This window comes from Actinoplanes sp. DH11 (assembly GCF_020873875.1).
Lineage (GTDB): Bacteria > Actinomycetota > Actinomycetes > Mycobacteriales > Micromonosporaceae > Actinoplanes.
Genome location: NZ_JAHWGU010000010.1, coordinates 115,344 through 228,607 on the forward strand (window position 1 = coordinate 115,344; position 113,264 = coordinate 228,607).

The 113,264-nt window shown below is 71.3% G+C and carries 103 protein-coding genes, 1 tRNA gene and 2 pseudogenes (2 of these 106 cut by a window edge); 47 read left to right on the forward strand and 59 right to left on the reverse strand.

Translation table 11 applies throughout. The annotated features are described in order from the left end of the window. Positions 1–276, forward strand: the 3' end of a protein-coding gene (locus tag LPA41_RS16670; RefSeq protein WP_229071303.1) for an AAA family ATPase. 621 nt of this gene lie to the left of the window's left edge; only the last 276 of its 897 coding nucleotides appear in the window; its start codon lies beyond the left edge, outside the window; the stop codon is at positions 274–276. Beyond that, positions 277–894, forward strand: a complete 618-nt coding sequence (locus tag LPA41_RS16675; RefSeq protein ID WP_229071304.1) for an RNA ligase family protein — start codon at positions 277–279, stop codon at positions 892–894. Between the two features lie 65 nt (positions 895–959). Here LPA41_RS16675 and LPA41_RS16680 read toward each other — a convergent pair whose 3' ends face one another. The 5 genes from LPA41_RS16680 to LPA41_RS16700 all read right to left on the reverse strand — a co-directional run bounded on the left by LPA41_RS16680 (position 960) and on the right by LPA41_RS16700 (position 10,278). Continuing rightward, positions 960–2,126 carry a nitric oxide synthase oxygenase gene (locus LPA41_RS16680; RefSeq protein WP_229071305.1) on the reverse strand — a complete coding sequence of 389 codons (1,167 nt, stop codon included), beginning with the start codon at positions 2,124–2,126 and terminating at the stop codon, positions 960–962. A 130-nt stretch (positions 2,127–2,256) separates the two neighbouring features. Further along, positions 2,257–4,410 carry a transcription termination factor Rho gene (gene rho, locus LPA41_RS16685; RefSeq protein WP_229071306.1) on the reverse strand — a complete coding sequence of 718 codons (2,154 nt, stop codon included), beginning with the start codon at positions 4,408–4,410 and terminating at the stop codon, positions 2,257–2,259. Between the two features lie 296 nt (positions 4,411–4,706). Further along, on the reverse strand, positions 4,707–5,651 hold the full coding sequence (gene thrB, locus LPA41_RS16690) for a homoserine kinase (protein WP_229071307.1): 945 nt from the start codon (positions 5,649–5,651) through the stop codon (positions 4,707–4,709). A gap of 21 nt (positions 5,652–5,672) precedes the next feature. Continuing rightward, the gene (locus tag LPA41_RS16695) at positions 5,673–6,908 is read right to left on the reverse strand and encodes an MFS transporter (RefSeq protein WP_229071308.1); all 1,236 of its coding nucleotides are present in this window, start codon (positions 6,906–6,908) and stop codon (positions 5,673–5,675) included. 109 nt (positions 6,909–7,017) lie between these two features. After that, the gene (locus tag LPA41_RS16700) at positions 7,018–10,278 is read right to left on the reverse strand and encodes an efflux RND transporter permease subunit (RefSeq protein WP_229071309.1); all 3,261 of its coding nucleotides are present in this window, start codon (positions 10,276–10,278) and stop codon (positions 7,018–7,020) included. Positions 10,279–10,452: 174 nt separating this feature from the next. Here LPA41_RS16700 and LPA41_RS16705 point away from each other — a divergent pair, with 174 nt between their 5' ends. Continuing rightward, the gene (locus tag LPA41_RS16705; RefSeq protein ID WP_229071310.1) at positions 10,453–10,890 is read left to right on the forward strand and encodes a MarR family transcriptional regulator; all 438 of its coding nucleotides are present in this window, start codon (positions 10,453–10,455) and stop codon (positions 10,888–10,890) included. Positions 10,891–10,960: 70 nt separating this feature from the next. Here the strand turns inward: LPA41_RS16705 and thrC are convergent, their stop codons facing one another. The 4 genes from thrC to argS all read right to left on the reverse strand — a co-directional run bounded on the left by thrC (position 10,961) and on the right by argS (position 16,488). After that, on the reverse strand, positions 10,961–12,010 hold the full coding sequence (gene thrC, locus LPA41_RS16710) for a threonine synthase (protein WP_229071311.1): 1,050 nt from the start codon (positions 12,008–12,010) through the stop codon (positions 10,961–10,963). A gap of 112 nt (positions 12,011–12,122) precedes the next feature. Beyond that, positions 12,123–13,439 (reverse strand): homoserine dehydrogenase, encoded by a 1,317-nt coding sequence (locus LPA41_RS16715; protein WP_229071312.1) that lies wholly within the window; start codon positions 13,437–13,439, stop codon positions 12,123–12,125. Further along, positions 13,436–14,821, reverse strand: a complete 1,386-nt coding sequence (gene lysA, locus LPA41_RS16720; protein WP_229071313.1) for a diaminopimelate decarboxylase — start codon at positions 14,819–14,821, stop codon at positions 13,436–13,438. Before lysA ends, LPA41_RS16715 begins: the two co-directional genes overlap by 4 nt. Positions 14,822–14,823: 2 nt before the next feature. After that, positions 14,824–16,488, reverse strand: coding sequence for an arginine--tRNA ligase (gene argS / locus LPA41_RS16725; RefSeq protein ID WP_229071314.1), 1,665 nt, complete (start codon positions 16,486–16,488; stop codon positions 14,824–14,826). Positions 16,489–16,574: 86 nt separating this feature from the next. Here argS and LPA41_RS16730 point away from each other — a divergent pair, with 86 nt between their 5' ends. From LPA41_RS16730 to LPA41_RS16745, 4 genes and pseudogenes are all read left to right on the forward strand, one after another. Beyond that, positions 16,575–17,372 (forward strand): DUF3105 domain-containing protein, encoded by a 798-nt coding sequence (locus tag LPA41_RS16730; protein WP_229071315.1) that lies wholly within the window; start codon positions 16,575–16,577, stop codon positions 17,370–17,372. Then, on the forward strand, positions 17,372–18,037 hold the full coding sequence (locus LPA41_RS16735) for a DUF305 domain-containing protein (protein ID WP_229071316.1): 666 nt from the start codon (positions 17,372–17,374) through the stop codon (positions 18,035–18,037). The genes LPA41_RS16730 and LPA41_RS16735 overlap by 1 nt, the downstream gene beginning before the upstream one ends. 66 nt (positions 18,038–18,103) lie before the next feature. Beyond that, a tRNA-Arg gene (locus tag LPA41_RS16740) sits at positions 18,104–18,175 on the forward strand. A gap of 557 nt (positions 18,176–18,732) precedes the next feature. After that, positions 18,733–18,999, forward strand: a pseudogene (locus tag LPA41_RS16745) (LLM class flavin-dependent oxidoreductase); the annotation flags it as partial. Positions 19,000–19,028: 29 nt separating this feature from the next. On the opposite strand, the gene LPA41_RS16750 reads toward LPA41_RS16745, so the two are convergent. Then, entirely contained in the window at positions 19,029–20,996 is a 1,968-nt protein-coding gene (locus LPA41_RS16750) for a capsular polysaccharide synthesis protein (protein ID WP_229071317.1), read from the reverse strand. A gap of 81 nt (positions 20,997–21,077) precedes the next feature. Next, complete coding sequence (locus LPA41_RS16755; protein ID WP_229071318.1) at positions 21,078–22,715, reverse strand: serine/threonine-protein kinase; 1,638 nt, start codon at positions 22,713–22,715, stop codon at positions 21,078–21,080. A gap of 234 nt (positions 22,716–22,949) precedes the next feature. Between LPA41_RS16755 and LPA41_RS16760 the strand changes: the two genes are divergently transcribed. From LPA41_RS16760 to LPA41_RS16770, 3 genes are read left to right on the forward strand one after another with little or no spacing between them, the layout of a single operon-like run. Further along, a complete protein-coding gene (locus LPA41_RS16760) occupies positions 22,950–23,393 on the forward strand; it encodes a hypothetical protein (RefSeq protein ID WP_229071319.1) in 444 nt (147 codons plus the stop codon). Positions 23,394–23,433: 40 nt separating this feature from the next. Next, positions 23,434–24,087 (forward strand): TetR/AcrR family transcriptional regulator, encoded by a 654-nt coding sequence (locus LPA41_RS16765; RefSeq protein ID WP_229071320.1) that lies wholly within the window; start codon positions 23,434–23,436, stop codon positions 24,085–24,087. Continuing rightward, positions 24,084–25,661, forward strand: coding sequence for an MDR family MFS transporter (locus LPA41_RS16770; protein ID WP_229071321.1), 1,578 nt, complete (start codon positions 24,084–24,086; stop codon positions 25,659–25,661). Before LPA41_RS16765 ends, LPA41_RS16770 begins: the two co-directional genes overlap by 4 nt. Positions 25,662–25,678: 17 nt before the next feature. Here the strand turns inward: LPA41_RS16770 and LPA41_RS16775 are convergent, their stop codons facing one another. Together LPA41_RS16775 and LPA41_RS16780 are read right to left on the reverse strand one after the other, a co-directional pair. Then, positions 25,679–26,014: a YnfA family protein gene (locus LPA41_RS16775; protein WP_229071322.1), complete on the reverse strand. Its 336-nt coding sequence runs from the start codon at positions 26,012–26,014 to the stop codon at positions 25,679–25,681. A 95-nt stretch (positions 26,015–26,109) separates the two neighbouring features. Beyond that, positions 26,110–26,466 (reverse strand): STAS domain-containing protein, encoded by a 357-nt coding sequence (locus LPA41_RS16780; RefSeq protein WP_229071323.1) that lies wholly within the window; start codon positions 26,464–26,466, stop codon positions 26,110–26,112. Positions 26,467–26,757: 291 nt separating this feature from the next. On the opposite strand from LPA41_RS16780, the gene LPA41_RS16785 reads away from it, so the two are divergent. Beyond that, entirely contained in the window at positions 26,758–27,759 is a 1,002-nt protein-coding gene (locus LPA41_RS16785) for an AraC family transcriptional regulator (protein WP_229071324.1), read from the forward strand. A 63-nt stretch (positions 27,760–27,822) separates the two neighbouring features. Here LPA41_RS16785 and LPA41_RS16790 read toward each other — a convergent pair whose 3' ends face one another. Beyond that, positions 27,823–28,158 (reverse strand): hypothetical protein, encoded by a 336-nt coding sequence (locus LPA41_RS16790; protein WP_229071325.1) that lies wholly within the window; start codon positions 28,156–28,158, stop codon positions 27,823–27,825. A 360-nt stretch (positions 28,159–28,518) separates the two neighbouring features. Between LPA41_RS16790 and LPA41_RS16795 the strand changes: the two genes are divergently transcribed. After that, positions 28,519–28,704 (forward strand): hypothetical protein, encoded by a 186-nt coding sequence (locus tag LPA41_RS16795; protein ID WP_229071583.1) that lies wholly within the window; start codon positions 28,519–28,521, stop codon positions 28,702–28,704. Positions 28,705–28,724: 20 nt separating this feature from the next. Here the strand turns inward: LPA41_RS16795 and LPA41_RS16800 are convergent, their stop codons facing one another. Continuing rightward, on the reverse strand, positions 28,725–29,624 hold the full coding sequence (locus LPA41_RS16800) for a Gfo/Idh/MocA family protein (protein WP_229071326.1): 900 nt from the start codon (positions 29,622–29,624) through the stop codon (positions 28,725–28,727). 80 nt (positions 29,625–29,704) lie between these two features. Between LPA41_RS16800 and LPA41_RS16805 the strand changes: the two genes are divergently transcribed. Further along, positions 29,705–30,070 carry a hypothetical protein gene (locus LPA41_RS16805; protein WP_229071327.1) on the forward strand — a complete coding sequence of 122 codons (366 nt, stop codon included), beginning with the start codon at positions 29,705–29,707 and terminating at the stop codon, positions 30,068–30,070. Beyond that, complete coding sequence (locus LPA41_RS16810; protein ID WP_229071328.1) at positions 30,063–30,494, forward strand: hypothetical protein; 432 nt, start codon at positions 30,063–30,065, stop codon at positions 30,492–30,494. The genes LPA41_RS16805 and LPA41_RS16810 overlap by 8 nt, the downstream gene beginning before the upstream one ends. Positions 30,495–30,590: 96 nt before the next feature. Here the strand turns inward: LPA41_RS16810 and LPA41_RS16815 are convergent, their stop codons facing one another. Genes LPA41_RS16815 through LPA41_RS16845 form a run of 7 tightly spaced genes read right to left on the reverse strand, consistent with a single transcriptional unit; the run spans position 30,591 to position 37,272 of the window. Next, positions 30,591–32,054 (reverse strand): glutathionylspermidine synthase family protein, encoded by a 1,464-nt coding sequence (locus tag LPA41_RS16815; protein WP_229071329.1) that lies wholly within the window; start codon positions 32,052–32,054, stop codon positions 30,591–30,593. Between the two features lies 1 nt (position 32,055). After that, on the reverse strand, positions 32,056–32,451 hold the full coding sequence (locus LPA41_RS16820; RefSeq protein WP_229071330.1) for a hypothetical protein: 396 nt from the start codon (positions 32,449–32,451) through the stop codon (positions 32,056–32,058). A gap of 48 nt (positions 32,452–32,499) precedes the next feature. Continuing rightward, entirely contained in the window at positions 32,500–33,264 is a 765-nt protein-coding gene (locus LPA41_RS16825) for an SDR family oxidoreductase (RefSeq protein ID WP_229071331.1), read from the reverse strand. 52 nt (positions 33,265–33,316) lie between these two features. Continuing rightward, a complete protein-coding gene (locus LPA41_RS16830; protein ID WP_229071332.1) occupies positions 33,317–34,963 on the reverse strand; it encodes an alpha-amylase family protein in 1,647 nt (548 codons plus the stop codon). Further along, on the reverse strand, positions 34,956–35,960 hold the full coding sequence (locus LPA41_RS16835) for a hypothetical protein (protein WP_229071333.1): 1,005 nt from the start codon (positions 35,958–35,960) through the stop codon (positions 34,956–34,958). Before LPA41_RS16835 ends, LPA41_RS16830 begins: the two co-directional genes overlap by 8 nt. Before the next feature lie 14 nt (positions 35,961–35,974). Continuing rightward, complete coding sequence (locus LPA41_RS16840) at positions 35,975–36,928, reverse strand: hypothetical protein (RefSeq protein WP_229071334.1); 954 nt, start codon at positions 36,926–36,928, stop codon at positions 35,975–35,977. Beyond that, on the reverse strand, positions 36,925–37,272 hold the full coding sequence (locus LPA41_RS16845) for a PadR family transcriptional regulator (RefSeq protein WP_229071335.1): 348 nt from the start codon (positions 37,270–37,272) through the stop codon (positions 36,925–36,927). Before LPA41_RS16845 ends, LPA41_RS16840 begins: the two co-directional genes overlap by 4 nt. A 100-nt stretch (positions 37,273–37,372) precedes the next feature. Here LPA41_RS16845 and LPA41_RS16850 point away from each other — a divergent pair, with 100 nt between their 5' ends. Next, positions 37,373–38,038 (forward strand): DedA family protein, encoded by a 666-nt coding sequence (locus tag LPA41_RS16850; RefSeq protein ID WP_229071336.1) that lies wholly within the window; start codon positions 37,373–37,375, stop codon positions 38,036–38,038. Position 38,039: 1 nt separating this feature from the next. Here LPA41_RS16850 and LPA41_RS16855 read toward each other — a convergent pair whose 3' ends face one another. Together LPA41_RS16855 and LPA41_RS16860 are read right to left on the reverse strand one after the other, a co-directional pair. Beyond that, entirely contained in the window at positions 38,040–39,248 is a 1,209-nt protein-coding gene (locus tag LPA41_RS16855; RefSeq protein ID WP_229071337.1) for a glycosyl hydrolase family 18 protein, read from the reverse strand. A gap of 27 nt (positions 39,249–39,275) precedes the next feature. Continuing rightward, complete coding sequence (locus LPA41_RS16860; protein ID WP_229071338.1) at positions 39,276–40,577, reverse strand: chitinase; 1,302 nt, start codon at positions 40,575–40,577, stop codon at positions 39,276–39,278. A gap of 240 nt (positions 40,578–40,817) precedes the next feature. On the opposite strand from LPA41_RS16860, the gene LPA41_RS16865 reads away from it, so the two are divergent. Continuing rightward, positions 40,818–42,011, forward strand: coding sequence for a glutamate--cysteine ligase (locus LPA41_RS16865; RefSeq protein ID WP_229071339.1), 1,194 nt, complete (start codon positions 40,818–40,820; stop codon positions 42,009–42,011). A 139-nt stretch (positions 42,012–42,150) separates the two neighbouring features. Beyond that, on the forward strand, positions 42,151–43,965 hold the full coding sequence (locus LPA41_RS16870) for a polysaccharide deacetylase family protein (protein ID WP_229071340.1): 1,815 nt from the start codon (positions 42,151–42,153) through the stop codon (positions 43,963–43,965). Here LPA41_RS16870 and LPA41_RS16875 read toward each other — a convergent pair. Then, a complete protein-coding gene (locus LPA41_RS16875) occupies positions 43,939–44,784 on the reverse strand; it encodes a DNA-formamidopyrimidine glycosylase family protein (RefSeq protein ID WP_229071341.1) in 846 nt (281 codons plus the stop codon). The two genes, LPA41_RS16870 and LPA41_RS16875, sit on opposite strands and share 27 nt — an antisense overlap. A 169-nt stretch (positions 44,785–44,953) precedes the next feature. Between LPA41_RS16875 and LPA41_RS16880 the strand changes: the two genes are divergently transcribed. From LPA41_RS16880 to rocD, 4 genes are all read left to right on the forward strand, one after another. Beyond that, the gene (locus tag LPA41_RS16880; protein WP_229071342.1) at positions 44,954–45,559 is read left to right on the forward strand and encodes an ATP-dependent Clp protease proteolytic subunit; all 606 of its coding nucleotides are present in this window, start codon (positions 44,954–44,956) and stop codon (positions 45,557–45,559) included. A gap of 119 nt (positions 45,560–45,678) precedes the next feature. Then, positions 45,679–46,329, forward strand: a complete 651-nt coding sequence (locus LPA41_RS16885) for a hypothetical protein (RefSeq protein WP_229071343.1) — start codon at positions 45,679–45,681, stop codon at positions 46,327–46,329. A gap of 264 nt (positions 46,330–46,593) precedes the next feature. After that, on the forward strand, positions 46,594–47,400 hold the full coding sequence (gene ddaH / locus LPA41_RS16890) for a dimethylargininase (RefSeq protein ID WP_229071344.1): 807 nt from the start codon (positions 46,594–46,596) through the stop codon (positions 47,398–47,400). Further along, positions 47,397–48,611, forward strand: a complete 1,215-nt coding sequence (rocD, locus tag LPA41_RS16895) for an ornithine--oxo-acid transaminase (protein ID WP_229071345.1) — start codon at positions 47,397–47,399, stop codon at positions 48,609–48,611. The genes ddaH and rocD overlap by 4 nt, the downstream gene beginning before the upstream one ends. A 7-nt stretch (positions 48,612–48,618) precedes the next feature. Here the strand turns inward: rocD and LPA41_RS16900 are convergent, their stop codons facing one another. Then, positions 48,619–49,767, reverse strand: a complete 1,149-nt coding sequence (locus tag LPA41_RS16900; protein WP_229071346.1) for an FHA domain-containing protein — start codon at positions 49,765–49,767, stop codon at positions 48,619–48,621. Positions 49,768–49,944: 177 nt separating this feature from the next. Here LPA41_RS16900 and LPA41_RS16905 point away from each other — a divergent pair, with 177 nt between their 5' ends. After that, entirely contained in the window at positions 49,945–50,781 is an 837-nt protein-coding gene (locus LPA41_RS16905; RefSeq protein WP_229071347.1) for a hypothetical protein, read from the forward strand. On the opposite strand, the gene LPA41_RS16910 is transcribed toward LPA41_RS16905, so the two are convergent. Next, complete coding sequence (locus LPA41_RS16910) at positions 50,760–51,815, reverse strand: 1-acyl-sn-glycerol-3-phosphate acyltransferase (RefSeq protein WP_229071348.1); 1,056 nt, start codon at positions 51,813–51,815, stop codon at positions 50,760–50,762. The genes LPA41_RS16905 and LPA41_RS16910 overlap by 22 nt on opposite strands. Beyond that, positions 51,815–52,660 carry a patatin-like phospholipase family protein gene (locus LPA41_RS16915; protein WP_229071349.1) on the reverse strand — a complete coding sequence of 282 codons (846 nt, stop codon included), beginning with the start codon at positions 52,658–52,660 and terminating at the stop codon, positions 51,815–51,817. The genes LPA41_RS16910 and LPA41_RS16915 overlap by 1 nt, the downstream gene beginning before the upstream one ends. Before the next feature lie 66 nt (positions 52,661–52,726). On the opposite strand from LPA41_RS16915, the gene LPA41_RS16920 reads away from it, so the two are divergent. Both LPA41_RS16920 and LPA41_RS16925 read left to right on the forward strand, forming a co-directional pair. Continuing rightward, the gene (locus tag LPA41_RS16920) at positions 52,727–53,107 is read left to right on the forward strand and encodes a MerR family transcriptional regulator (RefSeq protein ID WP_229071350.1); all 381 of its coding nucleotides are present in this window, start codon (positions 52,727–52,729) and stop codon (positions 53,105–53,107) included. Next, positions 53,089–53,655 carry a co-chaperone YbbN gene (locus LPA41_RS16925; protein WP_229071351.1) on the forward strand — a complete coding sequence of 189 codons (567 nt, stop codon included), beginning with the start codon at positions 53,089–53,091 and terminating at the stop codon, positions 53,653–53,655. The genes LPA41_RS16920 and LPA41_RS16925 overlap by 19 nt, the downstream gene beginning before the upstream one ends. A gap of 213 nt (positions 53,656–53,868) precedes the next feature. On the opposite strand, the gene LPA41_RS16930 is transcribed toward LPA41_RS16925, so the two are convergent. The 7 genes from LPA41_RS16930 to LPA41_RS16960 form a co-directional block, all read right to left on the reverse strand. Further along, the gene (locus LPA41_RS16930) at positions 53,869–54,084 is read right to left on the reverse strand and encodes a hypothetical protein (RefSeq protein ID WP_229071352.1); all 216 of its coding nucleotides are present in this window, start codon (positions 54,082–54,084) and stop codon (positions 53,869–53,871) included. 310 nt (positions 54,085–54,394) lie between these two features. Then, entirely contained in the window at positions 54,395–57,616 is a 3,222-nt protein-coding gene (locus tag LPA41_RS16935) for a cyclic nucleotide-binding protein (RefSeq protein ID WP_229071353.1), read from the reverse strand. Positions 57,617–57,838: 222 nt separating this feature from the next. Next, positions 57,839–59,494 (reverse strand): S1C family serine protease, encoded by a 1,656-nt coding sequence (locus tag LPA41_RS16940; protein WP_229071354.1) that lies wholly within the window; start codon positions 59,492–59,494, stop codon positions 57,839–57,841. Positions 59,495–59,533: 39 nt separating this feature from the next. Then, positions 59,534–61,111: an ATP-binding protein gene (locus LPA41_RS16945; RefSeq protein ID WP_229071355.1), complete on the reverse strand. Its 1,578-nt coding sequence runs from the start codon at positions 61,109–61,111 to the stop codon at positions 59,534–59,536. 9 nt (positions 61,112–61,120) lie between these two features. Continuing rightward, positions 61,121–61,834, reverse strand: coding sequence for a response regulator transcription factor (locus tag LPA41_RS16950; RefSeq protein ID WP_229071356.1), 714 nt, complete (start codon positions 61,832–61,834; stop codon positions 61,121–61,123). Between the two features lie 64 nt (positions 61,835–61,898). Further along, complete coding sequence (locus LPA41_RS16955; protein WP_229071357.1) at positions 61,899–62,660, reverse strand: 1-acyl-sn-glycerol-3-phosphate acyltransferase; 762 nt, start codon at positions 62,658–62,660, stop codon at positions 61,899–61,901. Next, positions 62,657–63,415 (reverse strand): GNAT family N-acetyltransferase, encoded by a 759-nt coding sequence (locus tag LPA41_RS16960; protein WP_229071358.1) that lies wholly within the window; start codon positions 63,413–63,415, stop codon positions 62,657–62,659. The genes LPA41_RS16955 and LPA41_RS16960 overlap by 4 nt, the downstream gene beginning before the upstream one ends. A gap of 94 nt (positions 63,416–63,509) precedes the next feature. Between LPA41_RS16960 and LPA41_RS16965 the strand changes: the two genes are divergently transcribed. From LPA41_RS16965 to LPA41_RS16985, 5 genes are all read left to right on the forward strand, one after another. Then, positions 63,510–64,154, forward strand: coding sequence for a hypothetical protein (locus LPA41_RS16965; RefSeq protein ID WP_229071359.1), 645 nt, complete (start codon positions 63,510–63,512; stop codon positions 64,152–64,154). Between the two features lie 212 nt (positions 64,155–64,366). Further along, positions 64,367–68,107 carry a multifunctional oxoglutarate decarboxylase/oxoglutarate dehydrogenase thiamine pyrophosphate-binding subunit/dihydrolipoyllysine-residue succinyltransferase subunit gene (locus tag LPA41_RS16970; RefSeq protein ID WP_229071571.1) on the forward strand — a complete coding sequence of 1,247 codons (3,741 nt, stop codon included), beginning with the start codon at positions 64,367–64,369 and terminating at the stop codon, positions 68,105–68,107. A gap of 121 nt (positions 68,108–68,228) precedes the next feature. Further along, on the forward strand, positions 68,229–68,408 hold the full coding sequence (locus tag LPA41_RS16975; protein WP_111651783.1) for a DUF6104 family protein: 180 nt from the start codon (positions 68,229–68,231) through the stop codon (positions 68,406–68,408). A gap of 59 nt (positions 68,409–68,467) precedes the next feature. Next, positions 68,468–70,549 (forward strand): phosphate acetyltransferase, encoded by a 2,082-nt coding sequence (gene pta / locus LPA41_RS16980; RefSeq protein WP_229071360.1) that lies wholly within the window; start codon positions 68,468–68,470, stop codon positions 70,547–70,549. Next, the gene (locus LPA41_RS16985; protein WP_229071361.1) at positions 70,546–71,652 is read left to right on the forward strand and encodes an acetate/propionate family kinase; all 1,107 of its coding nucleotides are present in this window, start codon (positions 70,546–70,548) and stop codon (positions 71,650–71,652) included. The genes pta and LPA41_RS16985 overlap by 4 nt, the downstream gene beginning before the upstream one ends. Before the next feature lie 68 nt (positions 71,653–71,720). Here the strand turns inward: LPA41_RS16985 and LPA41_RS16990 are convergent, their stop codons facing one another. The 4 genes from LPA41_RS16990 to LPA41_RS17005 all read right to left on the reverse strand — a co-directional run bounded on the left by LPA41_RS16990 (position 71,721) and on the right by LPA41_RS17005 (position 75,314). Beyond that, a complete protein-coding gene (locus LPA41_RS16990) occupies positions 71,721–71,882 on the reverse strand; it encodes a hypothetical protein (protein WP_229071362.1) in 162 nt (53 codons plus the stop codon). A gap of 49 nt (positions 71,883–71,931) precedes the next feature. Then, positions 71,932–72,882 (reverse strand): zinc-binding dehydrogenase, encoded by a 951-nt coding sequence (locus tag LPA41_RS16995; RefSeq protein WP_229071363.1) that lies wholly within the window; start codon positions 72,880–72,882, stop codon positions 71,932–71,934. Between the two features lie 734 nt (positions 72,883–73,616). Next, positions 73,617–74,864 carry an NADP-dependent malic enzyme gene (locus tag LPA41_RS17000; RefSeq protein ID WP_374238167.1) on the reverse strand — a complete coding sequence of 416 codons (1,248 nt, stop codon included), beginning with the start codon at positions 74,862–74,864 and terminating at the stop codon, positions 73,617–73,619. Between the two features lie 141 nt (positions 74,865–75,005). Continuing rightward, positions 75,006–75,314, reverse strand: coding sequence for a S26 family signal peptidase (locus LPA41_RS17005; protein ID WP_229071364.1), 309 nt, complete (start codon positions 75,312–75,314; stop codon positions 75,006–75,008). An 85-nt stretch (positions 75,315–75,399) separates the two neighbouring features. Here LPA41_RS17005 and sodN point away from each other — a divergent pair, with 85 nt between their 5' ends. Both sodN and LPA41_RS17015 read left to right on the forward strand, forming a co-directional pair. Next, positions 75,400–75,804: a superoxide dismutase, Ni gene (sodN, locus tag LPA41_RS17010; protein ID WP_127543292.1), complete on the forward strand. Its 405-nt coding sequence runs from the start codon at positions 75,400–75,402 to the stop codon at positions 75,802–75,804. A gap of 100 nt (positions 75,805–75,904) precedes the next feature. Beyond that, positions 75,905–76,312: an ATP-binding protein gene (locus LPA41_RS17015; protein ID WP_229071365.1), complete on the forward strand. Its 408-nt coding sequence runs from the start codon at positions 75,905–75,907 to the stop codon at positions 76,310–76,312. Positions 76,313–76,457: 145 nt separating this feature from the next. Here LPA41_RS17015 and LPA41_RS42995 read toward each other — a convergent pair whose 3' ends face one another. Then, the gene (locus tag LPA41_RS42995) at positions 76,458–77,150 is read right to left on the reverse strand and encodes a FadR/GntR family transcriptional regulator (protein WP_229071366.1); all 693 of its coding nucleotides are present in this window, start codon (positions 77,148–77,150) and stop codon (positions 76,458–76,460) included. 38 nt (positions 77,151–77,188) lie between these two features. Then, positions 77,189–77,584: a hypothetical protein gene (locus tag LPA41_RS17025; RefSeq protein ID WP_229071367.1), complete on the reverse strand. Its 396-nt coding sequence runs from the start codon at positions 77,582–77,584 to the stop codon at positions 77,189–77,191. Between the two features lie 52 nt (positions 77,585–77,636). Between LPA41_RS17025 and LPA41_RS17030 the strand changes: the two genes are divergently transcribed. Both LPA41_RS17030 and LPA41_RS17035 read left to right on the forward strand, forming a co-directional pair. Then, positions 77,637–78,587 carry a diacylglycerol kinase family protein gene (locus tag LPA41_RS17030; RefSeq protein WP_229071368.1) on the forward strand — a complete coding sequence of 317 codons (951 nt, stop codon included), beginning with the start codon at positions 77,637–77,639 and terminating at the stop codon, positions 78,585–78,587. 413 nt (positions 78,588–79,000) lie between these two features. Continuing rightward, a complete protein-coding gene (locus tag LPA41_RS17035) occupies positions 79,001–79,255 on the forward strand; it encodes a WhiB family transcriptional regulator (protein WP_014447395.1) in 255 nt (84 codons plus the stop codon). 1,913 nt (positions 79,256–81,168) lie between these two features. Here LPA41_RS17035 and LPA41_RS17040 read toward each other — a convergent pair. The 3 genes from LPA41_RS17040 to LPA41_RS17050 form a co-directional block, all read right to left on the reverse strand. Next, positions 81,169–82,011, reverse strand: coding sequence for a sirohydrochlorin chelatase (locus tag LPA41_RS17040; RefSeq protein ID WP_229071369.1), 843 nt, complete (start codon positions 82,009–82,011; stop codon positions 81,169–81,171). After that, entirely contained in the window at positions 81,993–82,769 is a 777-nt protein-coding gene (locus LPA41_RS17045) for a phosphoadenylyl-sulfate reductase (RefSeq protein WP_229071370.1), read from the reverse strand. Before LPA41_RS17045 ends, LPA41_RS17040 begins: the two co-directional genes overlap by 19 nt. A 151-nt stretch (positions 82,770–82,920) precedes the next feature. After that, entirely contained in the window at positions 82,921–84,615 is a 1,695-nt protein-coding gene (locus tag LPA41_RS17050; RefSeq protein WP_229071371.1) for a nitrite/sulfite reductase, read from the reverse strand. Between the two features lie 410 nt (positions 84,616–85,025). Between LPA41_RS17050 and LPA41_RS17055 the strand changes: the two genes are divergently transcribed. After that, on the forward strand, positions 85,026–86,111 hold the full coding sequence (locus tag LPA41_RS17055; RefSeq protein ID WP_229071373.1) for a glycosyltransferase family 39 protein: 1,086 nt from the start codon (positions 85,026–85,028) through the stop codon (positions 86,109–86,111). 23 nt (positions 86,112–86,134) lie between these two features. Here the strand turns inward: LPA41_RS17055 and LPA41_RS17060 are convergent, their stop codons facing one another. Further along, positions 86,135–87,679 carry a sensor histidine kinase gene (locus tag LPA41_RS17060; protein WP_229071375.1) on the reverse strand — a complete coding sequence of 515 codons (1,545 nt, stop codon included), beginning with the start codon at positions 87,677–87,679 and terminating at the stop codon, positions 86,135–86,137. A 15-nt stretch (positions 87,680–87,694) separates the two neighbouring features. After that, entirely contained in the window at positions 87,695–88,729 is a 1,035-nt protein-coding gene (locus LPA41_RS17065) for an SIS domain-containing protein (protein WP_229071575.1), read from the reverse strand. Between the two features lie 160 nt (positions 88,730–88,889). Here LPA41_RS17065 and LPA41_RS17070 point away from each other — a divergent pair, with 160 nt between their 5' ends. Continuing rightward, positions 88,890–90,428, forward strand: coding sequence for a tetratricopeptide repeat protein (locus LPA41_RS17070; protein ID WP_229071377.1), 1,539 nt, complete (start codon positions 88,890–88,892; stop codon positions 90,426–90,428). 71 nt (positions 90,429–90,499) lie between these two features. Here the strand turns inward: LPA41_RS17070 and LPA41_RS17075 are convergent, their stop codons facing one another. Continuing rightward, complete coding sequence (locus tag LPA41_RS17075; RefSeq protein ID WP_229071379.1) at positions 90,500–90,715, reverse strand: biotin/lipoyl-binding carrier protein; 216 nt, start codon at positions 90,713–90,715, stop codon at positions 90,500–90,502. Between the two features lie 133 nt (positions 90,716–90,848). On the opposite strand from LPA41_RS17075, the gene LPA41_RS43290 reads away from it, so the two are divergent. Further along, a complete protein-coding gene (locus LPA41_RS43290) occupies positions 90,849–90,923 on the forward strand; it encodes a 50S ribosomal protein bL37 (protein ID WP_369752275.1) in 75 nt (24 codons plus the stop codon). Positions 90,924–90,972: 49 nt separating this feature from the next. Here the strand turns inward: LPA41_RS43290 and rsrA are convergent, their stop codons facing one another. The 5 genes from rsrA to LPA41_RS17100 all read right to left on the reverse strand — a co-directional run bounded on the left by rsrA (position 90,973) and on the right by LPA41_RS17100 (position 94,194). Then, positions 90,973–91,257, reverse strand: coding sequence for a mycothiol system anti-sigma-R factor (gene rsrA, locus LPA41_RS17080; RefSeq protein ID WP_229071381.1), 285 nt, complete (start codon positions 91,255–91,257; stop codon positions 90,973–90,975). Positions 91,258–91,262: 5 nt separating this feature from the next. Beyond that, positions 91,263–92,063 carry a sigma-70 family RNA polymerase sigma factor gene (locus LPA41_RS17085; RefSeq protein WP_229071383.1) on the reverse strand — a complete coding sequence of 267 codons (801 nt, stop codon included), beginning with the start codon at positions 92,061–92,063 and terminating at the stop codon, positions 91,263–91,265. A gap of 209 nt (positions 92,064–92,272) precedes the next feature. Beyond that, positions 92,273–92,896, reverse strand: coding sequence for an alpha/beta family hydrolase (locus LPA41_RS17090; protein WP_374238168.1), 624 nt, complete (start codon positions 92,894–92,896; stop codon positions 92,273–92,275). A 33-nt stretch (positions 92,897–92,929) separates the two neighbouring features. After that, on the reverse strand, positions 92,930–93,325 hold the full coding sequence (locus tag LPA41_RS17095; RefSeq protein WP_229071385.1) for a WhiB family transcriptional regulator: 396 nt from the start codon (positions 93,323–93,325) through the stop codon (positions 92,930–92,932). A gap of 191 nt (positions 93,326–93,516) precedes the next feature. Next, positions 93,517–94,194 (reverse strand): SOS response-associated peptidase, encoded by a 678-nt coding sequence (locus LPA41_RS17100; RefSeq protein WP_229071386.1) that lies wholly within the window; start codon positions 94,192–94,194, stop codon positions 93,517–93,519. A gap of 1,167 nt (positions 94,195–95,361) precedes the next feature. On the opposite strand from LPA41_RS17100, the gene aroA reads away from it, so the two are divergent. From aroA to LPA41_RS17135, 7 genes are all read left to right on the forward strand, one after another. After that, positions 95,362–96,645: a 3-phosphoshikimate 1-carboxyvinyltransferase gene (aroA, locus tag LPA41_RS17105; RefSeq protein ID WP_229071388.1), complete on the forward strand. Its 1,284-nt coding sequence runs from the start codon at positions 95,362–95,364 to the stop codon at positions 96,643–96,645. 2 nt (positions 96,646–96,647) lie between these two features. Continuing rightward, entirely contained in the window at positions 96,648–97,709 is a 1,062-nt protein-coding gene (gene rsgA / locus LPA41_RS17110; protein ID WP_229071579.1) for a ribosome small subunit-dependent GTPase A, read from the forward strand. A 32-nt stretch (positions 97,710–97,741) separates the two neighbouring features. Beyond that, positions 97,742–98,542: a histidinol-phosphatase gene (gene hisN / locus LPA41_RS17115; protein WP_229071390.1), complete on the forward strand. Its 801-nt coding sequence runs from the start codon at positions 97,742–97,744 to the stop codon at positions 98,540–98,542. Positions 98,543–98,674: 132 nt separating this feature from the next. Next, positions 98,675–99,457 (forward strand): ATP-binding protein, encoded by a 783-nt coding sequence (locus LPA41_RS17120; protein WP_229071392.1) that lies wholly within the window; start codon positions 98,675–98,677, stop codon positions 99,455–99,457. A 9-nt stretch (positions 99,458–99,466) separates the two neighbouring features. Next, positions 99,467–100,027 (forward strand): DUF5709 domain-containing protein, encoded by a 561-nt coding sequence (locus LPA41_RS17125; RefSeq protein ID WP_229071394.1) that lies wholly within the window; start codon positions 99,467–99,469, stop codon positions 100,025–100,027. Positions 100,028–100,113: 86 nt separating this feature from the next. Continuing rightward, positions 100,114–100,887: a carbohydrate-binding protein gene (locus tag LPA41_RS17130; protein WP_229071396.1), complete on the forward strand. Its 774-nt coding sequence runs from the start codon at positions 100,114–100,116 to the stop codon at positions 100,885–100,887. Between the two features lie 103 nt (positions 100,888–100,990). After that, positions 100,991–102,235: a glycoside hydrolase family 16 protein gene (locus tag LPA41_RS17135; RefSeq protein ID WP_229071398.1), complete on the forward strand. Its 1,245-nt coding sequence runs from the start codon at positions 100,991–100,993 to the stop codon at positions 102,233–102,235. Between the two features lie 21 nt (positions 102,236–102,256). On the opposite strand, the gene LPA41_RS42460 is transcribed toward LPA41_RS17135, so the two are convergent. Then, complete coding sequence (locus LPA41_RS42460) at positions 102,257–103,513, reverse strand: chitosanase (RefSeq protein ID WP_304523773.1); 1,257 nt, start codon at positions 103,511–103,513, stop codon at positions 102,257–102,259. 24 nt (positions 103,514–103,537) lie between these two features. Then, complete coding sequence (locus LPA41_RS17150; RefSeq protein WP_229071400.1) at positions 103,538–103,786, reverse strand: hypothetical protein; 249 nt, start codon at positions 103,784–103,786, stop codon at positions 103,538–103,540. A 61-nt stretch (positions 103,787–103,847) separates the two neighbouring features. Between LPA41_RS17150 and malQ the strand changes: the two genes are divergently transcribed. Continuing rightward, positions 103,848–105,785: a 4-alpha-glucanotransferase gene (malQ, locus tag LPA41_RS17155; RefSeq protein ID WP_229071401.1), complete on the forward strand. Its 1,938-nt coding sequence runs from the start codon at positions 103,848–103,850 to the stop codon at positions 105,783–105,785. Beyond that, entirely contained in the window at positions 105,782–105,997 is a 216-nt protein-coding gene (locus LPA41_RS17160) for an antitoxin (RefSeq protein WP_229071403.1), read from the forward strand. Before malQ ends, LPA41_RS17160 begins: the two co-directional genes overlap by 4 nt. Before the next feature lie 25 nt (positions 105,998–106,022). Here LPA41_RS17160 and LPA41_RS17165 read toward each other — a convergent pair whose 3' ends face one another. Genes LPA41_RS17165 through LPA41_RS17175 form a run of 3 tightly spaced genes read right to left on the reverse strand, consistent with a single transcriptional unit; the run spans position 106,023 to position 109,334 of the window. Beyond that, positions 106,023–106,439 carry a hypothetical protein gene (locus LPA41_RS17165; protein ID WP_229071405.1) on the reverse strand — a complete coding sequence of 139 codons (417 nt, stop codon included), beginning with the start codon at positions 106,437–106,439 and terminating at the stop codon, positions 106,023–106,025. 49 nt (positions 106,440–106,488) lie between these two features. Further along, a complete protein-coding gene (locus tag LPA41_RS17170; RefSeq protein WP_229071407.1) occupies positions 106,489–107,757 on the reverse strand; it encodes a DUF1501 domain-containing protein in 1,269 nt (422 codons plus the stop codon). A gap of 5 nt (positions 107,758–107,762) precedes the next feature. Continuing rightward, entirely contained in the window at positions 107,763–109,334 is a 1,572-nt protein-coding gene (locus LPA41_RS17175) for a DUF1800 domain-containing protein (RefSeq protein WP_229071409.1), read from the reverse strand. A gap of 82 nt (positions 109,335–109,416) precedes the next feature. On the opposite strand from LPA41_RS17175, the gene LPA41_RS17180 reads away from it, so the two are divergent. Beyond that, on the forward strand, positions 109,417–110,268 hold the full coding sequence (locus LPA41_RS17180) for a spermidine synthase (RefSeq protein ID WP_229071411.1): 852 nt from the start codon (positions 109,417–109,419) through the stop codon (positions 110,266–110,268). A 159-nt stretch (positions 110,269–110,427) separates the two neighbouring features. Further along, a complete protein-coding gene (locus LPA41_RS17185; protein ID WP_229071413.1) occupies positions 110,428–111,498 on the forward strand; it encodes a translation initiation factor 2 in 1,071 nt (356 codons plus the stop codon). A 347-nt stretch (positions 111,499–111,845) separates the two neighbouring features. On the opposite strand, the pseudogene LPA41_RS17190 reads toward LPA41_RS17185, so the two are convergent. Next, a pseudogene (locus LPA41_RS17190) lies at positions 111,846–112,826 on the reverse strand (TerC family protein); the annotation flags it as partial. A gap of 9 nt (positions 112,827–112,835) precedes the next feature. After that, on the reverse strand, positions 112,836–113,264 hold the 3' portion of the coding sequence (locus LPA41_RS42720; RefSeq protein WP_229071418.1) for a pentapeptide repeat-containing protein. 396 nt of this gene lie beyond the right edge of the window; the window shows 429 of its 825 coding nt (coding positions 397–825); its start codon lies off the right edge, out of view; the stop codon is at positions 112,836–112,838.

The following is a 113,264-nucleotide window of genomic DNA, read 5'->3' on the forward strand; positions in this document are numbered from 1 at the left end:
GGGCATGCGATCGTGTTCTGCTCCGGCCGCGACGCGGTGTGCCGGGCGGAGACGGAAGCGTGGCTCGACCTGTTCGTCGGTGTGCCGTACGAGGCGTTGTTCATGCGGGCGGCCGGCGACAGCCGCAAGGACTCGATCGTCAAGCGGGAGATCTTCGACCACGAGATCCGGGACCGCTGGCGGATCACCGGGGTGTTCGACGACCGCCAACAGGTGGTACGCATGTGGCGGGCCCTGGGCCTGACCGTGTTCCAGGTGGCGGAGGGAGACTTCTAGGTGAAGTACCCGCGGACCTTCCATCTGCCCGATTCGCCGGGCGCCTCCGGTGACGATCGCGTTCAGCGCGATCTGTCCTGGTTGGACGGCGAGCTCGTGGTGACCGAGAAGATGGACGGCGGGAACCTCACCTTCACCCGCGACACGATGTACGCGCGTTCGCTCGACTCCGGCACCCAGCCCTGGGACCGCCCGGCGAAAGCGCTCTGGGCGATGACCGCGCACCGGATACCGGACGACTGGCGGGTCTGCGGCGAGTCCATGTGGGCCCGCCGCAGCATCGCGTACGCCGACCTGCCCGGCGTCTTCCTGGTCTTCGGCATCTGGGACGAGACGAACACCCTGCTGGGCTGGGACGACACCGTCGACTGGGCGCAGCGACTGGAGTTGCCGGTGGTGCCGGTCCTCTACCGGGGCGGCAGCATCTCCGAGGCACGCGCCGCGTGGGCCGCGCGGCGCGAACCGGAGAGCTCCGAGGGCTACGTGCTCCGCACCGCCGGCCGCATCCCGGCGAGCGACTTCTCCCACAAGGTGCTCAAGTGGGTCCGCGCCGGCCACGTCCGCACCGACGCGTCGTGGCGGCACCGCGACGACTTCGCGGTCAACGAGTTCGCCTGAGCGGTCAACAGGTCGCCTGAGCGGTCAACAGGTCGCCTGAGCGGCCAACCGGTTCGCCTGGCCCGTCAACGGGTTCGCCTCACCACCGGGCAGCCCCGCGCCAGGTCCGCCGCCTCGTCGTCCAGATAGAACGCCGGCCGCAGGTCCAGTTCCTCGTAGTAGCGGTGGAACACCGGGGTGATCCCGCCGGACATCGGCGGCACGATCCACGTCCAGTCCGCCGGCACCGGCCGGCCCGCCTTCTCCTCGTTGCGCAGGTGCGCGATGAACCGCCGCGACTCGGTGTGGTGGTCGCTCATCTTCACGCCGGCCTGCTCGAAGCTGTGCAGAACCGCCCGGTTCAGCTCGACGAGCGCCCGGTCCCGCCACAGGGTCGACTCGCGGCTGGTGTCGAGACCCATCCGGGCGGCGACCAGCGGCAGCATGTCGTAGCGGTCGGCGTCGGCCAGGTTGCGCGCGCCGATCTCGGTGCCCATGTACCAGCCGTTGAACGGCGCCAGCGGATAGTGCACGCCGCCGATGGTGAGCCGCATGTTGGCGATCGCCGGTACGGCGTGCCAGCGCAACCCCAGCTCGGCGAACCAGCCGAACTCGGGGTGGGTCAGCGGCACCTCGCGGATCGCGCGCTCGGGCAGTTCGTAGAGACGGATGCCGTCGGCGGGCGTCTCGATCACCAGAGGGAGTACGTCGAACGCCTCACCCTTGCCACGCCAGCCGAAGCCGCGTACCGCGTCGGTGAGTCCCAGCTGCCGAGCGTCCCCGAGCGGGCGGCCGGTGCCGGTGCGGTAGCCGGCATACCGGATGAGCTGCTCGTTCCAGACCCGCGCGAACGGCCGGCCGGGCTGGGCCGGCGCGAAGACGCTGATCACCGGCCGGAGCTGGCCGGCGTCGGCGGTCTGCAGGTGCTGAACGAGGAGGGAGTAGATCTGGTCGGCGGTCCGGGCCCGGCGGCGGTCCAGCACCATCAGGCTGCGCCAGTAGAGCCGCCCGATGCACCGGCTCGCGTTGCGCCAGGCCATCCGGGCGCCGTGGGCCAGCTCCTCGGTGGTGTGCGCGTAGCTGCCGGTGGCCGCGATCTGTGCCCGGACGACGGCGAGCCGCGGTTCGACCGGGCCCAGTCGCGGGTTCTCCTGGTAGCAGCGGCGCAGGAAGTCCTCGGCCTCGCCCGGGTCCACCGGGGCGTTGAGATCCCACGGTTCGGTCGGATGGTCCCGGTAGCCGGGCACGAGCATCGAGCGCCTCCGGTGTTCGAGGGGTGTGCACCGGAGGTTCGCACGACGACGTACGGGGCGAATCGGACAAGATGTGCGACAAAAGCGACGCGACCCACCCGCTTGGGTGGGCCGCGTCGCTTTTGTGCGGTTATTCGCCTGGCGTCGACTTGGCGATCTGCATCAGGAACTCGATGTTGGTCCGGCTCTGCTTGAGACGGTCCAGCAGGAGATCCAGAGCCGCGCCGGACTCCAGCGAGCTGAGCACCTTGCGGAGCTTGTGGATGATCGCCAGCTCCTCCTTGCCCATCAGGATCTCTTCCTTACGGGTGCCGGAGGCGGAGACGTCCACGGCCGGGAAGACACGCTTGTCCGCGATCTTGCGGTCGAGCTTGAGCTCGGCGTTACCCGTGCCCTTGAACTCCTCGAAGATCACCGTGTCCATCATCGACCCGGTCTCGACGAGCGCGGTCGCGAGAATGGTGAGCGAGCCACCGTTCTCGATGTTGCGCGCCGCGCCCAGGAACCGCTTCGGCGGGTAGAGCGCGGTCGAGTCGATACCACCCGACATGATCCGGCCCGAGGCCGGCGCCGCCAGGTTGTACGACCGGCCGAGGCGGGTCACCGAGTCGAGCAGCACGACCACGTCGTGGCCCAGCTCGACCAGACGCTTCGCCCGCTCGATCGCCAGCTCGGCGACGGTGGTGTGGTCCTGCGGCGGCCGGTCGAACGTGGCCGCGACGACCTCGCCCTTGACCGAGCGCTGCATGTCGGTGACCTCTTCGGGCCGCTCGTCCACCAGCACGACCATCAGGTGGCACTCGGGGTTGTTGTGGGTGATCGCGTTGGCGATCGCCTGCAACACCATCGTCTTACCGGCCTTCGGCGGGGAGACGATGAGCGCGCGCTGGCCCTTGCCGATCGGCATGACCAGGTCGATGACGCGGGTGGTCAGGATGTGCGGCTCGGTCTCCAGCCGCAGACGCTCCTGCGGGTAGAGCGGGGTGAGCTTGTAGAACTCGGGACGCCGGCGGGCCTCCTCGGGCTCCATCCCGTTGATGGTGTCCAGGCGGACCAGCGGGTTGTACTTGTCCCGCCGCTGGTCACCGCTGCCACCGTCACGCGGGGCGGACCGGACGGCGCCGGTGACCGCGTCGCCGCGGCGCAGGCCGTACTTCTTCACCTGCGACATGGACACGTAGACGTCGTTGGGCCCGGAGAGGTAACCGGTGGTCCGGACGAACGCGTAGTTGTCCAGCACGTCCAGGATGCCGGCGACCGGGACGAGCACCTCGTCCTCGGACACATGCGGCTCCCGGCCCTCACGCTGGCCGCCGTCGCGCTGCCGGCCGGTGTCGCGGCCGCCGTCGTCACCGTCGCGGTCACGGCCACGGCGGCGGTCCCGGAAGCGGCTGCGCCGGCTCCGCCGGCCGCCGTCGCCCGAGTCGTCGTTGTCGTCGTCGTGGCCCTGGTCGGCACGCGGGGCACGGTCCCGGTCGTCGTTGCGGTCACGCTGGCCGCCGTCACGCTGACCGTCACGCGGTCCGCCGTCACGCTGACCATCACGCGGTCCGCCGTCACGCTGACCATCACGCGGTCCGCCGTCACGCTGACCATCACGCGGTCCGCCGTCACGCTGGTTGCGCTGCCGGTCCCGGCCGCGCTCGCCGCGCTCGGGGCGGTCGCCCCGCTCGGTGCGCTCGCCACGCTCGGTGGACTCGGCCGGAGCGGTCGTCACGGCCGGGGCCGCGGCTGCCGGGGTCTCGGCCGGGGCCGCCGTCACGGGCGCCGCCACGGGCGCCTGAGCAGCCTCGACGGCCTCACGGGCGGGCTCCCGGTCACGGGCGGGCTCCCGGTCACGAGCGGGCTCCCGGTCACGGGTGACGCGCTCGCGGCTGCGCCGGGTGGGGCGCTCGGCCGCGGGGGCGGACTGCTCCGCGGAGGTGACGGGGGCGGCTGCGGTCTGCGGCGCCTCGGCTGGGGCAGCCTCCTTGACGGGGGCGGCCTGGGCCGGAGCCGGCTGGGCCGGGGCGACGGCCTCGGACCCGTTGGTGCGCGGACGGGGCGCCGGCTCGGCGGCAGCGCCGCCACCGCTCTGGCGCTCGGTGATCGCGGCGATCAGCTCGCCCTTGCGCATCCGGGCGGTGCCGGAGATGCCGAGGGAGGCGGCGAGGCTCTGCAGCTCGGGCAGCAGCATCGCGGACAGCCCGGTGCCGCCGCGGCGGCGCTTCGTGGCGGTCGCGGTGGTGCCGGCGCCGTCAGCGACGTCAGAAACACCCGACGTCACGTCGGTGGTGTCGCTCAATGGATTCCTTCCGTCGGAAAAAACCCGAGTCCACCCGGAACTGCAGCCTGGGCCGGGTGCCCTCGGAGCCCGCTTCGCAACAGCGGCGCGGGAGTTTCGTGCAGCACGGCAGCTCGACCGGTATCCCTCCCGCCAGGGCTTGGCGGGTAGGTCTCGGCGAGTGCAGCGATCTATCGACTGCTGCCCGGCGTGTGCCTTGATGAGAGTGTGAGACAGGCCAGGAGACCCAGAATCTCGGGGGTGCGCCGAACCGCAGAGATCGCTTGCTTCGCGGCTGTGCTAGGTCTTGAGCGTAGTCAACTCGTGCGACCTGCGGCAACAGGACCCCGCTCGGCGTGTTCCACCATACCCCCTTTCACACAAGCACCGGCGTCATCCACGCCCAGCACTTCGCCGCGCCACTGCGATCCCGGCTCGAAATCGCCCGGGACCTCGGTCAACGCCAGCACCGTCGGTCCGGCGCCGCTGACCACGGCTGCCACACCGGCCGAGCGCAGCGCCGCGACAAGCGACGCGGTGCCCGGCATCGCGGGGCCCCGGTACCCCTGATGCAGCCGGTCCTCGGTGGCCGGGAACAGCAGCGCCGGGTCCCTCGTGAGGGCGTGCGTCAGCAGCGCGGCCCGGCCGGCGTTGAACGCGCCGTCGGCGTGCGGCACCTCGGACGGCAACGCGGCACGGGCGGTTGCCGTGTACCCACGCTCGTCGGGGATGAAAACTGTCGGCCGGACACCCGTCGCCGGCGCGAGGCTCACCGCCCGGGCGCCGGTCCCCTCGGTCCAGGCGATCGTGAAGCCGCCGAGCAGGCAAGGCGCGACGTTGTCCGGGTGCCCCTCGATCCGCGCGGCGATCCGCAGCGCGTCCGCGTCGTCGAGCAGCTCGAGCCCGCCCTCGACCAGGCCGCGGGCGAGTTGCACGCCGCCGACGATGGCCGCCGAGGAACTGCCCAGCCCGCGCGCCTGCGGGATCCGGTTCACGCAGCGCACCGCGAGACCGGGCGGGCGCTGCCCCAGCTCGTCGAAGGTGGCGAGCATGGCTCGTACGACAAGGTGGGTCTCGTCGGCAGGCAGCTCCCCCGCGCCCTGGCCGGTGACCTCCACGGTGAATCCGGAATCGGTCACCGTGGCGGTGAGGTCGTCGTAGAGCGTGAGCGCCAGGCCCAGCGCGTCGAAGCCGGGACCGAGGTTGGCGCTGGTCGCGGGCGTGCTGACGGAGACCGGCTCGGAGACGAAGGACAGGCCCATTCGCCACATGCTAGGGCTTGATCATTTCGAGGGCAGCGTCCCGCCCTGGTGTTCCCGAATGTCGAGGCGGCGGGTCGCGATCCGCCACACGACCGCGTACATCAGGGTGATCGAGGCGCACCCGGCCAGGATCCATCTCTGGTCGACGTGGTCGATCACCGCGCCGGCCCCGAGCTGGCTGATCGCGATGGCCAGAGTGGCGAGCATCATGTCGGTGGCGAAGACCCGCCCGCGCAAGGCGTCCGGCACCTCACCCTGCAGCGCGTAGTTGGAGAGGACCCAGTTGGTGCCGCCGGCGAAGTGCGCGACGAAGACCATCGCCACCACCAGCGGGAACCAGGGGCTGAACGCGACGCCCAGGTAACCGACGCCGTACAGCCCCATGGACAGCGCCAGACCGGGCAGCAGCAGGGCCGGCCGGTTCAGCACCGGGCGCATCAGCAACGGCCCGACCAGCGCGCCGGCTCCGCGCATGGCGAAGAGCAGACCGGCGCCGAGGGCACCCGCGCCGTGCGCCACCGCGATCAACGGGAAGACCGTCAGCACGCCGTTGCCCAGCCCGACCGCCGACTTGACGGTGACCAGGGCGCGCAGCCGCGGCCGGGCCCCGATGTAGCGCAGCCCCTCGGCCAGGGCGCGCAGCGTCTGCGGAGGCTCGCCACCGCTGCGCGGCGCCTGGAGCGGACGCCGGATCAGGCTGGTCAGCACGGTTCCGGTGAGGAGCAGGGCAGCGGTCACGGCGAAGCAGGCGTACGGGCCCGCGACCGTGCTCACCACGCCACCGAGCGACGCGCCCACCACCGTCATCGTGCCCCACGCCGAGCCCGCCACCGTGTTCGCGGCCGCCAGGTCCGCCGGGTCCACGACGTTCGGCAGCGCCGCCGAGGCGGCCGGGGAGTAGAAGGACTTCGCCACCGCCATGGCGCCGATCGCGACCAGCGCCAGGGGCGCGGTGGCCGCCGACTGCACGGCGAAGAGGAGCAGGACCGCGACGAACGAGGCGGAGTTGGCCGCGATCAGGATCTTCCGCCGGTCCACCCGGTCGGCGATCGTGCCGGTCCAGGGCAGCAGCAGCGCGTTGATCCCGGTGTCCACGGCGAGCACCATCGCGCCCCAGACCCCGCTGCCGGTCAGCTCCGGCAGGAGCACGAGCAACGGGACCATGACGAACCAGTCCGCACCGAAGACCACGAGCTCGGCCGAGAAGAGCCGCCGGAAATCACGGTTGCGGGTAAGGACCGAGAAGGCTTTTGGCACTCACCGACCCTACAAGTGCGGCAGAGACGGCGATGCCCGGCCACCGAGGTGACCGGGCATCACGTCCGCGGTGGTTCCGCCGCGGGTAGTTCTGTCGCTGCTTCTGTCGCTACTTCGCCTCACCGGGCTTGCGCGGCATCTTCAGCACCTCGAACTGGTCGGTGTATCCGCGCAGCGCACCACCCGCGTGCTTGCCCCCGCCGGAGTCCGCCGTGCCGACCGGCACCGCGTCGTCCGCCGGCTCGTCGCCCGCCGGCTCGTCGCCCTCCGGCGCGGCGTGCTTCGGCGTGTCGCCGCCGGACTTGGCGGCCCGCTTCGCCGCGCGCTTCGCCCGCGACTTCTCCTTGCGGTTCTCCACAAGCGTGTAGAGCGCGGGCACCAGCACCAGGGTCAGCAGCGTCGAGCTGACCAGACCGCCGATCACCACGATGGCCAGCGGCTGGGAGATGAAGCCGCCCTCGCCGGTGAGGCCGAGCGCCATCGGGATGAGCGCGAAGATGGTGGCGATCGCGGTCATCAGGATCGGTCGCAGCCGGTGCCGGCCGCCCTCGAGCACCGCTTCCTGGACGCCCATGCCGGCCGCCCGGTAGTGGTTGATCAGGTCCATCAGCACGATCGCGTTGGTGACCACGATGCCGACGAGCATCAGCACACCGATCAGAGCCGGTACGCCCAGCGGCGTGCCGGTGACCAGCAGCAGGGCGATCGCGCCGGTCGCGGCGAACGGGATCGAGACCAGCAGGATGATCGGCTGCAGGATGCTCCGGAACGTCGCCACCATGATGATGAAGACGATCGCGATGGCGGCCAGGACGGCGAGGCCCAGCTGCCCGAACGCCTCCTCCTGGTCGGCGCTGACGCCACCCACCGTGTACTCGGCGCCGGGCGGCAGGTCGAGCGAGTCCAGCTTCTTGGTGAGGTCCTGGTTGATCTCGGTCAGGTTGGAGCCGGTGACCGTGCCGGTGACCGTCGCGGTGCGGTTGCCGTCGACCCGGGTGATCTGCTCGGGGCCGTCGACCTGCTTGACGTCGGCCACCTGGTCCAGCGGGACGACGCCCTTGCTGGTGGTCAGCGGCAGGGCCTTGAGCGCGTCCGGGTCCGCCGGTGCGCTGCCGAACGAGATCACCACGTCCTGGGTGGCACCGTCGACGGAGATCTGACCGGCCGGGGCGGACCGGAACTGACCGGCCACGGCCTGGCCGATCTGGGCCTCGGTGAGCCCGGCCCGGGCGGCCGCGCCGCGGTCCACGACCACGTCGAGACGCGGGACGCTGGTCTTCAGGGTGGTGTCGACGTCGGTGACGCCGGAGATCCCGGCCATCGCCTCGCGCACCTGGTCGGTCGCGGTGCCCAGGACCGACGTGTCGGCGGCGGTCACCTCGACGGAGAGGCCGCTGCTGCCCACACCGGCGCCCTCCTGACCGATCTTGATCTCGCCGGCGTCACTCAGGCCGTCGAACTCGGTCCGCAGGTTCTCGGTGATCTTCTCGGCGTCGGCGTCCTCGGCCAGGGCCACGCTGAACGTCGCCGCTCCGGCACCGCCGCCACCGGCGAACGGGTTGGCCGCGCTGCCGCCGACGGTCACCTGGTAGGTCGTCACGTCGTCCTGCTCGGCGAGGATCGCCTCGACCTTCTTGGCCGCCTCGTCGGTGGCCGCCAGGCTGGTGCCGGCGGGCATCTCCTGCGAGATCGTGATGCTGTCCTGGCCGGAGTCGTCGAGGAAGTTCGTCTCCAGGCGGGTGGCCAGGCCCAGCGTGCCGAACAGCACCAGCACACCGATCAGCACCGTGGTCCAGCGCCGGGTGGTGGCGAACCGGATCACCGGGAGATATCCGCGCTGCAGCGGGTTGCGCAGCTCCTTCTCCTCGGCGGCCTTGCGGATCGCCTCGGTGTCGGCGCCGGGCGGCGGCGGCTTGAGGAACCAGTACGCCAGCACCGGCACCACGGTCAGCGCCACGAACAGCGATGCCAGCAGAGCCACCGTCACGGTGATCGCGAAGGACGAGAAGATCTGCCCGACCAGGCCGCCGACCAGGGCGATCGGGGCGAACACCGCGACCGTGGTGAGCGTCGACGCGGTGACGGCGCCGGACACCTCCTTCACCGCCGCGAGGATGGCGTGCACCTTTTCCTCGCCGTACTCGAGATGCCGTTTGATGTTCTCCAGCACCACGATCGAGTCGTCCACCACCCGGCCGACAGCGATGGTCAGCGCGCCGAGGGTGAGCAGGTTGAGCGTGTAGTCGCCGATCCAGAGGGCGATCAGCGCGACGAGCACGGACAGCGGGATGGAGACCGCCGTGACGAGCGTCGAGCGGACACTGAGCAGGAAGACCAGGATGACCACGACGGCCATCACGAGACCGAGCAGACCCTCCACGGTGAGGCTGTGGATGGACCGTTCGACATACGGCGCCTGGTCGGTGATCACGGTGAGCTGCGCGCCGGAGGTGGACTCCAGGCCGGCCAGCATGTCGCGGACCTCGTGCGAGATGGAGACCGGGTTGCCGTCGGGCCGGGCGGTGACCGCGATGCCGAGGCTGTCCACGCCGTCGGTCCGGGTGTACGACTCCGCGGCCGGCAGCTTGCTCGCCACACCCGCCACGTCACCGAGCCGCACCGGGCCACGGGAACCGGTCAGGTAGACGCCCTTGAGCTGGTCGATCGTGGTGATCGGGGTGCCCACCTGGACGGTCAGCGAGCGGTCGCCCTCGACCACGGCACCGGCCGGGATCGAGACACCGTTGGCCTGCAGCACCGTGGTGAGCGACTGCGGGCTGACCCCGGCCGCCCCCATCTTCGCCAGGTCCGGCGTGATCACGACCTGTTCGGCGCGGGCGCCGGTGACCTGCACGTCGCGGACGCCGCTGATGCCGTTGAGCTCCGGCACCACCGTCTCGTTGAGCTTGCTGAGCAGGTCGCTCTCGCCGCTGCCGCCGGTGGCGGCCAGCACGATCGCCGGGATGTCGTCGGTGCCGCCGGCGAAGACCGTCGGGTCGACGTCGTCCGGCAGCTGCGACTGGATCCGGTTCACCGAGGTGGTGACCTGGTTGACCGCGGACTCGATGTCGGTGCCGAACTCGAAGAGCACGACAACGCTTGACGCGTTCTCCCGCGAGGTCGACGTCACGCTGTCGATCCCGTCGATGCCCTTCACGGCGTCCTCGATCGGCTTCGTCACCTGCTCCTCGACGGCCTCCGGGGAGGCGCCGGGCAGCACCGCGCTGACGAACGCGGCGGGCAGCTCGATCGAGGGAAAGAGCTGCTGTTTGAGGGACGGGATCGCATAGATCCCGAAGCCGCTGATCACCAGAGCGATCAGGGCGACGAGACCTCGGTTGGCAAGGCTGAGCCGTGTCAGGGCTGACATGAGCGCTCCCCCGAGAAAAGTTCGGTCGATACTGATATTTTGCCTGACGCGAACAAATGGTTTTCGACCGGGGCCCGCTGGTAGCGTCCGTCATCAGATGGACACGGGCCGGCCATCAGCACGTCACCGAAGGAGCAGGCGCTGAGCGAGAAAGAGAAGCTCATCGCAGACATCATGGGCGCCCACATCCGGTTGCAGCACGTGTTTGCCGATGACCGGTCCGATCCGCTGTTCGCGACACACCTGACGATGTCGCAGCTGAAGATCCTGCTGCTGCTCGCCCGGCACGGCACGGTCGCCGGCGGCGAACTGGCCCGCATGCTGGGCGTCGGCGCTGCCGCCCTGAGCGGCATGATCGACCGCCTGGTCGTGCAGGACCTGGTGACACGCACAGAGGATCTCAACGACCGGCGGGTACGCCGGATCGGTCTCACCAGAGCAGGCACCGAAGTCATCGAGGGCATCATCACCGCAGGCGTCGCCCGGCAACGCGAGCTCCTCAGCCGCCTCTCAGCCGCCGAGCTGTCGGTGGTCGCCCAGGCGATGGAGTTGCTCCTGCGCGAGGCGGCGGCCGCCGCCACCGAACCCGAGTCCCCGCACGCCACCACCTGATCCGGACGCGCTGCGACCCCGGGACCAGTGGTTCCGGGGCCGCTGCCGTCAAGGCGTACGCAAGAAGGGGTCAGGCCAGGTCGAGAGCCTTCGCCGCGATGAGCGCGTCGTTGGCGATCACCGTGGGTGACGGGGCCGTGGAGATGGCCCATTCCGGGTCCTTGAGGCCGTGGCCGGTGACCGTGCAGACGACGCGCGCGCCCGCAGGGATCAGGCCGGCGGCCGACTGCTGGAGGAGGCCGGCGACGCTGGCGGCGCTGCCGAGCTCGACGAAGACGCCGACCTCGCGGGCCAGCAGGCGGTAGGCGTTGAGGATGTCGCGGTCGGTGACGGCGGAGATGAGGCCACCGGAGGCGTCGCGGGCGTCGAGGGCCTTCGTCCAGCTGGCCGGATTACCGATCCGGATCGCGGTGGCGATGGTGGACGGCTGCTCGACGACCTTGCCGTTGACGATGGGTGCGGCGCCGGAGGCCTGGAAGCCGAACATCTTCGGGAGCCTCGTCGAGTTCCCGGCCTCGTGGTCCTCCTGGTACCCCATCCAGTAGGCGGAGATGTTGCCGGCGTTGCCGACCGGCAGGCAGTGGATGTCGGGGGCGTCACCGAGGGCTTCGACGATCTCGAAGGCGGCGGTCTTCTGCCCGTGCAGGCGGAAGATGTTCACCGAGTTGACCAGGGAGACCGGGTAGTCCTGGGAGAGCTTGGAGGCCAGCGCCAGGCAGTCGTCGAAGTTGCCGTCGACCTGGAGCAGGTGGGCGCCGTGCACCAGGGCCTGCGCCAGCTTGCCCAGCGCGATCTTGCCCTGGGGCACCAGGACGGCGCAGGTGATGCCGGCGCGGGCGGCGTAGGCGGCGGCCGATGCGCTGGTGTTGCCGGTGGAGGCGCAGATGATCGCCTTGGCGCCCTCCTCGACCGCCTTGGAGACGGCCATGGTCATGCCGCGGTCCTTGAACGAACCGGTCGGGTTGGCGCCCTCCACCTTGAGGTAGACGTCCGCACCGACCCGCTGCGACAGCACCGGCGCGGGCACCAGCGGGGTGTTCCCCTCGTGCAACGAGACCACCGGGGTGGCGTCGGTGACCGGCAGCCGGTCCCGGTACGCCTCGATCAAGCCCCGCCACATGGCCTACTCCTAACTCGAGCCGGAACGATCGCCAGCAGGGACGATCGCGCAACAGAGTGCCGCAGGCATCCGATCTTCAGGACCGATTGCCCACTATGCAGGACGTGACGCGTCAGCCCGCGCCGCCTTCGACCCGGAGCACGCTCGCGATCGAGCGGACGCTGTCCAGCCGCGACAGTGCCTCGACGGTAGCCGCCAGGGCAGCGTCGGGGGCACTGTGCGTGACGATGACCAATTTCGCGTCATCCTCACGACCGGACTGCCGGACCGTGGCGATGGAGACCTCGTGCTGGGCGAAGACGCCGGCCACCGCCGCCAGGACACCCGGCCGCTCGGCCACGTCGAGGCTGATGTGGTAGCGCGTCATCGACTCGCCGATCGGCCGGACCGCGAGCCGCGCGTAGTTGCTCTCGCCGGGGGCCCGGGTGCCGCTGATCTTGTTACGGGCGGCCGCCACGATGTCACCGAGCACCGCGCTCGCGGTGGGCCGGCCACCGGCACCGCGGCCGTAGAACATCAGCGGACCGGCCGCCTCGGTCTCCACGAAGACGGCGTTGAACGCGTCACCGACCCCGGCCAGCGGGTGGGTCAGCGGGATCATCGCGGGATGCACGCGTACGGAGACCGAGTCGTCCCCCCGCTGCGCGATACAGAGCAGCTTGATCGTGCAGCCCATCTCCTTGGCGCTGGCCATGTCGCCCGCGGTCACCGAGGTCATGCCCTCGCGGAACACGTCCGCCGCGGTGACCCGGGTGTGGAAGGCGAGCGACGCGAGGATGGCCGCCTTGGCTGCCGCGTCGAAGCCCTCGACGTCGGCGGTCGGGTCGGCCTCCGCGTACCCCAGCTCGGTGGCCTCCTCGAGCGCCTCGCTGAAGCCGGCGCCGGTGGCCGCCATCGAGGAGAGGATGAAGTTGGTCGTGCCGTTCACGATGCCGGTGACCGCGGTGACCCGGTCGCCGTGCAGCGACTCCCGCAGCGGACGCAGCAGCGGGATCGCGCCCGCGACCGACGCCTCGTAGTACAGGTCGGCGCCGCCCTCGGCGGCCGCCTCGTGCAGGGCGCCGCCGTCCTCGGCGAGCAGGGCCTTGTTCGCCGTGACCACGCTCTTGCCCGCACGCAAGGCTTCGACCAGCCAGGTCCGCGCCGGCTCGATGCCGCCCACGACCTCGATCACCACGTCGACGTCGTCCCGCTTGATCAGCCCCAGCGCGTCGGTGGTGAGCAGCGCCGGGTCGACCGGCAGGTCACCGCGCTCGCGGCCGGGCCGGCGCACCGCGATGCCCACCAGCTCCAGCGGGGCACCGATCCGGGCGGTCAGGTCCTCGGCCTGCTCGTGCAGCAGCCGGACCACCTCGGTACCGACGGTGCCGCAGCCGAGCAGGGCGAGACGGACCGGTGCTTTTTCAGACAGCTCAGCTGCTGGGCTCATCCAACATCCAATGCAAGCAGGTCGTCCTCGGTCTCGCGCCGCACGATGACGCGGGCGGCGCCGTCGCGCACCGCCACCACGGGCGGCCGAGGAACGTGGTTGTAGTTGCTGGCCATGCTCCGGCAATAGGCGCCGGTCCCGGGCACCGCGACAAGATCTCCGGGCTGCACGTCGGCGGGCAGGAATTCATCCTTCACGACGATGTCCCCGGACTCACAATGTTTTCCCACAACGCGGGCGAGCATCGGTTCCGCCGCGCTGCGCCGGTTCGCCAGGGTCGCCGAGTACGAGGCGTCGTACAGAGCGGTCCGGATGTTGTCGCTCATCCCGCCGTCGACGCTCACATAGGTGCGGATGCCGTCCACGTCCTTGACCGTGCCCACCTCGTAGAGGGTCAGCACGGCCGGGCCGACGATGGCCCGCCCCGGCTCGATCGACAGATGCGGTACGCGCAGCGACGCCAGCTCGCACTCCGACTCGACGATCTTGTTGATCCGCTTGGCCAGGTCACCGGGCGTCGAGGGGTGGTCCTGGGTGGTGTACGCGATACCGAAGCCACCGCCCAGGTCCAGCTCCGGCAGCTCGACGCCGCGGGCGTCCCGGATCTGCGCCTGCAACTCCAGGATCCGCCGGGCGGACACCTCGAAGCCGCTGGTGTCGAAGATCTGCGAGCCGATGTGCGAGTGCAGGCCGCGCAGGTCGAGCACGTCCTCGTCGAGGATCTGGGCGGCCGCCGCGAACGCCGCGCCGCCGGCCAGCGAGAAGCCGAACTTCTGGTCCTCGTGCGCGGTCGCGATGAACTCGTGGGTGTGCGCCTCGACGCCCACCGTCACGCGGATCAGCACCCCCGGACGCTTGCCGGCCTGGCGGGCCAGCTCGGTGAGGCGGGCGATCTCGTCGAACGAGTCCACGATGATCCGGCCCACCCCGGCGTCGAGTGCGCGCCGCAGCTCGGACACCGACTTGTTGTTGCCGTGGAACCCGATCCGCTCGGGCGGGAAGCCGGCCGCGAGTGCCACCGCCAGCTCACCACCGGAGCAGACGTCGAGGAAGAGCCCCTCCTCCTCGATGATCCGGACGACCGCCTTGCAGAGGAAGGACTTGCCCGCGTAGAAGACGTCGGCACCGGTGAACGCGGCCTTGAAGTCGCGGCAACGGGCCCGCAGGTCGTCCTCGTCGAGCAGGTAGGCAGGGGTGCCGTAGTCGGAGGCGAGGTCGGCGACACTCACCTTGCCGATCTCCAGCGCGCCGCCCTCGGCACGCACCACGGTCCGCGGCCACAGCTGCGGCACCAGGGCGTTGACGTCCTCCGGCGTACGCAGCCAGGCCGGCCCGCGGCTGCCGATGTCACCGTGCAGGGCACCGGCCTCGTGTGCGCGCATGCCTACATCCTCTCCGGGGCCGAGACGCCGAGGAGGGACAACCCGTTCGCGATAACCGTACGGGTGGCGTCGTTGAGCCAGAGCCGGGCGCGGTGCAGATCGGTGATCTTCTCGTCCCCGAGCGGGGTGACCCGGCACTCCCCGTAGAACCGGTGGTAGTCGCCGGAGACCTTCTCCAGGTAGCGGGCGACGTGGTGCGGCTCCCGGAGCTCGGCCGAGCGGGCGATCACGTCCGGGTACTCGTTCAGGCTCTTGAGAAGGGCGTTCTCCTTCTCGTGGGTGAGCAGGTCCGGCTTGAAATCGGCCGCGTCACCCCGGGTCAGACCGAGGTCCGCGGCGTTGCGGGCGACGCTGGCGGTGCGGGCCGCCACGTACTGCACGTAGTACACCGGGTTCTCGTTGCCGGCCTTCGTCCACAGGTCGATGTCGATGTCGATCGGGGAGTCGCTGGAGTAGCGGGCCAGGGCGTACCGGGTGGCGTCCACGCCGAGCGCCTCGACGAAGTCCTCCAGCGTGACCACCGTGCCGGCCCGCTTGCTCATCCGCACCGGCTCACCGTCACGGACCAGGTTGACCAGCTGGCCGATCAGGATTTCCAGGTTCTTGTCAGGGTCGTCGCCGAAGCACGCCGACATCGCCTTCATCCGGCCGATGTAGCCGTGGTGGTCGGCGCCTAGCATGATCACGACCCGGTCGAAGCCGCGCTTGCGCTTGTCCAGGTAGTAGGCGCAGTCGGCGGCGAAGTACGTCCAGTCGCCGTCGGACTTGCGCAGCACCCGGTCCTTGTCGTCACCGAACTCGGTGGTACGCAGCCAGGTCGCACCCTCGGACTCGAAGATGTGCCCCTGCTCGCGCAGCCGGTCCAGCGCCTCCTGAAGCTCGCCGCGGTCGTGCAGGTCCTTCTCGTTGAAGTAGGTGTCGAAGTGCACCCCGAAGTCGGCCAGCGACGCCTTGATCTCGGCGAACATCAGCTCCACGCCGACCTGCCGGAACGTCTCCTGCGCCGCCTCGTCGGACTGCGACAGCACGTCCGGCGCGCCCTTGACCACCTCGGCCGCGATCTCCGCGATGTAGGCGCCGCCGTACCCGTCCTCCGGTGCCGGCTCGCCCTTCGCCGCGGCGAGCAGGGACCGGGCGAACCGGTCGATCTGGGAGCCCGCGTCGTTGAAGTAGTACTCCGTGCCGACCTCCGCGCCCGCGGTGCGCAGCAGACGGGAGAGCGCGTCACCGACGGCCGCCCAGCGGACCCCGCCGATGTGCACCGGACCGGTCGGGTTCGCCGAGACGAACTCCAGGTTGATGCGCTCACCGGCGAACCGCTCGGTCCGGCCGTAGGCTGAGCCGGCGAGCACGATGTCGCGGGCCAGCCCCCCGGTCGCCGCCGCGTCCAGCCGGATGTTCAGGAAGCCCGGGCCGGCGATCTCCACCGACTTGATGCCGGGACGTCGCCCCAGTTCCTCGGCGAGGGCGGCAGCCAGCTCGCGCGGCGCCACCCCGGCCTTCTTGCCGACCTGCAGGGCGATGGTCGAGGCATAGTCGCCGTGCTCAGGGTTGCGCGGCCGCTCCACCGCCGTGCTGGCGGGCAGCGCGGAGGCGTCCAGACCACGCGTCTCGAATACGGCACGAGCAGCTGAGAGAACGGTGTCAGCAAGGTTGGCGGGAGTCACTGGGCCATGCTATCGGGGGTAGACTTCGGCGTTCGGCGGCCACCCGAGCCCCGCCCTTCCAATCTTTATCGAATCGACGAGGCGCGATGAGCATGAGCACGCCGGGGCCCGAACGGGTCCCGTCCACCGTCAAGGTCGGCAAGACGACCGGCCAGGGCAAGCCCCCGACCGGCAAGCCCGCCGCCAACCGTCCCGGCGCCAACCGTCCCGGCGGTAAGGGCGGCAAGGGCGGCGGCAAGGGCCGCAAGCCAGTCACCCCGGTCAAGGTCGCCGGCGGGCGGAACTGGGGGCCGATCCTGGTCGCCGGCGCGGTCGTGCTGATCGCCGCCGGCATCATCGGCTACGGCGTGTTCGCCTCCGTCCAGGGCAGCAAGCCGTGGGAGGAGCAGGCCCAGGCCATCGAGGGCGTCGTCGACTACCGCGCGCAGAAGAACCCGCAGATCGACGACCGGACCCACAAAGAGGGCCCGCAGACCTACGTGACGAACCCGCCCGTCGGTGGCGCGCACAACCCGGCGTGGCAGAACTGCATGGGCGACGTCTACACCGAGCCCATCGCGAACGAGCACGCGGTGCACAGCCTCGAGCACGGTGCCGTCTGGCTGACCTACAAGCAGGGTCTCGCCGCCGACCAGGTGGAGAAGCTGCAGGAGAAGGTCCAGGGCAAGGAGTTCACCTTCATGTCCCCGGTCGCCAACCTCGACAAGAACGTCTCCGTCCAGGCCTGGGGCTACCAGCTCAAGGTCGACAGCGCCGACGACAGCCGCATCGACGAATTCATCCGAGCCACCCGCGTGAAGGCCTCCGTCGAGCCCGGCGCCACCTGCTCCAGCGGCAACACCACCAGCGACCCGGTCCCCGCCGCCCCGGCGGCCACTTCCTGATGATCTCGGAAGTCTCGTCCTCCCCCTCGGGCGCGTCCACGGACACGCCCGGGGCGGGGGGCACCCCGAGCCGGCGATTCGGCTACACCGCCGTCGCGGTGCTCGTCGTCGGCCTGCTGCTCGGCCTCGGCGCCGGCCTGGTGATCCCCGGGCTGCGCACCCCCGGCGACGACTCGGTGGAAGCCGGCTTCCTGCGGGACATGTCCACCCACCACGCCCAGGCCGTCGAAATGGCGATGATCGCCCACACCGGCTCCGACGACCCCGCCATCGTCACCCTCTCCAGCGACATCGCCACCACCCAGCAGGGCCAGGTCGGCTACATGCAGTCCTGGCTGCGCGACTGGCACCTGTCCCCCACCGGCACCACCGAACCGATGGCCTGGATCCCCGGCTCCGAAGGCGCCATCGTCAACGGCCTGATGCCCGGCATGGCCACTCCCGACCAGATGGCCACCCTGCGCGAAGCCACCGGCAAAGACCTCGACGTCCAATTCCTCACCCTGATGCGCGCCCACCACGTCGGCGGCGTGCACATGGCCCAGGAAGCCCTGAAGCTCTCCGACAACACCGACGTCACCTGGCTCGCCCAGAGCATGGTCGCCGCCCAGCAAGGCGAGATCCAGCTCATCGATTCCCTGCTCAAGCGCATCCAGACCCCCTGAGACGCGACACCGCCGGAACCGGTTGGCGATGGCTCCGGGGGGCCTGCTAGAGTTCTGAACCACTGGGCCCCCGTAGCTCAGGGGATAGAGCGTCGCCCTCCGGAGGCGAAAGCGCAGGTTCGAATCCTGCCGGGGGCACGAGCTCGAGCGATCTATGTCCGCTGAAAAGCGCGGACCTGGGTCGCTCGTCTTGCTTTCTGGGGGCCGAGCCCCCAGACCCCGCGGTGCGGTGGGGGCGCTTCTTGCGTCGGTTGCTGCCCTGTGGTGGGGTTTCCCTGGGGCTTGGCGCCCCGGAAGCATGTTCGGGTGCGGGGTGGTGGGTCTGTTGCGGTTGTTCGGGCCTACCGTGAGGACCGCCTCTGCCGGGATTGTTCTGCTGGCGTTCGCGCTGGCCGTGTGTCACCGCTCCGGAAGCCGCACGCCAGGCGCCTAAACCTTCGCGTCCTGGGCGGTGTTGATCTGCTAGCGCTACGAAATTGCGGTTTAAGCCCCATGATCATCGCGATGTTGTAGCGCTGGCAGATCGATATCTCGCCGGGGATGGCGTGTCTGGCGTCATCGGGGCGGGAAGCGGGACGTGGGGTTGATGCGGGCGGTGTCGGATGGGCGGCGATGGGGTTCCAAGCCCATGGAGCCAGCTCCGCCGCGCGCCGCACTCACCGGCGGCCGCACTCCAGGACCGCCGCCTTCCTTGACTGTGGTCGACGCCGCTGGCGAGCGGTATTCGTACGCCGGCCGGCACTTCCGCCTCCAGGACGCCCCCGCCCTGCCCGAACCGGTGCAGGAACCCGGCCCACCGGTGATCGTCGGTGGCCGTGGCTGCCGGCGCACGCCCGAGCTGGCTGCCCGCGTCGCCCGGCTAGTTCAACCTGCCGTTCACCCCGCTCGCGCAGAGCGCCGACCTCCGGGGCCGGGTCCGCGAGGCCTGCGCGAAGCACGGAGCGAACGGACCCGCCCGTCAGCGAACGGTCGGCCCGTCAGCGAACGGCCGTCACGGCAGGTCGCCGCGGAGGATGCGGGCCAGGTAGGACTCGCTGCGCAGCTCGTGCGGCTGGTACTTGTAGCGCAGCTTGTGCGCGAACGAGCCCTCCATCACGGTCTGGTACATGTCCGGGTCGTACGACTCCAGCATCACCGTCTGCAGGGCGTGCGGCGGTTTCGAGTTCAGTCGCAACCCGGCGTCCCACTCGGCACGGAACCGGTCGTCGAGGTGGTAAAGCATCTCGAAGACGTGGTGCATCAGGAAGTAGTCGATCAGCTCGCCGCGCTTCTCCCACCAGAGGAAGCAGGCGGCCCGCCACAGGTGGATCACGTAGCTGCCCGGTCGCGCGGCAAGGAACCAGCTGGAGATGTACGGCCCGGTGTAGTTGAACGCGAACACGCTGCTGCGCTCCAGCGCCCTGGTGATGTGCGGGCGCAGCGGCTCGGAGACCAGGCAGGTGCCGTCCACCCAGATCCCGCCGAACTTCTCCAGCAGCAGCAACCGGAGCAGGTCGGAGAAGTGGGTGCGGTTGCCGTCCAGCGCCTCCATCAGACCGCCGGGCACGTCCACATAGGCGCTGATGTTGGCGTCGGTCAGCTCGTGCACCCGGTTGCCGGGGTTGTTCTCCTTCAGCGCGGCCAGGCAGGCCCGCACCACCGGCGGCGCCGCCTCGAAACCCTGCGCCCAGTAGACGAAGATCGGCTGGTCGAAGGTGCTCGTCACCGGCCGGGCCAGGCGCTGCTCGGCCTGGGTGCGGATCTGACCCAGGTGCTCGGCGACGAAGACGCCCAGTTCGCGGCGGGCGCCGTAGGACTTGACGTCGAGGTCGAGCACGGCCGGGCCGTCGAACGGCAGCTTGGTGTCGTGCACCAGGGCCGCCCGCGACGTCCGCTTGCTGTCCTCACGCCGCTTCAGCTTGTCGTAGGCGAAGGCGAGCGCGTAACCCCGCTCGTACGCCTCCGGTTTGGCGTTCACCGCGGTGCGCAGCAGTTTCTCGGCGGCCGCCCACTTGTGTTCGGCGAGGGCGAGGCGGCCCAGCTCGTACGACGCTTCGCCGTCCGGGTCGCCGGCCTTGACCATTTTGCGCAGCGCCTTGGCCGCCGCCTCCCGGTCGCCCCGGGCCAGCGCGATGCGTGCCGTGGTCAGCCGGTCCCCGGGCAGGTGCCGGCGCAGGTAGGCGGCTTCCTCCTCGAGCCCGGCGCGGGCCAGCCGGACCGCTGCCGCGGCGATCTCGGCCGGCGTGGCACCCTCGGCGATCCGCAGGGTGCGGCGGGCCGGCGAGGCGTCCGGTTCACCGGTCCAGGCGTGGGTGTGGAACGTGTCGTCCGGAGTGGACCCGTCGAAGTGGTCGACCGGAACCCCGGTCTCGGTGAGCGTGTAGTCGTACCAGTAGACGGTGCCGTTGCCCGCGGACATGCCGCTGTGCAGGCGGATCCAGGCGCCCTTCGCGGACGCCGGAATGGTGAACGTCACACTGATCCGGTGGTGGCCGTGCTCGTTGGGCGCGGCTGCGGACTGGGCGAGCGTCCACTTCACCGCCTCGTCGACGATGCAGCCGGGGATGAGGCGCAGCGCCGCGGCGTTGAGCGTGCCGGTGAGCGGCTCGTCCAGGTAGACCGAGACGCTCGCCGTGTAGGTGCCGCCCGCGCGCATGCCGAGACGGAACTGGCCGGGGGCGTTGCGGCCGCCCGGTGCGATGTGCGTGTCGTTGTTGCCGCCGACCCCTTCGACGCGCGCGCCGCGCACCCCGGGCAGACCCGGGACCTCGGTGAACTCGCACGAGTTGTGGGAGTGGACGTAGACGCCACCGGCTTCGAACGGCCGGTCCGGCGCGCCCCGGAAACCGGGGTCGGGCACCAGGTTGATCACTTCGGGGGCGACCGGCGGTGGGGGCGGCGGGGTGGGACGCAACCGGCGGCGAGCCGCGGCCCGGACCCGGGCCAGCCTGCTTCGGAGGGTGTTCGCAGTCGCCGTCATCGATGTCCCTTTCGCCCGACGTTGCCGGTGCAGTTTAGCCACACCCTCCACGCTGCGTGACGGCGAGGAATAGACATGTCCTCACAGAGGAAGCACCACGGCGGACGGACGGCCCGCGAAGCAGGTGATCGTCATCCGGTGCCGGGCCCGATCGCCGGTGAAGACCACGGACGTGGTCAGGGCCGGGCCGGGATCGACGCGCTCCACGACGAAGCCCGGCTCGGGCTCCCAGGCGACCAACTCGGCGCCGTCCTCGACGCACCTGGCGAGCACCGCGCCGCCCCGCGACGCCAGGCGCGTGCCCTCCAGCGGTGGCGGTTCGGGCGACGGGGACGGGCTCGCTCCCGGGCTCGGCGACGTCGGCGCCGGTTCCGGTGCCGATCCGGACGCGCCGGAAGGTGACGGCACGGAGAGTGAGGGGAACGGGTCGGGAGCGGCCGGCTCCAGTGATCCACTCGGCTCTGCCGCCCGGCCGGACCGGGCGGCGGGCACCACCGAACGGGTGCCGGCCTTGTCGCCGGGCGCGGCGGACCTGACCCCGGGGGACGCGGCGACGGGCGGCACGACCGCGCCGGGTCGCGCCTCCGGTTCGCCGCCGGATTCCGGCCAGAGCGCGGGCAGGGCGACGAGCAAGGCCGCGGCCCCGATGCCGGTCAGGACTTTCCGGCGCTTCCACCACGGGGGTACGGGTTTCGCCCCATCACCGACCGCACCACCGCGTCCCGCCCGCACCGAGGCAACCGGCCCGGCCGTGGCACGCGAACCTGTCACCGGGACGGTGGCCTCCCGGAGCAGCGTGGTGCCGGCCTCCGCGATCGCCACCACGGCCGCCGGCGCCGGCGTGTGCTCGGCGTCGTCCACGGCCGGTTGCGCGGCCGCCTCCGCCGCGTCCCCCAGCACCGCGGACGCTTCGGCGGCGTCACCCAGCACCGCGGACGCCTCGGCCGCGTCCGGGCGGTCGGCGGGGTTCTTCGCCAGGCAGCGGTCGACCAGGTCGGCGATCACGTCCGGCACGCCGGGCAGGGCGGGCAGCGGCGCCGGCTCCAGGTAGACGTGCGCGCTCAGCATCTGCGTGGTGGTCTCCACGCTCCACGGCGCCATGCCGGCGAGCAGGCGGTAGAGCAGCACGCCGAGCGCGTACATGTCGGAGGCGGGCTCGATGGCGCCGCCGGTGAGACGCTCCGGAGCGAGGTAGGCGGGGGTGCCGAGCAGGGCGTCCTCGGGCGAGGCCGGTCCGGCGACCGCGGCGATGCCGAAGTCCACGACCTTGGCACCGGTGGGGGTGACCATGACGTTGGCGAGTTTGATGTCGCGGTGCACGAGGCCGTCCTCGTGTGCCACCGCCAGCGCCGCAGCGATTTCCCCGCAGATCCGGAAAACGGTACGCGGCGGGACCGGCCCGCGCGCCACCCGTTGCTGCAACGTCGGCCCATTGATCAATTCCATGACCACGTACGGGACCGGGCGGCCGTTCTCCTCGGATTCGCCGAAGTCGTAGATCTGCGCGATGTTCGGGTGCGAAAGGGTCGCCGCGGCCCGGGCCTCGTGCAGGATCTGGGACCGGAACCGTTCCTCGCCCGCATATCGACCGGCCAGCACCTTCACCGCGACCGGACGGCCGAGCACCTCGTCCAGCGCCCGCCAGACCACTGCCATCCCGCCACGGCCGAGTTCGTTCAGCAAGCGGTACCGGCCGCCGAGTTTCTGGTCCTCCTCCACCCGACGCAGTGTGCCGAAAGGCGCGGGAAATAGCACATCCAGAAAACCTCGAACGCGATTCACTTTTCATTTCCGGCCGCGTGCGCTCTTGTCATTGTTCAGGACCCGGCGAACGGTGCCGGCGCATTCACCCGCCGGGGTGACGGCACACCGCGGCGAACCGCACGCCTCCCACCGGCCGTCCGCCGGGAACCGCACGCCTTCCCACCCACCGCCCCGCCGTAGAGTCGCCGCATGAACAACACCTGGCGTCAGCTGCCGCCACCGGCGCGGCCGATCGCCGCGGCCACGGCGGTGGCGGTGGCCGCGGTGCGGGCGGGCGACGAGCCGGGCGGCGACCTGGCCGCGCTGGACCCGGCGCAGACCGGGCTGATCCTCGGCACGGTGGTGCGCCTGCTCCTGGAGGACGGGCACCCGGACGGGCTCGCCGCCGACGACGTGCGTACCGCACTGGCCTCCTGCGTGCGCTCCTGGCCGGCGGCCGATCCGCAGGTGGTGCTGTGGCTGCTCGCCGGCGCTCTCGGCGTGCTCGACGAGGACGGCGCGCCGGCCCCGAAGCCGGATGTGCTGGCCCGGCACGCGATCGCCCTGATCGACGACCTGCTCGCCGGCCGTCCGGTGGAGCCGTGGCTGACCGCCGCCCTGGGTGAGATCCAGCGCACTCAACAGGGCGAGTAAAACTTTGCAGCAACTGCAATTTTCTCGGTAGCCTCGTCGGGTGCTCCCCGCCGATCACCCTGCCGACCACCCGACCGGCCGCCGCGAGGCCAAGCGCCGGCAGACCCGCCTCGACCTGATCACGGCCGCGCTGCGCCTGACCGACGAGCGCGGTGCCGACCGGGTCACGGTCGACGAGATCGCCACTGCGGCCGGGGTCTCGCCGCGGACGTTCTTCAACTACTTCGCCACCAAGGAGGACGCCCTCGTCGGCGACCCCTTGGAGGGCTGTGACCTGCGCGAGCTGCTGCTCGGCACAGCGCCGGACAAGCCGCTGCTGGAGGCCCTGCTGGACGCGCTGGACCCGGTGTTCGAGCAGATCCACGACAACCGCGAGCAGTGGCTGCTGCGGATGCGGGTGATCGAGAACAACCCGCAGCTGCTGCCGTTGCTGATCGCCGCGGCCGCCGCCGCCGAGCAGCAGTTCACCGCCGCTGTTGCCGAGCGCGCCGGCCTGCCCGCCGACCACCCGTTCCCGGCTGTCGCGGCCGCGGTCACGAACGCCGCCGTGCGGGTGGCCGTCTTCCGCTGGGCCGCCGAGGACGCCGACGGCCGGTCCGGCACCGACGGACGCCCCCTCACCGACCACGTACGCGAAGCCTTCGGCATCCTTGCCGCCGGCCTGGTCACCACCGATTCGAGAAGGAACGTATGACCACCACCCAACCCACCGACGAGGTCACCGAGTCCTCCGGTCAGATGTCGCGCCGCGAGGTCCTCCAGGCCCTCTCCGGCTTGCTGATCGGCATGTTCGTCAGCATTCTGGCCTCCACCGTGGTGGCCAACGCCCTGCCCCGGATCATCGCCGATCTGAACGGCAGCCAGTCCGTCTACACCTGGATCGTCACCGCCGAGCTCCTCGCCATGACGGCCACCGTCCCGCTCTGGGGCAAGATGGCCGACCTCTACAGCAAGAAGCTGCTGATCCAGCTCTCGCTCGGCCTCTTCGTGCTCGGCTCGCTGGTCGCCGGCCTCACCCCGAACGTGGAGATCCTGCTGGTCAGCCGGATCGTGCAGGGCGTCGGCGCGGGCGGCATGACCGCGCTCTCGCTGATCGTGATGGCCGCGATGATCCCGCCTCGGGAACTGGGCCGTTACTCGGGCATCTTCGGCGCCGTGTTCGGCGTCGGCACCATCGCCGGCCCGCTGATCGGCGGCGTCCTGGTGGACACCTCCTGGCTCGGCTGGCGCTGGTGCTTCCTGATCGGCGTGCCGTTCTCGCTCATCGCGATCGCGCTGCTCCAGAAGACGCTGCACCTGCCCGCCGTGCACCGCAAGGAGACCAGCATCGACTGGCTCGGCGCGCTGCTCATCACCGGTGGCGTCAGCACCCTGCTGATCTGGTCGACGCTGGCCGGCGAGCACTTCGACTGGGCGTCCTGGCAGACCGCCGCCCTGGTCGCCGGCGGTCTCGTGCTGCTGGCCCTGGCGGTCCTGGTCGAGTCCAAGGCCAAGGAACCGATCATCCCGCTGGGGATCTTCCGGCACCGGACGGTCACCCTGTCCATCGTCGCCAGCGTCCTGGTCGGCGTCGCGATGTTCGGCGGCACCGTCTTCCTCTCCCAGTACTTCCAGATCTCGCTGGGCAAGTCACCGACCGTCGCCGGCCTGATGGGCCTGCCGATGGTGTTCGGCCTGCTGATCTCGTCGACGGTGGCCGGTCAGCTGATCACCAAGTACGGCCGGTGGAAGGGCTACCTGGTGGCCGGCTCGATCGTGATGACCGTCGGCATGCTGCTGCTCAGCACCATCGGGGCGGACACCAGTGTGCTGCTGCTCTCGGTCTACATGGCGGTGCTCGGCATCGGCGTCGGCCTGCTCATGCAGAACCTGGTGCTGGCCGCGCAGAACGACGTACCGGCGGCCGAGCTCGGCGCCACCACCTCGGCGCTGACCTTCTTCCGCAGCATGGGCGGTTCGATCGGCGTGAGCGCGCTCGGCGCGGTACTGACCCACCAGGTGACCTCACTCTTCACCGAGCGGTTCGGCGCGGCCGGCGACGGCGGCTCGGCCCAGGTGCCGGACCTGTCGACGCTGCCGCCGGAGGCGCTCACCGTGGTGCAGGACATCTACGGCGAGGCCACGTCCGAGCTGTTCCTGGTCGGTGCGCCGATCGCGTTCCTGGCGATCATCGCGGTGGTCTTCATCAAGGAGAAGCCGCTCTCCACCCTCTCCGGTGACGAGCGTCGCCGGCAGGAGGAGGCGGCCGGGGCCGCCGCCCTGCACTGACGGCCGGCGGCCCTCTGTCAGGCTCCGCGTGGCGCGTACATGATGACCGCCACGCCGGCCAGGCAGAGGGCCGCGCCGATCACGTCGAACCGGTCCGGTCGAAATCGGTCGACGACCATGCCCCAGATGAGTGAACCTGCCACGAAGACACCGCCGTAGGCGGCCAGGATCCGGCCGAAGTTGGGGTCGGGCTGCAGGGTGGCGACGAAACCGTACGCACCGAGCGCGACCACCCCCGCGCCGACGAAGAGCAGGCCGCGGTTCTCCCGGATGCCCTGCCACACCAGCCAGGCTCCGCCGATCTCGGCGAGTGCGGCGAGCAGGAAGAGCAGGATCGAGCGCAGCACCGTCATGACGGTGCAGTCTCGCAGGTGATGACGGTCCGGACGGGCGCGGGCCGGACCGTTCTACCGATGGCGGCCGGCGCGGCGCGGGCCGCCGGCGGCGGTCAGGACGGGCGCAGGCCGACCTGGGAGCGCGGCGACGGCGGTTCGGCGCAGCCGAGGAGCCCGACGAGGCCGGAGACCCAGAGCTGCCGGTACACCGTGGCGCTCGGGTGGCTCACCACCAGCTTGATGCCGCTGGCCGCGGCGGTGTGGAAGCAGGCGACCAGGATGCCGATCCCGATGCTGTCGATGAGCATCACCCGCTGCAGATCCAGACAGATCTTGCTGGGGGTCATGCTGGTCAGCACGTCGTTGACCGCGTCGCGCATCACATGCGCGTTGTCCAGGTCGATCTCGCCGCTAGGTGCGATCTCGACGGTCCCGTCGGCCAGCTGGCGGGTCGTGATCGGCAGATACACAGCTGCCCTCTTCCTGGCGTCGAGCCGGAGCCGACGCCGACTTCCGCGGGACTCGGTGTGTTGACCGAAGAGTTGGTCGCGCGTTCGCTGGGGACGCCGACCTGGCCCGCGTTCCAACAACAATCCGCTGGTCTGCAAGTTACGCCACGTAGGCGCGGAACGCCAGAGTAGTTCATATGGCCGGAATGTGCGGTAACGGTCACTGCGTGGCGACCACGTTGACTCCCGACGGCCTCTGACCGAATACTCAGCGTATGCGGTGGAGCTCCGGACGGCATGATCACTTACGGCATGGTTGACGCCCCGCCTCGCACCGCCGCCTCGGCGACGGGCGCCGTCTACTTCGACAGTGTCGACGTCACACGGGCCCGGGACATCCTGAATCGTTTTTACCACCCCATGTCGCTCGGTACGCCGGACGAGGCGGAACTCACCATGGACCTGGAGATGATCCGGCTCGGACCGCTCACGGTGGGTCATCTGACCTTCGAAGGATCCGCCAGCCTGACTTCCCCGTCCGCCGGCGGTTACCACGTGACCCTGCCCACGGCGGGGCGCGTCCGGGCCCGGCGGGACGGCCAGGAGTTCACCGCGAACCCGTCCACGGCGCTCGCGTTCCGGCCCGGCGACCCGGTCGACCTGCGGCACGAGGCGAAGTCCGCGGAGCTCGACGTGCGGATCGAGCCGTGGGCGCTGGAGGCGGAACTGGCCGCCCTCCTCGGCCACCCGGTCGAGGGACCGATCGATCTGCCGCCCGTCTTCGACCTCAGCGGCGGTCCGGCGCAGAGCTGGAGCCGGCTGATCCGGCTGCTGCACGGCGAACTGGAGCACGAGTTCAGCCTGATCCACCAGCCACTGATCGCCGAGCAACTGTGCAGCAGCGTGCTCAGCGGCCTGCTGCTCAGCGTTCCGCACCGCTACCGCGACGAACTGGTCGCCCCGGCCGCGAGCGGGCCGCCACGAGCCGTCGCACGTGCCGTCGAAGCCGTTCACGAGGAGCCCGAGCGGGCGTTCACGGTGGCCGACCTGGCCGCGATCGCCGGGTTGAGCGTGCGCTCGCTGCAGGAGGGTTTCCGCCGGCACGTCGGGTGCGCCCCGATGGCGTACCTCCAGCAGATCCGGCTGACCCGGGCGCGGGAGGCGCTGCTCGACGGCGATCCGGCCCGGATCACGGTCGCCGCCGTGGCCCATCGCTGGGGTTTCGCCCACCTGGGCCGATTCGCCTCGGCGTACCGGGAGAGATTCGGCGAGTCGCCGTCCGAGACCCTGCGTCAGCCCGGCCGGATCACCTGATCGGCTGTCATCCCCCGGGGGTCGCCGCACCGCCGCGGTGCCGGCACACCGTTCACCCGGCTGTCACTCCCCCGGGTCGCCGCACCGCCGCGGCGCCGGCACACCGTTCACCCGGCTGGGTGCCGTGGTCCCGCCGAAGATATGCCCCCGGGACGGCACCCAGTCCCGCCAGGGCGCCAGCCGACCGGGCACGGCGGCCATCTCGCCGTCCGACGGCGCACGCTGCTGCCGCAGGTAGGCCTCGACCCGCCCGGCGGCCGCCGCACCGTTCTGGGCCAGGTTCAGCAGCCGGCGCTGCTCGGCGTCGCCGCTCGCCGCCCGCCGCAACAGGGCCACGATGCCGGCCAGGGCCTGCGCGGCGTCGGAGGCGTCCCGCTCGGCGTCCCACCGGCCCGTCATCGCAGCACCCGCACGGCACGCCGATGTCCGCCCGGCCGCCTGCGGGTCATGTCGGCCCGCTTCCCGATGCCTGCTCCGCCTCTGCCCAGTCGGTCATGCAATGCGTTCCCCTCACCCCCGCACGCCCGCCGGGCCGGCGCGCCGGCAGACCCCGTGGTGGTCGCCGGATGTCGAGCCCGATAAGCGTGACAAGCCGAAAATGTATTCGGCTCACTACTGAGCGTCCATCCGTAACGCGCAGGTTCTGTCCAGTTAGCGCTCAGTTCGGGCACCCAGGAGATCACCCGGCGTGGACGATCAGGAAACGGGTACCCGGCCCGGCGGAAGTTCACATTCCCGCTCGTCATGCAGGGGGTAACGATGCACCAGAGCGAACCTTCCGAAACGCCCGGTGAGCCGCTGATCCGGACCGGCGCGGAACAGCCCTGGGAACCCGAGGACCTGGCCGTCGCGCAGGGCAAGGATCCGACACCGGAGAACATCGCGCGCGCGAAGGCCGAGCTGGAACGCGACGGCGCGGCCGCCATCGAGCGCACGGTCCCGTAAGAACCGGCCGGCGGCGGCTCTCAGGCGGTCAGGTGGACCGTCACCCCGTCGCGGACGGCGCGCTCGGCGGCGGCGAGCACCGCGGTGACGCCGGCGCCGAAGCGCGCGTCACAGGCCGAAGGGGTGCCGCCGGCGGCCGCCGCCAGCAACTCGTCGACGGCGCGGCCAAGGGCCGCGTCCGGTTTCCACTGCACCCGCGGGACGGTGCGCAGGCCGGCCTCACCGGCGAAGACGGCCTCCTCGCGGGCCGAGGCGGCCGGCGCGTCCACGGCCAGCGTGAGCCGGGAGGTCGCGCCGCCCTCGTGCCGCAGCACCAGATGGATCAGGTCACGGGCACCGGCCATCGCGGCCACGTCGGTGACCGGGCCGAGCACCGGCAGCACCAGGGCGAGGGCGTGCGGGCCGACGTCCCAGAGGCCACCGCGTTCCCGGCGCCACGGCGAGGCACCGAACACGCTGCCCGACTCGAAGATCGAACCCAGGTGGTCGACGCGTGCCTCGGTCCAGCCGCCGACCGCCGCGGTCTCCGCGATGAACGCCGACAGCTCCGGGCTGAAGCGCCGGGTGAAGAAGACCACCGACGCCAGATCACCCGCCGCGCAGGCGTCCGCGACGGCCCGCGCCTGCTCGGGAAGCAACGCGACCGGCTTGTCCAGCAGCAGGTGCTTGCCGGCCCGCGCGGCACGCAAGGCCATCTCCGCCTGCACGTCCGGCGGCAGGGCGATCGCCACCGCGTCCACGTCGGCGAGCAGGGCGTCCACGTCGGCGTAGGCCCGGGTGCCGAACTTGCCGGCGAGCTCGTCGGCCTTGCCCGGATCGCGACCCCACACCCCGGTGAACTCGACCTCCGGGTGGGCGGCCAGCCCCGGTGCGTGCGCCTGGTGCGCCCACGGACCCGTACCCAACAATCCGAACCGCACCCGATGCTCCCAGGGTCGTCGCTGTGATCTCCGCCAGGCGGAAGTTACCAGCCCGTCAGCACATCAGTAACCTGTGCCGGGTGAACGGTCCTCTGTCGGTGGCGACGATCGTCGTCGCCCTGGTCCTGGCGGTGTGGTATTTCGCGCGCACCGCGCTCGACCGCGCCCCCAGCCGCACCGATCTGCTCGCCACCGTGGGTCTCGGCGTGCTGGTCACGGTACTCGTCGTGGTTGCCGTGGCCGGTCTCTTCGACGGAAGCCGCCCGGCGGACACCACCACCTTCGTGGGCTATCTGATCACGACGGCCGGGTTCGCCCCGGCCGCGCTGATCCTGGCCCGGATGGAGCCGACCCGCTGGGGCAACCTGATCCTCGGCATCGGCGCCGTCGTCCTGCCCGTTCTCGTGCTGCGGTTGCAGCAGATCGCGTCGGTGCCCGTTGCCTGAGGAGAACACCGCGCGGACGACCCCCGCGCGCCCGCACGACGCCGCCCTGGGCAGTGGGATCGGTCGCGTCCTGCTGCTGGTCTACGGCATCTTCGCGCTCTCGGCGAGCGCCCGCGCCCTGGTCCAGATCAGCACGCACTTCGCCGAGGCGCCGCTCGCCTACCTGCTCTCCGCGGTGGCCGGCCTGGTCTACATCGCCGCCACCGCCGGCCTGGCCTGGGGCGGTCCGTGGGGCCGCCTGATCGCCCTGGTGAGTTGCAGCGTCGAGCTGGCCGGCGTGCTGATCGTCGGCACGCTCAGCATCGTCGACGCGGTGGCCTTCCCGGACGACACCGTGTGGTCACACTTCGGCAGCGGGTACGGGTATGTCCCCCTGGTCCTGCCGTTCGTCGGCCTCTGGTGGATCTGGCGCCACCGCCCCTGACCGAAAGCCACGCAGGAGCCGCAACCGAAAGCCACGCACGGGCCGCGATCGAAAGCCACGTACGGGCCGCGCCGGCAGCGCGGCCCGCCCGGTTCGTCAGTGCCGGCCCTCGATCACGTGCGGGACGAAGTTGCAGGTGTTCGTGGTGACCAGGCCCGAGGTGCCGACGCCCTCGCGGATGCCCATGCCGGCCGCCTCGCCGTCGATCAGCCAGGAGCCGATCACCGGGTGCACGGTGCCCTCCAGCGAGTCGAAGGACGGCAGCTCGCACAGCTCCTGGACGATGTAGCGGCCGTCGGCGCCGTACTCCGACGGGTTGCCGGCGATCGTGACGCCGTCGCGGACCAGGGTCACCGAGCCGCCTTCCCGGCCCCAGACCGGCTTCTTCGCGTACGACGTCAGCGAAGCGGCCGCCGAGGACTCGGCGAAGTAGGACGGCAGCAGGTACTTGCTGCGCTCCGGGTCGTCACCGAAGAGCATCCACAGGACCGGCAGCAGCGCCTTGTTGCCGAGCAGCGCGGCCTTGTACGGCGGCTCGATCCAGACCGTACCCTGCTTCTCCGGGTCGGCCATGTTGCGGAAGAAGGCCTTGCCGCCTTCCTCGTGCCAGAACCATTCCCAGGGGTAGAGCATGAAGATCACGTCGATCGGCTCGGCCTGGTGCTCCTGGCCCGGCGCGGGGACGAACAGCACTCGGTCGCCGGCCACGTCCCAGCCGATCTGGCTCATCGCGATCAGCTCGACCGGGTAGCCGGCCTCCTCCGCGGTCGCCATCAGGTACGCGACGTTCATCCGGTCCTCGCCGGACGTCTCACTCGTCTCGTACGCGAAGAAGATCTTGGGCTTTTCCGGCAGCCAGTGCCGTGCCTCGCGCAACCGGTTGATGTTGCGGCGCCAGGCGCCCGGATCGCCGGGCTCGCCGTCCGCCGGTTCCCAGCCCACCAGGCGCTCGTGGATCGAGTTCCACTGCCGCCACGGGTGCTCGGTGAGGTGCGTCTGGTCCATCCAGTGCCACTGGATGACCGCCGCCTCGACCAGCGAGGTCGGCGTCTGCGCGTTGAACTCGAGCAGCTTGGGCACGCTGCCGGCACCGTTGTACCAGAGGTCGAAGCGGCCGTAGACGGTCGGCGAGAAGTCCGGCGTCTGCATCGGCAGCCGCATGTCCGGGTCCTTGTCGTAGTGCGTCCACGTCTCCGCGTCGCCGTCGAACCAGGTCCGGATGATCTGCTCGTGGGTGTACTCCGGCACGCCGATCTTCGCCAGGTAACACGTCTCGGCGTTGCAGATGGACTCGAAGTAGCCACGCTTGCGGCCCTCGACGGTCCGCCGCGGGCACTGCGCGACCATCCAGTCGCCGGCTTCGAGGCACATCTCGTAGAGGACGCCGGTCGCCGTCTCCAGTTCCTCGATCTCGGCCGCGGTGAAGTCGTAGTACGGCCCCTCCTGCCAGTACGACCGCATGGTGCCGTCCGGCAGCTCGGTGTCGTTGTACGTCAGTCCGAGGCTGAAGTTGGTGAGCTGCCAGCCGTCGCGGACCGGCCCGTAGGCGATACGGCGCAAGTCAGCCGCCCGACTTCGAGGACGACTTGCTGTTGCCGCTGCCGCCCTTGCCCACCACGCTGGACTTGATCGTGCCGTTGCTGATCCGACCCGAGGAGGGCAGCCCGAACTTCGACCGCGCGGCCGCGTCGTTGTACGCGAACTTGCTCCCGCCCGCCGGCAACCTGGTCCCCACCGGGTAACCCGACCGGTAGGACGTGCTGTGCCAGATGAAGAAGCCGAGCCCACCGCCGCCACCGTTGTAGTCGTCGTCGCAGTAGTCCTCGTCGACGATCACACCGTTCTCATCGGCGCAGTAGAAGCCTTGGTCCACGTACTCGTCGTTGTCGCAGGCTGCCGCACCCCCCGCGGCCAGCAGAAGAAACGTGCTGGTCAGCGAAACGCTCCGGGAACTCATGCGTCGGTTCATAATTTCTTTGTAGCTCTTCTCAGCAAGTTGCCAGCATCAGTCTTTCGGCCCACCGGCCACGTAGATCACCTGTCCCGACACGAACCCGGCACCCTCGCTCGCCAGGAACGAGACGGTATGGGCCACATCCTCCGGACGGCCCGCGCGGGCCACCGGGATCGTGCCGACCGTGGCCTTCTCGAAATCGGCGAAGTCGACGCCGATCCGTGCCGCGGTGGCCCGGGTCATGTCGGTGACGATGAAGCCCGGCGCCACCGCGTTCGCGGTGATGCCGAACTTGCCGAGCTCGATCGCCAGGGTCTTGGTGAAACCCTGGATACCGGCTTTCGCGGCAGCGTAGTTCGCCTGACCCCGGTTGCCCAGGGCCGACGTGCTGGAGAGACTGACGATCCGGCCGAACCCGGCGTCGACCATGTGTTTCTGCACCGCTCTGCTGAACAGGAACGCACCGCGCAGGTGCACCGCCATCACGGTGTCCCAGTCGTCCTCGGTCATCTTGAACAGCAGGTTGTCGCGCAGCACCCCGGCGTTGTTGACGAGCACGGTCGGCGCACCGAGTTCGGCGGTCACCCGCTCCACCGCGGCCGTCACCTGCGCGGGATCGGCCACGTCGGCACCGATCGCGACCGCGCTGCCGCCCGCGTCATGGATCGCGGTGACGGTGTTGGCGCAGGCGCCCTCGTCGAGGTCGACGACCGCGACGGCCAGGCCGTCCGCGGCCAGCCTCAGGGCGATGGCCTCACCGATGCCGCGGGCGGCTCCGGTGACGATGGCGATCCGGCCGGGTACGGACTGCGACATCGTTACCTCCGGGATGTGATCTTCGCTGCTCCTGCGGCGACTCTAGCCGTGATCAGACCGTCCTGCGCAGCCGGATCCACCGGTAGCCATGCCCCTCGACCCGGATCTTGTCCAGGTCGCCGGGTTCGGGGTATTCCTGGTCGGCCAGCACGTCGTTGGGGAAGACGGCTTCGCCGGCGAGGCTGCTGAGGTCGATCTCGCCCGGCTCGGTGGACAGGTTGTGGACGAAGAGCATGCTTCCGGTGCCGTCGTCGGCGCGGTGCACCAGCACCCCGCGCGGCGCTGGCACATCGACGTGCGTGCAGGTGCCGCTGCCGATCTCCGGCGCTTCGCGGAGGGTACGGATCATCCGCTCGAACCAGGAGAGCAGCGACGCCGTGTCGTGCCGCTGCCGGGTCACGTTGACCGTCTCGAAGCCGAACTCACCGCCCGAGATCACCGGACGGCCCAGCTTCGACGGGTCGGCCGAGGTGAAACCGCCGTTCGGCAGCATCGACCACTGCATCGGCGTCCGGATCGCGTCGCGGCCCTTCAGGGACAGGTCGTCGCCCATCCCGATCTCTTCGCCGTACCGCAGCACCGGGGTGCCCCGCAGACTGAACTGCAGCGCGTACGCCAGCTCCACCCAGCGCCGGTCGTTGCCGAGCATGGGTGCGAGCCGCCGGCGGATGCCCCGGCCGTAGAGCTGCATGTTCTCGTCCGGCCCGAACCGCTCGAAGACGTCCTTGCGCTGGTCGGCGGTGAGCCGTGACAGGTCGATCTCGTCGTGGTTGCGCAGGAACGTGGCCCACTGACCACCGGAGGGCAGTTTCGGCGAGTCCCGCAGCGCGTCGATGATCGGCTCCGGGTCCTCCCGGGCCAGTCCGAGCACCAGTCGCGCGTTGAGCATGAAGTCGAACAGCATGTGGATCCGATTGCCGGACCCGCCGTCGTCGCCGAAGAACTTGACCAGCTGGTCGGGCTCCACATTGGCCTCGGCGAGCAGGACCGCGTCGCCCTTGCGCCACTGCACGTGGTCACGCAGCTCGGTCAGGAACTGCATGTCCTTCGGTGAGTTCGGGTTGCCCGGCTCGGTCTCCTCGATGATGAACGGCACCGCGTCCATCCGGAACCCGGCGACCCCGAGCTGGAGCCAGAACGAGCAGATCTTCTTGATCTCCTCGCGGACCTCCGGGTTCTTGATGTTGAGGTCCGGCTGGAACTTGTAGAACCGGTGGTAGAACCAGAGCTTCGCGGTGCGATCGTAGGTCCAGGTCTCGGCCTGCTCGCCGGGGAAGACCATGCCCTGCTTGCGATCGGACGGCTCGGTCTCGCTCCAGACATACCAGTCGCGGTACGGCGAGTCCGGCGACGACCGCGCCGACTGGAACCACGGGTGCTGGTCCGAGGTGTGGTTGACCACCAAGTCGATGATCACCTTGATGCCGCGGTTACCGGCCTCGTGCAGCAGTTCGGCGAAGTCGCCCAGGTTTCCGAACCGCGGGTCGACGTTGTAGAAATCGGACGCGTCGTAGCCGTCGTCACGTCCCGGGGAGGGATGGATCGGGTTGAGCCACAGACACGTGATGCCGAGGCGGGCCAGATAGTCCAGGCGCCCGATCAGGCCCCGGATGTCACCGACCCCGTCGCCGTTCGAGTCGGCGAAGGAATCGATGTCGAGGCAGTAGACGACCGCCTTTTCGTACCACCGGTCACTCATGCCCCTGTTCTTTAGCCTCGGCCGCACTTCGCGAAACGCGCCACGCCCACAGCACGGTCAGCGCTGCCCCGAACGCGAGGATCGGCGAGACCAGCACCACGATCACCGCCCAGTAGGGTGCGACGCCGGCACCGAGCATCGAGAGAAGCCCCTCGGACTGGGCCATCTCCCAGGTCACCGGCCCGATCAGGGCCGGAACCAGCAGGGCCGCCGCACGATCCCGGACACCCGGCGCGACGGCCAGGACCGTCGCGGCGACCAGGATGAAGAGAGCCAACTCGACGAGCCGCACCGGCAGGCGGTGGCCGGGCGCGAAGGCACCCTCGGCGGCCACCCGGACGCACAGGAGCACGGCAGCCACCGCCGCGAAGGCGCCCACCCCGCGCCTGCCGAGCAGGACCGGCAGCGGACGCCCCCGACGCGCCAGCACGAAAGCCGCCACGACCACCCCGACGGTGACCACCGACCAGGTGAGGCGCAGCGACGACTGGAACGGGGTGTGCGGCAACCACCACAGGACCGCACCGAGCTCCACCAGCGCGGCCGCTCCGGAGAGCCACGCGGCGGTGCGACGCAGGCCGAGCAGCGCGGCCAGGCAGACCGCCGCCCAGAACGCGAACCGCAGCCCGACGTCGAGCAGCAGCAGGCCACGGATGCCGAACATCTCCATCGGCTCGGCCGGGGAGTCGAACAGGTGCACCCGCACGCCGGCGAGCAGCCGGGCGCCGGCGACCGCGGCCATCATCGCGGCGACGATCAGGCCGGTGACGGCAGCGGCGTCACGCCACTCCGCGCGACCGGGACTCGATCGTGCCCGGCCGAGACGGACCGCCAGCCCGGAACGCAGCAGGTCCGCCGCGTCGGCCGGTGACGGGAACCGGCGACCCGGCGCCGAACCGGACATCAGCACACCGATCATCTCCTCCTCGTAGGCCGCGCGATGCCCGGCCGGAAAGACCCGCAGCAGCCGTCGGTAACAACTCTCCAACGTGGTCACTGCCGCCTCGCTCGTCACGCCGCACCCCCGGCCCGCGCCGCACGGCCGCGCTCGAATCGGCTGGTCAGCAGGGCCATGAACAGGAACGCGGCAAGTGGCACGAGAACCAGCGCCGTCCACTGGAAGCCGTCGAGGAGCCGGGTCGCCTCGGGATGGCGGATGTTGTGCTCGATGAAGCCGTCGAAACCGGTGCGGACCAGGGGCACCGTGACGAGGACCGGCGCGGCCCAGGTCAGCAGCCAGGGGCGCATCGCCGGCTCCTGCCGGGCGGCGGCAACGGCAGCGAGAGCGAGAGCGACCCACGGCAGGCCGTTGTAGATCTCCCAGGAGAACCAGCGCAGCAGCATCACCGCCTGGAGGACCAGAGCTGCCGCGGCGGCCAGCAGCGGCACGAGACCGCGCGTCCGGGCGCCGCCGCGGACGGCCACCACGCCTGCGGCGAGCACCACCGCCGCGGCCATGAGCTGCCAGTAGGCGTTGAGCACCGTCGCGGGCGTCTCGAGGTAGAGCTGGGCGGGCGCCACGGCCTGCCCGCCCAGCCCCAGCACCGCGCCGGCCAGCCCGAGCAGGCGCCACCCGCGCAGGGCCGCGATCAGAACCACCGCCCAGCCGGACACTCGCGCCAGGATGGCGAGCTGGGGCAGCGCGACCGCATCGCTGACGGACAGACCCGGGCCGAACAGTTCCTGGCTGTCCCACACGGCCACTTCCGTCACCAGATGACGCAGCGCGAGCGCGAGCAGCAGGATCGCCCCGAAGGTCTGGGTGAGCCACGCGGCCTGCCGCCACCGCGCCGAGCCGGTCACCTGCCGGAGCCGGACCGCCACCGCCGCCCGGGCCAGGTCGAAGAACTGCGCCGGGCCGGGACGGCCCTCGCTCATCAGCACGGCGAGCATCTCCTCCTCGTACTCCGCGCGGAAGTCACTCGGGTAGAGCGCCAGCCACCTGCGGTAAGTGCCCTCGCTCATGCCGGCGCTCCCCCGAGGTCGGTGCGGCGGGCCCGCAGCCGGCGGTCGGCGATGGCGGCCTGCTCGCGCAGCCGGGCGGTCTCGGCGGCCAGGCTCCGCTCGCCGGCCGCGGTGAGCCGGTAGTAACGCCGGAGCCGGGACTGGACGACCTCCTCCCGGTCGACGTCGATCAGGCCGTCGGAGCGCAGCCGGTCGAGCGCCGCGTAGAGCGTGCCGGCGCGCAACCGCACCCGGCCACCGGTCATCGCGGAGACGTCCTCGATCACGGCGTAGCCGTGCCGCGGCTCCTCGGCCAGCGCGGTGAGGATCAGGAACGTCGGCTCCCGCATGGGCGTGTCACTCATGGCGGAAGCATATACCGGTCATCGGTATATGCGCCACGAGCTTCGTACGTGGGTTTTCGGGTATCACCCAGGTCTTCGACTGCCGGGGGAGGACTGCTGTATGGCCGAAGGTGATCTCTCGAACCTCGGTGGGCTGACCGGCTGGGTCGCTTCGGTGATCGAGTCCGCCGGCGAGGTCGGGGTCGGCCTGCTGGTCGCCCTGGAGAACCTGATCCCGCCCATTCCCAGCGAGATCGTCCTCTCGATGGCCGGCTATCTGGCCAGCCAGGGCCGGGTCAACCTGGTACTGGTCTGGATCGCCGCGACGCTCGGCGCGCTCGGTGGCGCCCTGCTGCTCTACTGGCTGGGCCGGGGCCTCGGCGAGGAACGGCTGCGCCGCTGGCTGGACAAGGTGCCGCTGGTCGACGCCGACGATCTGAACAAGGCGGACCGCTGGTTCGAGAAACACGCCCGGTCGGCTGTCCTGTTCGGACGCTGCGCGCCGGTGGTGCGCAGCCTGGTGTCGATCCCGGCCGGCGCGAACCGGATGAACGTCGCGCAGTTCGCCCTCTTCACCACGATCGGCAGTGGCGTGTGGAACGCGCTCTTCGTCGGCGGCGGTTACGCGCTCGGCAACCGCTGGCAGGACCTGGAGAAGTACAGCCAATGGTTCGACTACGCGATCTGGGCGTTCTTCGCGGTCACCATCGGCGCCTGGGCGATCAAGAAGGTGCGCAAACGCCGTCGCGCGGCCGCCCACCGGGACGACCGCGCGACGAGCAGGTGACTCAGAAGCCGGCGCTCACCTTGGTGAACGCCCAGTCCGCCTGGTCGATGCCGGAGCAGTTGGAGACCACGCCGCCACCGGCGCAGCCGCGGTCCCGGTTGACCGCCCAGAAGGCGAACCGGGCCAGGTTCTTGCTCTTCGCGTAGTCCCGGATCCGGGTCCACGTCTCGACCGAGGTCAGCTCCTGCTGGTCGGAAAGACCGTTCATGCCGGAAATGCCGATCTTGGCGTACGCCTGCGCGTCGGTCCAGCCGAACGTCGACTTGAGTTGGTTCTTCAGCCCTTCGGTCGCGCCGACGGTGGCCGCGTACATGTCGGCGTGGCCGCTGAAGTCGAACGGCATCTGGGTGAAGACGTCGATGTTGGCGTTCTTCGCCTTGGCCTGCTGGATCAGCCGGACGCCGTGCGCGTTCGGGCCGTTCGGCGTGGTGCCGAACGTGAGGATGGTCCGCACGCCGGGGTTGCGCTGCTTGACGATCTTCAGCGCGTCGACGATCCGGTCCGCCACCACGTAGTTCTCGAACTCGTCGGTGTTCTCGATGTCCACGTCGATCGCCTTGAGCTGGAAGGTGTCGATCACCTTCTGGTACGCGCCGGCGAGCGCCTCGGCCGTCGAGCAGTTCGGGCCCAGCTTGTTGCCGCTCCAGCCGCCGATCGACGGGACCACGTCCGCGCCGGCCGCCCGGATGGCCGCGATGGTGCTGGCGTGCGCGCCGCCGGTGAGGCCGGCCGAACCGTCCCAGACCGGGTTGCAGCCGTTACCGGCCAGCACGAACGCGATGGTGAACGCCTTGATGCCGGTGGCGTTGACGACCGTGGCCGGCGCCGGCGGGTTGCCCCAGCCCGGGTAGATGTACGGTGCCGCCGCCATCTTCGTACCCGTCGGAGGCGTCGTCGGACCGGTGGTCGGAGGCGTGGTGGGGGACGTGGCGGGCGGGGTGGTCGGGGTGCTGCCGCCACAGACGCCGCTGTCGGCCCAGACCGCCCACTGGCCGCTGTTCGTGACCGGCGACTCGTTCTGCGTCCACCACCTGGCGGTGAAGTTACGGCCGTTCTGCGACGCGACGTTGTCCTTGACGTAGACGGCGCTCGCACTCCAGGCCGGCGCACACGCGACGGCGGCGTTCGAGCTGGTCATCGGAAGGATCGCGGCAGCCGTGCCGGCCATCGCGACCGCCGCGACGACGGCGATCTTCCTGCTGAGTTTCACAAGGTGCTCCGTGAGGGGAAGAGCGGATCAGGGGAGGGTGGCCAGGTGCGGGTCGACGGTGTTGGCCCAGTTGTTGCCGTTCGTGACGTCCCAGTTGATGGACCACGTCATCGCGCCGCGGATACCCGGGTACGTGGCCGGCGGCTTGAAGGTGCCGCAGTTGGTGCCCTTGGCGAGACAGTCCAGCGCGGCGTTGACCACCGTCGGGGCCACGTAGCCACCACCGGCCGCCCGGGTGCTGGCCGGCAGGCCGAGGGCGACCTGGTCGGCGCGCAGCCCGTTCTGCAGGGGGATGCAGGCGAGGGCGGTGAGGAAGTTGACCGTGCCCTGGCTGTACGCGGCGTTGTTGTCGCAGCCGAGCATGGAGCCGGAGTTGTAGTACTGGGTGAAGACGACGGTCAGGATGTCCTTGATGTCGAGCGCCAGCTTGAAGTACGAGGACTGCGGGTTCTGCATGTCGATGGTCTGCGGCGCCATCGTGATGATCAGGTTGCTGCCGGCCTTGGCCCGCAGCGACCGCAGCGCACTCGCCATGTAGGTCGGGTTGAGCCCGTTCTCCAGGTCGATGTCGACGCCGTCGAACCCGTACGTCTGGATCAGTGAGTACACGGAGTCGGCGAAGGCGGTGGCGGCGGAGGCGCTGTTCACCGCGACCGTGCCCTTCTCACCACCGACCGAGATGATCACCTTCTTGCCGCGCTGATGCAGGGTGGCGATGTCCGCCTTGAACTGCGCGTCGGTGTAACCGCCGACCGCCGTGGCCAGGCCCGGGTCGAGGTTGAAGGTGACCGCGCCGGGCGTGGACGTGGCGTCCGCGAACGCGACAGCGATCAGGTCGTAGGTGGCCGGGACCGCGGCCAGCTTGAGCGGCGCCGCGCCGTTGTCGAAGTTCTGCCAGTACCCGGTGGTGAAGTGCTTGGGCAGCGCGCCGGTACCGGTCGGCGGCGGGGTGCCGGGCGGCGTGGTGGTCGGCGGGGTCGTCGTGGGTGGCGTGGTGGTCGGCGGCGTGGTGGTCGGCGGCGTCGTCGTGGGCGGAGTGGTCGTCGGCGGCGTCGTGGTCGGCGGGGTGCCGCCCTCGCACACGCCGTTGTCGGCCCAGACGTCCCACTGGCCGCTGCGGACCGACGGCAACTCGTTCTGCGTCCACCATTTGGCGGTGTAGTTGTGGCCGCTCTGCGAGACCACGTTGCCCTTGACGTACACGGCCGCGGAACTCCACCCGCCGGCACAGGCCGCCGCGGCCTGCGCACTGCCGGCGAAGTAGGTCGCCGCACCTCCGGCGACAAGCGCCGTGACCGTTGCGAGGATGACCGATCTGGAGCGCTTCATCGCCGTCCTTCCATGCACATCCGGTGAGATGCATCAATCTTTAAGAGTGTTAACAGTAGAAGTAAAGAGGGTGCACCTTAAAAATCCTTAAAACGCGAGAGCACGCGTACGCCTCCCGGAGCCACCTCCGGCCGACCACGCCGCGCCCCTCACCGCACCGGTCCGCCGCCTGGCCATATGGACGTACGCCTATGTAATTGCCGCGTTTCCAGAGATCTCCGGCCGGGTAATCGCGGCGGCATGGACACCTCGACCGAGGGCGCGGCGCCGCCCGCGGAGACCGAAGGCACCGTGCTGCCCGCGGAGATCGCCGCCGAAGCCGACCGATACGACCTGCTCACCCTCGGCATCGAGGAGGAATACCTGCTCGTCGACGCCACCGAGCCGCGCGCCGTGGAGGCCGTGGAGGACGTCTTCGCGCAACTGCCGGACGACCTGCGCGGCAGCGTGCAGCACGAGTTCGTCCGCAGCCAGATCGAGGTCGCCAGCCCACCCCGCCTGAACCTGACCGATCTGCGCACCGAGATGCGGCGCCTGCGGTCCGGGCTCTCGGCGGCCGCCGAGCGGGCCGGCGTCCGCCTGGTCGCCGTCGGCGCCGGGCCGGCGGCCGGACCGAACATGCGGATCGTCGACAAGCCGCGGTACCACGAGATGCGGGCGCACTTCGGCGACCTCTCCCCCGGTCAGGGCGTGTGCGGCACGCACGTGCACGTCAGCATCCCGGACCCGGAGACCGGCGTGCAGGTCCTCAACTTCCTGCGCCCCTGGCTCCCGGTGCTCCAGGCGGCGAGCGCCAACTCACCGCTCCTCAACGGGCACGACACCGGGTACGCCAGCTGGCGCTCGATGATGTGGGAGCGCTGGCCCACCGTCGGCCCCACGCCGTACCTGCACTCGCACGAGCACTACCTGACCCTGATCAGCGACCTGGTGGCGAGCGGCGCGATGCTCGACGAGGGGATGCTCTACTGGTACGCGCGCCTCTCCGCGAACTACCCGACCGTCGAGATCCGGATGGGCGACGTCACCCCGACACTCGACGACGCGATGCTGCTCACCGCGCTCGCCCGGGCCCTGGTCTCCACCGCCCTGAACGAGGTCCGGCAGGGCGCCGTCGCGCCGGACGTGCCACAGCCGCTGCTGCGGGCCGCGCACTGGCGTGCCGCGCACGACGGCCTGGAGGGCCTCAACATCGACATGGCGACGCGGGAGCCGCGACCGGCCTGGCGGCTGATGCGCCAGCTCTTCGACTACGTGCGGCCCGAGCTGGAACGGCACGGTGACCTGGAGACCGCGACCGTCCTGATGGGACGGCTGCGGGCCGGCGGCAGCGGTGCGGCACGGCAGCGGGCGATGCTGGCCAGGGGCGCCTCGGTGACCGAGGTGGTCGACGAGCTGGCCCGGCTGACCCGCGAGGCGGAGGACACCGTCTGACCGATAAGGATCACACCCCGATCAGTACGGAGATTGCTGAGCGTAGTCACGTACGGTGAGCAGGCAGGATCACCGTGCGTGGCTTCAGGGTGACCGAATCGGTATTCCGCTTGATCTTGCCGCACGGTAGGCATGACGGATGCTTCCGCACAACCCCCGTCCATCGGCGCCGAACTCCGGTGCGGACGGCACGTCGGGCGGGCGGCACCGCAGGCCGGAGACGCCGGAGAGCGCCCCCGCGGAGAGCCACACCGGGGGCACCCCCGCCCAGTCCCGCAGCGCCGCACCCACCCGGCGGGCCCGGCATCGCGCCGGCACCCGCGGGTCGTACGGATCCAGCCGCACCGCCCGGGAGAGCCGCACCGCCTTCGCCGGCTGGACCGCCCGCGAGGGCTGGACCGCCCGGGCGGGCTGGAGTTCCCGCGACGCCGCGGCCGACAGCACGGCCCAGCCCGGAACCGGAAGCACGAGCCCGGCCCCAGGTGCGAGCGCAAGCACGGACCTCGCCGGCACGGCTCCTACCGCGAGCACGTCCCTCGCCGGCGCGACTCCTGCCGCGAGCGCAAGCGCCGACCTCGCCGGCGCGACTCCTGCTCCGCTCGTGAGCGCGAGCCCGGCGGGCGAGCTGGACCAGACCGCCGGCGCGGGTCCCACCGACGGCGCCGCTCAGGACACCCCCACGGACCAGGCCGCCGCCGGAGCCGGGCGGCCGACGCGGTCGGCACGGCACGCGCGTGCGGGTCGCCGGCCGGCGACCGTCGCGGTTCGTCGCTCCACGGCCGCCGGGAGCCGCCCGGGTTCGCACCGCGCATCCGGCGCCCGCACCGTCGACGGGTTGCTGCAGGCCGCGCGCAACCGGCCGCAGCTCCTGCTCGGCACCCTGGTCGTCGCGGGGCTGCTGCTGATCGCGGCGCCCACGATCCCGCAGCAGGACGGCGCGCCCACCAGCGTGATGAACGCGGCGGCGCAGGCCGTCGCGTCCCGGGTGACGAGTTCGAAGCCGGCCGCCGCACCGACCAAGGAGGCGGCCGCGCAGCCGCCCGCCCGCAACCGGCCCGAGTCGACCCGGACAGCCACCGCGCCGACCGCGGCGGCGACCGAAAAACCGCCCGCTCCGGATGTGCAGCCGGCCCGGGTCACCGCGCCCCGCGGTGACGGACCCGCGAACTCGCTCGTGACCACGGGATCACGCACGGTCACACTGAGCTTCGATGACGGCCCCGACCCGAACGAGACGCCGAAACTTCTGCAGATCCTCGCGCAGCACCAGGTCAAGGCGGTGTTCTGCCTGGTCGGCACGCAGGCGCAGCGGCACCCCGACCTGGTCCGGCAGATCGCCGCCGCCGGGCACGTGCTCTGCAACCACACGTGGGACCACGACCTGAAGATCGGTAAGAAGAAGCCCGAGCAGATCCGCGCCGACCTGACCCGGACCAGCGACGCCATCCGGGCCGCCGTGCCGGGTGCGGCGATCCCCTACTTCCGGGCGCCGGGCGGCAACTTCACGGTCCGGCTGGTCAACACGGCGTACGCAGACGGCATGACCTCGCTCTACTGGGATGTCGACCCGCGGGACTGGTTCCACCCGGCCGGTGAGAGCCAGACCGACCACGTGAAGCGGCTGATCAGTGAGGTCCAGGCGAAGACGCGACCGGGATCGATCATCCTGTCGCACGACTTCAACCAGCCTGCGACGACGGAGGCGTACCGGCAGCTCATGCCCTGGCTGACCGCCAACTTCGAGGTTGGCGTCCCGGGTGGGAAACCGGCTCCGTCCTCGGCGCCGTCGGCCACGCCGACCACCGAACCGACGCCGTCGGCACCCGCCACCACCACACCGGCGCCCTCGGCGTCCACACCGGCGCCGTCCGGCTCACCGGCCGCTTCGGGCGAGCCGGCAGCCGCCGGCGCGGCCACACCGCCCCCGTCAGCGCCGGCGGGCGCGGACGGCTGACGGGCGGGACGGCTCGGGCTGACAGGTGGGGCACCAGTAGAGGTTGCGCCCGGCCAGTGGGCCACGGGCGACCTCGGTGCCGCAGACCAGGCAGGGCTGGCCGGGACGGCGGTAGACGTACACCTCGCCGCCGTGCCGGTCGACGCGCGGCGCGCGACGCATCGCCTCCGGCGTGTGCTCGGTGTGCACCGTGTCGATCCGGCCGCGCGCCACGCCCTCCTTCATCAGCGCCCGCAGGTCGTCCCAGATCGCGGTCCAGACGGCCTCGTCGATCGTGGTGCCCGGGGTCTGCGGTGACAGCCCGGCCCGGAACAACACCTCGTTCGCGTAGATCAGGCCGCAGCCGGCCACGATGGACTGGTCCAGCAGCAGGGCGAAGAGCGGTTTGGTGCTGCCGCGGACCCGCCGGTACGCGAACGAGGGGTCCGCGTCGTCGCGCAGCGGGTCGGCGCCGAGCCGGGCCTTCAGCAGGTCCACCGCGCCCGGGTCCAGGACCTCGCAGGCGGTCGGGCCGCGCAGTTCGAGCCAGTGACCGGAACCGGTCATCCGCATGCGGACCTGGCCGATCGGCTCGGGCGCGGGCAGCTCGCCGTCGGCGAACTTGCCGTACAGGCCGAGATGGACGTGCACGGTCCGGCCGTCCTCGTAGTGGTGGAGCAGGTGCTTGCCGTACGCCTCGGTGTCGCGCAGCACCCGCCCGCCGACCAGCGCGGCGCCCGCCGCGAACCGGCCCTGCGGGCTGCTCACCTCGACCGGGGCCCCGGCGAAGAGTTCGCGGTGGCGGCTGGCGAGGCGGTGAATGGTATGTCCCTCCGGCACGCCGACCAAGGTATCCGGCGCCGGGCACCGCACGGATTCGGCGTGATCAGTACCACTGTCGGGGCGTTTCTGCCGTGAGCGGATTCGCCCTGAGGGGAATCGCTGGGCTATCCGACCTCCACTGGGAGAGGGTGTGAAGCGGAAAACAGTGATGCGAGAGGGTGGGCTCATGAGCATTGACACGACCATGCGTGGCGGCGGGGCATCCTTCGACGACCAGGTGTTCGAGCGGCTGCTCCGGGAGCGGATCATCTTTCTCGGCAGCGAGGTCAACGACGAGGTGACCAACCGGATCTGCGCGCAGATGCTGCTGCTCGCCTCCGAGGACTCGGAGCGCGACATCACGCTGTACATCAACTCGCCCGGCGGCTCGATCAGCGCCGGCATGGCGGTGTACGACACCATGCAGTACATCAAGAACGACGTGGCCACTGTCGCCATGGGCATGGCGGCCTCGATGGGGCAGTTCCTGCTCTGTGCCGGCACGCCCGGCAAGCGGTTCGCGCTCCCGCACGCCCGGGTGATGATGCACCAGCTTTCCGGCGGCATCGGCGGCACCGCGGCCGACATCGCCATCCAGGCCGAGAGCATGCTGCACATCAAGCAGGTGATGAACGAGCGGATCGCCTTCCACACCGGGCACACCCCGGAGGAGATCGAGCGTGACTCCGACCGGGACCGCTGGTTCACCGCACTGCAGGCCAAGGAGTACGGGCTGGTCGACCACGTGATCACCACGACGGCCGACGTGCACACCGGTTCGCCGATGCCCTGATCGGCAGAAACGCGCGTCGAAGGGCACGTGGGGGTGACTCCACGTGCCCTTCGTGTTGTTTCCGGGTCTCGGGGGTATAGAGGCACGTCATCACTGAGAAAACGCTCGGAGGTTCTGACGTGAGGATTCCTACGTTCTCCCGCCAGTCCTCGGCCGATGACACGGTCGAGGACCGGCCTACCACCCCCACGACCACCACGACCCAGCGTGACGACCGCCTGCCGCACCGCTCCCCGGTCGCGCCGCGCTCGAGCACCGTGACGCCGCCGCGGGACGAGACCACGACGCGGATCCCGGCGGTGCGCAGCGAGTCGGACCGCGCCGCGGCGGTGACCTCGGAGCGCCCGGCCACGGCCGGCGAGCGCCCGATCGCGCCGGCCGACCGGTCCGGCGTGGCCGCCGTGCCGGTCACCGACCACTCGGCGGCCGAGCACCGGACCGAGCGGAAGCCGCGCGCCAGCCTGCTCGCCACCGTCGGCCTGATCCTCGGTGTCGCCGGTGCCCTGCTGGTGCTCTCCGGGCCGCTCATGGGTTACGGCATCGGTGTGGCCGCGCTCGGCCTGCTCTTCTCCCTGGGTGGCCTGCTGGGCACGCGGAAGCGGCACGTGGCCGGCAAGACCGACGCCCTGATCGGCCTGCTGCTCTCGATCGGCGCCATCGTCGTCGGCGTGCTCGCCCTGACCGGTTCGCTCAGCTGGCTGGGCACCGACATGCAGCCGGTGAACGATCTGCGGCAGTGGCTCGACACACAGTTTGAGACTCGATTCTGACGGGTATCTGACATTTACCGGCGGTGATGCACCGGCGGTCAACTCCTCGGAACCGGGACGGCGCGAGCCGGACCCGCCCCGAAACCCTCCGGCGGTTCGCCGGAGACGCACATCGAGGGACCGGTGGTTCACCGGTCCCTCAGTGTGTGCGGCGGCCCTTCGCAACGAATCGCCGCGCGCCACCGTGATCACGCAACGATCAGCCGCGGTACGCATGGTTGACCTGGGGCTCCCGTCGGTCCCGGGCGCATAGCGTCTTCTTCCATGACGTCCTTCGCCACGCCGCGCCGCTATCTCATGTGCCGGCCCACGCACTTCGCCGTCACCTACCGGATCAATCCGTGGATGGACCCGGCGGCGCCGTACGACAACGCGCTGGCCGTCAGCCAATGGGAGACCCTGCGGCAGACGTTCCTCGACCTCGGCCACACCGTCGAACTGATCGACCCGCTGCCCGGGCTGCCCGACATGGTCTTCGCCGCGAACGGCGGCACCGTGGTCGACGGCCGGGTGCTGGGTGTCCAGTTCCGGGACGCCGAGCGGGCCGACGAGGCGCCGGCCTACGCGTCGTGGTTCCGCGAGCGCGGCTTCGAGGTCCACGAGCCCAAGCACACCAACGAGGGCGAGGGCGACATCCTCCTCGCCGGCGACGTGCTGCTGGCCGGCACCGGGTTCCGCACCGCGCACGCCTCGCACCTGGAGACCCAGGAGGTGCTGCGCCGGCCGCTGATCACGCTGCAGCTGGTGGATCCGGCCTACTACCACCTGGACACCGCGCTCTGCGTGCTGGACGAGACGAACATCGCGTACCTGCCGCAGGCGTTCTCCGCGGGCTCGCAGGCCGTGCTCCAGCAGCTCTTCCCGAACGCGATCATCGCGACGCCGCAGGACGCCGCCGTGCTCGGCCTGAACGCGGTCAGCGACGGCCGGACCGTGGTGCTGCCGGTCCAGGCCACCGATCTGACGGCCGCCCTGGGCGCGGCCGGTTACCGGACCATCGGGGTCGACCTGTCCGAGCTGCGCAAGGCCGGCGGCGGTCCCAAGTGCTGCACGCTGGAGGTGCGTTCATGACGACCGTCGAGTTCCGTACGCCGGAGGCGCTGGCCGAGGCCGAGCGGTGGACCGCGCACAACTACCACCCGCTGCCGGTGGTCGTCGCCGAGGCCGAGGGCGCCTGGGTGACCGACGTCGACGGCCGCCGCTACCTGGACTTCCTCGCCGGCTACTCGGCACTGAACTTCGGGCACCGGCATCCCGGCCTGATCGCCGCGGCGCATGCGCAGCTGGACCGGGTCACGCTCACCAGCCGCGCCTTCGTGCACGACCAGTTCGGCGCGTTCTGCCGGGGCCTGGCCGAGCTCTGCGGCAAGGAGCTGGTGCTGCCGATGAACACCGGCGCCGAGGCGGTCGAGACGGCCGTCAAGGTGGCCCGCAAGTGGGGTTACCGGGTCAAGGGCGTCGCCGACGAGCGCGCCGAGATCATTGTGGCGGCCGGCAATTTCCACGGGCGGACCACGACGATCGTCAGCTTCTCCACCGATCCGGAGGCTCGGGCGGACTTCGGACCGTACACCCCGGGCTTCGTCGTCGTGCCCTACGGCGATCTCGAGGCGGTCCGGCAGGCGATCACGCCGAACACCGTGGCCGTGCTGATGGAGCCGATCCAGGGTGAGGCGGGCGTGCTCGTGCCGCCGGCAGGGTTCTTCGCCGGCGTGCGCGAGCTCTGCACCGAGCAGAACGTGCTGATGATCGCCGACGAGATCCAGTCCGGGCTGGGCCGGACCGGGAAGACGTTCGCGATCGAGCACGAGGGCGTCGTCCCGGACATGTACGTGCTCGGCAAGGCCCTCGGCGGCGGCATCGTGCCGGTCTCCGCGGTGGCCGCCGACCGTGCCGTGCTGGGCGTGCTGCGGCCCGGCGAGCACGGCTCCACCTTCGGCGGCAACCCGCTGGCCTGCGCGGTCGGCGCCGAGGTGGTCCGGCTGCTCGCCACCGGTGAGTTCCAGGAACGGTCCGCCCAGCTCGGCGCCGAACTGCACGCCGGCCTGGAGTCGCTCGTCGGCAAGGGCATCGTCGGCGTACGCGGCCGCGGGCTCTGGGCCGGCGTCGACATCGACCCGGCGCTGATGACCGGCCGGCAGGCGTGCGAGCGTCTCGCCGAGCGGGGTGTCCTGGCGAAGGACACCCACGGCTCGACGATCCGGCTGGCGCCACCGCTGGTGGTCACCTCGGAGGATCTGACCTACGCACTGACCCGGCTCGCCGAGGTCGTCGGCGGCTGACGCCCGATCAGCGGCCGACCGGGCGGAACGCCATGGTCGGCGCCTCGCCCATCACCGACTCCGGCTGGACCACGCCACCGGTCGCCCACAGTTTCGAGCGGCCGATCTGCACCCCGGCGTAAAGCTCCACCGCGTCGTCCGCACCGAGGATCCGGCTCTCCTGACGTCGCAGGGGGAGCCGGAGCTCGTCGTCGGGCGAGTTGCCGGGCCGGATGCCGGAGCCGTTGGTGCTGATGTCCTGGACGGTCACCTCGCCGGCACGCAGCGAGAACTGCACGTGCCCCCGGCTGATCCACTTGCGGGCGTCGTCGGTCAGCCACTGCCCCAGCATGACCCCGGATCCGCCCTCGGGCGCCCGCCCCACGACCACCGGCATGTCGTCGGAGACCACGAAACGCTGGCGGATCACGCCGTCGATGCGTACCGAGAAGACCTCGGTGGTCGGCCGTGCGCCGGCGTCGCGGAGTCGTTCACCGTGCCGCGGGCAGGTCGGCGCGCCGGCCCGCAGCGCGGGCGGCGGCTGGGAGACCGGGCTGGTGTAGGTGCGCATGTCGGCGAAGAAGCTGTCCGAGTCGCCACCCGAGCCGTACGACGTGCAGTTCGGCGCCGGGCAGCTCCAGATCCGGGAGAGCAGCCGCTCACCCAGCGGCGACCGGGACGCCATCGGCGCCGCCTCGCCGCGGCCGACCCGCGCGACGAGCACCGGCCCACCGGCGTTCGACACCAGGGCGAGCAGCCGGCCCGGGTCGGTCACCCACGGCCGGCGGTCCCGGAAGCGGTCCTCGCGGTCGCGGGTGAGCACCGGCAGACCGAGCATCTCGGCCACCTCGAGCACCCGGTCGTCGAGCTGCGGAACGACCTCGATCTTGCCGTCGTCGGCCCAGCGGCGAACCACCATCCGCTCGTTCGACGTGAGGTCGGTGTCCGAGATGAGACCGCGCGGGGCGATCGCGTAGACCGGCACGTTCTCCTCGGCGACGTGGCGGCCGAGGGCGTCGACAAGCAGACCGAGACGGACCAGGCTGGCCGGCCGGCCACCGTCGAGATCGGCGTAGCGGACGACCTCCGACAGGTCCACGACTGCCCGGGCGAGTGCCGGGTCGGTGGTGAGCCGGACCTCGATGGCGTCGAGGACCTTGCTGACCTCGAATCTCACGAGACCTCCCGATGAATCGCGCGTACCTCGCCATCATGCCCGCCACATGATCCCCCGGGAAATCCGGGAGTCCGCGAGGCCGGACTTGTCCGTTTGGCGCTTCACCCCATCGGGAACCTTCCCTATTGACCGGCGTCACCGGCACGAGGTCGGTACCGGACAGCAGGAGGGACAGAAATGCGGAAAATCGCCATCTTCTCGGCGACCGCCACACTCGCCCTGACGGGTTGCGCCGCCACCGGCACCGCCGATCCGGCGCCCTCCGTCTCCGCCGTCGCCCCCAGCGGCCCGGCGGCGAGCGCCGGCCCGATCACCAGCGGCGGTCCGGTCGGCAGCGCCGACCCGTCCACGAGCGCCGACCCGGCCGCGGCCGCCGCGCTCGCCGACGCCGCCACCGCCCTCGGCACCGACAGCTACACCATGACGGTGACCGCCGGCACCGGGTTCGACCTGACCGCGCTGATCGACCCGCCCGGCGGCAAGGGCACCGCGGAGCTGACCGCTTCCGGCCCGAACACCGAGGTCACCGTGAAGACGCTGCTCATCGGCCAGGACCTGTGGACCCAGATCCCCGGCATCACCAAGCAGGGCACCTGGACCCACCTCGACCTGAGCCGGCTGCCGGAGGGTGCGAACGTCGGTCTGCGACCGGGCCGGATCGACCCGGTGGACACCACGAAACTGCTGACCTCGACCACCGACGTGCAGTCCACCGGCAGCAACGCGTACGCCGGCACGGTGGATCTCACCGCGGCCGCCGGCATCGCCGGCCTGGACCGGGTGACCATCGACGGGTACGGCTCGGCCGCGCAGCGCGTCCCGTTCACCGCCACCGTCGACGCACAGGGCCGGCTCGCCACGATGACCCTGCGGCTTCCCGAGGTGAACGGTCAGCGGATCGCGCCGATCGAGGTCCGTTACTCCGACTGGGGCCGTACCGTCGACGCCGTGCAGCCGCCGGCCGCCTCGGTCGTCGAGGCGCCGGACAACGTCTACGGCGCTCTCGGCGGCTGACGCAGACGCGTCCACAGTGGTTCGGGCGCGGGCTGATGCTCGTCGATCCACGCGTCGATCCGCGCCCACCACTCGTAGAGCCAGTCGATCCGCTCCTGCTCGCCGGCCGGCACCTCCTCGGGCGGCACGCTCCAGAACCGCATCACCAGGCGCTTGTCCATCGGCAGCTCGCGCCAGACGTCGGCGGCGCTCACCATCCGGTCGAGGCCGGTGTGCGCCACGAAGATCACTCCGGCGTCCGGCGCGGCGTCGATCGCGGCGAGCAGGCCGTTCGGTTTCGGCGGCAGCAGGTTCCGCAGGTCCTCGGCCCGTTCGGCCATCTCGTCCAGCCCGCTGGCCCGCAGCCGGGCGATCGCCTTGACCTTGCGGCGCGGGGTGAAGTTGCCGCCCTCCGGGAAGATCACGAAGGCGTCGTTGTGGTCCAGGCCGGTGGCCAGTTCGCCGATCTGTTCCGCGAGCGTCGTGGTGCCGGTGCGCCCCGGTGAGATGAACCGGTTGGGCAGCCGGTTGAGCAGCACGTCCACCGCCGGGTCCCATTGCAGGCCGGCCTTCAGCACGATCCGCGGCTCGCGGGCGAACCAGTTGACCAGGGCATGGATGAGCGTGAACGAGTCACCCGGGCCGGCGTGCCGGCTCACCACGATCTCCGGGCGCCCCGGCGCCGCGGTGTCCGGGTCGGTGCCGACCACGTCGATCGCCAGGTGCAGCGACCAGCGCGCGAACCAGAACAGCACCTTCAGGAACCATCCGGTCAGGACGTAGTGGGCTCGCTGGAACCACGGCCCCCGGATCTTCCAGCCGAACCCGGAGAGCACCCACAGAGCAGCGAGCGCGACGATCGCGACCGCGTCCCAGACCAGATAGACGATGAGCAGGAAGACCACCCGGGGCAGCCGCAGCCGGCCGGCCACGAACGGCGACGCGGCGAGGGCCAGCAGCAGCCAGAGCGGCAGGGTGGTGAGCAGGGTCACCGCGAGGAACACCACCAGCGGGGCGAGCACGCCGCGGCGCACCCAGATCGGCGGCAGGCCCATCACTGCCCCGGCAGCGGGTTCACGTTGGCGGACAGATATCGGCGGGACGCGGTGTAAGCCCGGCTGATCCGGCGGCCGACCATGGCCATGTCCCGGTACGCCCACGGCGAGTCGTCCCGGCCGTCACCGCCACCACTGGGGAGAACGTGCACCCGTACATCGTCGGGCAGGGCCGCAAGCTCCCGGGCGAACCGGTGCCGCCGCGCGATCTCGAACGCCACCTGTGCCACCTCCCACGGCCGCCGCGGCACGGCCAGCTGCCGTTCCACCCGGCCGACCTGCAACACGAAGATCAGTTTCGCGCCGGTCCGGACCGCCTCGCCGATCGGGATCGAGTTCACGATGCCACCGTCCACATAGTGCTCGCCACCGATCTCCGCGGGCGGCAGCAGCCCCGGCACCGCGGAGGACGCCAGCACCGCGTCGACAAGCGGGCCGCTGTCGAACCAGTGCTCGGCGGCGCGCTCGATGCTCGCCGCGCAACACCGGAACGGGATCTTCAGGTCGGCGAACGACACGTCCTCACCGAGCTCGCTCTCCAGCAGCCGGCGCAGCGGGCGGGGCGAATGCAGGTGGGTGCGTGCGGCGAACCGGCGCATCTGGCGGCCGAGCGAGTCGCCGTAGACCGCGGCGGCCTCGGGTGACGTCCAGAGCCGGACCAGCCGATCGGTGACCGCCTCGCTCGGATCGGCCGCGACGAGCGCGCCGTTGACCGCGCCGATCGAGGTGCCGACCACCATGTCCGGCCGGAACCCGGCGCGGAACAGCGCACGCAGCATCCCGACCTCCACGGCGCCGAGCACCCCGCCGCCACCGAGCACGAACGCCACCGGACCGCTGACCATGGGACCCATCCTCCCACGATCTTGCAGGCTTGCCCTGACGCCGGTGTCAAGGCATACCGTCACCGCATGCTGATCGGAGAGCTCGCCGAGCGGGCCGGCACCAGCCCGCGCACGCTGCGCTACTACGAGGAGCACGGCCTGGTGCGCCCGAGCCGGGACGCGAACGGCTACCGACAGTACGACGACGCCGAACTCCGCGTGGTGCACGAGATCCGTACGTTGCTCGCCGACGGCTTCGGGCTGGACGACATCAAACCGTTCGTCGCCTGCCTGCGCGCCGGCAACGCCGCCGGCCACGTCTGCCCCGACTCGGTGGCGGTGCTGCGCCGCCGTCTCGCCGAGGTGGACGGCTACCTCACCCAGCTCACCGAGGTTCGCCGGCGCCTGCACGAACAACTCGGCCACGCCATCGAGAACCGGGAGATCCGATGCCTGCTGAATCCCTGATCACCGTCACCGACGACACGTTCGCCGAGACCGTCCTGGCGGCGGGCGGCCCGGTGGTGGTCGACGTCTGGGCACAGTGGTGCCCGCCCTGCCGCCCGATGGCCCGCACCCTCGCCGAACTCGCCACCGAACTCGGCGACCAGATCCGGATAACCACCCTGGACGCCGACGCCAACCCCGCAACGGTCCGCGCCTACCGCGTCACCTCGATGCCGACCCTGCTCTTCTTCGAACGCGGCCGCCTCACGAACACCCTGGTCGGCGCCCGCCCCAAAGCCCATCTCCGCAAGGCACTGACGGCGGCGGGCCCGTACACCAATTCTTTTGAGTACGCGCGACCACCGCACCCGACCGCAACAACCGCCGCACCCGTGAGTCAGCGCGCCCCGGTGCCCACTCCGGGCCGCTGCGCGCCCATCGCTATCGGTGCATGGTCACCCGCAGGCTCGCACCCACCCATGCGGCGAACCCGCCACGGCACCCGGCCGATACTGCCGGCGCGTCAACCCGTGTCCGGCCCAGTCGCGCCGGGCCTGCCGAGATGTTGATCTGCTAGCGCTACGAAATCGCTGTGATCATGGGGTCGAAACCGCGATTTCGCGTCGCTAGCAGATCAACAACGCCTCGCGGCTGCTCCTTCGCAGCCAAGACGCACCATCGCCTCAGACATGCTCGCCGCCGCGGTCGGCCTGACGCGCATTCGCTGTTCGGCACCATGTGCGCCGAGGGGCCCGGTCACGGCGAGGCCCGGTCACGGCCGGTCAGTCGAGTTCGGGCATGGCGACCGGCTGTGGGCGGGGCCGGCACGTGCCGCATTGGACGGCGTCCTCGACCACCAGCGCCTCGGCCCGGTCCCGCAGCACCGAACGGCTCACCTCGAGCAGGTAGGGACCGAATCGGGCGTGGTCCACGCAGACCGCCCGCCCACAGAAACGGCACGTGGCGCGGGCGCCCTCCGCGCAGAACCAGCAGAGCATCGGTTCCTCCCTCAGCAGCCTCGAAAACCCGGTCACCACCGCGGGCACCGGCCGCACATGGCAACTACCGCGGACAGCAACCGCCGCACGTGGCAGCCCCACAGCTGGCAGCTTGCATGTGGCAGCCCGGCACGCGGCAATCCGCCGCACGTGGCAACCCGCCACAAGTGTCAGCCGCGCAACCGCCGGCCGCCGCAGATGTCAGCCGCCCGGGTATCACCCGCCGCAAATCTGACCCGCCGCGGATCTCCCCCGCCGCGGATCTCACCCACCGCGGATCTCCCCCGCCGCGGATCCAGCCGCCCGGGTTTCAGCCGCCCGACGTGCCCGTGCCCGGCTTGTCCGTCGGGTCGGCCGGCGGGTCCTCGGTGGGCTCGGTCGGCGGGTCCTCGGTCGGTTCTGTCGGTGGGTCTTCGGTGGGCTCGGTCGGATCGGGGTCGTCGGGCGGGTCCACCGGCGGCGTGGTGGCCGTGGTGGAGGGCGCGGGCGGCGGCGTCTTCGACGTGCGGCTCGGGGTGGGCCGACTGGACGGCGGGCGGCTGGACGGCACGGCCGACGGCGGCCGGGCGGAGGTCCGCGTCGGCGCCGGCACGTCGTCGCCGTCCTGCCGCGGCGGGGTGGTCCGGATCGTGCCCGGAACGGTGGTGGGCAGTGTCGGCGACGGTACGGCCGACTCGGTGGGGTCGGGCGGGAACGTGCCCTCCTCGGTGGGCTCCTCGCTGGGGCCGGCCGACGGCGGGGTGACGACGGCGCCGTCACCGCAGTCCAGGTCGACGCCGGTGGCCGGGCCGGCCACGCTGCCGGCGGTCACGTCACCGGACGCGACGGTGACCGTGACCGGGTCGACCGCGAACCAGGCCCGGCCGTCGTTGCGGACCTCGTCCTGGCCACGCTGGACGGTCAGCGCCAGCGGCCGGTAGGCACCGCTCGGACTTGTCGTGTCGGCGAGCATCCGGCCGCTGCCGAGGGTGATCCGGCCGCTCGGCGTCTGCTGCCGCCCGCCCGCCACGCCGGTGCCGTTCAGCTCGGCCGAGGAGCCGCCGCAGAGCAGGACCGTCGCACCGCCCGGGAACGTGAGCAGCGCCCGCCCGGCGTCCGGCACCTTGATCGCGGTGCCGGCGGCGAGGTAGCGGCGCTGGTCGGGCCGCACCGTCAGCTCGGTCCCGGCTGCCACGGCCGCCTGGCCGCGCTGCACGGTGAGCAGCACCCGCTCGGCGGGCATCTCCGCCCAGGCCGGGCCGGACCGCAGGTTGAGGCCGGCGCTGACCAGGGCGACGGCCAGCAGCACGCTGGACATGGCCCACATCCGGCGCTCGAAGTGCCGGTCCACGTCGTACCCGCCGATGTCTGCGGGCGGGCCGGGCGGGACGGCGAGCGGCGGATGGCCGGTGCCGGGGCGCACCGCCACCGGGGTGCTCGGCCGGACCGCCGGCATCGGGGCGCCGGGGCCGTGCACGCCGACCAGCGGCCGCAGGTCGGACGCGTCCGGGATGATCCAGAGCCGGACCGGCGTACGGGTCTGCGCCACCGCTCCGGGGCTGCCGTCACCGACCGGGCCGACCAGGGTGCCGCGGCGCAACTCGATCCCGTCCGGCATGGCGATCACGCCGGACTCGACCACGACGGCGTGGGTGGGGCCGGGCAGGACCACCGGGACGCCCGGGTCCAGGTCCGTCGGGTGCGCGCCGGCGATCAGGGCGAGCCGCTGGTCGTCCTCCAGCGCGGCGAGCGCCGGTGTGTCGGCGAACAGTCGTTCGGCCTCGGCCAGTTGCTCCGGGGGCGGGCCGGGCATCGGACCGGCCACGGTTGCCACGGTGGCCGCGGGCATGGCGAGCAGGGTCGCACCGGCCGCGTACCAGGTCAGCTGGGAGGTGCGGCCGGTGAACGCGCCCGCCAGCCCGACGACTCCGCCGGGCCCGACGTGGTGCCGGATCGTACCGCCCGGGTCGCCCGGGCGGCGGCCGTGCAGGGCGCCTTCGACCACCAGGAACACGGTGTCCTGCGGGTCACCGGCGCGGGTCAGCAGGCGGCCGGTCGGCGGGTACTGCCAGCGGGCCGCACCGGCCAGTTCGTGCAGCGCCGGCTCGGGCAGGCCGCCCAACTCGGAGGCGTGCAGCGCGGCCAGGCGCCGGGGCAGGTCGCCGTCCCGGTCACGTTCGGCGGCCCGCTGCCGCCATCGCCGCGCGACCGCGGTGAGACGGCTGAGCAGGACGTAGAGCAGGGGCATGACCAGGCCCAGCACCATCACGATCAGCAACAGGCGACTGAGCATGCCCTCGTACCAGAGGCCGACGGCGAGGCCGCGGACCCGGTCGGTCCAGAGCCGGTGACCGAGGCCGGCGGCAACGGCCAGCCAGAGCACGGCAAGCAGCGCGTAGAGCGCGAGCAGCCGGCCCTCCCGGTCGAGTGCCGACCAGCGCGGGCCGCGCCGGCGCAGCCGGCCGGAGAGCCAGGAGAGCGCACGTGCCCGCAGGTCGGGCACCTCCAGCCAGTCCATCAGCAGGTAGTGACCGTCGAGCGGCAGCAGCGGGCTCAGGTTGAAGAAGGTCTGCAGGTAGAAGAGGAAGGCCAGCTTGAACGCGACACCGCCGGTGGCGGGCACGGCGAGGCCGATCAGCTGGGCCAGGCCCGCCACGCCGAGGGCGGCGGCGGGGCCGGCGGCGGTGACCGCCATCCGGGCGCGGCGGCCCGCCATCCACACGTCACTGGTGTCGACGAAGACCGACGGTATGCCGAAATGGATCATCAGCCCGGCGGCCGGCACCTCCCGGCCGACGCGTTTCGCGCCGAGGGCGTGACCGAACTCCTGAACGGCCAGGGCCAGCACGTTGAGTGACAACAGGACGATCGCACCGAGTAAGTACGAGTCGTTCACCAGAAAGAGGGATCGGCTCCCCCGCTGCCACGTGGCGGCGAACAGCACCAGACCGGTGGCCGCGAGGGCGGCGCCGATCCAGAACGCCACCCGGGTGAAGAGGAACCGGCCGGCACCGCGATAGACCGCGGTGATCAGGCCGTCGACGTCGGCGGAGAGCACCCGGCGCCCGCGGGCCGCCGCCACCAGCGAGCCGCCGACCCGTTTCGGCAGCGGCTCCCGGCGGATCTCGCGCAACGGGCGGAAGGCATCCGTCGGAAGCTCCTCCAGCATCCGGTTGGCGGCCAGGTCGGCCACCACCCGCCGCACCTGGTCCGGTGCGAGCCGGCCGGCGATCCGGGCGAACTCGGCGACCAGCCGGGCAACGGTGCTGGTCCCGTCCATCATCAGAGCGAGCTGGTACTCGTCCGGGCCGAGCCGCAGGTACGAACTGCGGCCGCCCTCGTCCGGCGAGCGCAGCATGACGTAACGCCCGCCGCGCACCGTGGCCCGGTGCCGCACCTCGATCCCGGCGCGCAGCACCGGCCGCGCGCCGGCCGGGTCGAGCCGGTCGGCGACCCGGTGCCAGAGACCGGCGTCGGCCGGTCCGGACGGCACCCCGGGGGCGCGCCCGGCCAGGGCTTCCCAGACGTTGGTCCGGGGTTCGACGTACGTCAACTCGCAGGGCCTCTCCACACCGTTCGCCGGCCACGAGAGTTTGCCGACAGCGAATGGAGATTAGGCGGTCAACCTGGGCCGACGCGAGTCCCGCGCGGCAAAAGTGGCTGCTTGGTCGCGAAGGTCCTGAATCACGGCCATGGATAGGAATACGGCGGGTGACGCGCCCACCCCCGGGTCGCGTCACCCGCCGTAGCGGAAGGATTGAGTCCGTGCCGCCGGTTACTGCGCCTCTTGCAGGGTCACGGTGATCGTCTGCTCACTGCCGTTGCGGGTGAACGTGATCGACATCTTCTGGCCGACCGTGCCGGCCTGGACCGCGGCGACCAGGTCGTCGGACTCGTCGATGGCCTTGTTGTCGACCTTGGTGACCACGTCGCCCTGCTGGAGGCCCGCCTTCGCGGCCGCGCTGTTCTGCACCACCGCGCTGACCAGAGCGCCGCCGTTCTCCCCGTTCGTCACGCTGACGCCGAGCGCCGGGTGGCTGACCTTCTTGCCCTGCATCAGCGCGTTGGCGACGTCGCGAGCCTTGTTGCTCGGGATCGCGAAGCCGAGGCCGATGTTGCCGGAGCCCTGGCCGGAGGTGGCGATCGCCGAGTTGATGCCGATCACCTCGCCATTGGTGTTGACCAGCGCGCCACCGGAGTTGCCCGGGTTGATCGGGGCGTCGGTCTGCAGCAGGCCGGTCATCGTGGTGGGCGCCGACTGCTGCTGCTGGCCGCCGCCGAACGGGCTCTGCGGGGTCTCCTGCTCGTCCTCGCCGGAGGACTGGATGGCCCGGTCCTTGGCGCTGATGATGCCGGCCGTGACCGAGCCCTCCAGGCCGAGCGGGCTGCCAAGGGCCAGGACCGTGTCGCCGACCTGGCTCTGCGAGCTGTCGCCGAACTTGGCCTCCTTGAGCCCGGAGACACCGCTGGCCTTGACCACGGCCAGGTCGGTGCGCGGGTCGGTGCCGACCACGCTGGCAGTGGCCTTCTTCCCGTCGGCGAAGATGATGTTGACGCTCTCGCCCTGCGCGGTCGAGACGACGTGGTTGTTGGTGACGATGTAGCCGTCGGTGCTGATGACGACGCCGGAGCCCTCACCGCTGCCGGTGGTGATGGAGACGACGCTGTCCTGGACCGCGGCGGCGATCTCGGCCAGCGACGAGCGGTCGACCACCCGGGTGACCGAGGAGTTGCCGGTCTGCACGCTGCGGTTGGCGCCGTCGTCGTCGAGGGCCAGCGCGGTTGCGGCGCCGACCCCGCCCGCGCTGAGCGCGATCAGCACGGCGGCCGCTCCGGCCAGGAAGATCTTGCGACCGCGGCCGGGCTGCTGCGGGCCACCGCCGGCGGGCTGGGCCCACGCCGGGGCGCCCTCGACAGGCTGGGCCCACGGTGCGCCCTCGGCGGTCTGCGTGCCGCTGTGCGGCCAGGCCGAGGCGTAGGCCGCCTGCTGGCCGTAGTCCTGGTAACCGGCGTGCTGCTGGTAACCCGCGTGCGGCTGGTAGCCGCCCTGCTGCGCGTAACCCTGGTAGGCCTGGTGCGGGTGCCCGTAGACCGGCTGGGCCGACCCCGGCTGGGCGGAAGCGGGCTGCGCCGATGCGGGCTGGGCGGAAGCCGGCTGCGCCGACGCGGGCTGGGCGGCCGGGTCGTGCTGGCCGGCCGGCTGCCACGGTGAGGTGGAGGAGGCGGCCCAGGGGCTCTGCGGCTGGGCCGCCGGTGGAACGAACGCCGTCGTGTCGGCGGCCGGGGTGTGCGGTGCCGCGGACTGGGGAGCGGCGGACTGCGCGGCAACCGTCGGTTGCGCGGCCGTCGGCTGCTCAGACTCCACCCGCGCCGCGCTGCTGTCTCCAGCGGCGACGTCCGCGGGCCGCGGGTCGGTCTCGTTTTCGTTCATGTCGTTAACTCTGCCCCGTCGTACTCGTACCGAACTGTGTTAGCCCTGGACGTTTTCTGTGAAGGTTTTATCCGGATTTAGGGTGGGCAGCGTGACGCGGAATGTCGCGCCCTTGCCGCCGTCGGACTCCACCTGCACCGAGCCGCCGTGCGCCCGCACGATGGCCGCCACGATGGCCAGGCCCAGGCCCGTGCCGGTCGCCTCCCGCTCGGTGTTGCGCGTCCGCGCGCCGTCCACCCGGTAGAACCGCTCGAAGACCCGCTCCCGCTGCTCGGGGCTGAGCCCCGGGCCGGTGTCGGCCACCTCGATCACGGCGGTCCGGCCCTCGCCGGCGTGCAGCCGCAGCGTCACGGACGCCTCCGGCGGCGTGTGCACCAGCGCGTTTGTCATCAGGTTGCCGATCACCTGGCGCAGCCGGGCGTCGTCCCCCTGGGCCACCAGGCGTTCCGGCTCGTCCCGTACCTCGAGGGTGATCTCGCGGTCCGGCGCCATCGCCTCGGCGGCCTGCACCGCGTCCAGCGCCAGCACCGGGAGCTCGACCGGTGCGAGGGTGAGCGGCCGCTCCCGGTCCAGCCGGGCCAGGAGCAGCAGGTCTTCGACGAGCAGGCCCATCCGGGCGGCCTCGTCCTCGATCCGGCGGACCAGCCGGCCCACCGCCTCCGGCTCCGAGACGGCGCCCTGCCGGTAGAGCTCGGCGAAGCCGCGGATCGTGGTCAGCGGGGTGCGCAGCTCGTGCGACGCGTCCGCGACGAACTGCCGCATCTTCCGCTCGGACTCCAGGGCCCGCGACTCGGAGCGCTGCGCGGCCTCGGCCGCCTCACGTGCTGACTGCTCGGCCGCCAGGGCGGCCCGCTCGGACTGCGCGCGGGCCAGGAAGGCCGTCTCGATCTGGGCGAGCATCGCGTTCAGCGCGCGGGAGAGGCGGCCCAGCTCGGTGGTGGGCTCGCCGTCGTGCTCCTCCGGGTCGGGCACCCGGCGGGTCAGGTCGCCGGCGCCGATCGCCGCCGCGGTGCGCTCGATCTGCACCAGCGGGATCAGGGTCTGCCGGACGAGCGCCGCACCGATCGCCGCGAGGGCCACCAGCACCGCGCCGCCGACCAGGAAGTCGACCCAGACCAGCCAGGCGATCACCGTGTCCACACCGGACATCCGCTGACCCACGTAGAGGGCGGAGTCGTTGTCGGTGCGGACCACGAGCATCCGCCAGGTGGTCGTGCCGTCGACCGACCGGGTCGTGTAGGGCACGCCGTCGTGCTGATTGATCTCGTCGACGCCGGTCAGGATCTTCGGCAGCTGCTGCTCGGTGAACTCGCCGCCCACGTCGATCCGGTCGCCGGCCCCGGACACCGACCGGATGGTCGTCAGGTAGTCCGACGGCAGCACCAGCCGGGAACCGGTGAAACCCGCTTTGATCCGTGCGTACGCGAACCGCTTGAGCTCATCGTCCATCCGGCCGATCAGGTAGGAGTTCAGCGCGTAGGTGCTCGTGGCGCTGATCAGGGTGAGCGCGGCGAAGACCAGCACCAGCACCGAGGCGACAAGCTTGGTCCGCAGCGAGATCTTGCGCAGGTTGGGGTGCAGCGGGATCGTGCCGCGAACCCGCTCGGCGAGGTTCATCGCGGACGCTTACACAGCTGGCTTACGCAGCACGTAACCCACACCGCGGAGCGTATGGATCAGCCGGGGTTGCACGTTGTCCACCTTGCGGCGGAGGTAGGAGATGTAGGACTCGACGATGTTGTCGTCGCCGCGGAAGTCGTACTTCCAGACGTGGTCCAGGATCTGCGCCTTGGAGAGCACCCGGTTGGCGTTGAGCATCAGGTAACGCAGCAGCTTGAACTCGGTCGGCGAGAGCTGCACCCGGTTGCCGGCCCGGTAGACCTCGTGCGTCTCCTCGTCGAGCTCGAGGTCGGCGAAGACCAGGCGGGACGGCTGCTCGTCGCCGGCCGTGGTGCGGCGCAGCACCGCCCGGATCCGGGCGGTGAGCTCCTCCAGGCTGAACGGCTTGGTCACGTAGTCGTCGCCGCCGAGGGTGAGTCCGCGGATCTTGTCGTCGGTGCCGTCCCGGGCGGTCAGGAAGACCACCGGCGTACGCTGCCCGCCCTCCCGCATCAGGCGGATCACCTCGAAGCCGTCGAGGTCGGGCAGCATGACATCGAGGACGACGAGGTCAGGCGAGGAGTTGCGGGCGGCGCTGACGGCCGCGCTGCCACTTGTCGCGGTGGTGACGTCGAACCCGGCGAAACGCAGGCTGGCGGAAAGGAGCTCGAGGATGTTCGCGTCGTCCTCGACGACGAGCAACTTCGCCTCGCTCTGCTTGGGCTGGGTCTGAACGGCCATGGCGCCATTCTTTACTCGTCTGCTGCGCCACGGCTGCACAGTTCCTGAAAATTATCTGTGAGGGTCACGCGGCCAGGCGGTAACCGCCTCCGCCCAGGCTGGCCTGCGCCGCCCGGGCCAGCGCGCGCCGGCCGGCACCGCTCTCCGGGCGCAGCGCCGGCGCGGTCACCAGCGTCACGGTCAGCCGGCGGACCCGGGCCACCCGCAGCACCGACTCCCACAGCGTCTCCGCGCCGAGGAAGGCGGCCTCGGCCGAGTCGTAGCTGATCGACATCGGCGTCACCGGCGCACCCGCGTCGATCGCGGCCTGGAACAGCGCCGGGCGGAACTGGCCCTGCTCGGTGCCGCAGAACGTCGTACCCTCCGGAAAGACCGCGACCGATCGGCCGCCGCGCAGCGCGGCAGCCACCTCGTCCACCGTCCGCGGCAGCGCCTTGGGCCGGGTCCGGTCGATGAAGATGGCGCCGCTGCGACCCGCGGTCGCGCCGATCCCCGGCCACTGCCGCACGTCGTGCTTCGCCACCAGGCGCACCGGCATCATCGCGTGCAGGGCAACGACGTCCAGCCAGGAGACGTGGTTGGCGACCAGCAGGCTGCCCGGCCGCGGCGCCGGGCCGCGCCGGACCAGGCGGACGCCGAGGACCGCGAGGATCGCCCGGGGCAGGACCCGCAGCGCGGCACCACCCAGCAGGGCCGCGGGCAGCAGACCCAGCAGGAGTACGGCCAGCAGACCGGCCACCCGCATCACGACGGTGATCGTCGAGGCGCGTGCCGAGTCACCCGGCCGGCAGTCGTTCCCGCACGCCGAGGCGGGCTGCCAGTTCATCGCGTCGCGCCGAGGAAGTGCCGGCGGTACCGCGGGTCGAGCCGGTCCATCGAGAAGAGCACGTAGAAGTCGGCGCAGTCGAAGTCGGCGTCGTAGGCCGGTTCGCCGCAGACCCAGCTGCCCAGCCGCAGGTAACCGCGGAGCAGCGCCGGAACCGCCACCTTGGGGTCGCCGGTCAGGCCCTCGGCCGGGGTCCACGGCCGCCGCGGACGGACGCGCAGGGCCGGCGGCGACAGATGCTTCGCGGTGATCCGTGCCCGCACGCCGGCCGCGGTGACGCCGCCGTCGGCGAGCGGCACCGAGGCGCAGCCGCCGAGCCAGCGCAGGTTGTTGAGATGCATGTACCGGGCGATGCCGGCCCACATCAGGTTGACCACCGCGCCGGAGCGGTGGTCCGGGTGCACGCAGGACCGGCCGGTCTCGACCAGGTGGTCGCGCAGCGGCCGCAGGGCGCTCAGGTCGAACTCGCCGTCCGCGTACCGGCGTCCGGCCAGATCGGCGGCGCGGGGCGGGAGCATCCGATAGGTGCCCACCACCTCGCCGGTGGAGTCGTCCCGCACGATCAGGTGATCGCAGTACGGGTCGAACTCGTCGGCGTCGAGTCCGTCCGTGCCGGGGAGGGAAGCGCCGAGCTCGCCGGCGAAGACGTCGTGGCGCAGTCGCTGCGCGGCCTCGACGAGGCTCGCGTCGTCCGCGATGAGGAGGGTGTAGCCGCTGGTCCCAGTGGGTGCGGCGGCCGTCATCAGAACTGCCATGCCATCTGTGTAAGGGTGACAACTGCCGATGGCGTGTCGGCTCAGGTGGCGATGCGTGACCGGTTGATGAACGACGTGTGCGAGAGTCGGTCGCATGCTGATCCCGGAACGCTTCAACGGCCCGCCCGGAACCGGCAACGGCGGGTGGTGCGCCGGCGTCTTCGCCCAGGCCGCGGGCCTGCGGCCGGCAGAGGTGACGCTACGGGTCCCGCCTCCGCTCGGCGTCGAGCTGGAGCTGCGCGACGGCGCCGTGAGGCACGGCGACACGCTCGTCGCCACGCTGGCCGAGGGGTCGCCGGGCGACGGCGTCCCACCGGTCCCCCGTTCCGAGGCCGTCGCCGCGTCCCGGCGCTACCCCGGCTTCACCGCGCATCCCTTCCCGACGTGCTTCGTCTGCGGACCGGACCACCCGGACGGCCTGCGGATCTTCCCGGGGGTGCTGCCGGACGGGCGGACCGCAGCGCCGTGGACGGTCCCGGACGACGTCTCGGAGCCGGCCGTGTGGGCCGCGCTGGACTGCCCGGGCGGGTGGGCGGCGATCGCGACCGGCCGGCCGTACGTGCTGGGCCGGATCACCGCGGCGATCGACGAGCTGCCCGCACCCGGCGACGAGTGCGTGGTGGTCGGCGCGGCGTCGTCGATCGAGGGCCGCAAGGCGACCGTCGACTCGGCCGTCCACGGACCGGACGGCCGCCGGTTGGCCGTGGCCCGGGCCACCTGGATCGCCCTGCCGCACTGACCGGGCGTCATGATCCCGGGCGGGGAACACCACATCGCGAGACGATGTTCACAATTGGTGAGCAGATGCAACCTGACAAGGCCGTTGGTCACAGAGTGGACGTCCGAGTGGAGGTCGCTCACACACGGCGTAGCCTTGACGGGAATCCTACCCGTCCCACGTGACGGAGCGGTCACGTGATGACAAACACGGTGAAAGAGGCGAACGCGGCAGTGTCGACGCAGCAGACTTCGCAGGACAATCCACTCGCGGACTTCGGTCCCAACGAGTGGATCGTCGATGAGATGTACCAGCGATACCTGGCCGACCCCGCCAGTGTCGACCCTGCCTGGCACGACTTCTTCGCCGACTACAAGCCGGCGACCGCCTCAGGCTCGATCGCCACACCGGACGAGGCCACCGCGGCGAACGCCGCCGCGACCGCGGCGAAGGCCGGCACCGACGCGCCCGCCGCGGCCACGGTCGCGACGCCCAAGCCGGTGACCCCGCCGGCCGCGCCGAAGCCCGCCGCCGCACCGGCCGCGGCCCCGGCCAAGCCGGCCGCCGCGCCCAAGCCGGCGGCGGCGCCCAAGGCCGCCGCGAACGGTGACGCGCCCGGCGAGGCGAAGACCACCACGCTCCGCGGCGTCGCCGCGAAGATCGTGCAGAACATGTCGGCCTCGCTCGAGGTCCCGACCGCCACCTCGGTGCGCTCGGTCCCGGCCAAGCTGATGGTCGACAACCGCATCGTGATCAACAACCACCTCTCCCGTGGTCGCGGCGGCAAGGTCAGCTTCACCCACCTGATCGGCTGGGCACTGATCCGCGCGGTCCGCATGCACCCGGAGATGAACAACTCGTTCGCCACGGTCGACGGCAAGCCGGCGCTGGTCCAGCCGGAGCACATCAACCTGGGCATCGCCATCGACCTGGCGAAGAAGGACGGCTCCCGCACCCTGGTCGTGCCGTCCATCAAGAACTGCGAGCAGCTCGACTTCCGGCAGTTCTGGCAGGCGTACGAGGACGTCGTCCGCCGCGCCCGCCGCAACGAGCTGACCATGGACGACTACTCCGGCACCACGATCTCGCTGACCAACCCCGGCGGCATCGGCACCGTGCACTCCATCCCGCGTCTGATGACCGGGCAGAGCGCGATCATCGGCGTCGGCGCGATGGAGTACCCGGCGCCCTGGTCCGGCATGAGCGACGAGACGCTGACCGAGCACGGCGTCAGCAAGGTCACCACGCTGACCAGCACCTACGACCACCGGGTCATCCAGGGTGCGCAGTCCGGCGAGTTCCTCAAGGTGATGCACGAGCTGCTGCTCGGCAACCACGGCTTCTACGACGAGATCTTCACCTCGCTGCGGATCCCGTACGAGCCGGTCCGCTGGGTGCGCGACGTGGTCCGCACCTCCGAGGGCCAGATCAGCAAGGCGGCCCGGGTCGTCGAGCTGATCCACGCCTACCGGGTGCGCGGTCACCTGATGGCCGACACCGACCCGCTCGAGTTCACCATCCGCAAGCACCCCGACCTGGACGTGCTTCAGCACGGCCTGACCCTGTGGGACCTGGACCGCACCTTCCCGGTCGGCGGCTTCGCCGGCAAGGAGAAGATGAAGCTGCGTGACGTCCTGGGCGTGCTGCGCGACAGCTACTGCCGTCGCGTCGGCATCGAGTACATGCACATCCAGGACCCGGAGGAGCGCCGCTGGGTCCAGGAGCGCATCGAGGTCAAGTACACGAAGCCGGACACCGCGGAGCAGAAGCACATCCTCCACCGGCTCAACGCGGCCGAGGCGTTCGAGACCTTCCTGCAGACGAAGTACGTCGGCCAGAAGCGGTTCTCGCTGGAGGGCGGCGAGTCGCTGATCCCGCTGCTCGACACGATCCTGCAGTCGTCGGCCGAGGCCGGTCTCGACGAGATGGTGATCGGCATGGCCCACCGCGGCCGGCTGAACGTGCTCACCAACATCGTCGGCAAGCCGTACGAGAAGATCTTCAACGAGTTCGAGGGTCAGATGGACCCGCGCTCGGCGCACGGGTCGGGTGACGTCAAGTACCACCTCGGCCAGACCGGGAAGTACACGACCCCGGACGGCGAGCACTCCACCACGGTCAGCGTGGTCGCCAACCCGTCGCACCTGGAGGCCGTGGACCCGGTGCTCGAGGGCATCGTCCGGGCCAAGCAGGACCGCCTGGACCTGGGCCTGCACGGCTACACGGTGCTGCCGCTGCTGGTGCACGGCGACGCCGCGTTCGCCGGTCAGGGCGTGGTCGCCGAGACGCTCAACCTGTCGCAGCTGCGCGGTTACCGGACCGGTGGCACGGTGCACGTCATCGTGAACAACCAGGTCGGCTTCACCACCGCGCCGGAGTACAGCCGCTCCTCGATGTACTCCACCGACGTCGCCCGGATGGTCGAGGCGCCGATCTTCCACGTGAACGGCGACGACCCGGAGGCCGTGGTCCGCGTCGCGAAGCTCGCCTTCGAGTACCGCCAGACGTTCAACAAGGACGTCGTGATCGACATGATCTGCTACCGCCGGCGCGGTCACAACGAGGGCGACGACCCCTCGATGACCAACCCGCGGATGTACCAGATCATCGACACCAAGCGCAGCGTGCGGAAGCTCTACACCGAGGAGCTGATCGGCCGCGGCGACATCACCGTGCAGGAGGCCGAGGAGCAGCTGCGCGACTACCAGGGCCGGCTCGAGGAGGTCTTCAAGGCCACCCGGGACACCGGCGGCACGCCGCCCCGGCCGCGCAGCCTCATCGAGGAGCGCGAGCCCGAGGTGGAGACGGCGGTCGACGCCGCCGTGGTCCGCTCGGTCGGCCAGGCGCACGTCGAGCTGCCCGAGGGATTCACCCCGCACAAGCGGGTCCAGCAGCTGCTGGACCGGCGCGCCAAGATGTCCAGCGACGGCGGCATCGACTGGGGCTTCGGCGAGCTGATCGCGTTCGGGTCGCTGCTGCACCAGGGCGTCACGGTCCGGCTGGCCGGCCAGGACTCCCGGCGGGGCACCTTCACCTCCCGGCACGCCGCCATCGTCGACGCGAAGACCGGCAAGGACTTCCTGCCGATCTCCTCGCTGGCCACCGGCTCGGCGCGGTTCTTCGTGCACGACTCGCTGCTCAGCGAGTACGCGGCGATGGGCTTCGAGTACGGCTACTCGGTGGAGAACCCGGACGCGCTGGTCCTCTGGGAGGCCCAGTTCGGTGACTTCGTCAACGGCGCGCAGTCGATCGTGGACGAGTTCCTCTCCTCCGGCGAGGTGAAGTGGGGCCAGCAGTCGTCGCTGGTGCTGCTCCTGCCGCACGGCATGGAGGGCCAGGGCCCGGACCACTCGTCCGGCCGCCCGGAGCGCTTCCTGCAGCTCTGCGCGCAGGACAACATGCGGGTGGCGAACCCGACCACCCCGGCGAACTACTTCCACCTGCTGCGGCGTCAGGCGCTGAGCACCAAGCGCAAGCCGCTGGTGGTCTTCTCGCCGAAGTCGCTGCTGCGCCACAAGCAGGCGGTGTCGTCGGTCGCCGACTTCACCCAGGGCACGTTCCAGCCGGTGCTGGGCGACACCGGGGTCAACGGCACGCCGCTCGACGCCGGTTCGGTGAAGCGGGTGCTGCTCTGCTCCGGCAAGGTCTACTACGACCTGCAGCAGGCGCGGGCCGACCGGGGCATCACCGACACCGCGATCATCCGGATGGAGCAGATCTACCCGCTGCCCGTCGAGGAGCTCAAGGCGATCCTGGCGCAGTACCCGAACGCCGAGGACTTCGCCTGGGTGCAGGAGGAGCCGGCCAACCAGGGTGCCTGGTCGTTCGTCGCGCTCAACCTGCTCGAGCACCTCGAGGGTGTCCGGCTGCGGCGGATCTCCCGCCCGGCGGCGGCCGCACCGGCGGTCGGCTCGGCCAAGATGCACGACGCCGAGCAGGCGGCGCTGGTCGAGGCCGCGCTGCCGCGCCCGTGACGATCGGAAAGCGTCCGTGACGCGCGGACATCGCCCGTGACGATCGGAAAGCGTCCGTGACGCGCTGAAACAGGTGGGGCCGCTGTCGGGAAACCGCAGCGGCCCCGCTTACTATCCGCACATGTACTTCACCGACCGTGGCATCGAAGAGCTCGTCCAGAGGCGCGGCGAGGAGACCGTGACCCTCGAGTGGATCGGCGAGCAGCTGCGCACCTTCGTCGACATGAACCCGGAGTTCGAGACCCCGATCGAGCGGTTCGCGACCTGGCTGGCCCGCGACGACGAGGACGACGACGAGTAACGTGGATCTCCTGCGGAACGGGACTTTCGGCCCGGTCGGACACGGTTCCGGCCGGTAGGTTGAGTCTCGTGGCACGCAGTGTGTACGTAGCGGGCTTGGGCCCCGGCGTCGGCAAGGGAACCGTGGCGCTCGGCATCGTCGAGCTGTTGTCCCGGCGGGTGGCGCGGGTGGCGGTGTTCCGGCCGCTGGTCTCCGGCACGGGCCCGGATCCCCTGCTCGCCGTCCTGCGCGAGCGCTATCCCGGGCCGGTGGCGGCCGAGGACTCGTTCGGCGTCACCCTGGCCGAGGCGACCGCGCTGGTCGCCGACGGCCGGCGGGAGGAGCTGATCGGCCGGATCGTGGAGCGTTACCGGGCGGTTGAGCGGCAGAGCGCAGCCGTGGTCATCATCGGCAGCGACTTCACCGACAAGCCCGCCGAGGGCCACGAGGAACTGCCCCGGGAGCTGGCCTTCAACGCCCGGCTGGCGACCGAGTTCGGCAGCGTCGTGGTGCCGGTGGTCAGTGGTGAGGGACGGACACCCGAGTCGCTTGCGGCGGCGACGCGCAGCGCGTACCACTCGCTCGTCGATCTTGGCGCGACGGTGACCGCGGTGATCGCGAACCGGGTGCCGGAAGCCGCCTCGGGCGGCGCCCCGGCGAGCCTGCCGGTGCCGGTCTGGGTCCTGCCGGAGGTGCCGGTGATCGCGGCGCCCACGGTGGGCGAGGTCGCTGCGGCGCTGGACGCCGAGGTCTTCACGGGTACGGCCGGAGCCCTCGACCGGGACGTCCTGGACTACGTGGTCGGGGCCGCGCAGGTCCCCACCGTCCTGGCACACCTGACCGAGGGCGCCCTGCTCATCACCCCCGGCGACCGGGCGGACCTGCTGGTCGCCGCGAGCGCCGCGCACGCCGCCGGCACGGCCACGCTGTCCGGGCTGGTGCTGACCCTCGGTGAGCCGCCGGACCGGCGCGCGGTCGAGGTGATCGAGCGGCTGAACACCGGGCTGGCCATCCTGATCGCCAAGTCGGACAGCTACCACACCATCTCCGCGGCCGGCCGGATCAAGGCCGGGCTGAGCACCCCGCGCAAGGTGGAGGCGGCCCTCGGCGTCTTCGAGGAGTACGTGGACACCGCCGAACTGGCCCGGCTGCTCGACGTCGCCCGGTCCAGCCGGGTGACCCCGCTGATGTTCGAGAACGACCTGATCGACCGGGCCCGCGCCGACCGCCGCCACCTGGTGCTGCCGGAGGGCGGCGAGGAACGGATCCTGCGGGCCGCGGAGACCCTGCTGCGGCGTGGCGTCGCCGACCTCACCCTGCTGGGCGACCCCGCCGAGATCACCCGGCGGGCCCGGGAGATCGGCGTGGAGATCGGCGGGGCGCAGCTGGTGGACCCGGCCGCCAGCCAGTGGCGGGAGGACTTCGCGAGCCGCTACGCCGAGCTGCGCAAACACCGGGGCGTGACGCTCGACCTGGCGTACGACGTGGTCCGCGACGTCAACTACTTCGGCACCCTGATGGTGGCCGCCGGCCTGGCCGACGGCATGGTCTCCGGCGCGACGCACACCACCGCCGCCACCATCCGGCCCGCCTTCGAGATCATCAAGACGGTGCCGGACGTGTCGGTGGCGTCGAGCGTCTTCTTCATGCTGCTCGCCGACCGGGTGCTCGTCTACGGCGACTGCGCGGTCAACCCCGACCCGGACGCGGCCCAGCTCGCCGACATCGCGCTCTCCTCCGCGCAGACCGCTGCCGCCTTCGGCATCGAACCGCGGGTCGCGATGCTCTCCTACTCCACCGGCAGCTCCGGTTCGGGCGCCGACGTGGACAAGGTGGCGGCGGCGACCGCGCTGGTCCGCGAGCGGCGGCCGGACCTGCCGGTCGAAGGACCGATCCAGTACGACGCGGCGATCGACCCGGCCGTGGCCGCGGCGAAGGTGCCGGACAGCACCGTGGCCGGCCGGGCGACCGTCTTCGTCTTCCCGGACCTGAACACCGGCAACAACACGTACAAGGCCGTGCAGCGGTCCGCCAACGCGGTCGCGGTGGGTCCGGTGATGCAGGGCCTCAACGCGCCCGTCAACGACCTGTCCCGGGGCGCCACGGTCAAGGACATCGTCAACACGGTCGCGATCACGGCGATCCAGGCGGGAGCGAGATGACCCGGGTACTCGTGCTCAACTGCGGTTCCTCATCGGTCCGCTACCGGCTCTACGACGGCGACGAGGTGCTCACCAAAGGTCTGATCCAGCGGATCGGCGAGGCCGACGGGGACGCCGCCGACCACGACGAGGCCCTGCGGACCCTGATGGACCGGGTCGACCTGACCGGGCTGGCCGCGGTCGGGCACCGGGTGGTGCACGGCGGCGAGCGGTTCACCTCGTCCACTGTCGTCGACGAGGACGTCCTCACCGCGATCGAGGAGCTCATCCCGCTCGCGCCGCTGCACAACCCGGGCGCGCTGACCGGCCTGCGGGTGGCCCGCAAACTGCTGCCCGACGTGCCGCAGGTCGCCGTCTTCGACACCGCGTTCCACGCCACCATCCCGCCCGAGGGCGCGCTCTGGGCGATCGACCGGGAACTCGGACAGCGGTGGGGGCTGCGCCGCTACGGCTTTCACGGGACGTCGCACGCCTACGTGTCACGGGAGACGGCACGGGTGATCGGCAAGCCGGTCGGCGAGGCGAACGTGATCACCCTGCACCTGGGCAACGGGGCGAGCGCGACAGCGGTACGGGGTGGACGCAGCGTGGCCACCTCGATGGGGATGACCCCGCTGCCGGGCCTGGTGATGGGCACCCGATCGGGTGACATCGACCCCAGCCTGATCTTCCACCTGCACCGGGTGGCCGGGCTCTCCCTCGACGAGATCGAGGACATGCTGACCCGCCGGTCCGGGTTGCTCGGGCTCTCCGGCGCCAACGACATGCGTACGGTCCTGGACCGCCGCGACGCCGACGCCGCGCTGGCGTTCGACCTCTACTGCCGGCGGATCCGGGAGTACGTCGGTTCCTACCTGGCCGTGCTCGGCCGGGTCGACGCCATCACCTTCACCGCCGGGGTCGGCGAGAACGCGCCACGGGTCCGGGAGCACACGCTCGCCGGGCTGGAGGCGCTCGGCATCATGGTCGACCCGGACCGCAACGCCCGCAACGACCTGGTCATCTCCCCGGACGACGCACCGGTCACGGTCTGCGTGGTGCCCACCGAGGAGGAACTGGAAATCGCCGCGGAGGCCCGCCGCGCCGTCGCCGCCCTGTCCTAGCGAAGCCGCGCCGCCCTGTCCTAGCGAAGCGGCGTCGCCCTGTTCCAGAGAGGCCGCGCCGCCCTGTCCTAGAGGGTCAGCCAGGCCACGAGGGCGAGCAGGACGACGACCGCGACCACGCCGCCGATCACGAACGGGAGCTTGGACGGCGCCTCGGAATCCGATGTCGTCCGGGTGAAGGCCCGGAACGCCTCGGTGTTGCCGCTCGGGTCGACGCTGTTGTCAGGCATGCGCCGACCCTAGCGAAACCGGGCAAGATTGGCGAAGCGGGACACCTGATCAGGCGAGGTGGTCCAGCACAACCTTGCCGAAGACGTCACCGGCGTGCAGTCGCGCGAACGCCTCGCCGGCCGCACCGAACCCGAACGTCGAGTCGATCACCGGACGGACCCGGCCGTCCGCGACGAGCTGGAGCAACGCGGCGAGTTCGTCGGGCGTACCCATGCTGCTCCCCAAGATCTCCAGCTGCATCGCGAAGACCCGCCGCAGGTCCACCTCGGCCAGATGCCCGGCCGTCGAGCCGCACACCACGATCCGGGCGCCCGGGGCCGCGCACTTCATCGAGTGGGCGAACGTGGGCGCGCCGACCGACTCGATAACCACGTCGACGCGTTCCGGCAGCCGGGCGCCGGGCTCCACGGCCGTCGCGCCGAGCTCGGTGATCCGCTCCCGTTTCGACGCTTCGCGGCTGGTCACGTACACCCTCTTGCCGAGGGCGACGCCCAGCGCAACCGCCGCCGTCGCGACCCCGCCCCCGGCGCCCTGCACCAGCACCGCGCCGGCTTCGGCGACCCGGCCCCGGGTGACCAGCATGCGGTACGCGGTGAGCCAGGCCGTCGGCAGGCAGGCTGCCTCGGCGAACGACACCCCGGCCGGTTTCGGGATCAGGTTCTCCCGGGGCGCCGCGACCCGCTCGGCGATGGTGCCGGGGTGCCGTTCGGAGAAGAGCGAGAACCCCCGCGGGTCGGCCTTGTCCTCGACCACCGGGTAGATCACCACCTCGGCGCCGTCCGGGTCCACCCCGGCGGCGTCGCATCCGAGGATCATCGGCAACCGGTCCGCCGGCAGCCCCACCCCGCGCAGCGACCAGAGGTCGTGGTGATTGAGCGACGAGGCCCGGACCTCGATCGGCACCCAGCCGTCCGGCACGGGTCTCTCGGGCAGGTCACCGATGGTCAGCCCGCGCAGGGGCTCGTCCGGGTGCAGGGCGGAGGCATAGGCGGCACGCATCCACCGACCTTAACGGCGAATAAGTCACCCCGCGCCCCGCCCGCATCACCGCGCCGCAGCCGGCGTCACCGCGCCGCCGCCCGCATCACAGCGCCGCCGCCCGGGCGACCAGCGCCTCTCCAGCCGGGCGCGCAACCGACGCCTTCCCCTGCCGGGGTATCCCCATGGTCTTGTCAAGCAGGCGGTACGAGCTCTTCTGTCGGTTGCGCTGGTAGAGGTCGCGGAACATGGCGCGCCGGAGGTTGCTGCGGCGGCGGGCGAGGCGGAGGGACGGCGTGGTGTTGCTTGCCTTCCGCTCGGTTGCGGTCCCTGGACAAGGGGCTGCGGTCGGCTGCATTGGCTCCGCGCGGCGGTGTTGATCTGCTAGCGATGCGAAATCGCGGTTTCGACCCCATGATCACAGCGATTTCGTAGCGCTAGCAGATCAACATCTCGACAGGGGCGGCACGTCCGGCGCCACTGGGCCCGGAACCGGGTAACGGGGGCAACCCCCGCTCCCCTGCCGCCTACGCGAAACCGCGCCGCCCTCGTCGTGGAGGAGCGGCGCGGTTGCGGTTGCTGTCGCTTTCGGTCGTCAGGCGGACTGCCCGACGTCAGCCGGCCGCGTCAGGTGGACTGCCCGACATCAGCCGGCCGCATCAGGCGGACTGCCCGACGCCAGCCGGCCGGATCAGGCGGACTGCCCGATGCCAGCCGGCCGGATCAGGCGGACTGCCCGACGCCAGCCGGCCGGGTCAGGCGGTCTGCTTGACGTCGCCCGGGGCGGTGACGACCTGCGCCGGTGCCGGTGTCCGCCGGGCCACGCCGTCCTCGGCTGCCGCCGCGGCGACCGCGGCGGCCACCGCCGGGGCGACCCGCGGGTCCAACGGGGACGGCACGATCGCTTCCGGTCGCAGGTCGTCGGCGACGATCGCCGCGATCGCGTCGGCCGCGGCCACCTTCATCCGGTCGGTGATCGTGGTGGCCCGGACGTCGAGGGTGCCGCGGAAGATGCCCGGGAACGCCAGCACGTTGTTGATCTGGTTGGGGAAGTCGCTGCGGCCGGTCGCGACGATCGCCGCGTACCGGTGTGCGACCGCCGGCGGCACCTCCGGCGTCGGGTTGGCCAGCGCGAAGATGATCGCGCCCGGCGCCATCCCGGCCAGAGCGGACTCCTCGATGGCGCCACCGGAGACCCCGATCAGCACGTCGGCGCCGATCAGCGCCTCGGCGATCCCGCCGGTGCGCCCGGAGAAGTTCGTCGTGGCGGCGAGCCGCTCCTTGACCGGCCCGAGGTTCGGGCGGTCGGCGTGGATGATCCCGCGCGAGTCGCAGACGATCATATTGGCGCCCTCCACACCGGCCGCGATGAGCGTCTGTGTGATGGCGACACCTGCCGCGCCGGCACCGCTGATGACGACCCGCAGGTCGGCGAAGCGGCGGCCCAGCAGCTTGGCCGCGTTGCGCAGGGCGGCGAGCGTCACGACCGCGGTGCCGTGCTGGTCGTCGTGGAAGACCGGGATGTCGAGTTCGGCGTCGAGGCGGCGCTCGATCTCGAAGCAGCGCGGCGCGCTGATGTCCTCCAGGTTGATGCCGCCGAAGGACGGTGCCATCGCCTTGACGGCGGCGATGATGCCCTCGACGTCCTGCGTGTCGAGGCAGATCGGGATGGAGTCGACCCCACCGAACTGCTTGAACAGCACCGACTTGCCCTCCATGACGGGCATCGCGGCCTTGGGGCCGATGTTGCCGAGGCCCAGCACGGCCGAGCCGTCGGTGATCACGGCGACGGTGTTGGCCGTCCAGGTGTAGTCGGGGTAGAGCGCCTCATCCTCGGCGATCGCCTCACAGACACGGGCGACACCCGGCGTGTAGGCGAGGGAGAGATCGTCCCGGCTGGACAGCGGGACGGTGGCGCTCATCGTCATCTTGCCCTGACGGTGCAGGTCGAAGACCGGATCGGCGGCCAGGGCAGGATCGAGCTCGAAACTGAAGAAAGACACGGTGAACTCCACACGGCATCGGCGTTGATAACGTGGCACCTGACCACTACTGGTCGCGAGTATGCGCCAGGGTGGGGTGCGATGCGGGGATCACCCGAGAAAGCGACCGCGGCGCGAGTGTGCGCCGGGGATCACAAGAGCCTAACTTAGCCGCCCTGGCCTGGGCCAGTAGCGAAATGTCACACGCCCGACGACGTCCGCGACGCCATACTTCCGCGAGTCGTCGATGACTAACTCGTTGTCACCCTGGAGCCACCAGCCGCCGTCCTGCTCGCGGATCGCCCGTTTCACCACCAGCAGATCGGGCCGGGAGCGGAACCGTGCCACCACGATGTCACCGGCCCGGATCCGGGCACCACGGCGCACCAGCAGCGCGTCTCCGGACCGCAGCACCGGCACCATCGAGGGGCCGTGCACGAGCACTGCGAACAGCGGTAATTGCCATTTCAAGGCAGCAAGCCTCCGTCGCGTTCCCCCATGGGCGTAAGGGGTACTGTCAATCACGGATCATTGCAAACTCAATGGAGGAGTCCTGATGCGACTTCCGCGTTTCCTCACCCCGCGCACCGTGGTCAGCGCGCACTGCGACCTGCCGTGCGGGGTCTACGACCCGGCGCAGGCCCGGATCGAGGCCGAGTCGATCAAGGCGATCGCCGAGAAGTACCAGGCCAACACCGATCCCGAGTTCCGCACCCGGGCGATCCTGATCAAGGAGCAGCGCGCCGAGCTGGTCAAGCACCACCTGTGGGTGCTCTGGACCGACTACTTCAAGGCGCCGCACTTCGAGAAGTACCCCAACCTGCACCAGCTCTTCAACGAGGCCACCAAGCTCGCCGGTGCCTCCGGCGCCAAGGGCTCGGTCGACCCGGCCGTCGCGGAGCAGCTGCTCGGCAAGATCGAGGAGATCTCCAAGATCTTCTGGGAGACCAAGCAGGCCTGAGGCCCGCAGGAGGCCCGGCGGCGGGACGACCCGGCCGCCGGGCCTGCCTTCACCCTCAGTGAGCGGCTAGAGTCTCCTCCATCAGGAGGAGGGGGTTCGGGTGACTCAGCTGATCCAGACAGAGCCGGACGTCGGCGACGACGTCGTACTACTGACCGTCCCCGCAGACGGTGGGTACCTCGGCGTCCTCCGAACGGCCACCGCCGGTCTCGCGGCCCGGCTGCACTTCGCCCTCGACGAGATCGAGGACCTGCGCATCGCCGTCGACGAGGCGTGCGCCATGCTGCTCGCGATCGCGACCCGCGGCGCCGAGCTGGAATGCCGCTTCGCGGTCACCGACGACGCGCTGACCGTCGAGGTCACGGTCGCCACCGTGCGCGGCGCCCGACTCCCGTCCGAGTCGTCCTTCGCGTGGAAGGTGCTGACCGCGCTGACCACGTCCGCCGAGGCCGAGGCCACCGGGCGGCACGCCACCATCCGGCTGCTGACGCGCCGGACCGAGTTCTAGGCCCGGTCGGGAACGGCTCGGGAGGGCCGCTGACCACGGCCTTGCCGGAACGGTTCGGGACGCCGCTGATCACCGCCTTTGCCGGGAACGGTACGGGAGGCCGCTGACCACGGCCTTTGCCGGGAACGGCTCGGGAAGGCTTCGGTCAGCGTACGGTGCGGGCTATGTAGTCGAGGTGTTCCGCCGCCGCCTTCGTGGCGCCCTCGGCGTCGCGTGCCAGCACGCAGCCCAGCAGTCGGCGGTGATCGCCGTCGATCCGCCCCCAGTAGTCCTCGGGCAGGGAGCCGATCACCTCTTCCCCGTAGGAGGCCTGGTAGAGCGGGCTTCCCACCAGCTCGAACAGCGGATTTCCGGTGGCCTTGGACATCGCCCGGTGGAACGCCGCGTGCGCCGCCATCATCGTGTCGAAGTCGTCGATCGCCGGGTCGAAGAGCGCACCGCGCAGCTCCGTCAGGTGCCCGTCGGTGCGGCGGGTCGCGGCCAGGCCGGCCGCCGGCACCTCGAGCGCGCGCCGCAACTCCAGCAGGTCGGCGAACCCCACGTTCGCGGAGTGGGTGAGCAGCGCGAACCCGGTGGAGAGACCGTCGGCCAACTGCTCCGCGTCGGGATGCGACACGAAGCTGCCGCCGGTGACCCCGCGAGTCGTGACGATCAGGTGCTGACTGGCGAGAAGACGGAGCGCCTCCCGGACGGTGCTGCGGCTGACGCCGATCTTGACGCATAGTTCGGGCTCCGGTGGCAGACGCTCACCGGGCTGAAGGCGCCCTGAGGTGATCTCCGCTCGCAACTCGTCGGCGAGCTGCTGATAGGCGGGTGGACGCACCGCTGAGCCGGTCACCCGTCCAGGTTAGGCCCTGATCGCCCGCCATATACCCGCTAATCGACGCCCAACGCTCGGCTGCTCGGCGGAACCAGGATCAGCACGGCGGTCACCAGAGCGAGCAGCAGCATCGCCAGGCCCAGCCAGAGCATGTCGATCTGGAGCAGGAAACCGCCGGTGGCCAGCAGGAACAGCTGCACCACGACGGCCGGCCCACGGGCGCGGACGGCGCGGCGCCCCAGCCCGCGGGCGACGAAGAAGACGGCGACCGCGGCCAGGGCGGCCATCACGGTGAGCGAGGCGGCGACCGCCACGTCGATCTCACTGCTCGTCAGATCAAGGACGATGAGGTACGCGGTGAGCACGGCGAGCGCGGCCGCCTGTACATAGAGCAGCCGAACCCCCCATTCGAGGGTCGCAGGTCCATCGGTCAGGGGTTTCTCACCGGTCACACCTGCACCATACCGACAGCCGAGCGGGCTTCCGGCAGGTACAGTGCCGCCCATGCGAGCGTTGCTGGTGGTCAACCCCCGGGCGACGACGACCAGTGAGCGCAGCCGCGAGGTCCTGGTCCGGGCGTTGCAGAGCGCGGTGGACCTGACGGTGCGATACACGGAACGGCGTGGCCACGCCACCCGGCTTGCCCGGGAGGCGGCCGAGAGCGGGGTCGACCTGGTCGTCACGCTGGGTGGTGACGGCACGGTGAACGAGGCGGTCAACGGCCTGCTCACCGCATCGACCGCGCTGGCCGAGCTGGCCGGCCCGCCGGCGTTGCGGCTGCCCGCGCTGGCCGTGGTGCCCGGCGGCTCGACGAACGTCTTCGCCCGCGCGCTCGGCATGCCGCGCGACTGGGTGGACGGCGCCGGGGTGATCCTCAACGGCATCCGGGACGGTCGGCATCGAGTGATCAATCTCGGTCGCGCCGACGATCGGTACTTCACCTTCACCGCCGGCCTCGGCTGGGACGCCGCGACCATCCGCAGTGTGGAGCAGGCCCGTCTGCGCGGCCGCACGTCGACGCCGGGGCTCTACTTCCGGTCGATGGCCGGCCAATTCTTCACCGGACTGGACCGTAAGGACCCGCCGCTCGCGCTGGAACGCCCCGGCGAGGAGAGCGCCACCGGCCTCAGCACCGTGATCGTGCAGAACACCGCACCCTGGACCTACGTCGGCGACCGAGCCCTCGACCCGAACCCGGACGCATCGTTCGATCTGGGCCTCGACGTGATGGCGTTGCACCGCCTCAACCTGCCCGCCACCACGCGGACCGTGACACAACTCGCGTGGCGTTCCGGTGATCTTCGAGGTAAACAAGTATTACGGCTGCATGACATCGCCGAGTTCACCGTGGTCGCGTCCCGGCCTCAGGCATTCCAGCTGGACGGCGACTACCTCGGGGAGCGACAGAAAGTGCACTTCGTGTCCGTCCCGTCGGCTCTGCGTGTGATCTGCTGACAACGGGGTACGTGAACCCGGTAGGTGCTCACGATCCGTTACAGAAACACGGTCAAAAGGTCGGCGAAGTGGCCAGGACCGTACTACATTGATGGGAGCGTTCGTCATCCGGCGTCGGCAGTAGCGGCCGAACCGGACATAAGGGTACGTGAGCCAGCTCACCCGCCGGGAGAAACTTCCAGCGCTACCCTTGACATCGCGTGAGTTCGTGAAAGCATTCACAAGCGATAAGAAGTAACCGGTTGCTGCTTGTACGCGTTCCTAATCCAGAAGCGCGGAACAGCCACCAAACACCAAAAGCTTGCTGACGCACTGGTGATCACTCGGGTACAACCCGTGGACAACCACTGCGCATGCATATAGGTAAACAGCACTGTTTTCATTACCCCATCCGAAACAAGGAGTTTGCCGCCATGGACTGGCGTCACGATGCGATCTGCCGCGACGAGGACCCTGAGCTGTTCTTCCCGATCGGGACGTCCGGCCCGGCGCTCCTGCAGGTCGAGCAGGCCAAGGCCGTGTGCCGGCGGTGCCCGGTGACCGAGTCGTGCCTCTCCTGGGCGCTCGAGTCCGGTCAGGATGCCGGCGTTTGGGGCGGGATGAGCGAAGACGAGCGGCGCGCAGTGAAGCGTCGCGGCGGCCTCCGGGTCGGCGCTCCCACCGCCTGATTCAATCCCCCACACAGCATTTGCGCCCCGGGCCTGACGGCACCGGGGCGTCTTGCTGTTTCGGCTCGCTCACCGAGCGTTTCCATTCCACAGTGCGCAATTGCGATCACCGTACGTTTCCCCGCTTCCCCGAAATGATCTCGAAATTCGGATCAGCGCGCATTGCGTCGCCAACTCAACACACTCCGCATCGGAGTGACCCGATCACTCTTTAGTCGCTACCTTGCGCGGAGTGACGGTAACCAGGAGTCACCTGCTCCGTTTACCGGCAAGCAGCCACTTCCCCTACCACTGCGGCTTCACTCATGCCCCCGCCCGAGGTGCGGCTTCGCCCGCTGAGAGCGCCACAGAGCCTCAAGGGATCTCCGCCTGCCCGGCGGTGGCGATCTCCGCGCCGTTGAGCGCTTGAGGCGGCGTACAGGCGGTCCAGCGCCCGGTGTCCCCCGGAAGGGGTAGGCCCGCCCTCTTACGGCCCCTACGGCGCCCGGCGTCTCAGGGCTACTCCGGGGGTGGGGCCGCGCGAAGCAGCGCCTGTTGAGGCCACCATGTGCCGACACACGGCGGGGCGCCACGCGACGAGCATCCAGGCGGACGCGCAGGGTGGGCGGACGCCGAAGCGCAGGGCTGCGCGAACGCCGAAGCGCAGGGCTGCGCGGACACCGAAGCGCAAGGCTGGACGGACACCGAAGCGCAAGGCGCGACAATCGTCTACGCCCGGAGTGGGACCACCGCCAACGCTCACAGTGGGACCACCACCAACGCCCAGAGTGGGACCACGGCCTGAGCGCGGGCTGGGCGATCGGCGAAGGTGAACTCCAGCACGCCGGCAAGGTTGGACGTGGCCGCCCAGGGGGCGCAGGCGGACGCGGCATCACGCGCGCGGCGGCAAGGCGCGGATTCCGCCGGAACCTCTGCCCGCGTCGCCAGCCGGCATGTCGAGCACCTCACCCGCGCGGATCGGATAGATCGTCGAATGCGCACCCGGGCACATGCTGCAGCCGGCCGGCTCCTCCCGGCACACCGGGCGCCACCAAGCCGAAGACAACGGAACACCGTGGACTGGCGTCCGAGCGCCAGTCCGAGCAAGCACCGGTGCGAGCAAGCACCACTCCGGCCGAGCCCCTGGTGCGGGCAAGCGCCGGCCCGGCCGAGCCCCAGCCCAGGCAAGCACCACTCCGGCCGAGCCCCGACTCGAGCAAGCGCCACTCCGGCCGAGCCCCGACTCGAGCAAGCGCCACTCCGGCCGAGCCCCGACTCGAGCAAGCGCCACTCCGGCCGAGCCCCGACTCGGGCAAGCACCAGTCCGAGCAAGCACCACTTCGGCCGAGCCCGGTGCGGGCAAGCGCCGGTCCGGATCAGCGTCGGTCCTGTGAATACCGCGTGCGCATCACTGCGGCCCCCTAGTGGGCTGCGGCGGCACCCGACAAGCCGCCCATGGCGAGATGTTGATCTGCTAGCGATGCGAAATCGCGGTTTCAGGTCCATGATCACCGCGATTTCGCATCGCTAGCAGATCAACACCGCCACGCGAACCCACCGCAGCGGGCATCGCTGCTTGACCGGCACCTATCGGGACACATGAAGCGCTCCCCCACCGCCTGTGGGCACAAGCCGAACCCGACCAGCCAGCAACCACAGGCACAAGCCGAACCCGGCCAGCTCGAGCCCGGGATCAAAGCCTCCGGACGAGGCAATCCGGCGGAGGTCACAGGGCGGACTCGCACGTGGACAGAACACACTGCGGGCCGCCCTGTGGGGCTGAAGGCACACTTCGGAGTGAATCTCATCGGGACGGCTGGCAGGTACGTTCGCCGCGCCAATCAAGAGTGCGTATCCCACCGAGGGCGATGGACGCGCGGCACGATGAGTCGGGAAGCGAGCGCCGAGGAGCAGCGGCACCGGGCGCGGCACCTTCAGGCGGCGGCTGCGAAGGACCCGCTCAGGGCCGCCTTGACGCGGGCGCCGACCAGACGTACCACTTCAGGTGTGTCCCCGAGCGGCTCGGCCGCCAGTACCGCGCCGGCAGACCGGGCTGTGTCGGCCGCCAGGTCGTAGAGGAGGCCTGGCGCCAGGAAGTAGGCGGCCATGCCTACGCGCTGAGCGCCGGCGGCTCGCAGCCGGGTCACCGCTTCGGCGGGGGCCGGACCGGCCCCGGACGCGTATGCCACCTCGGCCGGCAACCCCAACCGGCGGCCCAGGGCCGCGGCCGCGTCCGCCACCGTCGCCCGGGCGGCGGGGTCACGCGTCCCGGCTGAGGCCAGGACGACCCCGTCGAGCGTGGACGGCAGAGCACCATTGGCCGTGGCGAGCGCCCGGCCGAACGGAGAAAAATCCGAAGCTGGAAACGGCGACACACCCGACGGCGGCAGGACGCCGGGGGCGGTGGCGGCCAGGCGGCGGCACAGGGCATCCAGCAGCAGAGGCGACGCCGGGCCCAGCACGTCCGCCAAGGTCACCGTGAGGGGCAGCGCCTCGGCGGCACGGGCGACGGCCGGCAGGTCGACCCGGCCGTGGTAGGCGGCGGTCAGCAGCAGCGGCACCAGGACGGCCCGGCGGGACGGCACCGCGGCGAGCACGTCGAGGGGGCGCGGGCCGGCGTGGTCCAGGTAGGACGCCCGGACCAGCCACTGCGGGTGGGCCCGCCGGACCGCGCCGGCCAGCGCCTCCGTGGTGGCCGCGGCCCGGGGGTCGCGGCTGCCGTGGGCGACGAGGACGACGGCCGGCCGGTGGGCCGGGTTCAGACGTGCAGACCGCATTCGGTCTTCTCGAACATCGCCCAGCGGCCGGCGCGCGGGTCTTCGCCGGCCTTGGTCCGGCGGGTGCACGGCCAGCAGCCGATCGAACCGTAGCCCTTCTTGAACAGTTCGTTGACCGGCACGTTCCACCGGCTGATGTAGCGGTCCACGTCGGTCTGGGTCCACGCCGCGATCGGGTTGACCTTGACTTTGCCCTTCTTGGCGTCGAAGGCGACGACCGGCGTGTTGGCCCGGGTCGGTGACTCGTCGCGGCGCAGGCCGGTGGCCCAGGAGTCGTACTCGGCGAGGGCGCGTTCCAGCGGTTCCACCTTGCGCAGGAAGCAGCATTCGTCGGGGCTGCGGGCGAAGAGGCGGGGACCGTACTCGCCGTCCTGCTGCCCGACGGTCAGCCGTGGGCGGACGGACCGGACGTTGACGTTCATGGTGCGGGCCACGGTGTCGCGGACCTTCAGGGTTTCCGGGAAGTGCAGGCCGGTGTCGAGGAAGACGACGTCGACGCCGGGCGAGACCCGGGAGAAGAGGTGCGCCACGACGGCGTCGGCCATGGAGCTGGTGACGCAGAACCGGGCGCCGAACGTGTCGGTCGCCCACTTGGCGATCTCCTCGGCGGTGCTGCCTTCGAGGTCGCGGCCGGCGGCGGCGGCCAGTTCACGCAGCTCGTCCGGGGTGCGACGGCCCGGTTCGACGCCGGCCACGGGGGCGAGAGCGGGGGCACCGAGGTTTATCAGGCCCAGACCGGTGGCGTTCAGGATGCTCATCTGTTGACTCCCTTGGACAGTAAACCGATGAACTTGACCGAGAAGACGCGCGCGCAGGAGTGGCACTCCCAGGCGCCGTGCGAGGCCTCGTTGGGGCGGAGGTCCTCGTCACCGCAGTACGGGCAGTAGAGGGGCGCTGATCTGGCGTCGCTCATTTCAGGAGCTCCTCGTCGGCGCGGAGCACCCAGTTCGCGAACGTCTCGCCGGAACTGCGGTTGTCCAGGTAGTGCCGGGCGACGCGTTCCACGTACTCCGGAAGCTCCTCGGCGGTGGCCTTGAGGCCGCGCAGTTTGCGCCCGAAACCGGCGGTCTCGCCCTTGGCCATGCCGAGGGCGCCGCCCAGGTGGATCTGGAAGCCTTCCACCTGCTCGCCGTGGGAGTTCATGACCAGCTGGCCCTTGAGTCCGATGTCGGCGACCTGGGTGCGGGCGCAGGCGTTGGGGCAGCCGTTGATGTGCACCGAGATGTCGGCGTCGAAGTCGGCGAGCCGGCTCTCGAGCCGGGCCACCAGCTCTTCGCCGCGGGCCTTGGTCTCGACGATGGCGAGTTTGCAGTACTCGATGCCGGTGCAGGCCATGGTGCCTCGGCGCCAGGCCGAGGGACGGGCCTCCAGCCCGATCTCGCGCAGGGCCCGGACCAGCGGTTCCACGTTCTCGTCGGAGATGTCCAGGACGAGGAGCTTCTGGTACGCGGTGAGCCGCACCCGATCCGAGCCGTGCGCCTCGACCAGGTCGGCGAGCCGGCTGAGCTGGGTGCCGGAGGAGCGGCCGACGACGGGGGCGGCGCCGACGTAGTTGCGGCCGTCGCGCTGCTTGTGCACGCCGATGTGGTCGATCGGCTTCTCCGGCAGGTCCGGCGCGGGCCCGTCGAGCAGGGTCCGGCCGAGGTACTCCTTCTCCAGGACCTCGCGGAACTTGGCGACGCCCCAGTCGGCGAGCAGGAACTTGAGCCGGGCCCGGTGACGCAGGCGGCGGTACCCGTAGTCGCGGAAGATCCCGACGACGCCCTCCCAGACGTCCGGGATCTCGTTGAGCGGCACCCAGACGCCGAGCCGTTCGGCGAGCCGCGGGTTGGTGGAGAGGCCGCCGCCGACCCAGAGGTCGAAGCCGGGGCCGTGCTCGGGGTGGTCGACGCCGACGAACGAGATGTCGTTCGCCTGGTAGGGCCCGTCGGCGAGCCAGGAGATCTGCGACTTGAACTTGCGGGGCAGGTTCGAGTAGCGCGGGTCACCGACGTACCGCTTCACGATCTCGTCGATGGCCGGGGTGGCGTCGATGACCTCTTCGGCGGAGACGCCGGCGACCGGGCTGCCCAGCACGACGCGGGGGCAGTCACCGCACGCCTCGGTGGTCTGCAGGCCGACCGCTTCCAGCCGGCGCCAGATCTCCGGCACGTCCTCGACCCGGATCCAGTGCAGCTGGATGTTCTGCCGGTCGGTGATGTCGGCGCTGTCCCGGCCGAACTCGGTGGAGATCTGCGCGATGGTGCGCAGCTGGGCCAGGTTGAGCGCGCCGCCGTCGCAGCGGACGCGGAGCATGAAGTACTCGTCCTCGAGCTCCTCGGGCTCCAGCACCGCGGTGCGGCCGCCGTCGATGCCGGCTTTGCGCTGGGTGTAGAGCCCCCACCAGCGGAAGCGGCCACGCAGGTCGGCCGGGTCGATCGAGGAGAACCCGCCGTGCGCGTAGATGTTCTCGATGCGCGCCCGGACGTTGAGGGGGTTGTCGTCCTTCTTGCTGCGCTCGTTGGGGTTGAGCGGCTCGCGGTGTCCGAGCGCCCACTGACCCTCGCCGCGCACCTTGCGGGGGCGGGCGGTCGGACCTGCAGCGGGAGTGTTGCTGGGCGCCATCTCGGCGTTCCTCCGGGTTTCGTGGGCGCACGTTGCCGCTCACGGCCCGGTGGAGGCTCGTGACATCTGTGTCAGGAGTGGGCCCGGCGGAAGCGCGCCCGAAAAGGAAAAGCGGGCGTCGTCAGGAAGCCGGACACATCGCGCTGCGGACACGGCCGTAGTCCACGTGGCGGCGGGCCACGAAGCGGCGGTCAACTGCAGCGGTCATGTGGGCAAGCCTCTCACGCCGAACGATTCTGGGCCAGTGCGGTCCAGAATCCGGGAGTGTGCAGAGCAGCACAGCGCGAACGCGTGGTGACCGTCCGCGTACGGGCTGCGGGATCGAAGCTCAGCCACATGGTGTAGTGACAACGCTACGGAAGGTTGACAGGCTCGGCGCAGGCGAAGGTCGATCCTCCGGGAGCCGCGCATTGTCCAGTCCGGCAGCCACCATCCGGGTGTGGGGGCCGTTCCTGGTCCCGGCCACGCTCACCGTCTCGGCCGGGTTGATCGGACTGGCCGTCCCGGACCCGGGCCCCGGCGAGGAACTGACCCGGGTGGCGGCCGGGCTCGACCCCGAAGCGATCCTGCGCGCAGCCCGTGACACCGACGCCGTGAACGCCTTCTACTACCTGCTCATGCACTTCTGGGCCGATCTCGCCGGGCACGACGTCCCGGCGCTGCGGCTGCCGTCACTCGTCGCGATGGGTCTCGGCGCCGGGCTCGCCGGTGAACTGGGCCGGCGCGTCCTGACCCCGGGTGTCGGCCTCCGCGGCGGGCTGTTCCTGGCCGCAGTGCCGGCGGTCAGCAGGTACGCCCAGGAGGCCCGCCCGTTCGCCCTCGCCTTCCTCTGCGCCACCGCGGCCACCCTGCTGCTCTACCGCACCCTGGACCGGCCGCACTGGGGGCGCTGGGCAGGGTACGGCCTGCTCGTCACGCTGACCGGCCTGCTGCACTTCCCGGCGTTGCTGATCCTGGCCGGGCACGCGTACACGATGGTGTCCCGCTGGTCGCTGAGCCGGCAGCCGGCCCTGCTGTGGTGGCTCCCGGTTACCGTGCTGGCCCTCGTACCCCCGGCGCCGTTGATCTCCCTGGGAATGCGGCAGCAGGCCGCGCTCCTCGCCTGGGACCCGGACCTGCCGTGGCGGACCTCGCAGCACCCGCCGGCCGCGCTGCTCGCCTCGGCCGCGGCCCTGCTGTTCCTGCTCGGCCTGGCACTCGCCGCCCGCTGGCCGGACCGGGCCCTGATCCGCGAACTGGCCGTCCTCGCCGCCGTGCCGCCGCTGGCGCTGGCCGTCGCGCTCACCCTGACCGGCAGTTTCTGGGCACCGCACTGGGCTCTTCCGGCGCTGGTGCCGGTCGCGCTCTGCGCCGCGGCCGCCCTGCGCGGGTTGCGCCTGCGGGCAGTGCTCGCGCTGCTCACCGTGGTCGCGCTCGCCCTGCCCCAGCATGAGGCGATCCGCCGCACCGACGCCCACCACAGCCCCGCGGCAGCACCCGGCGGACCCGGCGGCTGACCCCCCGCCCCCGCCCCCGCCCGTCAGCGTTTCGCGAGTGGGACCACCAGGACGGCCTCGGTGCCGCCGCCGGCCCGGTTGCGCATCTCGATGCTGCCGCGCAGTTCCCCGGTGGCGAGCGCCCGCACGATCTGCAACCCCAGCCGCTTGCCGCCCTCGAACTTGAAGCCCTCCGGCAGGCCCTGCCCGTTGTCGGCGACCGTGACGTGCAACTGCTTGCGGAACCGGTGCGCGGAGACCACCACCTCGCCCGCGGTCGCCGGCGCGGGCACCTCCTCGTCGTCGTCCGCCGCCGGGAAGCCGTGCTCCACCGCGTTGATCAGCAGCTCGTTCAGGACCATCACCAACGAGGTGGCGATCTCGGCGGGCAGCACGCCGAACGTGCCTTCGCGGCGCATCCGGACCGGGTAGCTGGTGGCGGCGACCTCGGTGGCGGCGGTGGCCACCCGGTCCACGATGCCGTCGAACTCGACCGCCTCGTCGCTGGACATGGAGAGCGTCTCGTGGACGAGCGCGATCGAGGCGACCCGGCGTACCGACTCCTCGAGCGCCATCCGGGCCTCCACCGCGTCGACCCGCCGGGCCTGCAGGCGCAGCAGCGCCGCGACGGTCTGCAGGTTGTTCTTGACCCGGTGGTGGATCTCCCGGATGGTGGCGTCCTTGGTCATCAGGGCGCGTTCCCGGCGGCGGATCTCGGTGACGTCGCGGACCAGCACCAGCGCGCCGATCGGCACCCCGGCGGGCAGCAGCGGCAACGCCCGGGTGAGCACGGTGGCGCCGCGCGCCTCCACCTCCATCCGGGGCGAGAACTCGCCGCGCAGCGACGACAGGATCCGCTCGGCGGCGTCGTTGCCCTCCAGCGGGTCGGCCGAGAGCCGGACGGCCAGGTTCGCCAGCTCCTCGCCGACCAGGTGGGAGTTGAAGCCGAGACGCCGGTACGCGGACTGCGCGTTCGGGCTGGCGTAGGTGACCTTGCCGGACGAGTCCAGCCGGATGATGCCGTCACCGACGCGCGGCGCCGACGTGGTCTCCCCCGGGTGCCGGGGCGGCGGGAACGTTCCGTCGGAGACCATCTGGGCCAGGTCGTCGGCCGTGGTCAGGTAGTTCAGTTCGAGCTGGCTGGGCGTCCGCGCCGTGCTCAGGTTGGTGTCGCGGCCGATCACCGCGATCACCTCGCTGTACCCCTCCTCCAGGTCGGTGGCGTCGCGCAACCGGACCGGGATGGCCTCGTGGCGGGCGGGGGTGTCGCCGTACCAGACCGGGTCACCCTCCCGCCAGATCCGCTCCTGCGTGAGCGCCACCTCGAGGTGCGCCACCTCCGGCCCGCCGACGATCTTGCCGACCTGGTCGTCCTGGTACGCCGTGGGCGCGGTCACCGGCCGCACCTGCGCGACGCACAGGAACTCCCGCGGCTGCCGCGGCTCCCCCTTGATCGGCACCCAGAGCAGCAGATCCGCGAAGGAGAGGTCGGAGAGCAGCTGCCAGTCACCGGCGAGCCGGTGCAGGTGGTCGATGTCGGCGGGACTGAGGGTGGTGTGTTCTTCGACGAGGTCACGCAGGGTGGACACGAGCCCAGCTTATTTCTAAAGCGTCGTCGTGACCTTCTTGAGGCCGCGAGGCGCGTCCGGGTCCTCACCACGGGCCAGGGCCAGGGCGAGGGCGAGCTTCTGCAGCGGCAGGATGTCGAGCAGCGGGCTGTACCGCTCCTCGACCGCCGGAACCGCGAGCCGCGCGGACGCACCGGGGACGTCGGCCGCGCCGATCGTCACCACGTCGGCCCGGCGCTCACCGAGCCGGGTCACCACGTCGCGCATCGAGCGGCCACCGGGACCGTCGCCGACCACCGCGAGCACCGGCACGTCCGGGTCGGCCATGGCGAGCGGACCGTGCAGCAGGTCGGCGCCGGAGAACGCCAGGGCGGGCAGGTAGGACGTCTCCATCAGCTTGAGGGCGGCCTCCCGTGCGGTCGGGTAGGCGTAACCCCGGCCGGTGGTCACCAGGCTGGAGGCGAACCGGTACCGCTGGGCCAGGTCCTCGGGGCCGGTGTCGGCGAGCACACCCTCGGCCAGCCGCGGCAGCTCGGCAAGCGCCGCCCGCTCCTCGGCGGGCAGCCGGCCGTCGCCCGCGCGCACGCCCTCGACGAGCATCAGCAGCGCCAGCAGCTCGGCCGTGTAGGTCTTGGTGGCGGCGACCGCCCGCTCGTGCCCGGCCGCCACGTCGACGGAGAGCTCGGCGGCCTTGGCGAGCGCCGACTCCGGGTTGTTGGTGACCGCGAGGGTGAGCGCACCCTTCTCCCGGGCCACGCCGAGCACCCCGGTGAGGTCGGCCGATCCGCCGCTCTGGCTGACCCCGACGACGAGCGTGCCGGTGAAGTCGGGCCGCGCGCCGTAGAGCGTGATCGCGCTCGGTGAGGCACTGCCGACCGGCAGCCCCAGGCGGATCTCCGTGAGGTACGCGCCGTAGAGCGCGGCGTGGTCGGACGTGCCCCGGGCCACGAAGAGCACGTTGCGCGGCCGGCGGCGGGCGATCTCGGCCGCGACCTCGGCGATCGCACCGGAGGGACCGGACTCGAGCAGCCGGGCGAAACCGGCCGGTTGTTCCGCGATGTCCGCCGACATGCCATGGCCTCGCTGTGTCACGTGATCCTCCCCAACATCCAAATTTCGCGCAATCGCTGCGCAGTCTTGCAAGAAAAAGCTTACTAGGTCAAGGTTTCGCGCAGGAGTGCGCAAACATGAGGACTGACATATGGCGGCACTTCCCCTAGGGTCTTTGCTCGTGGATTCCCACCCCTCGGCACACCGTGACCTCGCGCGCGCCCGCGCCGCCCTCGAGCGCGGCGACACGGCCGGCGCCGCCGGGCACCTCGCCGGTGCGCTCACCCACGCACCCACCCTGCCCGAGATCCACGAGCTGCTCAGCCGGTTGGCCGCGACCGCCGGCGGCGGGCTCGGCCTGCTGCCGGCCGAGCCGCACGAACCACCCGGCCGGATGGTCGCCCGCGCACACCTGCTCGCCGCCGCCGGCCACCCCGAGGACGGCCTGCCGCTGCTCGTCGCGGCAAGCGCCGGCCAGCCCGGCACCGACTGGGCCGGGGTGCCCTGGGTCGCCGCACCGGCGCTCGGCGCGCGCATCGAGCCCGGCCTGCTGGCCCGCACCGTGATGCGGCTCTGCACCGCGGTCGGCGACCCGGCGCCCGCCGGCACCACCGACACGCTCCGGCCGTACCTCACGGTGATCCGGCACGCGGTCGCCGCGCACGGCGAGCACGCCATGCTGCTCGGCGCCGGCTCGGCACTGGCCCGCCGGCTGGGCGAGGTCCGGCTCGCCGTCGACTGGGCCGCCCGCGGCGCCCGGGCACAACCCTCCAAGCTGGGCGAGATCTGGCTGGGGTACGCGTACCGCAGCGCCGGCCGGATGCCCGAGGCGCTCGCCGCACTGCGCCGGGCCGTCGCCTACGACCCCGACGACCTCTCGGTGTACGCGGACGTCGCCGCCACCCTGGCCGACCTGGACCGGCTCGACGAGGCCCTGCGCTGGACCGAACTGGCCCTGGAACGCGACCCCGACTTCGACTGCGTGGTGCACACCGCGCACCGTTTGCGCTACCGGGCCGACGGCGACGTCGCCCACCTGGTCGAGCTGGCCGACTTCATCCGTGACCACCCGGACGACGCGCACGAGCACACCGACCTGGAGGAGTGCTGCCGGGAGTCGCCCTGGCTCGGCGGCATGCCGTCCGGAGCACCACTGCCGCCGGGACGCGCGCCGGTCAACGCCGAACCGTCGGCGGACGCCGTGCGGCGGCTGCTCCGGGTCGCCACGCCGACCTGGGCGCACCCGCCGGCGGCGTACGACCGGGCGCTCGGTCTGGTCCTGGTCGAGCCGTGGGAGTTGCTCTCGTTGCTCGCCCACCCCGCCGTCACCGAGGCACGCCAGCCGACCGGGCTGGAGGTGTGGGCCTGTCTCGGGCTGCTGCACCACGGCAGTGCCGAGCCGTGGCTCGACTCCAGCCGCCGGCGGCTGCTGCTCGGCCTGCTCGACGGAGACCTGGACCGGGTCACCCAGGCGGCGCTCTTCGCGCTCGTCACCTACGCCTGGGTGGATCCGGGGGCACGCTCCGACGTGGCGGCCGTGGTTGCCGGACGGCTCAGCGAGATGTCCGGCCCGGCGGCCCGCGCGGTCGCCGAGCTGGCTCTCGCCGCGCCCGGCCTGGACCGCCCGACCCGGGAACTGGCCGCGGCCACGATCCGGGTGCCCGTGGTCCCGCGCCAGCGGCGGGTCAACTGGCTGCGGCGGTCGTTCTACAAGCCCTGACGGCCCGTCTCAGGCCTGACGGTCCTTCTTCAGGCCTGACGGTCTCGCAGGCCTGAGAGACCCTCTGAGGCCTAGTTGATGACGGCGATCAGGTCGCCCTCCTGGACGACGTCGCCCTCGCCGACGGCCAGCTGGGCGACCGTGCCGTCCGACTCGGCGATGACCGGGATCTCCATCTTCATGGACTCGAGGATCACCAGCGTGTCCCCGTCGGAGACGCTGTCGCCGACCGAGGCCACGACCTTCCACACGTTGGCCACCATCTCGGCCCGGATCTCGTCAGCCATGAGGGGATCATCCTTCTGCTCGCCGCTGTAGGGAACGTCATCAAATCACGGATACGCCCCGGCCACGTCCCGGCGCGACGGACGGGCCAACTACGATCGGCGTCGAGAAGGCACCACGGAAGGGAGTCCCGCCATGGCGAAGAAGGCCCGCAAGAAGAAGGCCCGCAAGAAGAGCTCTGCCAACCACGGCAAGCGTCCCAACAGCTGAACAAAAAGGCCCGGCATCCGCCGGGCCTTTTGTTTACCGCGTCAGGGACCTAGAGCAGGAACTCCCGGCTCTCGGTCTGCGACTCCAGCTGGCCGAGCTTCAGCCGCAGCCGGTCGCGCAGTTCCGCCGGGGCCCGCTCGTCGCCGCAGCAGCGGCCGACCAGGGCCTTCACCTCGTGCTCGATGCCGAACTCCCGCAGGCATCCGGTGCACTCGTCCAGGTGCTTCTGGATGAGCGAACGCCGCTCCTCACTGCACTCGAGGTCCAGGTAGAGGTAGACCTCGCTGAGGACGATGCTGCAATCGCTGTCGTGTTCGGTGTCGTCGGTCGACATCGGTGTCAGGCCCCCTGCGGCTCGGACGTCGTGGCACGGGTGATGCCCCGCTCGGAGGCGTACTCCTCGAGAAGCTTGCGCAGGTTGCGCCGTCCCCGGTGCAGACGGGACATCACCGTGCCGATCGGCGTGCCCATGATGTCGGCGATCTCCTTGTACGAGAAGCCCTCGACATCGGCCAGGTAGACGGCGAGCCGGAAGTCCTCCGGCAGGGACTGCAACGCCTGCTTGATGTCGCTGTCCGGCAACCGGTCCAGCGCCTCGGTCTCGGCCGACCGCAGACCCTGCGACGTGTGCGACTCGCTCGACGCGAGCTGCCAGTCGGTGATCTCCTCGGTCGGCGCCTGCACCGGCTGCCGCTGCTTGCGCCGGTACGAGTTGATGTAGGTGTTCGTCAAGATCCGGTACAGCCAGGCCTTGAGGTTCGTGCCCTCCTCGAACTGGTGGAACGCGGAGAACGCCTTGAGGAACGTCTCCTGCACCAGGTCCTCGGCATCGGCCGGATTACGGGTCATCCGCAGGCCGGCCGCGTACAACTGGTCGACGAACGGCAGCGCGTCGCGCTCGAACCGCAGACGTCGCTCGTCAGTCCGCTCCTTCTGGGCCACCCTGAACTCCCCCCTCGACCGTGCCGAGGATACGGGTAGTGCCCCTGTAACGCCTTCGAAAACCGCGGGTGTGCTGACGCTCACCGGAGGACTCGCCGGCGGTGTCTCCACTGCCGGCCACTCGGGGGAGCTCAGCAAGCTCCTGACCCGGGTCGCCTCCCGGCCGTCACGCTGGACGAACTCGGTACCGGCACCCACTAGGGATTCCCCTTCCCACGAAAGACTTGCATGTCCTGTAACGCCGTGGGGGTACCTGCCATTCCGCATCCGGCCGGTCATCCGCCTCGTTCCGCGCCCGGCCGGTCATCCGCCTCGTCGCGCGCCCGGCGGTCATCCGCCGCGCGCCCGGGAGGCGTGTCGCCGAGCCCGCGCCGTCGTCATCGAGCGGGCGGGTCCGGGTCACCGCATCAGTGCGCCCAGCCGTGCGACCGCAGCCACTCGACGGCGAGGCGGCCGGTGCCCGCCACGTCCTTGCGCAGATCGTGGACGGCGCCGGGCCGGACGATCACCTCGACGGCGCCGGACGGCTCCGGCACGCCGAACGGGTCCCGGTCCCCGTTGATCACCAGGGTGGGCACCGTCGCGGGCAGCTCACCGGCCCGGCTCTTCTCCGGCTTGCCGGGCGGATGCAGCGGGAACGCCAGCGCGAGCACCCCCGCGGCACCGAGGGTGGTCACGGTCCGGCACGCGACGCGTGCTCCGCTGGAGCGGCCGCCGAGGATCAACGGCAGGCCGGGTACGCCCAACGCGCCCACCACCGTCACCCACGCCTCGTCGAGATGCCCGGCCGGTGCGGGCGCGCGCCGGCCGGCCACCCGGTAGGGCTGGGTGACGAGCGCGACCCGGACGCCCGCCGCCACCGCCGTGTCGTGCACGGCGGTCAGGTCGGGCGCGTCGACCCCGCCACCGGCACCGTGGCCGAGGACGAGCAGGCTCGCCGCCGGACCGGGTGGTTCGGTGAGGCGGACGGCGGCGGGGCCGCGCGGAGTTTCGATCTTCAGTTCTCGGATCGCCGACGCGGAGCTGGACACAAGCTCCGTTTCTATCAGCGACTGACGGTTCTATCAGCGACTGACCGGCAACAGGTTCAACAACCGGCGATCGTCATCGGCCTCGCCGTCCTCGACGAGGTCGCCCTCCGGTGTGATCCGCTCCCGCCACGCGACGAGCATGGCCCGCCGCTCGCGTGGCGTGGTGCCGCCCCAGACCCCGTGGCAGTCGCCGACCTGCAGTGCCCAGGCCAGACATGGACCCTGGACGTCACAGGTGCCGCAGAGCGCGACCGCGCCACCCGACGGTTCGTTCGGCGCCGGGAAGAATGTCTCCGGGTCGACACTGCGGCAGACACCGCGTGTCCGCCAGGCCTCGTCGGTTCGTCGTTGCGCGATCGCCTCGAGCAGCCGCGGGTCGCGTCGCGCGATGGCCACCTCGTGCGGACGCGGCATGCGTGCTCGTGTCATCAGCCCACCTCCCCCGTGGGACCGGAAGTGCTGTGGCGGCCGGACCGCACCTTACGGACCAGTACCACTCCGGCGTCGGTTTGTACCGCACCGTACAAGATCAGAACAAGGGGGTGATCTATCTTGAAACAAAGTTGTCAATTCGAAATAGGCGCATAAACCGACAAAGACCAACGTTGATCTTCGGAAGTTCAGAAAAGCGTCACCTCGGCGGCAGGCTCCAGCAACTGCGGTCCGTTGTTGCGAACATTGCCCACATCCGGCCCCACCGCGCGCACCTCGATGGCCTCCAGATCCCGCTCCGGCAGCGGCCGCAACAGCCGCTCCGGATCACCACCGCCGGCCAGCCAGTCGCCCCACCGGTCCGCCGGCAGGATCAGCGGCATCCGGTCGTGCACCCGGGCCAGCCCACCCACCGCCGCGGTGGTCACGACGCTGCACGTCAGCACCGACTCCGGCCCCCACGCCGACCAGAGACCGGCGAACGCCAGCGGCGAGCCGTCCGCAGGCGTCATGTAGTACGCCTGCTTCTGCTTGCCCGCCCGCACCCACTCGAACCAGCCGTCCGCCGGAACCAGGCAGCGCCGCCGCGCGAACGCCGGCGCGAACGACCGCAACGTCGCCACCGTCTCCGCCCGCGCATTGATCATCCGAGCTCCGCCGCGCAGATCCGGCGCCCACGGCGGCACAAAGCCCCAGCGCGCCGTCCCGAGCACCCGCCCACCGTGCGACACCGAGTTCCGGACGAGCGGCACCGACTCGGTAGGCGCCACGTTCCAGCTGGCCCGCAACGGCTCCGCCACATCCACCGCCTCGAAGAACGTGCTGAGGTCGGCGTTGCTCCTGGTGGTCGCGTATCGGCCGCACATGCGCTGCAGGTTACGCCGCCGGAGGCCGGTCGTCCGCCCCCGCCGCACCAACGCCGGACGGGCGCACGGTGGGTGGATGGCCGCGGTGGGCGGCGAACCGGCAGGCAGGGCGGAAGGCACGGCAGGCAGGCGGACCGGCAAGCAGGCACGGCACGGCAGCCGGGCGGCAGCCGAGGTGCAGTAGGCGGCGTGCTGCTTCTTGCCTTCGGCTTCTGGCGGCGGGTGCGCGAGGAGCCGCGGCCCGCTGCGGTGGGTCCGCGTGGCGTTTGTTGATCTGCTAGCGGTGCGAAATCGCGGTTTTAGGCCCATGATCACAGCGATTTCGTAGCGCTAGCAGATCAACATCTCGACGGGGACTGCCCGTGCGGTGTCACCGGGGCCAGCAAGGAAGGCGCCGATCGATGCGCGAGCGGTATCGGCTGGGCAGCGATCGAGGCGCCGGCGCGGCTGGCAGCAGGGAGCTGGGGCAGGGGCCGGGAGCAGGGAGGGCGGGAGCAGGGCCGGGAGCAGGGGGCGGAAGCAGGGGGCGGGAGCAGGGAGGGCGGGAGCAGGGCCGGGAGCAGGGGGCGGAAGCAGGGGGCGGGAGCAGGGAGCAGGGGACACCGGGGAGGCAGGAGCGGATCGCGGCAACGGCCTGCTCGGCCGCCGCGCTCGCCTGGACCCGCTCGACTGTGGGCGCGCACTCGATGTATCCACCGGCCATGGGCGCGCTCCCACGGAAAGCGCGGCACTCCGCACAGTAGATATAAGGAAAGCGCGGGAAATCACGCGGCACGCGAGGGAAAACGCGGCCCGCGCCGGCGCGCCTCACAAGGCGTCGGATGTGTCGGCTCAGGACGAGGAATGCCGGGCGTACGGTGCGCTGAGCGATGGGGTACGCCGCGCCGATGACTGCGTGTACGCCCGAGGTATGCCGGCACGGTGACTGGACCGACCCGGAGGTACGCCAAGACGGCAGCCGAGCGCACTCCCGGCGTATGCCGGCATGGTGACTGGACCGACCCGGCGGTACGCCAAGACGGCGGCCGCGCGCACTCCCGACGTATGCCGTGGGGGTGGCTGAGGGGACGCCGGGGTACGCCGGGACGGTGACTGCGCGTACCCCTGGCGTCTCGGGGGGCGGGAACGCGGGACGGTGACGGGTGGTGGCGGCGGCAGAATGGGCGGGTGACTGCTGAACCTCGCCCCTGGCTCGCCCCGTCCGCTTCCGGCCCGGTCGCGGCGACCGTGCGACTGCCCGGCTCGAAGTCGATGACCGCGCGCGCCCTGGTGATCTCCGCGCTTGCCGGTGGCCCCTCGGTGATCGAGGCGCCGCTGCGGGCGCGTGACACCATGCTGATGGCTGCCGGTCTGCGGGCGCTCGGTGTGGACGTGGACACCGGGGCGGACGATCGGTGGGCGGTGCGGCCGGCGGCGCCGCGTGGGCCGGCGCGGGTCGATGTGGGGCTGGCGGGGACGATCATGCGGTTCCTGCCGCCGGTTGCCGCGCTCGCCGACGGGACCGTGGAGTTCGACGGGGATCCGCACGCGCGTAACCGGCCGCTGCGACCGGTTGTCGAGGCGCTGCGCTCGCTCGGTGTCGCGATCGAGGCGTCGCCGGCCGGCGGGCTGCCGCTCACGGTGCACGGCACCGGCCTGGTCGAGGGCGGTGAGGCGGTCATCGACGCCTCCGGTTCCAGCCAGTTCGTCTCGGGTCTGCTGCTCTCCGCGCCGCGCTTCGCCAAGGGCCTGACCCTGCGGCACGAGGGACCGCCGGTGCCGTCGGCGCCGCACCTGCGGATGACCACGCACATGCTGCGGGCCGCCGGCGCGACCGTGGACGAGAGCGTGCCCGATGTGTGGACGGTCGAGCCGGGCGCGCTGCGCGGATCGACCTGGACGATCGAGCCGGACCTCTCCGGTGCCGCGCCCTTCTTCGCCGCCGCGGCCGTCACCGGTGGCGCGGTCACCCTGGCGGGCTGGCCGGCGGACAGCTGGCAGCCGGTGGACCGGATGGCCGAGCTCTTCACCGCGCTGGGCGCCGAGGTGACCCGGTCGGACGCCGGCCTGACCGTGCGGGGCACCGGCACGCTGCGCGGGATCACCGCCGACCTGTCCGAGGTCAGCGAGCTCACTCCGGTCTTCGCCGCGCTTGCCGCGCTCGCTGAGGGCCCGTCCGAGCTGCGCGGGGTGGCGCACATCCGGGGCCACGAGACGGACCGGATCACCGCGCTCGCCACCGAGCTCGGCAAGGCCGGTGCCGGGGTCACCGAGTTCCCGGACGGGTTGCGCATCGTGCCGGGCGCGCTGCGCGGCACGACCTTCGAGACGTACGCGGACCACCGGATGGCCCACGCGGCGGCGGTTGTCGGCCTCGCCGTGCCGGGCATCCACCTCGCCGACGTAGGTTGTACGTCGAAGACGTTGCCCGAGTTCCCGGAACTCTGGGCGGGACTCGTGTCGAGGAGTTAACTCTGCCAGGGCGTAAGCGGGAGTACGACGAGGACGACGTCCGGGTGCGGCCGGGACGCTCGTCCCGTCCGCGTACCCGGACCAGGCCGAAACACGACGACGCCGTCGAGGCGCTCGTCATCACGGTCGACCGCGGGCGGTACGGCTGTGTCCGCGAGGACACCGGCGAGATCGACGTGATCACCGCGATGCGGGCCCGGGAGCTGGGCCGCAAGTCGGTGGTGGTGGGTGACCGGGTGTCGCTGGTCGGCGACGTGACCGGGGCACCGGGAGCGCTGGCCCGGATCGTGCGGATCAGCGAGCGGACGTCGGTGCTGCGCCGCACCGCCGACGACGACGACACCACCCCGGAGGGCCGGCTGGAGCGGGTCGTGGTGGCCAACGCCGACCAGCTGGTCATCGTGAGCGCGTTGTCCGACCCGCCGCCGCGGACCGGGTTCATCGACAGGTGCCTGGTGGCGGCGTACGACGCCGGTGTCGAGCCGCTGCTCTGCCTCACCAAGGCCGACCTGGCCGGGCCGGAGCAGGTGCTCGACTACTACGCCGAGCTGGACCTGCCGTACGTGCTGGTCCGCCCCGGAAGCGACCTGGAGGAGCTGCGCGGCCGGCTGGCGACGCGGATCTCGGTCCTGGTCGGCCATTCCGGTGTCGGCAAGTCCACGCTGGTGAACCGGCTGGTGCCGGACGCGTTGCGGGCGGTCGGTGTGGTCAGCGCGATCGGCAAGGGCCGGCACACCTCGACGAGCGCGGTGGCGTTGCGGCTGCCGCCGGTCGGCGGGTCCCGCAAGGATCCGGGCTGGATCATCGACACGCCCGGGATCCGCAGTTTCGGGTTGGCCCACGTGAGCGCCGAGAGCCTGCTGCACGGCTTTCCGGACCTGGTCGAGGGGACGCTGGAGGACCAGCCGAACTGCGGGCACAGTGCGGCCGACTCGGACTGCCGTCTGGACGCCTGGGTGGCGCAGGGCCATGCGGATCCGCGACGGCTGGCCTCGTACCGCAGGCTTCTCAGCTCACGCGCCGGCGACCTGGACCCGCAGCGGGAAGAGGGATCCACCGCCTAGCGCGCGGGCCGTCATGCACTAACTTTTTCGGCATGGCTGGATATGCGGACGATCTTGCGCTTGCCCATCTGCTCGCCGACACGGCCGACGCCGTCTCGACGGCTCGGTTCCGGGCGCTCGACCTGCATGTCGAGGCCAAGCCGGACCTGACGCCGGTCTCCGACGCGGACACCGCGGTGGAGAAGGCGATCCGGTCCACGCTGGCCCGGGCCCGGCCGCGGGACGGTGTGCTCGGTGAGGAGTTCGGCCGGTCGGCGGCGCCGGCCGGGCCGGGCAGCCGGTACTGGGTGATCGACCCGATCGACGGCACCAAGAACTTCGTGCGCGGCGTGCCCATCTGGGCCACGCTCATCGCCTTGATGGAGGGCGACACCCCGGTGGTGGGCCTGGTGTCCGCACCGGCGCTGGGGCGGCGCTGGTGGGCGGCGCGCGGCCTGGGCGCCTTCGCCGGCAAGCACCAGCACGCGGCGACCCGGATCGGCGTCTCCTCGGTGCGCGCCCTGGCCGACGCGAGCTTCTGTTACGCCAGCCTGAACGGCTGGGCCGAGAACGGCCGCCTGGACGCGATGCTCGACATCCTGCTCGGCGTGTGGCGCAGCCGGGCCTACGGCGACTTCTACGGGTACATGCTGCTCGCCGAGGGGGCGCTGGACGCGATGGCCGAACCGGAGTTGTCGCTCTGGGACATGGCCGCCCTGATCCCGATCATCACGGAGGCCGGCGGCAAGGTGACCGACCTGGACGGGCGTGCGACCGCCGACAAGAGCTCGGTGATCGCCACCAATGGCCTGCTGCACGAGACCGTGCTGACCGCCCTGGCCCGTCGCGGCTGATCGAGCGTCCCGTTCGGGTATGAGACCACCCGCGTGGGGTACCTAGTTGTTCAGCGATCAGTGCCCGACAGGTGACGACCGATCCTCACCCGAAATGCGAGGAGGGGACGTGTTATGCACAATGGAGCGATCATGCCGAGCGAGGTTCGTCACCTGGTGGACCGTGACCAGGCCTATCCCCTGGTCCGGCTGACCGGCGTGCTCGATGAGAACACTGCCGGGCCGATCCGCTCGGTGCTTCTCGACGTGCTGGCCGACCAGCCGGAGGCCGTCGTGGTCGACGTCGCCGAGCTGCACGTCACCCACCCCGGCGCGGTCGCCGCGTTCCGCGGCGTCCTGGACGAGACCCGGGACTGGCCGGGCGCCCATCTGGCACTCACCGGCGCGGCCGACGCCGCGACCTGGCGGCCGAGTGGCTGGCCGGTGTGGCCCGACCCGGCCGGCGCGTTCGGCGCGCTGGGTGACCCCGAACCCGGCCACCGGATCAGCCTGCACCTGGAGCCGCTGCCCGGCGCGGCCCGCCAGTCCCGCGAGGTCATCACCGAGGCGTGCGGCCGCTGGGATCAACCGGAACTGACCGGCAACGCCTGCATCGTGGCGACCGAGATGGTCAACAACGTGGTGGCGCACGCCCGGACGCCGATGACGGTGCTGCTGGCCCTGGACGGCGACACGATGAGCGTGGCAGTCCGGGACGGCTCCGCGGTGGTGCCGCGCTTCACCGGCCCGGTGGCGCCCACGTCGTACGGCGGTCGCGGTCTTCTGCTGATCGACTCGGTGTCGTCCCGCTGGGGTCATCTGGCCCTCGCCGACGGCAAGGTGGTGTGGGCCCGGCTCGAGCCGGAGCTGCCGGCGGCGTCCCCGGCGTCGCGCCGGCGCGACGATGCCGGTATGACCGACCCCCGCCGTGGGTAGATTGCGGACATGCGAGACAACGACTACCCGGCCGAGGTCAGTGACCCGGAGGCCTCCGGACTGCCGGACACCGCGGACGACGACTCCACCGCGAACGACGAGGTGAACAGCGGCCGGTGGGCCGACGGGCCGGATCCCGCCGCGCTCGCCGGTGTCGGCCCCGGCGGGTCGAACCGGTTCGGTGACACCGCCGAGGAGCAGCGCCAGGGCGAAGGGCTGGACCGCCGGCTCAGCCAGGAGGAGCCGGACGTCGGCGCCGAGCGTGAGCAGGTGACGCAGCGCCGCGACCCGATCGACGAGACCGTGGACGATTCGGCGGAACTCCAGTTCGACCGGGACGTCTGGGAGGACGGCCCGACGTCGGACCCGAATTCGCAGGTGTCGCTCTACGACGACGGTCAGCTCGACGACGCCGACCCGGAGACGGTCGGCCGCCTGGTCGCGCCGGACGAGGGTTCCGGTTACGACGAGGAGCCGGACAGCGTCGCCTACGACGCCGGTGCGGCGGGTGGCGGCGCGAGTGCCGAGGAACTGGCGATGCACGAGACCCGGGCGCCGGACTACGACTGACCAGAAATGTGGCCCCCACTCTTGCTGAGAGCGCTCCCGAACGGGCACAGTACGCGCGCAGGTGATCAAGGGTGGGGGTTCGGTCCATGAACGGCGCACGGTTGCTGCGGTCCCTGGTGGCCGCCGCGGTGCTCGTCTCCGGGCTCACGGCGCTGTCCCTGAGCCGGCCGGGCAGCACAGCCGCAGCCGCCGCAGCCCCAGCCGCAGCCGCAGCCGCAGCCGCAGCGCCGACGGTGACCCGCACGGTCTTCAGCGACGGCTTCGCCGGCGATCGCGGCACCGCGCCGGACGCCGCGAAGTGGGCGCCGGCCCGGCGGGCGTGGCTCGACGGCGAGGGACATCTCGTGCTCGACGAGCCGCTGCGCACGGCGGCGGCCGTGACCCGCAAGTCCGGGCGCGCGGAGGCCTCGATCAGGATGCGGCGGACGTCCGGCGCGTGGCGGGCCCTGGCCGTGCTCGACGAGTCGGGACGGCTACCGGCCGGCAAGGTGGAGACCTTCCCCGACGACGGGGTGGACGACGACGAGTTCCACACGTACGCGATCGACTGGACGCCAACGTCGATGGTGTGGTCGGTGGACGGTGTCCGGGTGCTCCGGTTCACGCCCGAGGAAAGCGGCCGGCCCTTCTTCCTGGCCCTGAACCCGGCCGCCGGGTGGCGCTCGGAGACCGTGGTCGTCGACTCGGTGCGCATCACCGTCCAGGTCGCCGTGACGGCGACGCCGTGGAAGAAGTTCACCGATTACCGGGCCGGCCGGTACGTCTCCCACCAGGGCAGCACCTACCGGGTGCGGGAGCGTCACACGTCGCTGCCCGGCTGGCAGCCGGCCAAGGTGCCGGCACTGTTCGAAAAGATCTGAGTTTCCGTTATCCGGCGGTTCCGGAACCCGTCTCCATTGACCGACTGCAGTCTATCTCTAAAGACTGTTTGGAGAACGTTCCCTCTCCCCCGGAGGATCCCCCATGCGCAAACTACGGATGCTGCTCAGCGCGGCCGTGGTCGCGACCACCCTCGCCGGCTCGCTGACGCTTGCCGCCCGGAACGACACCGCGGACGCCGCGGTCGGCCCGGTCACCTGGTCCGACGAGTTCAACGGCGCCGCCGGCGCGCCGGTCGACGGCTCGAAGTGGAACTTCGACATCGGCGGCGGCGGCTTCGGCAACAACGAGCTCCAGTACTACACGAACTCCACAAGCAACGTGCGCCAGGACGGCGCCGGGCACCTCGCGATCACCGCGCGCAAGGAGAACCCCAGCAACTTCCAGTGCTGGTACGGCACCTGCCAGTACACGTCCGGCCGGATCCTGACGTCCGGCAAGTTCACCCAGAAGTACGGCCGTTTCGAGGCCAGCATCAAGGTCCCCAAGGGTCAGGGCATCTGGCCGGCGTTCTGGATGCTCGGCGACAACCTGGGCAGCGTCGGCTGGCCGCAGTCCGGCGAGATCGACATCATGGAGAACGTCGGCAAGGAACCGAACACGCTGTACGGCACGATCCACGGTCCCGGCTACTCCGGCGGCAGCGCGATAAGCGGCAGCCGGACACTCGGCGCGCCGCTCGGGGACGCGTACCACTCGTACGCCGTGGAATGGTCCCCGAATTTGATCGTCTGGTTCCTGGACGGCGTCGAGTACCACCGGGTCACCCCGGCCACCCTCGGTGGCCGTGCCTGGGTCTTCGACCACCCGTTCTACCTGATCCTCAACGTCGCGGTCGGCGGCAACTGGCCGGGCAGCCCGGACGCCAGCACCTCCTTCCCCCAGACCATGCTCGTCGACTGGGTGCGCGCCTCGGCCTGGAACGAGAGCGGCGGCGGCACCGGCACCGGCTCGGCCCTGAAGAGCAACCTCTCCGGCCGCTGCATCGACATCCCGGGCGGCAACAGCGCCGACGGCACCCGCCTGCAGATGTACGACTGCAACGGCAGCACCGCGCAGCGCTGGACGTTCCAGAGCGACGGCACCGTGCGGGCGCTGGGCAAATGCATGGACCCGGCCGGTGGGGCGCTCGGCAACGGCACCCCGATCCAGTTGGTCACCTGCAACGGCAACCCGGTGCAGCGGTTCACCCTCTCCGCGGCCGGTGACCTGGTGAACGTGTCCGCCAACCGGTGTGTCGACATCAAGGACGTGAACCCCGCGAACGGGGCAGCCCTGCACCTCTGGGACTGCCTCGGCGCCGCCAACCAGAAGTGGACGCGGGCCTGACGGTCCGGCGGCGGGGGCCGGTCACCGGGTGACGGTGTACCGGTCCCCGTACACACTCCAGCTCAGCGGCGGCACCAGGTCCAGGTTGCTCGACCGCAGAAAGACCCGCTGAGCGCTCTCCACGCGGCTGGTGTCGCTGTGGGCGGCCTCGGTACGCATCTCGGCCGCCCGGGCGTCCAGGAAGGCCGTCAGGTACCCGATCTCGTCCCCGCCCCGCACCGGCGTCCGCGCCGCGCGCGCCGCCCGCTCGCGGATCTCCCGCAGCCCTTCCACGCCGTGCATCACGGCAGCGTCGTAGTACGCGAACTGACCCAGCGCCCGCAGCCCGTCCACCCCGGCGAGCCGGACCGCCGGTTCGAAGTAGATCCGGTCCCGGGCGTCCTCCTGGACCGCGCGGAAGACCGGGTCCGCTGCCGCCGCGCGCCACGCTCCCGTGAAGCCCGCACCGAGGCCGCGGTGCGAGGCCGTGCCGTCCACCGCGCGCAGCGCCGGCACATAGCGGGCCAGCCCGTTGGCGGGCTTGCGCCGGGTGTACTCGGTGACCACGGCGAGCATGTCCGAGGTGCCGGAGGTGAACCCGACGAGACCGCCGGTGTATCCGCGGCCGTCGCCGATGTCCTCGATGTAGCCGTAGGCGCGCCGCCAGTCGAGCGTCGAGTTCTCCGCGCTGGCGACCAGCTTGAAGGCCGTCTCCTTCTTCGCGGCCGCGGTGAGGCCGGCGGCCGTGGCGGGAACCGCGGCCGACGCCGGGGCCGCCTCGGTGACCGGCCCGGCCGGCCCGGGCCCCCAGGCCTGGAGATCCCACAGCGAATAGCCACCCGAGGCGACGGACCGCTGCGTGGCGAGCACCCGCAGGTGACGCCCGGAGCCCCGCAGGCCCCGCAGGTCGTCGACGCCGCCGTTGCCGGTGGTCGTGCGGTAGAGGTCGGTCCACTGCGCACCGTTGCCGGAGATCTGCACGCGATAGGCCCTGGCGAACACCTTGGCCCAGCTCAGCCGCACGCGCCGGACCTCCTGGGCAGCACCCAGGTCGAGCTGGACCCACTGCGTGCCGGCGCCGGCCACGCTCGTCCACCTGGTCCGCGCGTTGCCGTCGGCCACCGCCGACGCCGGCCAGACGACCGACTCGGCCGAGGACGCCACGGCCGGGCGGCCGCGGGAGAGCAGCACGTCAGAGTCCGCGCCGGTGGCGGCCGAGACGGCCGGCGGCACGCAGAGCACCGCGGCGATCCCACCCGCTGACGCGAACGAACGAAACGACCCGCCCGGAAAGCGCATACATTTACGCTAGGGCGGGATCGGTCAGCGACGCTTGCGGTTCCGGGAAATCAACACTATCGCCAATACGACCCCGGCCACGACGAACAGGCAGCAGAGCAGGCCGAAGATGCCGAAGGCCCCGAAACCACGGGACCGCCGCCGGGCCGCCTCCACTGCCAGCTCGGCCACGCCGTTGCTCGCCGCCCATGCGTGCGCGGGGATGACCAGGGCGAGGACCGCGCCGGTCACTGCTGCGGTCACCCGGGACCACCACTTCACCAGATCAGTCATGCACTCAATGCTGACCTATGAGCGCAACGGGTATGCAAGTGGTACCGACGGAAGGAAAGCGATGAACGCGGATCTGGTGGCGCTCGCCGAGGCGCACGGGGTGGCCACGTGGTACGAGGACTGGCGCCGCAAACGGACCGAGGTGTCCGAGGAATCGGTTGTCGGGGTGCTGGGACTGCTCGGCGTCGACGCCCGCACGCCCGCGGCGGTCCGCGACGCGCTCGCCGCCGCGCGCCGCCGTGACCAGGGCACCCGGTTGCCCGGCACGATAGTGCTGCGCGCCGGCAGCACCCGGCAGCTGCCCGCCCCCGGCGAGGTCACGCTGGAGGACGGCGGTGTCGTCACGGCCGAGCGTCTCCCCGCCGACCTGCCGCTCGGCTGGCACCGGCTGAGCTGCGCCGGGCAGGACATCACGCTGGTGGTGGTACCGGCCGAGCTGCCCGCGCCGCCGGAGACCTGGGGCTGGATGCTCCAGCTCTACTCACTGCACTCGGCGGACTCCTGGGGCATGGGCGACCTCGGTGACCTGCGATCCTTCGTGGCCGGGTCGGCGGGGGCCGGCCTGGTGCTGCTGAACCCGCTGCACGCGATCACGCCGACCCATCCGGTGCCGGCGTCGCCGTACTCGCCGTCGAGCCGGCGCTTCGCGAACCCGCTCTACCTGCGGATCTCCGAGACCGAGGCGTACCGGCGGGCCGATGCCGGGCTGCGCGCCCGGGTGGACGCGCTGCGGCCGGGACCGACGGCCGACTCGCTCATCGACTACGACGCGGTGTGGACGGCGAAGCAGGCCGCGCTGGAGTTGTTGTGGCCGCTCGCGGAGCCGGTCGACCTCACCGCGGACCCCGGGCTGGCGGACTTCGCCCGGTTCTGCGCGCTCGCCGAGGAGCACGGCCCGGACTGGCGGAAGTGGCCGGAGGAGCTGCGGCGGCCGGACGCGCCGGCGGTCCACGCGTACCGCTCGGACCGGATCGCGTTCCACGCCTGGGTGCAGCACCTGGTCCACGAGCAACTGGTCGCGGCGCGCGAGGCGGCCGCCGGCATGCCGGTCGGCATCGTGCACGACCTGGCGGTCGGCATCGACCCGGGTGGCGCGGACGGCTGGTTGCTCCAGGACGTGCTGGCACCCGGGGTGCGCGCGGGCGCGCCACCGGACGCGTTCAACCAGCTGGGCCAGGACTGGGGCCTGGCCGCGTGGCGGCCGGACATGCTGGTGGAGACGGGGTACGCGGCCTACCGGGACATGCTCCGGCGGATCTTCCGGCACGCCGGCGGGCTCCGGGTCGACCACGTGGCCGGGTTGTGGCGGCTGTGGTGGGTGCCGCCGGGTCTGGGGGCGGCCGAGGGCACCTACGTGCACTACGACCCGGAGGCGATGCTCGGCATCCTGGCCTTGGAGGCGCACCGGGCCGGGGCCGTGGTGATCGGCGAGGACCTCGGCACGGTGCTGCCGGAGGTCACCGAGGGCCTGGACCGGATGAACATGCTCGGTTCGGCGGTGCTCTGGTTCACCCGCGACGACGACGGCGACTACCTTCCCGCCGCCGGCTATCCGCGCAACGCCCTCGCCAGCATCTCCACCCACGACCTGCCGACCGCCGCCGGCTTCCTGGCCGGCGAGCAGGTGGAGGTACGCGCGAAGCTCGATCAGCTGGCCGGCCCGGTGGAACGGGAGCGCGCGAACTGGCGCAAGGATCGCACCGAGTTGCTCGCCCTGCTGCGCACCGAGGGGCTGCTGGACGACGACGCGACCGCCGAGGAGACCGTGCTGGCCATGCACCGGTTCCTGGCCCGGACACCGTGCCGGCTGGTCACCGCGTCGCTGCACGACGTGCTGCTGGAGGTACGCCAGCCGAACCTGCCCGGCACGTTCGACGAATACCCGAACTGGCGCATCCCGCTGGGTCCCGACCTGACCGAGATCGCGGCGAACCCGCTCTTCCGCGAGGTGGCGGCGATACTGGGTAAGGGGAAACCCGGAAAGGGGGCAACCACATGAGTTTCCTGGACAAGGCCAAGGACCTCGTCAACAAGCACGAGGACAAGGTCGACGCGGCCCTGGAGAAGATCGGCGACCAGGTGGACCGGCGTACCGGCCACAAGTACACGTCGCAGATCGACCGCGGCGTCGACGAGATCAAGAAGCGCACCGGAAACAACCCCGGCACCGGCGGCACCACCGGCACCGGCACCGGCGACACCCGGATCTGACGTCCGGACCGCCGCCGGTGCCCGGTCAGATCGACAGGGGTTCCGGCGGCGGGTCGTCGTCCACGGCGTACAGCATCGGGTGCAGCGGCAGGTACGTGTCCGGCTGCCGGCAACGCGCCGGCGGCAGCAGCGACGAGCCGTGCGCCGGATGCTCCCGGCAGTGCCGGTGTGCCCTGGCCAGGGCGTCCTCGTGGTGTCGGCCGCCGCCGTACTCCCCGCAGCCCGCGCAGTCCCACCGCCAGAACGGGGCACCCTCGTCGGCGGCGTGCCGGCGGATCCGCAGCGGCGGACCGGCCCGATGACTCGCGGCGGCCAGTATCCCGGGCATCTCGCGGACGGGTGGCGGCCCCGGTGGCCGCCGCTGGCCCATGATCTCGGCAAGCACGTTGCTCGACACCGTCACCTCCGTGTTCGTGGCGCTGCGTTTCAGTGTGATGCGCACCTCATGAACCGGATGGCAGTTTTGCCGCTTTTACGCCTCGAGCTCCTTCTCAGCGGGCTGCCACCAGGCCCAGTGCGGACGGGGTCACCCCGGGGAACACCCCGGCCAGGTCACCGACGCCGCACCGGGCCCGGAGGACCTCACCGATCACGGCGCGGTAATCGGTGGCCACCGCGAGGTCGCCGTCGCGCAGATCGCCCGCGCCCAGGCCCGGCCACCGGCCGTGCACCCGGCCGCCCCGGACGCCACCGCCCAGCACGAACATCGCGTTGCCGTACCCGTGGTCCAGACCGCCCGAGCCGTTCTGCGTCACCCGCCGGCCGAACTCGCTGATGGTGACCACGGTGACCCGGCTCAGACCGTCCGGGCCGAGGTCGGCCGCGAACGCCGCCAGCGCGGTGGCGAACGCCTTGAGCTGCTCGTACATCCGCTTGCCCGGCGCGGCCGCGCCCAGGTTCTCGTGCATGTCCCAGTCGCCGGAGTCGACCGTGGCGCTCATCAGCCCGGTCCCGGACCTGATCAGCCGGGCCACGTCCCGTAGCGCCCGCCCCAGTTCCGAGTCGGGGTAGGCGGCGCCGTTCGCCGGCGTGTACCCGGCGGCCCGCAACGTCGCGCCCCGCGTCAGCGCACCGGTGAGCTGCGCCGCCGTCCGGGCGAGTGCCGCCGGCGCGCCGTCGTAGAGCGCGCTCATCGTGGCGGAGATCGGCCGGCCCGCCTGCTCGCCGGTGAGCGCAAGGCCGTCCACCGAGGTCACGCCCAGGTAGGGCGCCGGGCCGGCGAGCACCCGGGCCGGCATCGCGGTGCCCATCGCGACCGCCTGGAAAGAGTCGGACGTCCCCAGCGAGCCGAGCATCCGGTTGAGCCAGCCGGTTCGGATCGAGGTGCCCGGCGCGGCCCGTTCCAGTTCCTCCATGGCCGAGAAATGCGACCGGTTCGGGGCCGGCTGGCCGACCGCGTGCACGGCGGCCAGTTGCCCGCCGGTCCAGTACGGCAGCAGCGGAGCGAGCGCCGGGTGCAGCCCGAAGAACGCGTCGCCGCCGATCAGCTGGGCCTTCGGCACCGCGATCGTGGGGCGGGCGGCGTAGTAACCGGCGTCGCCGTGCGGCACCACCGCGGACAGGCCGTCGAAGCCACCCCGCAGCGAGAGCAGCACCAGCACGTCGCCGGAGTAGGCCGGGTCGGCCGCGTACGCCACACCGGGGCCGAGCTGGGCCCCGGCCAGCCCGGCGAACGCGCCGGCCGCGCCGGTGGCCAGCAGCCGGCGCCGGGACACCGACGCCTGGCGCAGGTCGTCGCACTCGCAGGTCATGGTCGTCATGGTCGTCACCTCAGCGCGAAGGACGGGGAGTTGAGCAGCATCCCCATCAGGTACGGGAACATCCAGCCGGCCGCCGGGTCGCCGGCCTTCAGCGGCGAGGCCGGTGTCTTTCCGTAGAACTCGGCGAGAGCGGCCACATGCTTAGCCGGTGGGGCCATACCGAGCAGGCGTACGCCCAGCGCGTTGATCAACGCCCCGTACGTCGCCGGCAGCGCCCCCACCATCCCGGTCACCAGATTCGCCGGCCGCACCAGCGTGTCCGGCCACCAGCCGGCCGCGATGGAGAGGTGGAAGTTCCACCGCACCAGCAGCCCGGACGGTGACGCCCAGGCGCTCGCCACGTCCGGATAGCCGTTCGGCGGCCCCCAGTTCAGCGGGGCGTGCCCGGCGTCCCGGGCCATCCAGTAGAGGCTTTCCAGGAACTTGGTGCCGGTCGGCGCCGGTCCGTAACCGAGGATGCGCACGGTGGCGGCCAGGTCCTCCATCGGCGTGCGGGTCTTCGCGCCGGCCGACGCGGCGAACTGCGCCGAGGTGAACAGCGCCCGCAGCACCGGCGCGATCGCCGACCGGTTGTCCAGGTAGACCTTGACCAGCGCGGTGATCAGATCGGCGGGTGGCTCGTCCGCGACGAACCGGACACAGAGCTTCGTGACGATCCGGCGGGCCGTGAGCGGGTGCAGAGCCAGGTGGTCGAGGAACGCCAGGGCGGCCGCCTCACCGCCGGCCGGCGTCGCGTTGGCGTGCTGGAACGTCAGGACGCGTACCGCGCCGGTGGCGTGACCGGCCGCGTCGTAGCGGTACTGCCCGGTGGCGTTGTCCACGGTCAGGCCGGTGAGCAGCCGGGCCGCGTCCTTGACGTCGGCCTCGGTGTAGGCCAGGCCGACCGTGTGCAGTTCCAGCAGTTCGCGGCCGTAGTTCTCGTTCGGCGCCGCCTTGGTGGAGTACCGGTTGTCCAGGTAGGTGAGCATCGCCGGGTGCCGGGCGGACGCCTTGAGCAGGTTCGCGAACGTGCCGAGCGCGTGCTTACGGATGACGTTGCGGTCGTAGTCGATCCGGCTGTCCCAGACGTCGCCGTGCGGGCAGGTGACGTTCAGGTGGTTGCTCCAGAAGTCCACCATCACCTCGAACAGCTGGCGCTCACTCCAGATCGCCCTGGTCACCGCCGCGAAGCCGAGCTGCCACATCGGGTCCCAGCTGTACTGCTTGAGCTTGCCGGCGGCCACCTGCTTCCGGATCTCGGCGATGCTGAGCCCGCTCAGCGGCAGCCGGGCGAGCACGCCGTCGGCCACCTTGTCCGGGATCGACGCGGGCGCGAGCTGCCGGTCCAGCCAGGCCTTCGCGCCCAGCTTGCGGATCTCCGCGATCGACGCCGGACCGGGACCGAAGGTGGCCCGCCGCAGCAGGTGCAGCAGCGGGTCGGCGGGGAGGAAGCCGGCCGGCCCGGCCTCGGCGGCGGTGCTCGGCACGGCGGCGGCCGCCGCGGCCGGCGTACCGGCCGTCAGGGCCGCCGCCGCACCGGCGGCCGCCACCCCACCCAGGACACCGCGCCGGGTCATCGTCTGCTCGGATGCGCTCACGGGCGGAACAGTCGGGAGCCCGGCGGGTGATCGCTGGGTTCCCTGCGGCGCGCTACCCACTTGCTACCTGGATACTTGCCCGATGGCACAGCGCAGATCGTCGCGGCGACGGGTGGAGACGGTCGCGTCGGGCGTGGCCGAGCTGGTGCCCGACCCCGACCGGGACACCGCCTGGACCCTCCTGCTGGACGGCGCGCCGCAGTCCCACGTCGACCTGGCCGACCCGACGTTCCTGCAGTTCGAATACGTGCGCCGGATGGCCTCGGCGATCGACCTGGTGGCGCCGCCCGGCCGCCCGTTGCGCGCGCTGCACCTGGGCGGCGGCGCGCTGACGCTGCCCCGGTACATCGCGGCTACCCGGCCCGGTTCCGCACAACGGGTGGTGGAGATCGACGGGCCGCTGGTCGAACTGGTGCGTGCGGCGCTGCCCCTGCCCGCCTCGGCGAACATCCGGGTACGCGTCGCCGACGCGCGCGCCGCCGTCGAAGGGATGCGCGACGCCGGGTACGACGTGGTGATCCTGGACGTCTTCGCCGGCGCGCGCACCCCGGCACACCTGGCCTCCGCCGAGTTCGCCGCCCAAGTGGCCCGGGTGCTCGACCCGTCCGGCTGGCTGATCGCGAACGTCGCCGACGGCCCGCCACTGCGGTACGCGCGGAGCCAGGTCGCCACGATCCGCGCCGCGCTGCCGCAGGCCTGCCTGATCGCCGACGCCGGCGTGCTCCGCGGCCGCCGGTTCGGCAACCTGGTGCTGCTCGCCGGCCGGACCACGCCGCCGCTCGCCGAACTGACCCGGCGGGCCGCCGGCGACTGGTTCCCGGGACGGGTGGAGGAGGACCTCGACCGCTTCACCGCCGGGGCCACGCCGGTTCCGGACACATCAGCGGTTCCGTCGCCATTGCCCCCGGAGGGCCTCTTTGGTAACCGAAAGTGATGACCGGATAGGCCGTAGGTGCACCACTGATCACCGTGGTGTGTCGATTTTCGAAGAACGCCTGTGATTCGCGCCCGGCTACTGGCGGCACTGCGCACAACGGGCTGTAATCGGTGCGGCCGCGTGTAGCGGATCGCGGCGACCACGGGGAAGGCAACCATGTTCCACCAGCACTTCCTGTCCGCACCCGGTACGGATCTGGGACCGCTGGACAGCGGCGAGCGAGTTCTCTGGCAAGGCCGTTGCGCCGTCGCCGAGTACGCGTTCGACGAGGCTTCCTCCCTGCCGCGCTGGACGCTGCCGGAGGGGACCGAGGTCCTCGTCACGGACCGCCGAGTTCGCTACACGTATGCGGACGACTCCACGGTCAGTAACGGCGAACTCTTCTGGCTGTGGCCACAGCACCTGCGGGTGCAGCCGGGCAACCGGGAGGTCGGGCGCAACGCCACGGTCACCCAGATCCAGCTGGTCTGCAACGGCCCGGGCGGCAGCTTCCCGGCGCTCGTCTTCGCCGGCGGCACCCTGACGTCGGTCGGCGACGCGGACCGCCTCGCCAACGTGCTGCGGCAGGCGATCGCCAGGTTCCGGGTGGAGAACGCCACCGAGATCGGTGTGCCCGCGCCGCAGGCCCGGATGCTGTCGCGCCTGGTCATCGGCCCGGAATTCAACAACTTCCAGGGCGGCCCGGGTCAGACCGTGACCCTGCTCGGCGCCGTGCAGGTGCCGGCGCCCGAGGAGACCGCCTACGAACCGGACCCGGCGCCGGTCTCGGCGATGCCCGTCTCGGGCACCCCGGTCTCGGCGGCACCCGTCTCGGCCGCCCCGATCTCGGCCGCCCCGGTTTCCGGCACGCCCGTCTCGGCGGCCCCCGTCTCCGGCTATCCCGTCTCGGGCAGCCCGGTCTCCGGCTATCCCGTCTCCGGCAGCCCCGTCTCCGGCTATCCCGTCTCCGACAGTCCGGCGCCGGTCTCGGCGATGCCGGTCTCCGGGGATCGTGCCTCCTTCGATCGGCCCGGCCGCAGCGTCGACGCCGTGCGTGCCGAGCAGGCCCGGCGCGCCGAGCAGGACAGCCGCTACGCCGAGCCCGACCTGGCATCCCGCGCGGCGAGCCTCGCGGCCCGGGTGGCGAGCCTGGTCTCCGCCTCGGAGGACCCCGACAACCCCGCCACCCGGAGCAACAACCTCTCCGCGTACCTCAACGCCGACGCCGACCCAGGCGCGCCGCGCTGACCCGTACGCCAGGATCGTCGCGCCGCGCAGGCCGCCCGGCCCGCGCCTGACCGCTCAGCTGAGCCAAGGCTGCGCGGTCGCTCAGCTGGCCAAGGCTGCGCGGTCGCTCAGCTGGATCGGGTCGCCGCCGGGATGGTGAAGCATCTGCCCTCGGCGACCCGCTCGTCGTGCACCTGGTGGGCGCGGCGTAGCAGGGCCATCAGCTCCTCCTCCTGCCGGATCCGCATCCGGTGCCGCTCCGGGAGCTCACGCAGGCTCTCCTCCTCCTTGAGGAGGCGGTGGTAGATCTCGTCGCAGTACGCCGGGTCGGTCTCGATGTCGAGGAACTCGGTCGCGTGCCGGCGCGCGGCCGCCACGTGCGTGCGGGCCCGGCCCCTCGGGCTCAGCAGCGAGGCCACCACCGTGACCAGCAGGATGCCGATGATCAGGCCGAGCGAGACCGCGGTCGGCAACTCGATGACGTGCACCGGCTCGCCGTTGTTGATGAACGGCACGTTGTTCTCGTGCAGCGCGTGCAGGACCAGCTTCACACCGATCAGCGCGAGGATCGCGGCCAGGCCGTAGGAGAGGAACACCAGCCGGTCCAGCAGGCCGTCGATCAGGAAGTACAGCTGCCGGAGGCCGAGTAGGGAGAACGCGGTCGCGGTGAAGACCAGGAAGACGTTCTGGGTTAGCCCGAAGATGGCCGGGATCGAGTCCAGGGCGAACAGGATGTCGGTGCCGCCGATCGCCACCATCACCAGCAGCATCGGGGTGAGCACCCGGCGGCCGTTCTGGTAGGTGAAGAGCTTGTCCCCGTCGTACTCGTCGGAGGTGTGCAGGAACCGGCGCGCCAGCCGCACCGCGATGTTGTCCGGCGCCTCGCCGTCGTCGTTCTTCTCCTTCAGCAGGTTTCCCGCGGTGACCAGCAGGATCAGGCCGAAGATGTAGAAGACCCAGGCGAACGAGTTGATCAGCGCGGCGCCGAGCAGGATGAAGCCCGTCCGGGCCAGCAGCGACACCACGATCCCGAAGAGCAGCACCTTCTGCTGGTCCGCCCGCGGCACCTTGAAGCTGCCCATCAGCAGCAGGAAGACGAAGAGGTTGTCGACCGAGAGCGCCTTCTCGGTGACATATCCGGCGAAGTACTCCGCGCCCATCGTGGAGCCGCCGAAAATCCAGATCCCGACGCCGAACAGGACCGCGATCGCCACGTAGATCGACGTCCACACTGCCGCCTCGCGCAGCGTCGGCACGTGCGCCTTCCGGACGTGCACGAAGAAGTCGAACAGCAACAGTCCGATGATGAAAGCAACCGTCAGAACCCACACCACACCGGACACCTGCATGCGCCCATCCTAAGTGTGATCGGCTCCCGTCACTGCGGCGCGGCGCTGCGATCCCGTGAGAAAGAGCACGCCGGTCAGGTCCGCACCCCGCAGGTCCGTCCCGCGCAGGTCAGCGCCGGTGAAGTCGGCGCGGCGCAGATCCGCGTCGCGCAGGTCGGCGCCGATCAGCAGGGCGCCCCGGAAGCTCGCGCCCCGCAGGTCGGCGCCGCGCATGCGACGGCCGATCAGTTGCGCTCCGCTGTGGTCGGCGCGGCGACCACCGACCCGGGAACGGGCCATCTCACTCGCGCGGCGCAACAACGGATTGACCCGATTACGGTACGCATCCAGATCGAGCGCACGCAGGTCCGCCGGGGCACCGGCAGCCAGCTGATCAGTCTCGGTCAGCGCGGCCCGCAGCTTCGGGTGCAACCGGCTGGCCTCGTCCAGTTTCAGGGC

What these genes read in the sequence shown, in the direction of transcription:
- LPA41_RS17135 (WP_229071398.1), top strand. Translation starts at nt 100,991, where the DNA reads ATGCGCAAACTACGGATGCTGCTCAGCGCGGCCGTGGTCGCGACCACC.
- LPA41_RS17065 (WP_229071575.1), bottom strand. Translation starts at nt 88,729, where the DNA reads ATGTCGGCGGACATCGCGGAACAACCGGCCGGTTTCGCCCGGCTGCTC.
- LPA41_RS16785 (WP_229071324.1), top strand. Translation starts at nt 26,758, where the DNA reads ATGGTTGACGCCCCGCCTCGCACCGCCGCCTCGGCGACGGGCGCCGTC.
- LPA41_RS16870 (WP_229071340.1), top strand. Translation starts at nt 42,151, where the DNA reads ATGCTTCCGCACAACCCCCGTCCATCGGCGCCGAACTCCGGTGCGGAC.
- LPA41_RS16865 (WP_229071339.1), top strand. Translation starts at nt 40,818, where the DNA reads ATGGACACCTCGACCGAGGGCGCGGCGCCGCCCGCGGAGACCGAAGGC.
- LPA41_RS16820 (WP_229071330.1), bottom strand. Translation starts at nt 32,451, where the DNA reads ATGAGTTCCCGGAGCGTTTCGCTGACCAGCACGTTTCTTCTGCTGGCC.
- LPA41_RS16795 (WP_229071583.1), top strand. Translation starts at nt 28,519, where the DNA reads ATGCACCAGAGCGAACCTTCCGAAACGCCCGGTGAGCCGCTGATCCGG.
- rsrA (WP_229071381.1), bottom strand. Translation starts at nt 91,257, where the DNA reads ATGTCGACCGACGACACCGAACACGACAGCGATTGCAGCATCGTCCTC.
- LPA41_RS42460 (WP_304523773.1), bottom strand. Translation starts at nt 103,513, where the DNA reads ATGCGCTTTCCGGGCGGGTCGTTTCGTTCGTTCGCGTCAGCGGGTGGG.
- hisN (WP_229071390.1), top strand. Translation starts at nt 97,742, where the DNA reads ATGGCTGGATATGCGGACGATCTTGCGCTTGCCCATCTGCTCGCCGAC.
- LPA41_RS16990 (WP_229071362.1), bottom strand. Translation starts at nt 71,882, where the DNA reads ATGCCTGACAACAGCGTCGACCCGAGCGGCAACACCGAGGCGTTCCGG.
- LPA41_RS16910 (WP_229071348.1), bottom strand. Translation starts at nt 51,815, where the DNA reads ATGGGCCTGCCGCCGATCTGGGTGCGCCGCGGCGTGCTCGCCCCGCTG.
- LPA41_RS16925 (WP_229071351.1), top strand. Translation starts at nt 53,089, where the DNA reads ATGCCTGCTGAATCCCTGATCACCGTCACCGACGACACGTTCGCCGAG.
- LPA41_RS16905 (WP_229071347.1), top strand. Translation starts at nt 49,945, where the DNA reads ATGCGGAAAATCGCCATCTTCTCGGCGACCGCCACACTCGCCCTGACG.
- lysA (WP_229071313.1), bottom strand. Translation starts at nt 14,821, where the DNA reads ATGCGCGCACACGAGGCCGGTGCCCTGCACGGTGACATCGGCAGCCGC.
- LPA41_RS16705 (WP_229071310.1), top strand. Translation starts at nt 10,453, where the DNA reads ATGGGCGCCCACATCCGGTTGCAGCACGTGTTTGCCGATGACCGGTCC.
- LPA41_RS16735 (WP_229071316.1), top strand. Translation starts at nt 17,372, where the DNA reads ATGATCTCGGAAGTCTCGTCCTCCCCCTCGGGCGCGTCCACGGACACG.
- LPA41_RS17160 (WP_229071403.1), top strand. Translation starts at nt 105,782, where the DNA reads ATGAGTTTCCTGGACAAGGCCAAGGACCTCGTCAACAAGCACGAGGAC.
- rocD (WP_229071345.1), top strand. Translation starts at nt 47,397, where the DNA reads ATGACGACCGTCGAGTTCCGTACGCCGGAGGCGCTGGCCGAGGCCGAG.
- LPA41_RS17095 (WP_229071385.1), bottom strand. Translation starts at nt 93,325, where the DNA reads ATGACACGAGCACGCATGCCGCGTCCGCACGAGGTGGCCATCGCGCGA.
- LPA41_RS16920 (WP_229071350.1), top strand. Translation starts at nt 52,727, where the DNA reads ATGCTGATCGGAGAGCTCGCCGAGCGGGCCGGCACCAGCCCGCGCACG.
- LPA41_RS16940 (WP_229071354.1), bottom strand. Translation starts at nt 59,494, where the DNA reads ATGAACGAAAACGAGACCGACCCGCGGCCCGCGGACGTCGCCGCTGGA.
- LPA41_RS17150 (WP_229071400.1), bottom strand. Translation starts at nt 103,786, where the DNA reads ATGACTGATCTGGTGAAGTGGTGGTCCCGGGTGACCGCAGCAGTGACC.
- malQ (WP_229071401.1), top strand. Translation starts at nt 103,848, where the DNA reads ATGAACGCGGATCTGGTGGCGCTCGCCGAGGCGCACGGGGTGGCCACG.
- LPA41_RS17040 (WP_229071369.1), bottom strand. Translation starts at nt 82,011, where the DNA reads ATGCGGTCTGCACGTCTGAACCCGGCCCACCGGCCGGCCGTCGTCCTC.
- ddaH (WP_229071344.1), top strand. Translation starts at nt 46,594, where the DNA reads ATGACGTCCTTCGCCACGCCGCGCCGCTATCTCATGTGCCGGCCCACG.
- LPA41_RS16840 (WP_229071334.1), bottom strand. Translation starts at nt 36,928, where the DNA reads ATGAGCGAGGGCACTTACCGCAGGTGGCTGGCGCTCTACCCGAGTGAC.
- LPA41_RS17075 (WP_229071379.1), bottom strand. Translation starts at nt 90,715, where the DNA reads ATGGCTGACGAGATCCGGGCCGAGATGGTGGCCAACGTGTGGAAGGTC.
- LPA41_RS17100 (WP_229071386.1), bottom strand. Translation starts at nt 94,194, where the DNA reads ATGTGCGGCCGATACGCGACCACCAGGAGCAACGCCGACCTCAGCACG.
- LPA41_RS16965 (WP_229071359.1), top strand. Translation starts at nt 63,510, where the DNA reads ATGCTGATCCCGGAACGCTTCAACGGCCCGCCCGGAACCGGCAACGGC.
- LPA41_RS17170 (WP_229071407.1), bottom strand. Translation starts at nt 107,757, where the DNA reads ATGACGACCATGACCTGCGAGTGCGACGACCTGCGCCAGGCGTCGGTG.
- LPA41_RS16770 (WP_229071321.1), top strand. Translation starts at nt 24,084, where the DNA reads ATGACCACCACCCAACCCACCGACGAGGTCACCGAGTCCTCCGGTCAG.
- LPA41_RS16715 (WP_229071312.1), bottom strand. Translation starts at nt 13,439, where the DNA reads ATGAGCCCAGCAGCTGAGCTGTCTGAAAAAGCACCGGTCCGTCTCGCC.
- LPA41_RS17050 (WP_229071371.1), bottom strand. Translation starts at nt 84,615, where the DNA reads ATGGCGCCCAGCAACACTCCCGCTGCAGGTCCGACCGCCCGCCCCCGC.
- LPA41_RS16955 (WP_229071357.1), bottom strand. Translation starts at nt 62,660, where the DNA reads ATGAACTGGCAGCCCGCCTCGGCGTGCGGGAACGACTGCCGGCCGGGT.
- thrC (WP_229071311.1), bottom strand. Translation starts at nt 12,010, where the DNA reads ATGTGGCGGGGCTTGATCGAGGCGTACCGGGACCGGCTGCCGGTCACC.
- LPA41_RS16860 (WP_229071338.1), bottom strand. Translation starts at nt 40,577, where the DNA reads ATGAAGCGCTCCAGATCGGTCATCCTCGCAACGGTCACGGCGCTTGTC.
- LPA41_RS16960 (WP_229071358.1), bottom strand. Translation starts at nt 63,415, where the DNA reads ATGGCAGTTCTGATGACGGCCGCCGCACCCACTGGGACCAGCGGCTAC.
- LPA41_RS17045 (WP_229071370.1), bottom strand. Translation starts at nt 82,769, where the DNA reads ATGAGCATCCTGAACGCCACCGGTCTGGGCCTGATAAACCTCGGTGCC.
- LPA41_RS16845 (WP_229071335.1), bottom strand. Translation starts at nt 37,272, where the DNA reads ATGAGTGACACGCCCATGCGGGAGCCGACGTTCCTGATCCTCACCGCG.
- LPA41_RS17125 (WP_229071394.1), top strand. Translation starts at nt 99,467, where the DNA reads ATGCGAGACAACGACTACCCGGCCGAGGTCAGTGACCCGGAGGCCTCC.
- LPA41_RS16880 (WP_229071342.1), top strand. Translation starts at nt 44,954, where the DNA reads ATGAGCATTGACACGACCATGCGTGGCGGCGGGGCATCCTTCGACGAC.
- LPA41_RS16830 (WP_229071332.1), bottom strand. Translation starts at nt 34,963, where the DNA reads ATGAGTGACCGGTGGTACGAAAAGGCGGTCGTCTACTGCCTCGACATC.
- LPA41_RS16930 (WP_229071352.1), bottom strand. Translation starts at nt 54,084, where the DNA reads ATGCTCTGCTGGTTCTGCGCGGAGGGCGCCCGCGCCACGTGCCGTTTC.
- LPA41_RS17120 (WP_229071392.1), top strand. Translation starts at nt 98,675, where the DNA reads ATGCCGAGCGAGGTTCGTCACCTGGTGGACCGTGACCAGGCCTATCCC.
- LPA41_RS16945 (WP_229071355.1), bottom strand. Translation starts at nt 61,111, where the DNA reads ATGAACCTCGCCGAGCGGGTTCGCGGCACGATCCCGCTGCACCCCAAC.
- LPA41_RS16995 (WP_229071363.1), bottom strand. Translation starts at nt 72,882, where the DNA reads ATGCGTGCCGCCTATGCCTCCGCCCTGCACCCGGACGAGCCCCTGCGC.
- LPA41_RS16985 (WP_229071361.1), top strand. Translation starts at nt 70,546, where the DNA reads ATGACCCGGGTACTCGTGCTCAACTGCGGTTCCTCATCGGTCCGCTAC.
- LPA41_RS16915 (WP_229071349.1), bottom strand. Translation starts at nt 52,660, where the DNA reads ATGGTCAGCGGTCCGGTGGCGTTCGTGCTCGGTGGCGGCGGGGTGCTC.
- LPA41_RS16850 (WP_229071336.1), top strand. Translation starts at nt 37,373, where the DNA reads ATGGCCGAAGGTGATCTCTCGAACCTCGGTGGGCTGACCGGCTGGGTC.
- LPA41_RS16775 (WP_229071322.1), bottom strand. Translation starts at nt 26,014, where the DNA reads ATGACGGTGCTGCGCTCGATCCTGCTCTTCCTGCTCGCCGCACTCGCC.
- LPA41_RS16750 (WP_229071317.1), bottom strand. Translation starts at nt 20,996, where the DNA reads ATGACGGCGACTGCGAACACCCTCCGAAGCAGGCTGGCCCGGGTCCGG.
- LPA41_RS16730 (WP_229071315.1), top strand. Translation starts at nt 16,575, where the DNA reads ATGAGCATGAGCACGCCGGGGCCCGAACGGGTCCCGTCCACCGTCAAG.
- LPA41_RS16825 (WP_229071331.1), bottom strand. Translation starts at nt 33,264, where the DNA reads ATGTCGCAGTCCGTACCCGGCCGGATCGCCATCGTCACCGGAGCCGCC.
- LPA41_RS16975 (WP_111651783.1), top strand. Translation starts at nt 68,229, where the DNA reads ATGTACTTCACCGACCGTGGCATCGAAGAGCTCGTCCAGAGGCGCGGC.
- LPA41_RS17035 (WP_014447395.1), top strand. Translation starts at nt 79,001, where the DNA reads ATGGACTGGCGTCACGATGCGATCTGCCGCGACGAGGACCCTGAGCTG.
- LPA41_RS16950 (WP_229071356.1), bottom strand. Translation starts at nt 61,834, where the DNA reads ATGGCCGTTCAGACCCAGCCCAAGCAGAGCGAGGCGAAGTTGCTCGTC.
- LPA41_RS17130 (WP_229071396.1), top strand. Translation starts at nt 100,114, where the DNA reads ATGAACGGCGCACGGTTGCTGCGGTCCCTGGTGGCCGCCGCGGTGCTC.
- LPA41_RS17030 (WP_229071368.1), top strand. Translation starts at nt 77,637, where the DNA reads ATGCGAGCGTTGCTGGTGGTCAACCCCCGGGCGACGACGACCAGTGAG.
- LPA41_RS17185 (WP_229071413.1), top strand. Translation starts at nt 110,428, where the DNA reads ATGTTCCACCAGCACTTCCTGTCCGCACCCGGTACGGATCTGGGACCG.
- LPA41_RS16680 (WP_229071305.1), bottom strand. Translation starts at nt 2,126, where the DNA reads ATGCTCGTGCCCGGCTACCGGGACCATCCGACCGAACCGTGGGATCTC.
- sodN (WP_127543292.1), top strand. Translation starts at nt 75,400, where the DNA reads ATGCGACTTCCGCGTTTCCTCACCCCGCGCACCGTGGTCAGCGCGCAC.
- thrB (WP_229071307.1), bottom strand. Translation starts at nt 5,651, where the DNA reads ATGGGCCTGTCCTTCGTCTCCGAGCCGGTCTCCGTCAGCACGCCCGCG.
- LPA41_RS16760 (WP_229071319.1), top strand. Translation starts at nt 22,950, where the DNA reads ATGAACAACACCTGGCGTCAGCTGCCGCCACCGGCGCGGCCGATCGCC.
- LPA41_RS16790 (WP_229071325.1), bottom strand. Translation starts at nt 28,158, where the DNA reads ATGACGGGCCGGTGGGACGCCGAGCGGGACGCCTCCGACGCCGCGCAG.
- LPA41_RS17180 (WP_229071411.1), top strand. Translation starts at nt 109,417, where the DNA reads ATGGCACAGCGCAGATCGTCGCGGCGACGGGTGGAGACGGTCGCGTCG.
- LPA41_RS16700 (WP_229071309.1), bottom strand. Translation starts at nt 10,278, where the DNA reads ATGTCAGCCCTGACACGGCTCAGCCTTGCCAACCGAGGTCTCGTCGCC.